This window comes from Limnoglobus sp. (assembly GCF_059499385.1).
Map to the genome: position 1 here is coordinate 61,399 of NZ_JCABYM010000144.1, position 115,343 is coordinate 176,741.

A 115,343-nucleotide genomic window follows, 5' to 3' on the forward strand; every position below is an offset into this window, starting at 1 on the left:
CCGCCCCCCCCCCCTCCCACCCCCGCCACAAACCCGCTTCCCCACCCCGGGTCGCGGCCCCGTGGTTGGCGCGGATTTTCGGCCCGCGGTCCCAGGGAACGCCCGGTTCGGAGACCGCGGCCTGGTGACCACGGGAATAGGCACGGTTCACCCCCGCCCCGTGCCCGAGCATTCCGAGTTTCCCGAAACATTCACGGCCGGGAGTCGTTATCCTGTCACCATGCCCGACACCCCGCCGATCCCGGTTCGCGACGGCCCGCTCCTGTCGCCGGAGTTCCTCCGCCGGCTCGAGACGCTCGAACTCGTGTCCAAGAAAATTCGCGCCGGGCGAATGAAGGGCGACCGCCTGAGCAAGCGGAAGGGCCGCGGGTCGGAGTTCGCCGACTTCCGGCCGTACAGCGTGGGCGACGACTTGCGGTTCCTCGACTGGAACCTGTACGGACGCCTCGACAAGCTGTTCTTGCGCCTTTTCTTGGAAGAAGAAGACCTGCACGTCCACCTGTTGATCGACGCGAGCGAGTCGATGCAGTACGGCCGGCCGACGAAGCTGCGGTACGCGAAGCAACTGGCCGCCGCCCTCGGGTTCGTCGGGCTGGTGAACCTCGACCGCGTGGCGGTCGCGGCCGTCGGCGGGACGACGTTCACGGCGTCGCCGCAGTACCGCGGCCGGCCGAGCCTGTGGCGACTCATGAAGTTCCTCGACGAGTTGCCGGCCGGCGGGGCGGGGGACTTCTCGAAGGCGCTCCGCACGTTCAGCCTGCGGACGAGCGGCCGGGGCGTCGTGGTGGTACTCAGCGACTACCTGGACAAGGGCGGGTACGAGGAAGGGTTCCGCTACCTGTTGGCCCGGAACCTGGACGTGTACGCGGTGCAGATTCTGGCGGAGGAGGAGATCGACCCCGCGTTCGTGGGCGACCTGAAGCTCACGGACGTGGAGGACGGCGACGAGGCGGAGGTGACGATTAGTGCGCCGCTGTTGAAGCGGTACCAGGAGACGCTGGCGGCGTTCCGCGGCGGGCTGTCGGGGTTCTGCAACCGCCGCGGGATGAGCTACCTGTTCACGAGCAACCAGGTCCCGTTCGAGAAGCTGGTGCTGAACTACCTGCGGAACCGCGGACTTCTTCGGTAGGGCGGGTCAAGGCTTTGCGCCGACCCGCCGGGGGACCGCAACCACATGGGAGATACGCCCACCCGCTCGCGACGCGGCGGGTCGGCGCAAAGCCTTGACCCGCCCTACGAGGCGCGGCCGAAGTACCGGCGGCCGTCGTCGGAGATGAGGGCCATGAAACCCCACACGCCGACGACCACGCCGAGGAAGCAGCACCCCACGTCCGGCGAGTTCACGGCCGCCAACAAGCACGCCAGGAAGCAGAAGTAGTACCCCTTCCGCAACGCGAAACAGAACCCGCCGACCACGACGCCGAGGCTCACGGCCGCGAAAATGATCCGCACCCGCTTCATCCCCTCGACGGACACGGTGCCGGCCGCGTCCTTCGCCAGCTGCGCCTGCCGCTCGGCCATCGCCTCGCGGCGCTTCCGGTCCTCCTCCTCCAACCGCTTCTTCTCGTCCTCCGTCGCCTTCGCGGGCTTGTCCGGTTGCTTCTCGGCCGGCGGGTCGGTTTCCAGCATGAAGAAGAAGTTCGCCTCCGCGAATCGGGCCGCGGCCTTCGGGTCGGCGTGGAACCAGACGGCGAGGTAGCCGTTCACGAACAGCCCGGCGAACCCGAGCAGGAGCAACCCGAACGTGGGGACGAACAGCCGCACCGGGATGCGGCTGGGCCGCGGCAACTTCTCCGGTTCGGTCAGTCCGTCGCCGGCCCGGACCGGGGCGCGGAACGGCGACTTGCACTCGAGGCAGGTGACGACCCGGCCGAGGAAGTCTTCGGGCAAGTTCAGGGCATGGTTGCAATGCGGGCAACGGATGAGCAGCGGGTCCGGCATCCGGTTGGCCTACGGAAACGCCGGGGGCCGGGAAGGGTCAACCCTCCCGGCCCCGCGTGTCGTCTTGTGGAACCCTGAGCGGAAGCGACGGGGGGTGTAAGAACTGTCCCCACACCCCGTCGCTTCCGCTCAGGGTTCCACAAGAGCACTACTGCGCCGACCCGCGGCTGATCTTGTAGTCGTTCAGGCCGGTCAGCCGCTTCTTCACCCCGTCGCCGGACGTGTCCAGCTCGAAGTCCTTGTGGATCTCGGCCTCGACGACGACGCCGGTGTCCACCTCGACCCACGCGATCCCCTTCACCCCGCCGGACACGCTCTCCTTGCTGCCGGGGGCGGTGACCGACTTGCCCTCGACCATGACGACGGCCTCCTTCTTGCCGCCCCGCTCCCGCTGGCCGAGGTACGTGTACGTCACCTGGTCGCGGTACTTGTACTCGCGGGCCTTCGGCCGGCGGACCGTCGCCCCGCCGCCGGCCTTCGGCGTGATGGTCGTCGGGCCGGTGATGAGCGTGATCCGCAGGTCCTTCGTCGTCGTCCACGTCTCCCCGGCGTTGACCGTCCGGTTCGGCATCGGGATGGACGTGGCCTGCAGCGCCTCCAGCGCCTCCTGCGTCAGGGACGTGACGAGGAACTGCAGGACCGGGTCGTTCACCCCGTTCACGCCGACCGTGTACCGGTACATCTCGCCGAACCGGTTGATGAGGCCGAACGCCTCGGCCAGCTTGATGAACTGGTTGATCTGCTCCTGCATCTTCTTGCTGAACAGGTCCTGCTCGAAGCCGCCGCCGAACCCCTCGACGCCGAGGTTGATCGACTCGAACTGGAGCCGCAACTTCGCCGCCTGAATTTGGTCCGTCCGGTCGGCCGGGACGACGGTTTCGTTCACCTTGAGCGTGGACTTGAGGAGGATCTTCTCGTTCTTCGCCTCGCCCTCGCCCTCGGCGGCCTCGGACAGGTCGAACGTGTTGGACATGGTGACGGCCCGCCGCGCCCCCTGCCGCGGGTTGGCGGTGAGGTTGGCCGGCGTCCGCTCGACCGGCGGGCCGTTCATCGGGACCTTGATCCCCGGCAGGCTGTAGGTGTGGACGTTGTTCGCGTAGAACGGCTGCGCCCAATACGTCCGGCCGGTCGCGGCTTCCGGGTACACGAGTTCGCCCTTCGCGACCTTCGCGATCTCGTCGTACTTCAGCTCGACGACCTGCTCGCTCGCGTCGCCGGGCTGGCCGGTCGGCTTGAAGATGCCCGGCTCCCGGTGGCCGCCGGACACGTCCGCGATCCACGCCCGGACCTGGACCTGGATCGCCCGGTCGAGCGGGTTGAGGACCTTCGCCGTGACCGGGATCTTGACCTTGTCCTTGTCCTTGTACGGCACGCCGTACTCGACGCCCGCCACGCGGCCGGCGATCAGCCCCTGGACGTACTCGGTCGGCACGCCGAGGCCGATGTAGTTCCCGGACCGCGCCCCGCCGAACATCTCGACGACGACGCCGACCACGTCCCCGTGGGCGTCGATGATCGCCCCGCCGGAGTTGCCGGGGTTGATCCCGCCCTCCAGCTTGATCCGGCGGACCTGGCCGTACTGGTCGGCCGTGGACCCGGAGTAGGACGTGCGGCGGGTCGAGACCTCCGGCTCCTTCTTCGACTGGGCGACGGCCCCGGAGATCGAGTACCCGAGCGGGAACCCGATCGTGATGACCCCCTGGCTGTCCCGCAACTCCGCGGACGGGCGGATCTTCAGCGGCGTCGGCAGGTTCGTCTCGCCGATGATCTTGATGACCGCCAGGTCGATGTCCCGGTCCACGGCGAGAATCTTCAGCTTCGCGTGCGGGATCTCCCGCTGCTGGGACGTGCCGGCGTTCAGGTAGAGGGTCAGCTTCCGCGGCTCCGGGCTGTTCGGGGCCTTCATGAACAGGACGTGGGCGTTGGTGAACACGAGGTCCGGCTCGACGCCGAACCACCCGCTCCCGGTCCCCGTGCCGATGTCCGCCTCGGCCTTGATGAACACCCCGGCCCGCTTCGCCTTCTGCATGTTGAAGTCGGAGATCAGGCAGCCCATGAGCTGGTCGGACGTGAGGTTGCTCGACGTGGCGTTGCCCGTCCCGCGGCCGATCCGAATCTCCTCGCCGGGGTTCGTCGGCGGGGTTACCGCGACCTTCGTTTCGGTCTTCGGTTCCGCCTTCGGCTCGACCTTCACCTCGGTCTTGGGTTCCGTCTTCGGCTCGGTCTTGGGTTCGGCCTTCGGCTCGGCCTTCGCCGTGGTGTCGGTCTTCGGCTTGGTCGTGTTCGTGTTCGTGTTGTTCGCCGGGGTCGTGTTGGAACCGCCGGGCGTGTTCGCCTTGTTCGGCGTGACGGCCGCGACTTCCTGGGAACCGTTGTCGCCGTTGTCGCCGTCGTCGCCGCCGAGGTACATGGCCGCGCCGATGCCGCCGCCGAGCAGCACGACGGCCGCCAGCGCGCCGAGGATCAGCGGCAGCTTCGACTTCTGCGACCCGCGGCGCGGGCTTTCGTCTTCCTCCTCGTCGTCCGCCGCCCGGCGGCGGGACCGGGGCTTCTCTTCGTCCTCGTCGTCGTCACGGCGGCGACTCGCCCGGGCCTTCGGGGCGGCGGCCTCGTCGGCCTCCTCCTGGCGGCGGGACGGGCGGGACCGCGGGGCCTCCTCTTCCTCGTCCTCGACGAGCACGGCGACCGCCGGCTCGTCCGGGGCCGTCACCGGCATCATCTCGCCGCACTTCTTGCAGCGGATCGTCTTGCCGATCAGGTGTTCCCCGACGGGGTAAACGGACTCGCACCCCGTGCAGGTAATTGAGAGCGCCATGCCCACGGCTCCGAAAGCTAATCAAGGGATCAGATAATGGTTGTCAGTGTACCCGTTCGCGGGTCCGGTCGTAACGGCAAAATTGCCGCGCGGGCGGAATTCATTTCTCACCGCGGCGGGTCGGCCCGGCCGTCGGGCCGGAGGCGGTCGATGTAGCTTCCCACGTCCGCGTCGATCGCCGCGAGCGGCTTGCCGAGGAGCGCCTCCAGCGCCTTGCCGGGGTCGCCGCCGGTGTTGAGGGCCGTCAGGTACGCATCGAACTCGGCCGTGCCGAGCAGCGACCGGTCGAACGCGAGGTAGAACGCCAGCGCCCAGGACGTGATGTACGTCCGGTCCGCGGCGGCCTTCTGGTTCGCGTGGATCGTGACGAACGCCTCCCCGCCGGTGCGGACGAGGTCGGCGACCGGCAGCAACCCGTCCTTCTTCCGCAGGTCCTTCGCCCGCATCAGCCGGTCGCGGTCGGCGTGGCCGACGCGGAGTTCGCCGCCGTCCAGCACGGCCGTCTCGAACACCTGCGCCAGCCCCTCGTTCAGCCAGCGGGGCAGTTCGCCGACGCCCTTGCCGGCCCGCACGTCGGCGGCCGACCGCGGCGGGTAGGCCACGTTCGCGGCGTAGGCGTGGAACGCCTCGTGGTAGAGCAGTGCGAACAGCCGGCCGGTGAGTTCGTCGAACTTCGCGTCGTTCGCCTTCTCAACGGCCCAGACCTTCCGCCGTTGGTCGTTGACCGGCCCGAGGTGGCGGTCCCGCTCGGTCCGGCTGTCCTTGTACAGTTGGCGGACCTCGGCCTCGTACTTGTCGAGGGCGGTCAGCTGCTGGACGTTGTGCAGCCGGGCGGCGGACAGGTCCTGGCCGAGCCGCCGGAGGTCGGTCCCGCAGATGATCCGGTTGGCCGTCTGGTCGTACACGGCCGGGTTCAGCACCGGGCCGGTGACCGGGCCGAGGAGCTTCGCGTACTCCTCCTTGTCCGGGGCGAGCAGGATCGTCAGCGGCCGGGCCGTCGTCGGGCGGCGGGGCGGCAGGAACCGGGCGTAGGCGGTGAAAATCTGCTCGAGCCGCACCCCGGCCCGGCGGGTGATTTCCTCGGACGCGGACGACGCCAGGGTGAACTCGTCCGAGTCGTACCGCTTCGCCGCGTCCTTGCGGCCGAGCCACTCGGTGGCGGTCAGGTCGAGGGCTTCCATCCGCTTGCGCTCGCCCGCGCCGGTCGGGTCGAGGTCGGCCAGCTTCGCCTTCACGGATTCGCGGTCGGCGTCCGCGATCTTCTTGATCTGCGCGACTTCCTTCTTGAGGAAGAACGTGGTGAGCGTGACGGTGGGGCGGCCGGGCGGCCGGCGGACGACACGGAACCGGACGCCGGTGGCGGTTTCGTCGAGGACGATGCCGTGGTATTTCGACCCGTTGACGGCGGTGAGTTCGTCGAGCGGCCACGCGGCCGGCTTCGCCGGTTGGGCGGAGACCGTCCCCGCGAGAAGGAGGAACAGGAGCGTGCGGTGGAGCATGGTAGGGTGATTGTGACCGATTCTCGGGGAAAGGGAAGATGGTTGGCCCCCTGGGACCGCGGGCGTCCCGCCCGCCCACCTCCACGCCGCGGGGATCAGCCTCATGTGGCTGGGGCCGTAGCGGGCGGGACGCCCGCGGTCCCAGGGACTGATCCTTCCGGCCGGGCCGAACGCCCGAACCGTTCGGATCGGCCCGTTTCAATTGACCCGCCCCGCCCCCGGCCCGATAATGACCGTCCACTCGGTCCGCAGGGATTACGCCGTGACCAGCCCGACACAGCAGAAGCTCAAACTGTTCAGCGGCCGGGCCAACCGGCCGCTGGCCGAGCGGATCGCCCGCGAACTCTCCCCCCTCATGAAGGCCGACATCCCCGTCGGCCGGCTCGTCGTGGACGACTTCCCGGACGGCGAGACGAACGTCCGGATCGACGAGGACGTTCGCGGCCGGGACGTGTTCCTCGTCCAGCCGACGTGCGAGCCGGTCAACCAGAGCCTGATGGAGCTGCTCGTCATCCTGGACGCATTCAAGCGGGCCAGCCCGGCCCGGATCACGGTCGTGCTGCCGTACTACGCCTACGCCCGGCAGGACCGCAAGGACAAGGGCCGCGTCCCGATCACGGCGAAGCTCGTCGCCGACCTGCTCACCACCGCCGGGGCCAACCGCGTCCTCTGCCTCGACCTGCACACCGCGCAAATCCAGGGCTTCTTCAACATCCCCGTCGATCACCTGTACGCCTCCCGCGAGATCATCGGGTACATCCGCACCCTCGGCATCCCGCCGGACGACATCGTCGTACTGTCTTCGGACGAGGGGGCGATCAAGAAGGCGCTGAAGTACCAGAAGGGCCTCGGCAGCAAGCACATCGCCGTCGTGGACAAGCGGCGGTCGAGCGCCACCACGACCGAGCAGGCGCACATCATCGGGTCGCCGGTCGAGGGGAAGACGGTGTTCATCTTCGACGACATGATCTCGACCGGCGGGACGATCGCCGGGGCGGCTCGGGCGGCGAAGGCGGCCGGGGCGAAGCGGGTTTACGTGGCCAGCACGCACGGCGTCCTGAGCGCCGGGGCGGTGGATAAATTGCGGACGGCCGGGATCGAAAAGATCATAGTGACGGACACGATCCCGATCTCCGCCGAGAAGCGGGTGGCGCTGCCGAACCTGGAGGTCATCTCCGTCGGCAAGCTGCTGGCCGAGGCGGTGTACCGGATTCACGAGAACTACTCGCTCACCGACCTGTTCCAGGACGACCGGTGACCGAGGAAACCACCCGCGAGTCATGGCCACGATTACCGTCCACTGCCCGACGTGCGACTGCCAACTGGAACTGGACGCGGCCCACCGCGGGCAGGAAGTCGAGTGCGGCAGCTGCCACCAGGTGTTCGTCGCGAAGCCGCAGCGGTCCGACCGGGACGACCGGGAGCGCCGCCGCGACCGGGAGCGGGACGACGACGAGGACGACCGCCCGTCCCGCCGCCGCCGGCGGTCCCGGCGGTACGCGGACGACGACGATTACGACGACGACTTCTACGAGCGGCAGCGGCGGCGGGCGAACGAGGGGACCGGCCTCGGCGACGCGTCCCTGGTCCTGGGCGTCGTGGCGGTCTTCGTGTTCTGGTGCCCGATCATCGGCGGGCCGCTGACCGTCGTGGGGATCGTCCTCGGCGCGCTCGGCCTGCGGGCGGCCCGGAACGGGACGGCGATCGCCGGGCTGGTGCTGAACGTGGTATTCCTCCTCGCATCCCTCTTCTTCATGCTGATGTGGGGCTTCCGCTAGCCCCGCCGGGAGGCCGACCGTATGCGAATGATCCTCTCCCTGTCGTTCGCCGTCGTCGTGGCCGGGTGCTCGCCGTCGTCCTCGGCCCCGACGCCGGTGGCGTCCGGCCGGGCCGCGGACCGCGAGGCCGACCACGCGCACGAGCGGGACAAGATGAAGCTGGCCGACGCCGGGCCGTACCACGCGGCGCTGACGGCCCACCTGTCGAAGGACGGCAACGAGCTGGACGTGTTCATCGAGACGGCCGGGGCGGAGCCGAAGCCGGTCGGCATCGCGGACACGGCCCTGGTGGCGAAGGCGACGCGGGCCGGCGACCCGATCGAGTACACGCTGACGTTCGACCCGGCCCCGGCCGAGGAGCGGCCGACGGACGAGGCGAAGGGGACGTGCTCGCACTTCGTGGCGAAGGCCGAGTGGCTGAAGCCGGACGACGTGGTGACGGTGAAGTGCGAGATCGAGGTCCAGGGGAAGCGGCGGCCGGTCGTGTGGAAGGAGTTCGTGCCGAAGAAGTACGCCCACCACGACGACTCGGAGAAGGCCCCGCCGATGCCGTGACGGCGAGCGGCGGGGCGGAATTCACGTCACTCCGGCGCGACCTCGCCGCCGGCGCGGGTGGCCAGAATCCCCAGCGTCCGGAACGGCAGGTTCTCGCTCAGGAACCGCACCGACCCGTCGGCCATGACCACGTTCGCCCCGCCGGGGTGCATCGAGTACAGCCCGTACCCCCACTCGTTGGACCCGTTGATCTTCATCGGCGTCGGCGGGGGCGTCGTCACCTGCCCGGAGCACCACAGGATCAACTGCCCGATCTCGTAGGGGTTGTCGTTCGTCGCCCACGCCCCGCCGCGGGCGCGGGCGCAGTTCGCCAGCGTGTTGTTCGCCACCGCCTTCGTCAGCAACTTCCCGTTCCGGTAGATGTCCTCCCGGCCGCTGTTCTCCCCGACGAGCATCGTGTTCGACGTGCCGTCGATGATGCTGGCGATGCGGTTGGACGGCTTCGGGAGCGTCGCCCCATTCCAGCCCATCAGGACGCCGGCCCGGTCGCCGGTGAGTTGGTCCGCGCCGGTCAGCCCGACGTTCGTGTTGAAGTTAGCCGCGATCCCCTCGACGGCGAAGTAGTCGGTACACGCCCCGACCTTGTTCGGCGGCGTGGTTTCGTACTTGTCTTGGAGCCGCTCCGGGTCCGGGGTGGACGGGCACTGGACGAGCCGCAGTTGCGTCCGGGCGAGCGTGCCGTTGATGCTCGCGCCGACGGGGTTGGTGGCGTCGGCGTCGATCCACCAGTTCTCCCGCAGGTTGTACTGGGCGACGATCGCCCCCTGCTCGATGTACGGCAGGGCGTCCGGCATCCAGCTCCGCTGGGCGGCCTCCGGCTTCGTCGCGTCCTTGAACGTCCGCTTGGACATCGGGAACTCGCCGCGGGCGCTCTCGTAGTTGTGCAGGGCGAGGCCGATCTGTTTGAGGTTGTTCGTGCATTTGATCCGCGCCGCCGACTCCCGGACCTTCTGCACGGCCGGCAGGAGTAACCCGATGAGGATGGCGATGATCGCGATGACGACCAGTAGTTCGATGAGGGTGAAACCGTGGCGGCGGTTCGTTCGCATGTCGATTCCGTGTTGAGGGTCGTGGTTCGGCCCGCGACAAAGCAACAGCCGTGCCGGATCAGATGTGCGGAATACTGAGCGTGTCGGCCCGAAAAAGTGGTCGCCCGCTGGCCACGAGGGGTCAATTCGTGGCGCGCGGTCTCATCGAATTCTCCGTTGCTCACCGACAGAATCCGTGGTCCACTCGATTCGCCCACGGAGGACGGCGCGATGACGAAATACCTGTTGGCCGCGATCACGTTCGGCGTTCTCGCGGCTGTCGCCCCGGCTCAGGACGCCGTGGCTCGGTTGATGGACGCGGCGCGGGCGCGGGAAGCGGCGACGCAACGGGCGGAGTTCGTCTACCGGGTCCAGGAAGTCCTCCGGTGGGAGGTTGCCCCTACCGGGAAAACGGCGGACAAGCAGCCGGCGGTCAAGGAAAGCACGGCGGAATCGCGGGGCCGGCTCGCCCTCGACGGGGCACGGTATCGTTTGGAGGACGTTCACCCACTGCCGCCCCTTTTGCGGCCGGGGGCCGCGTTCATCCTGATCCAGAACGATGAGGCGGCCTACTACCAGTTCCCTCGGGAGCCGGGCTACAAGTTGCAAGGCGTGATCTTGCCCACGAGCGCCGTGGGGGTTCTGCGGCCGGAACGCAACGGGCCGCTGTTCCTGGCGTGCCGGTTGGCCTCCTACGTGGCCGAACGGCCGGAGCGGTTGGCCCTCGTCGAGAAGGCCGACGCCGACGGGTTGGTGGTGTGCCGGCTCGACGGCCGCCAGACGCTTTGGGCCGACCCGGCGAGGGAGTACGTCGTCACGCGGGCGGAGCGAGCGGAAGGGAAATACACCGCCCGATACGACATCCGCTACGAGAAACACGCCGGCGCGAGGTGGCTGCCGTCCGGCTGGACGCTGACCTCGCAGCACCCGTCGAACAACCGCCGGAACGTTCTCACGGCGACGGTGGACAAGGTCCGCGTCGGCGAACCGCTCCCGGACACACTTTTTGAAATGAAGTTCCCGCGCGGCATGGAGGTTTCTGATAATCGCGACGGGTCGAGCTTCCTCGCCGGTGCGGACGGCGAGAAGTTGCCCGTCCGTGCCCTGCCGAACCCGAACGCCCGCGGGATATTCTCCCTACTTTGGCGGCTCGGACTGGTCGCGGTCGTCGGTGGGCTTCTGTTCTTGGCCCTGTTCCTCCGCTTCCGACGACGGAAGCCCGCCGCCGGTCAAGTCGGTTCTATTCTCCCCGAAACTTGACCCCGCCCGCTTCCCGGCCGATACTATTAAAGAACCCACCCCCCCGGTTCGCCCCAGCGAACGTCCGACTCTCAGAAATGACGCATCACGCGAAATTCCTCGGCCTTTTCGCGGCCGTCGTGTTCCTCACGCCCCGTCTGACCGCGGACACCGGCGAGCAGCTCTACGCCGCGCAGTGCGTCCGCTGTCACGGCAAGGTCGGGGAGGGGACGAAGAGATATCCCAAGCCGCTCGTCGGCGACTTCTCCGTCGCGCAGCTGGCCGAGCAGATTCAGAAGACGATGCCGGAGAACGACCCCGGCTCGCTGTCGAAGGACGACTCGACCAAGATTTCGCAGTACGTCTACGACGGCTTCTACTCGCAGGCCGCCCGCGAGAAGAACAAGCCGGTCCGCGTCGAACTCGCGCGGCTGACCGTACCGCAGTACAAGAACGCCCTCGCGGACATCCTCGGCAGCTTCCGCGGCGGGGCGAACACGCGGTGGGAGGACAAGCGGGGCCTGAAGGCCGAGTACTTCAAGAACCGCAACCACGGCCAGCGGCTGATTGAGCGGCTCGACCCCGGCGTGACATTCGACTTCGGGACGGAAGCTCCGGGCGGGAAGGAGTTCGACCCGAAGGCGAAGGAGTTCGACGCGAAGGAGTTCTCGATCCGCTGGTCCGGCAGCGTCCTCGCCCCGGAGACCGGCGACTACACGTTCATCGTGAAGTCCGACCAGTCGGTGAAGCTGTGGGTGAACGATTCCCGCAAGCCGGTCGCCGACGGGTACGTGAAGTCCGGCAGCGACAACGAGTACAAGGCGACGCTGTTCCTGCTCGGCGGCCGGGCGTACCCGATCCGGCTCGACTTCTCGAAGGCCCTGCAAGGGGTCAAGGACAAAATGCCGAAGCCGACGGCGGCGTCCGTCAGCCTGTTGTGGCAACCGCCGCACGGGACGGTCGAGCCGATCCCGGCCCGCGTCCTGTCGCCGCAGTTCGCGCAGGACGTGTACGTCGATGAAACCAAGTTCCCGCCGGACGACCGCAGCTACGGGTGGGAGCGCGGCACGACCGTCTCGAAGGCGTGGGACCAGGCCACGACCGACGCCGCCATCGACGCGGCGAATTACGTTTCCACCCGCATCGAGCAGTTCGCCAACACGAACCTCAATGACCCGAAGAAGAAGGACAAGCTGACGGCGTTCCTGCGGCAGTTCGCGAAGCTGGCGTTCCGCAAGCCGGTCACCGAGGACGTGGAGCGCCTCTACGTCGCGCGGCCGGTCGAGGGTACGCCGGACCTCCAGGCCGCCGCGAAGCGGGCGGTGCTGATGATCCTGAAGTCGCCGCGGTTCCTGTACCGCGAAGTCGCCGGCGACCCGAACCAGTACGACGTGGCCGCCCGGATGGCGTTCGCCCTGTGGGACTCCGTCCCGGACCAGGAGCTGCACGCCCTCGCCGCGCAGGGCAAGCTGCGGACGGCGGAAGAAATCAAGAAGCACGTCGCCGAGCGGATGATGACGGACACGCGGGCGCGGGCGAAGCTCCGCGGGTTCCTGCACCACTGGCTGAAGACCGACCACGCCCGCGACGCCGAGAAGGACCCGAAGCGGTTCCCCGGCTTCGACGCCGCAATCGTCGCCGACCTTCGCACGTCGCTCGACCTGTTCCTCGACGACGTGGTCTGGTCCGAGAAGTCCGACTTCCGCCAGCTGCTGCTCAACGAGGAGACGTACCTCAACGGCCGCCTCGCGAAGTACTACGGCGCGTCGCTGTCGGAGAACGCCCCGTTCCAGAAGGTCGCGTTCGAGAAGGGCCGGCGGCAGGGCGTGCTGACGCACCCGTTCATGCTGGCGACGTTCGCGTACACCGGCGAAACGTCGCCGATCCATCGCGGCGTGTTCCTCGCCCGCGGCATCCTCGGCGTCGGCCTCAAGCCGCCGGCCGAGGCGTTCACCCCGTTGGCCGCGGACTTGCACCCGACGCTGACGACCCGCGAGCGGGTCGAACTGCAAACGAAGGGCGTGAACTGCCAGTCGTGCCACGCGGTCATCAACCCGCTGGGGTTCACGCTCGAGAACTACGACGCCATCGGCCGGTTCCGCGAGCAGGACAACAAGAAGGCGGTGAACCCGGAGGGCAGCTACACCACCCGCGCCGGGGAGGTGAAAACCTTCCGCGGCCCGACGGAACTGGCGACGTTCCTGGCCGCGAGCGAGGACACGCACTCGGCGTTCGCGGAACAAATGTTCCACCATCTCGTCCAACAATCGATCCGCGCCTACGGCCCGACGACGGGGGCGGACCTGCGAGAAAAGTTTGCGAAGTCGGGCTTCAACGTGCGACAATTGGCGGTAGAAGTCGTCTCGACCGCCGCGATGAAGGGGACTAAGAATTAGCCACAGAGGAACACAGAAATCACAGATCAGAAAAACATGATTTCGTTCTGATCTGTTTTCATCCGTGTTCATCTGTGGCCGAATATCGGGAGAGCCTTGTGAGTCAGACGCGACGCGATTTCATCCGCACCCTCGGCCTGTCGGCGGCCGCGGTCCCGTTCGTGCTGAACCTGCCGAGCCTCGGGTTCGCCAACCAGGGGCGGCGGAAGCAGCGGCTCGTCGTCATGTTCTCGCCGAACGGCGTCGTGCCGTGGAACTTCTGGCCGAAGGAAACCGGGAGCGAGTTCACGCTCCCGAAGTCGGTCGTGTCGCTGGAGCCGTTCAAGAAGCAGACGCTGTTCCTGCACGGCGTCGCCGACAAGATTCGCGGTGACGGCGACGGCCACATGCGCGGCATCGGGTGCTTGCTCACCGGGATCGAACTCTTCCCCGGCAACATCCAGGGCGGCTCGGACACGCCCGCGGGCTGGGCGAAGGGGCTGTCCATCGACCAGGAGATTCGCAACCACCTGCAGAAGGACGCGGCCACGAAGACGCGGTTCGGCAGCCTGGAGTTCGGCGTGCAGGTCCCGGACCGGGCCGACACCTGGACGCGGATGGTGTACGCCGGGGCGAACAAGCCGGTCGCCCCGATCGACGACCCGTACCAGATGTTCAAGAAGCTCTACGGCCGCACGACCGACAACAAGGTGCTGGCGAGCGTCCTGGACGACCTAAACGCGGACCTGAAGAAGGTCGCCGGGGCGGTCAGCGTCGAGGACCGCAAGCTGCTCGACGAGCACACCACGTTCGTCCGCGAGATGGAACTCGAACTGAAGGCCGCGACGAAGCACGGCGAGATCGGGCACAAGGTCCCGGAGATCGAGCCGGGCGTCCGGGACGACAACGAGAACATCCCGAAGCTGAGCAAGATGCAGATCGAGCTGATGGTGAATAGCTTCGCGGCCGACTTCAGCCGGGTGGCGACGCTGCAGTTCACGAACAGCGTCGGCATGGCCCGGATGAAGTGGCTGGGCATCACCGAGGGCCACCACGAGCTGTCGCACGAGCCGAACAGCAACGAGAAGGCGATGGAGAAGATCACGAAGATCGACACCTGGTTCTGCGAACAGCTCGCGTACCTCGCCAAGCGTCTCTCCGAGACGCCGGAGCCGGGCGGGCAGGGGAGTTTGCTCGACAACACCACCATCGTCTGGACGAACGAGTTGGGCCAGGGGAACTCGCACACGCACAACGACACGCCGTTCCTGCTGGTCGGCGGCGGGCTGGGCTTTAAGATGGGCCGGTCGCTGAAGTACAAGCAGGTCCCGCACAACCGGCTGCTGATGTCGTTCGCGCACGCGTTCGGCCACCGCGTCAAGGCGTTCGGGAACCCCAACTACTGCGGCGACGGCCCGCTGAACGATCTGACGTAACGACACCTCACGCAACACCCGGTGAGCGGGCGACCCGTCGGGTCGCTCGCTCACCGCGTTTACGGACTTCGCGTTGACGCCGTTCATCCGCGTGCCGTAGTCTCCGTCCTCCCCCGGAGGACGCGCATGACGACGGCCGACGCCCCGACTTCCCTGCCCGCGTGGCTGTCGTTCCTGTGGCGGACCGTCCTCTTCCCCGGCACGGCGGCCGTCGATTCGCGCGTCAAGCTCGCCTCGCTTCTTCTCGTCATCGTGTTGCCGGCGATGCTGCTGTACCCGATGCGGTCGTTCCACCTGCTGGAACCCGACGAGGGGCGGTACGCGCAAATCCCGAAGGAGATGCTCGACCGCGGCGAGTGGGTCGTGCCGACGCTGCAAGGCGAGCCGTACCTCGACAAGCCGCCGCTGATGTACTGGCTAGTGAAGCTCAGCTACACTTTGTTCGGCGTCAGCGAGGCGTCCGCCCGGCTGGTCCCGGCTGTGTGCGTCCACCTGACGATCCTGGCCGTCTACCTGATCGGCCGCCGGTCGCTCGGCGAGCGGTCGGCGTTCTGGGCCGCGATGCTCCTGACCGTCGCGCCCGGCTACCTCGCCGTGGCCAGGTTGCTGCTGCTCGACGGGCTGTTGACGCTGTGCGTGACGCTGTCCGTGCTCAGCGGGTTCGAGGCCGTCCGCACCGGCACGCTGCGGCGGGGCTGGTGGGTCGCGTCGGCCGTCGCGTCCGGACTGGGGTTCCTGACGAAAGGCCCGATCGCGGAGATTCTGCTTTTCCCGCCGCTCGTCGCGTTCGCGTGGCTGTCCGCGTCGCGGCTCGTCGTCGGCTGGAAGAACCTCGCGCTCTTCTTCGGCATCGTCGTCGCCGTCAACGTGCCGTGGTACGTGGCGATCTACCTCCGCGAGCCGGCGTTCCTGCGGTACTTCTTCTGGGAACACAACGTCATGCGGTTCGTGCAGCCGTTCGACCACCTGCAGCCGGTCTGGTACTACGCCCCGATCCTCGTCGGCGGCCTGCTGCCGGGGACGCTCCTGCTCGTGCCGTATTTCCGCGACCTGCTGTTCCGGTCCGGGGAAACGCGGTCGGCGGCCGGCGGGTTCTGGCTGCTCGCCGGGCTGTGGTGCGTGGCGTTCTTCAGCGTGTCCGGGTCGAAGTTGCCGACGTACATCCTGCCCGCGTTCCCGTTCCTGTGCCTGGCGCTCGGGGAGTTCGTCGCGCGGTCGCGGTGGGACGCCCGGCCCGCCACGAAGGGCCTCGTCGCCGCGTTCGCGTGTTTGCTGTTCGCGGCGAACACGTTCGTCATCCCGGAGTACGCGCGGGCAAGGTCGCCGTTCGGCGAGCCGGACGTGGTGGGGAAGTTCGTGACCGACCCGGCGACGCCGGTGGTGACGTACCCGCGGGGTTGCGACTCGGTGGCGTTTTACACCGACCGCGCCGACTTCGACCGCGTCCGCAGCAAGGGCGTGAACCAGTTGATGGTGGACATGCACCACCGGCCGCGGACGGTGATCCTGTTCACGCACCGGCACTCGTTCGACGCCTTCCGCGAGGCGCTTCCGCCGTCGCTGCGGGTGGAAGAAGCCGTGAGCCTGGACCGGCCGACGCGCACGCTGTGGCAGAAGCTGATCGGCAGCACCCCGTGGGGCCTGGCGGACGTGGCGGTGATCGTGCCCAACACCGTCTCTCGCGCGCAAACGGACTGACGGTTAGCGGGCGACCCGTCGGGTCGCCCGCTAACCGCGGGTCAGTCCCCGAAAAGGTCGCGCTTCTTGAAAATGTTGTTGGGGTCTTGCGCCAGGTCGTCCGCGAGTTGGTTCATCGGGTCGATGTACGCGGTCTGAACGACGCGGAAGATGCAGACGATCACGAGGATCGAAATCATCACGTAAACGACGCCGGACACGATCCGGGCGAGCACCTTCATCCCGCGGATGCTCGCCTCCTGATAAATTTTCGCCTCCTTCTCCATCACCTCCGCCAGCCGCCCGCTTTCCTCCCCGATGGCGACGGCGTGAACGAACTCCTCCGGGAACAGGTCCGGGCCGAGCTTCCCTAGCGTCTCGGCGATCTCAGTCCCCTTCCGGCACATCTTCGCCGCCCGCTCGCCCTCCTGTTGGTACGCCTTGTTCGCGGTCGCCCGGAGGCTGCTCTTCATCACGCGGTCGGCCCGCAGCCCGGCCTCGATGGTCATGTGGGCGGCCATCGCGAACCGGTGCAGCGCGAACGCCCGCGCCACCGGCGCGATGCCGGGGACCTTCAGCGCCAATGACTCCGCTTTCGCCCGCGCGTTCGGCGTGCGGATGAGGATGACCACCGAGCCGAGGATGAAGGCGGTGAACACGGCCGCGTAGGTGAAGAACCAGAACGCACCGCTCGCGCCTGTTAGTCCCAGGCCGAGCGGGTCGAGTTTCGTGCCGAGGCTGCCGAGGATGAGGATCAACATCGTCAGCACGCCGATCGCGCCGACGTACATGATCCCAGGCCATACGAGTGCGGTCAGGAACTGCCGCTGCGCGGCCAGCACTTCCTCGTAATGCTTCTCCAGCTCCGCGAAAACGACCGGCAGCCGCCCGGCCTGCTCGCCGACGGCGATCAGCTCCACGAACAGAAGCGGGAACCGCCACGCCTCCGGCCGCAGCGCGTCGGACATTGACTCGCCGTCCTCCAGGCGGTTCGCCATCCGCTCGGCGACCGGGCGGAACACGGCCGGGCCGGACTTTGCTTGTTGGCGGAAGACGCGGACGGGCGAGAGGCCCACGTCCAGCCCGTGCCGCAGCGCCCGACACCAGAGGATCAGCGCGGGCAGCGGGCACGACGACCGGAACATGCGACAGCCTCGGAAGGGACACGTTCACCATACCGCCGCCGCCGGGGTTCCGCCACCGGGCCGGTCCCTATCATGTCTGCGTCCCGATCCGTCCCGCCACCAGGAGAATCCGATGTCTCGCGCCAACGCCGTCACGTTCAAGGGGAACCCGGTCACCCTCGCCGGGGACGCGGTCAAGGTCGGGCAGAAGGCCCCCGACTTCAAGGCCGTGAGCAACGCCCTCGCCGCCGTCACGCTCGCGGACAGCAACGGGAAGGCCCGGCTGTTCAGCGTCGTGCCGTCGATCGACACGCCGGTGTGCAGCACGCAGACGAAGAAGTTCGAGGACGGCATCAACGCCCTCGGCGACAAGGTGGCGTGCTACACCGTCAGCCTGGACTCGCCGTTCGCCCAGAAGCGGTTCTGCGGGGCCGAGGGCGTGAAAACGATGCAGACGCTGTCGGACCAGCACGACCAGTCGTTCGGCAAAAACTGGGGCGTGCTGTTCGAGCAGTCGCCGCTGCCGATCAAGCTCTTGGCCCGGTCCGTGTTCGTGGTCGATCCGGCCGGCACGGTGACGTATGCCGAGTACGTGCCGGAAGTGACGAGCGAGCCGAACTACGGGGCCGCGCTGGAGGCGCTGAAGAAGGCGGCGGGATAAGCGGGTTGCGAATCTGCGGTGACATCGTCCAACCTTCGACTTCCCAACAGGGGCAACGGCGAGCGTCACGGCGTAAGCGTGACGTGTCTCGGGCCCGCGCGGGGACGGGGTCCGTTGCTCGTAGAACCCAGAGCGGAAGCGACGGGGTGGAGGCGCTCCACCCCGTCGCTTCCGCTCTGGGTTCTACTGTTGCGGTTGGGGCGATGTCATTTACGGGTTCGAGACACGTCACGCTTACGCCGTGACGCTCGCCGTTGCCCCTTCAAGTCGCGGAAAACTGGAACTGATCATCTCCCTTCTGTCAATTCGCGCCCCCGCCCATTCTCTTCATTCCCCCAGAAGCTAGCGAAGCAGTGAAGGATGGGCCGACTTTGCGGGTTCTTGCGCGCCGTTTCGGTCGTGCCGATTCTCGGAAACTTGAAAATCGTTGGTGCGCGGGTTGCGAGAACTTAGTCTAAAGTGTGGAAGGATCGCACCCGGAGAACCAACCATGACGTTCAACCTTCGTACCTTCGCCCTGGCCGCCGCGACCGTCGCCGCGACCGCGACGACCTCCCAGGCCGGGTGGGACAACGTGTTCCAACTCACCTGCTGCAACGAGCGGCCGCGGGCCAGCTTCTTCGCCCCGCGGCGGGCCGACCCGTGCCCCGGCCCCTGCCCGCCGGACCCATGCCCGCAGCCGGAACGCCGCGTGGAGTACGTGCAGCGGAGCTACTACCAGCCGGTCACGGAATGGCGGCGGGAGTCGTACCGCGTCCCCGTGCGGGAAACCGTAAAGTCGTACTACTGGGACCCGGTGAAGAGCTACAGCTACACGTCGTACTACGACCCCTGCACGCAGACGTGCCAGGAGATCGCCGTCCCGCGGACGAGCTACGTGCTGAAGGAGCAGTGCAACTCGGTCGAGCGGTTCGTCGAGAAGACGCGGCTCGTGCCGGTGCGGAGCTACCGCGAGGTGACGGAGACGACGCCGGTGGTGACGTACTACTACCCGCCGACCCGCCGCCAGTCGAACTACACCGTCCCGGCCCCGCCGATCGGCGCGCCGCGGATCGACGAGTTCCGCAACACCCCGCCGACGATCACGCCGAGCGGCCCGGAGACGATCAGCCCGACCGACCTGCCGACCGGCGGAACGAACAACTTCCCGCGGCAGATGCCGCCGGCGAACAACCCGTCGTCCACGCGGGCGAAGGCCCCGCTGAACGCGAACACGGCCAGCAAGGCGAGGCTGCGGGGGGAGGTGGTCGAGAAGGACCAGCTCACGCCGAAGGCGGGGTCGAAGCTGGTGTTCGTGAACGCGGCCGACCACGCCGACCGGAAGTACGCGAAGGCGAACGAGTTCGGCGAGTTCGACCTGACGCTGCCGGCCGGCGACTGGTACCTGTACGTGGACCGCGGCGACGGCAACGCCGTGCGGTACAAGAAGCTGACGGTCGCGGCGAACGACACCCGCGAGTTCCGGCTGGTGAGCCGATAAGTGGGAAGTGATCCGTATATAGCCGCCGGCTTGCCGGCGGTTTTTTTGTTTTCCCAAACCCGCCGGCAAGCCGGCGGCTATATGAAATCACCCGAACGCCTCGCACAGCCGCAGGTGCGTCGGGATGTCCAGTGACTCGGCCCGCCCGCTCCCGTCGATGCCGAGTTCCGCCAACTTCGCGTCCACCACGCTCTTCTCGATCCGCCCGGTCGGGAAGCCGGCCAGCGCCTGCCGCAGGTTCTTCCGCCGGTGGACGTACAGCGCCCGGAGGAAGTTGCGGAACTTCACCACGTCGCCCACCTGCTTCCGCTTCTCCGCGTTTGGCTTGATGAGCACGATGGCCGAATCCACCTTCGGCTGCGGGAAGAAGTTCGTCGGCCCGACCTTCCGCACCGTCTCCACGTCCGCGATCCCCTGCACCAGGACGCTCAGCGCGTTGTAGTCCTTCGTGTTGACGCTCGCCCGCAGCCGCTCGGCGATCTCCCACTGCACCATCACGACCATCCGCTCGATGTCGTCGCGGCCGACGAGCAGGTTCGAGATCAGCGGCGTGGCGATGACGTAGGGCAGGTTCGCGACCAGCTTCTTCGTCCCCGGCACGGCCTCCCACGCGGCGATCATGTCCGGGTTCAGCACGCTCTTCTTCTCCAAACAGTCGCCGTGGAAGAACGTGACGTTCGCCCGCTCACCAACGACCTCCCGCGCGACCGGCGCGAGCGACGAGTCGATCTCGACGGTGACGACGTGCCCGGCGTGCGCCGCCAGCTTCGCCGTCAACGATCCGGTCCCCGTGCCGACTTCCAGCACGTTGTCGGTCGCCGTCAACTCACCCGCACGGACGATGAGGTCGAGGAGGTTGATGTCGATGAGGAAGTTCTGGCCGAGCTTGCTCTTCGCGTGCAGCCCGTGGGCGGAAAACAGGCGGCGGAGGTACGAGAGCGTTTGTCGCGGCGACGGCACGTTCGGCGATGGTTCGGCGTTCATCGGGCAATTGTAGCGGTTTTCCACCCGGCCGCTTCCTCGCCGTCGAGCCGCAGCGTCAGGCACTTCGCACTCCCGCCCGCCTTCAGGAACTCGTCGAGTTCCACTTCGACGGGCTGGTAGCCGTGCGAAGCGAGCGACTCGCCAAGCCGCGGGCAGCGGCTGTTGTGAACGACCGTCTTCCCGACGACGACGGCGTTGCACCCGAAGCGGTGCGCCTCCGGTTCCTCCACCGGAATCAGTTTCGGGACGTGCGAGTCCAGCACCCGGCGGCCGTAGCTGTCGAACGCGTCGGGGAAGTAGATCGCCTCCGTCGGCGAGAGCGGGCAGAAGCAGGTGTCGAGGTGGTAGAACCGCGGGTTGACGAGTTCGAGCGGCAGCACGCGGACGCCGAGCCGCTGGCCGACCCACTGGTGCGCGGCCGCGTCCGACCGCTGGCGGTAGCCGGCGAACAGGATGTCGCCGCAGAACAGCGCGTCGCCCGCGCCCTCGTGGTACATGCCGTCGGGCAATCGCTCCACCTGGAATCCGTTCCCGGCGAACCACGCGTCGAAGACGGGCGACTCCTTGGCGCGAACGTCGTGGCGGAACGAGCTGCTGAGGAACAGGTCGCGGAACACGAGGCCGGCGTTCGCGGTGAACACGAGGTCCGGCAGCCCGGCCTGTGGCGCGAGGAGTTCGACCGTCACACCGAGGCCGACGAGCGTGTCGCGGAGGCGGGTCCACTGCTGGAACGCGAGCTGCCGGACCGCGCCGAGGGAGCGGTTCATCCACGGGTTGATCTCGTACTCGATCCCGTAGTGGTCCGGCGGGCACATCAAAATACGCGCCATGAAATCCCCACAAGACCAGAAAGCCCACGCACGAACGTGCGTGGGCAGTCGCCCCCTTACTTCCCGAACGCCTCCTTCAGCGTCTTCTGCATCGCCTCCCACGACTTCTTGTCCGCCTCGGCGTTGTACTCCAGCCCCTTCACGTTCTTCTCGTCGATCCCCTTGACCGTGAAGCTGTGCTTCGCGCCGGGGTAACTCTCGAACGTGTACGGGGCCTTCGCCTCGTCCAGCGCGGCCTTGAACTTCGCGATCACCTCGTCCTTGATGAACGCATCGTCCGCCCCGTGGCAGACCAGCACCTTCGCCTTGATCTTCTTCGCGTCCTCGGCCGTCGGCGTCGGCAGCGCTCCGTGGAAACTGATCGCCGCCTTCACGTCCCCGTGGCCGCTGAGCGCGACCTGCAGCGCCGTCGAGCCGCCGAAGCAGTAGCCCATGATCGCGATGTTCTTCGCATCGACTTGCTCCTGCTTCTGCAGCGTCGCGATGGCCGCGTTCGCCCGGCCCCGCCACACGTCGATGTTCTTGCGGACCGTGCCGGCCATCTCGCCGGCCTTCATCGGGTGCTCGGTCACCATGCCGTCGCCGTACATGTCGGCGCACAGCGCGACGTACCCGAGGCCGGCGAGCATCTTCGCCCGGTTCTTCGCGTCCTCGTTCAGCCCCCACCACTCGTGGACGACGACCACGCCCGGCCGCTTCCCCTGGGCCGCGTCGTCGTAGGCGAGCATCCCCTTGAGCGTCACCCCGTCGAACGTGTAGTCGATCGCCTTCGTCTTCACCTCGGCCGCGGAAAAGTTGGCGAGCAGCAACAAACAGCCTAGCGAGAGAATCCGGTTCATGCGCGTCTCCAGTTGTGGCAGGGCGGGCGGGGAAATTGTATCGTGTAGGCCACCACCACGGCGAACGGCACGGCGTGAGCGTGCCGGTGGATCGCCGAACACCGGCACGCTCACGCCGTGCCGTTCGCCCCGGAGACATCCGCCATGCGTTCGTGTCTGCTGCTCCTTCTGGTGTTCGCGAATCACACCCTCGCGCAAGAGCCGCCGCGGACGCACGCCGTCACCGTGGACGACTACTTCACGCTCGGGGCGGTCACGCAGATCGCCGTGTCGCCGGACGGGAGGCACGTCGCGTTCACCGAGAGTCGGTGGGACAAGGCCGACGACCTCCGCAAGGCCGACTTGTGGGTGATCTCGACGGACCGCAAGTCCGCGGCCCGGCGGCTGACGTTCGACCGCGCGAACGACCGGAACGTGAAGTGGGCGGCCGACGGCAAGACGCTCTACTTCCTCGGCAACCGCAAGCGGGAGGCCGAGAAGAAGCCGCCGTTCGACGGCACGGCCCAGGTCTGGCGAATCAATATCGACGGCGGCGACCTGTCGGCCGTGACGCGGATCGACGGCGGCGTTACCGGGTACGACCTCGCCGACGGCGGCAACGTGCTGTTCTACGCGGTCGAGAAGACGCACCACGACGAGGACGACTTCGCGAAGCTTCGGGCGAAGTACAAGGCCGACTACGGCCACGGCGTCCGCAAGGTGTCCGAGGTCCACAAGCTCGACACGCGGACGTGGCGGGCGGAGAAGGTCGTGGACGAGACGCGGTACGTCCGCGAGTTCGTGGCCACGAAGGACGGCACGAAGCTGGCGATGGTGACGGCGTTCGACGACACGGTCGTCAAGAGCGAGGGCGAGAGCCGCGTGGACATCTGGGAGGCGGGCAAGGTCACGACGCCGCCGACGGACGTTTACCGGGCGAAGGCCGCGTCGCCGCACGCGTGGCTCGAAGACCTGGCGTGGTCGCCGGACGGCAAGCGGTTCGCGTTCTGCGCCATCTTCGACGCGTACCCGGCGGAGGTCGTCATCGGCACGAAGTCGTCCGAAGGCTGGGACGTGTCGCTCGCCCCGCGGGACGGCAAGTGGGAACTCGTCGGCTACGGCCGCGCCATCGGCCCGCCGGTGTTGTGGCTGAGCGGCGACGAGTTCCTCGTTCAGACGGAGAAGGCCGGCCGCGTGCTGCCGTTCAAGATGAAGGTCGGGCAGGCCGAGGGGGTTGCGATCTCGCGGGACGACCCGATGCTGGCGTTCGAGCCGTTGCCGAAGCGGGAGGGGGTCTATGTGGGCATCCGCGGCAGCGTCGGCATGCCGACGATCACGGTCTTCGGCGACCTACTCGCGCCGCTGTACGACCCGAACCCGCACACGTCGGCCTGGAAGCTGCCGACGATCCAGCACGTCACCTGGAAGGCCGCGGACGGCGCGGAGGTCGGCGGCGTGCTGGAGCTGCCGCCCGGCTACAAGAAGGGGCACAAGCTGCCGCTGGTCGTCGGCATCCACGGCGGGCCGACGACGAGCACGAAGGCGGACCTGAACTTCGACCCGCACAACGGCCGGCTGTACTTCGCGGTCAACGGGTACGCGGTCCTGTTCCCGAACTACCGCGGCAGCACCGGGTACGGGGACAAGTTCGTCACCGACCTCGTCGGCCGCGAGAACGACGTGGAGGTCAACGACATCATCGCCGGGGTACAGCACCTTGTGAAGGAAGGCATCGCGGACGGCGACCGCGTCGGCGTCATGGGGTGGAGCAACGGCGGCTACCTGACGAACTGCCTCATCACGCGGAAGGACCTGCCGTTCAAGCTGCGGGCGGCGAGCAGCGGAGCCGGGATCGTGGACACGGTCGCCGAGTGGGGGTTCAACGACGAACCGGCCTACCCGAAGGTGTTCAAGAAGGGCCACCCGTGGGAGTCGCCGGAGTTGTACAAGAAGTCGTCGCCGACCTACGACCTGGGGAACGTGACGACGCCCACGCTGATCCACGTCGGCGGGAACGACGTGCGGTGTCCGCCGGGCCACAGCCGGATGCTGTACCGGGCGCTGAAGGAGTACAAGAATGTGCCGACGGAACTGGTCGAGTACCCCGGCGAGCCGCACGGCCTGACGAAGATGACGCACCGCCGGGCGAAGATGGAGTGGGACCTGGCGTGGTTCGCGAAGTACCTGAAGGGCGGGAAGTGAGGGCTGGTAGGCCCACGGACGTTCGTCCGTGGGCTTTCGCCCATGACTACTCCACCGCCAGCCGCTCTACCTTCCACTGGCCCTGCTCCGGGGCGAGCGTCACCTTGACCGCGCCCGGCCCCTTCGCCGGCTTGAACGTGCAGACGGCCAACGTCAGCCCGTTCGCTTGCGTCTTCTGGCAGCCGTCGAACGCGGCCGGGCCCTTCAGCGCCGGCTTCGCCTTCACGAACGCCCGGAACGTGTCTTTCCCCTGAATCGACTTGAACTCGGCCGTCGTTGCCGCCCACGCCGCGTCCGGCTTCCCGGCCCGTACTTCATCGAGAAACGCCTCCGCGATCTTGCGGGCCGCGTCGTCCTCCAGCCGCGGCGGGCCGCCGGACAGCGCGAACCACGCCCCGACGCCGGCGGCGAGGAGCAGAATCACCGCCCCGGCCGGGAGCAGCCACCGGGGGCGGGCGGGGGCGTCAGTAGTCACCGATCGTCTCCCCGCCGGTCCGCGTGCCGAGCGCCCGCCACGTCGCCACGTCGATGGTCGGCCGCACCGCCCGGACCGACCCGTCCATCAGCAGCACGTTCACGACCCCGGCCGCGTGGTAGCTGCGGGCCGTGATCGCCGCGTACGTCGGCACGGTGATCGACTCGCCGTCCCGCATGGACGTGAAGTCGATGTCGTACTCGACGCCGCCGGTGCTGTACGGCACGCGGGTGTTCGGCGGAAACGTCGTGGTGAACCCGGTCTCGTGAACGTCGCCCTCGACCCACTCGGTGTGCCCGTTCTGGTCGAACGTGCCGCCGAAGTACGCGGCCAGGGCGGCCGGCGTCGCCGGCGGGGGCACGTTCGCCGCGGCCGGGTTCGACGAGTCCCACAGGTTCGGGTGGAACGCCTTGACCTCGGCGGCGGCCAGCGTGTTGCTCAGCCCGTCCCCGATGTCCGCGGCCCGCGCCTTGAGGTTCGGGGCGAACGCCCCGTCCCCCTGCCGGCCGTTCACCGGGTCGAACACGAACCACGTCCCCTCGTTGAAGCAGTAGTTGAGCGGGTAGTACGTGATCGTCGCCGTCGGCCGGTTGCGGTCGTTGACCTCGCTCGGGCAGAGGTACGTCGGGATGCGGAGTTCCGCCACGTCCGGCCGGGACAGGAAGTTGTTCGGGGCGGTGGCGAAGTCGATGAGCTTCGCGACGTTGTCCTGCTCCAGGTACGGCAGCAGCCGGGCGTGGGCCGACCACGGCTGCGAGAGCTGGCCCTTCGGCAGTTCCGCGGCCGGCGGGAAGTGCTGCACGGCCGACAGGTGGTTGTGCAGCGCGACGCCGAGTTGCTTCAGGTTGTTCGTGCATTTCGTCCGGGCGGCCGCCTCGCGGACCTTTTGCACGGCGGGCAGCAGCAGGCCAATCAGGATGGCGATGATGGCGATGACGACCAGCAGCTCGATCAGCGTGAACCCGCGGCGGGTGGGCAGAGACATAATCGAGTCCTCGAATGTGGCGAACGGCACGGCGTAAGCGTGCCGGTGTCCGCGCCCAGGCGCAATACCGGCACGCTTACGCCGTGCCGTTCGCCTTAGGCCAGCAGCGCCTTAATCACATTTGCCTTCTCCACGCCGGTCAGCCGCTGGTCGAGGCCCTGGTAGCGGTAGCTGAACTTCTCGTGGTCCAGCCCCAGCAGGTGCAGCACGGTCGCGTGCCAGTCGCGGAGGTGGCACGGGTCCTTCACGATGTTGTAGCTGAAGTCGTCCGTCTCGCCGTACACCGTGCCGCCCTTGATGCCGCCGCCGGCCATCCAGATCGTGAAGCACCGCGGGTGGTGGTCCCGGCCGTAGTTCGTCTTCGACAGCCCGCCCTGGCTGTAGATCGTCCGCCCGAACTCGCCGCCCCAAATCACGAGCGTGCTGTCCAGCATCCCCCGCTGCTTCAGGTCCTGGATCAGGGCGTGGCACGGCTGGTCCACGTCCTTCGCCTGGAACTGCATCCGCCCGGTCAGGTTGCCGTGGTGGTCCCAGTTGTTGTGGTACACCTGCACGAACCGCACGCCCTTCTCGACCAGCTTCCGGGCCATGAGCGCCGTGTTCGCGAAACTGCCGGGCTTCTTCACGTCCGGGCCGTACATCTCCAGCGTCTTCGCCGTCTCCTTGTTCAGGTCGGTCAGCTCCGGCACGCTCGACTGCATCCGGAACGCCATCTCGTACTGCGAAATCCGCGTCTGCGTCTCCGGGTCGTTGATCTTCTCGTGGTTCAGTTCGTTGAGCTTCTTGAGGCCGTCGAGCGTCTTGCGGCGGATTTCGGGCGAGACGCCGGGCGGGTTGTTGATGAACAGGATCGGGTCGCCCTTCGCGCGGAACGAGACGCCGGCGTGCTCGCCGGACAGGTAGCCGCTCTGCCAGAGGCGGGCGGAGATGGCCTGCACCTGGTCCTGGTTCGTCGGCGTCGCGACCATGACCACGAACGTCGGCAGGTTCTGGTTCAGGCTGCCGAGGCCGTAGCTCATCCACGCCCCGAGGCACGGCCGGCCGGTGACCTGGTTGCCGGTCTGGATGTACGTGATGGCCGGCTCGTGGTTGATCGCCTCCGTGTGCATCGACTTGATGAAGCACAGGTCGTCGGCCATCTTCGGCAGGTACTTCCAGACCTCACTCATCCACGCCCGGCCCTGGCCGTACTGCGCGAACTTGTAAACGGACGGCGCGATCGGGAACCGCGCCTGGCCGCTGGTCATGGTCGTGAGCCGCTGGCCGTTGCGGACGGACTCGGGCAGGTCCTTGTCGTAGAACTCCTGCATCTTCGGCTTGTAGTCGAACAGGTCCATCTGGGCCGGGCCGCCGACCATGTGCAGGTAGATGACGTTCTTGCACTTCGCCGGGAAGTGCGTCTCGGCGAGGGCGGCCCCGATGCCGGTCTTCGTGCCGCCGGGCTTGGCCGGGGCCGCGGCCCGCGCGCCGAGGGTGGCGAGGGCGGCGGTGCCGAGGCCGAACCCGGCGGACCGGAAGAACTGCCGGCGGGTCTCGTGGCGGACGTACTCGTGGAACAGCGACTCGTTCGCGAGGGCCTGGTCGAGCGGGTGCATGGTCAGTCCTTCTTGTCGGGCGTGTGGTGGAAGCCGATCCGCCGGTTCGGGTCCGGCGGGGGCGGGGGTTGCAGCATTTTGTGGAGGACTTGCGAGATCACCTTGATTTGGTCGTCGTGGAGCTTGACCGTCTCCGCGAGTTGTTGCAGTTGGGTGGCGAACTCGCCCGGCGTCGCGAGCAACCGACGGAGGCGAACGAACTCGCGGACGATTTCGATGTTGACGCGAACGGCCGTCCTGGACCGTAGGACGCTGGAAAGCATCGCGACGCCGTGTTCGGTGAACACGCGCGGCAGTTTTCGACGACCGCCGTGGCGTAAACTTGAAGTCGCAAATTGCGACTTCAAGTTTACAAACTCTTCCTGCGTAAGCTGATAGGCGAAGTCTTCAGGGAAACGTTCGAGGTTCCTCTCGACCTGCTCATTTAACCGCTTTGTCGGCACACCGTAAAGTTTAGCCAAGTCTTCGTCGAGCATAACTCGTTGTGAGCGAACGACATAGATCATAGCCGAGATCGTCTCGGAAGCTGCCAGAGAATCGACAGGCTTCTTGGGCATGATGCACCTGGACAATAACTTGAAGTCACATTTTATGACTTCAAGATTGTAAGTCATTACTGGTAAACAACTTGCAAACTTGATATCGCAAATTGCGATATCAAACCGACTCACTTGTTCAGCACCTCGTCGAGGTTCAGCACCTCGTTCGCCAGCATCGTCCAGGCGGCCAACTCCGCCGGCGGCAGCTTCGCGTCGGCCTTGCTCTCGCCGAACACAATCAGCTTCTTCGCCTCTTCCGGCTTCGCCGCGAACTCCTTCTTCAACTCCGCGATCGACTCCGTCACCACCGGCAGTTCCTTCTCGGTGAAGGACCGCGAGAGCAGCCGCTTCGCGATGAAGTCGATCCGCTCGGCGTCCGTCGCGCCGGCCTTCATCGCGTTCTCGGCCAGCACGCGGGCGGCCTCCACGAACTGCACGTCGTTGAGCGTCAAGAGCGCCTGCAGCGGCGTGTTGGTGCGTTCCCGCTTCACCACGCAGTACTCGCGGTTCGGGGCGTTCAGCACCTCCATCGACGCCGGCGGGGCGGCCCGCTTCCAGAACGTGTACAGGCTGCGGCGGTACAGGCTCTCGCCGGTGTCCCGCTTGTAGTCGCGGGTGTTGCTGCCGATCATCGCGACCGCCTCCCACACGCCGTCCGGCTGGTACGGCTTCACGCTCTTGCCGCCGAGCTTCCGCACCAGCAGCCCGCTCGCGGCGAGGGCGTAGTCCCGGACCATCTCGGCGTCCATACGGAACCGCGGGCCGCGGCTGAACCACTTGTTCGCCGGGTCCTTCTCCAGCTTCTCCGGCGTCGCGGCCGCGGACTGGCGGTACGTCGCGGACATGACCAGCATCTTGAAGAACCGCTTCACGTCCCAGTCGGACTGGAAGTTGAGCGCCAGCCAGTCCAGCAGTTCCGGGTGCGACGGCAACTCGCCGGTGATGCCGAAGTCCCCGGCCGTGCGGACGAGGCCCTGGCCGAAGAGTTCCTGCCAGAACCGGTTGACCGTCACGCGGCCGGTCAGCGGGTGGTCCGGCAGCAGCAGCCACTTCGCGAACCCGAGCCGGTTCTTCGGGAAGTCGGTCGGGAACGGCGGCAGCACCTTCGGCGTCGCCGGGCCGACCTTGTCCTTCCGCCGGTCGTACTCGCCGCGGACGAGGGTGAACGCTTCCGCCATGCCGGGCTTCTCGTTCCAGACGTGGGCGATCGTCCCGCGGGAGCGGATAGAAACTTCCTCTTGTTGCAGCTTCGCCACCTCCTTTTCCGCGTCCTGGAACGGCTTGTCGCTGGTGACGAGCCACCAGTCGTACACCTCGTTGACCTCCTGCGGCGTCCGCTTGTCGGCCGGCTTCGCCAGCAGGTCCGCGAGGCTCGTCCCCTTCGCCAGTTGACTCACCTCCACGTTCGTGACCGCCCGCGCGAAGATGCGGAGGTCGTGGACGCTGACCCCGGCGACGCGCGCGTCCGTGTGCCGCTGGCCGATCTTCAGCGGGACCGGCGTGCGGGTCGTGCTCTTGAGCGTGTCCGCTTCCACGTCCACCGGTTGCAGCACGCCGTCGATGTAGACCTTGATCCCGCTCGCCTTCGCGGACCCGTCGTAGGTGATGAACACGAACTGGTCCGTGTTCACCTTCAGCGGCGTCTTCGCCACCACCTTCACCGCGTCCTCGCTCCACGTGTTGATGACGTGCATCCCGACGCGGTCGGCCTGCACCCACACGTCCCACCCGCGGTGGCCGTTCGCCGGGTCCATCTTCGCGACGATCGCGCCGGTCGTGTTCCGCTTCGACAGCCGCACCCACGCCCCGACCGAGAACGGCTGGTTCGTGTCGAAGTCGCCCACGTCCTTCAGTTCGATGGCCGGGCCGCTCTGCAGGATCGTCAGCCCCTTCACGCCCTTCTTGCCGTTGCCCCAGACGTACCCGGCCGGGTCGAACGTCACGCTCTGTTCCTTGCCGTCGAGGGTGTACTTCACCGCCTTGTCCTTGCCCTCGTTGAACTTCGCGTGCAGGACCAGCTTCTCGGTCGAAACCTTCCCGCTCACCTCCTCCGGCTTGACGGCCGCCAGCCACTTGTCGAAGTCACCGCGGGCCGCCTTCTTCCGGGCATCGAGCTTCGCCTTCGCGGCCGCGATCTCCTTCGCGACCGCCTCGAACCGGGCGCGGTCTTCGACCTTCGGCACGCTCATGATCGGCGGCGTGTCCGGGATGTTGCCGTCCATCGCGGCCTGCGTCGTGTTGTTGAAGAACGCGGCCATGCTGTAGAAGTCTTTTTGCGTGATCGGGTCGAACTTGTGGTCGTGGCAGACGGCGCACCCGGCCGTCAGGCCCATGAACACCTGGTTGGCCGTCTCCGTCCGGTCGCGGTTGTACAGCACGAGGTACTCTTCCGCGATCGCGCCGCCCTCATTCGTCGTGATGTTGTTGCGGTTGAACCCGGTCGCCACCTTCTGGTCGATGGTCGCGTTCGGCAGCAGGTCGCCGGCCAGTTGGTCGATGGTGAACTGGTCGAACTTCTGGTTCCGGTTGAACGCGTTGATGACCCAGTCGCGGTAGCTCCACATCTCGCGGTAGTTGTCGAAGTGGATGCCGTGCGTGTCGGCGAACCGGGCGGCGTCCAGCCAGTACCGGCCGCGGTGCTCGCCCCAGTGCGGGGACCGCAGGAACTTGTCCACGAGCTTCTCGTAGGCGTTCGGCGCGTTGTCCTTCACGAACTCGTCCACGTCCGCCGGGTCGGGCGGCAGCCCGGTCAGGTCGAGCGACAGCCGCCGGGCGAGCGTCCGCTTGTCGGCCTCGGGGGCCATCGTCAGCCCGCGCTTCTCCAACTCCGCAATCACGAAGTTATCAACCGGATTTCTGACCTCTGACCTCTGACCTCCGACCTCTGGGATCGTCGGTTGCTTCGGCGTGATGAACGACCAGTGCGGCTGGTACTGCGCCCCTTGCTTGATCCACTTCTTGAGAATCTCGATCTGCTCCGGCTTCACGACTTTGTGCGACGCGAGCGGCGGCATCTTCCCCTTGTCGGTGTCGGGGAGGAGCATCCGCTGGATGAGCTTGCTGTCGTCCGGCTTCCCTTCTTCAAAGGCTTCGCGCTCGAGCGCGTCCTCGCGGAGGTCGAGCCGCAGCCGGCCCTTCCGGGCGGCGCTGTCCGGGCCGTGGCACGCGAAGCAGTTCTCGGAGATGATCGGCCGGATGTCGCGGTTGTATTCCAGCTTCTTCTCGTCGGCGGCCAGCGGCCCGGCCAACACGAGGAAGCCGGCCAGCGTCGCGACGGTTCGGGGGGAGAGCATCATCGGCGTCCCTTCTTCGGGGTGGGGGCTTTCGGTTCCTGCGGGCCGAACACGGCCCCGATCCAGTAGTTCTCGCCGGACGTAATGTGCGCGGCCATCGCGTCGGCGGCCGCGGCCGCATTTTCCGTCCGCAGGTGGTCCAACAGCAGCAGGTGCTCGACCGCTTCCGCGCCGAGCCGGGCGAACTCGTTCCGCGACGCGACGGCGACCCACGAGGCGTCGCGGTACGCCCGGAACAGCAACTTCAGCCGTTCGATCTCGCGGGCGAGCAGCCGGTTGCCGCACGCGGCGGCGATGGCGTCGTGTAGCACGCTATCGAGTGCCTTCGCTTTCTTCACGAGCGGCGGGCCGGGATGCCGGTCGATTTCCAGTTTCAACTCGCGAACGTCCGCGGCGAAGTCGGCCCACACGGTCGGCGACACGCGGCCGCAGGCGGTGCGGACGGCCTCGCACTCCATGACGCGGCGGACCTGGCAAACTTCCCGCACGTCCTGCTCGGTCATCCGGCGGACGACGGCCCCGCGGTTCGGCAGCAAGTCGATGACGCCGATCCCGGCGAGCGTGATGAGCGCCTCGCGGATCGGCGTCTGGCTGACGGCGTACCGGTCGGCCAGCTCCTGGCCGATCAGGTGCTGGCCGGCGGCGAGCGTGCCGGCGAACACGTCGGCGAGCATCGCCCGGACGAGGGCCTCGCGGCGGAGGCCGTGGTCGAATTTCGCGGAGCCGTTGCGGGGGTGCGTGGCGGACACGGGTTCGCGCGGTGGGGTGGGTACTGTGAAAGTTAACCGACGCTGTCGGGGGCGGCAAGACATTTTATACAATCGGGTCAGATAGCGGTGGGTTTGCCCACCGTGCGGTTTCGAGTCTTCGAGAAACCGCGTGGGCGTTCCTCCCGCGGTCGCGTATTACCCACTGCAGACAGTTCCCCCCTGGGCGGCAGCGCGTGCGGCCGTCGAAGACTCGGCCGCACGGTGGGCAAGCCCACCGCTATATGAGGTTCCCATGCCCCTCCCCAGCCGCCGTCAGGCCCTCGCGTCGGCCGCAGTCGTCGGCGCGGCGTCGCTCGCGACCGCCGCCGTCAAGAACGGCCGCGTCAAGCAGTCCGTTTGCTCGTGGTGTTTCACCGCCCGCGGCGAGAAGTGGTCGCTCGATAAAGTTTGCGAGGTCACCAAGTCCCTCGGCGCGCCGTCGGTCGAACTCCTCGACGCGAAGAATTTCCCCACGCTCAAGAAACACGGCCTCGTGTGCGCCATCACGTCGAACGGCATGGGCTTCCCCCGCGGGTTCAACAACCTCGCGCATCGCGACGAACTCGTCGCGAAGACGAAGGCCGCCATCGACGCGACGGCCGAGGCCAAGTTCCCGAACGTCATCGGGTTCGTCGGCATGAAGTGGAACAAGCCGGACGACCCGAAGTCCGGCGAAATCTCCCGCGACGCTGCGTTCAAGAATTGCGTGGACGGGCTGAAGCTCGTCGCCGGGCACGCGGAGAAGGCCGGCGTCACGATCTGCGTCGAGCACCTGAACAGCCGCGACGGGTCCGACCCGATGACCGGCCACCCCGGCTACCAGGGCGACGACCTCGACTGGGTCGTCAGCATCCTGAAGAAGGTCGGGTCGCCGCGGGTGAAGCTGCTGTTCGACATCTACCACGTCCAGATCATGCACGGCGACCTGATCCGGCGGATCGACGAGTGCAAGGAGTACATCGGCCACGTCCACACGGCCGGCAACCCCGGCCGCGGCGAGCTGGACGACCTGCAGGAGATCAACTACCCGGCGGTGATGAAGAAACTCGTCGCCGTGAAGTACGACGGGTACGTCGGGCAGGAGTTCATCCCGACGCGGAACCCGTTGGAGGGACTCAAGCAGGCGGTGACGGTTTGCGATGTTTGATTTCATATAGCCGCCGGCTTGCCGGCGGGGTTTTGGGGGTGCAAAACCCCGCCGGCAAGCCGGCAGCTATATAAATACTTTCGCCATTTTCTCCAGAACCCGGAGTAAACCCCGATGCGATCCTCTCTCCTGGCGTTGCTCATCGTCGCCAGCCCGCTCGCGGCTGCCGATTGGAAGCCCGCGCCGACGCCGCTCATGACGCGGTGGGGCAAGCAGGTCACTGCCGACAAGACGCCGTGGGCCGAGTACCCGCGGCCGCAACTCGTCCGCAAGGACTGGCAAAACCTCAACGGCCTGTGGGACTACGCCATCACGAACAAGGGCGACCCGCGACCGACGAAGTGGGACGGCAAAATCCTCGTGCCGTTCTGTGCCGAGTCGGCCCTCGGCGGCGTCGGCAAGCACCCGACGGAGAAGCAGGAACTCTGGTACCACCGGGCCATCGACGCCGCGGCGTGGGCCGGCAAGCGCGTCCTGCTGCACTTCGGGGCGGTCGATTGGGAGACGACCGCTTACGTCAACGGCAAGGAGGTCGGCACGCACAAGGGCGGGTTCGACCCGTTTAGCTTCGACATCACCGACGCGCTCAAGGGCGGCAAGGGCGAACTCGTGCTGAAGGTGTGGGACCCGACCGACAAGGGCAGCCAACCGCTCGGCAAGCAGCTCTCCAACCCGCACGGCATCTGGTACACGCCGGTCACCGGCATCTGGCAGACGGTCTGGATGGAACCCGTCGCCGACGGCAGCTTCGCCCGGATCAACGTCACCGCCGACATCGACGACCGCAGCGTCGCGTTCGCCCCGGAGTTCAACGGGACCCGCCGCAAGGACGACACGATCAAGGTGCGGGTCGCGGCCGGCGACAAAGGGCTGTTCACCAGCGAGGGAGCGAACGACTACACGAAGGCCCACTTCGACATGAAGGAGTTCACGCCGTGGACGCCGGACACGCCGCAGTTGTACACGGCCACGTTCACCCTCGTCCGCGGCGGGGCCGTCGTCGATGAGGTCAGCACGTACTTCGCCATGCGGAAGGTGTCGTTCGGCCCGGACACGGACGGCCACCTGCGGCTGCTCTTGAACAACAAGCCGCTGTTCCACATCGGGCCGCTCGACCAGGGGTGGTGGCCGGACGGCCTGCTCACACCGCCGTCGGAAGAGGCCATGCGGTACGACCTGGAAGTGCTGAAGAAGCTCGGCCTGAACATGGTCCGCAAGCACATCAAGATCGAGCCGGCCCGGTACTACTACGACTGCGACCGGATGGGCCTGCTCGTCTGGCAGGACATGCCGAGCGCCATCAACCGGACGAAGAAGCACTTCGTCCGGCCCGGCGCGCCGGAGGACGCGAACGACCAGTTCACGGACGCGGAGAAGAAGCAATTCCGGCACGAACTCAAGGCGATGATCGACCACCTGAAGTTCTTCCCGAGCATCTACTGCTGGGTCCCGTTCAACGAGGGCTGGGGCCAGCACGACACGAACGACATCCTGAAGTGGACGAAGGAGTACGACCCGACGCGGCTGGTGAACGGCCCGTCCGGGTGGGAGGACCGCGGGTACGGGGACATGAAGGACGCCCACATCTACCCCGGCCCCGGCATGTTCCCGACGATGAAGGACCGCGTCTCCGTCCTCGGCGAGTTCGGCGGCCTCGGGCTGCCGGTCAAGGACCACCTCTGGAAGGACCAGGGGAACTGGGGCTACCGCACCTACAAGACGACGGACGAACTCCGCACGAACTACCAGTCGCTGATGCGCCGCCTCCACCCGCTCATCGGCAAGGGGCTGGCCGCGGCCGTCTACACGCAGACGACGGACGTGGAGATCGAGGTCAACGGGTACATGACCTACGACCGCGAGGTCCTCAAGGTGGACGCGGGCGAGACGGCGAAGTGGCACAAGGCCCTCTTCGGCCCGCCGCCGGTGGTGAAAGAGTTGGTGCCCACGAGCGAGGCGGCGGCCCAGGAGTGGAAATACACGCTGACGAACCCCGGCGAGAACTGGGCGAAGCCGGACGCCGCCGGCGGCGAGTGGAAGGCCGGGAAGGGCGGGTTCGGCACGAAGATGACGCCCGGCTCGATTATCGGCACGGAATGGAACACGAAGGACATCTGGCTGCGGCGGAACTTCGAGCTGAAGCAGCTGCCGACGGGCGAGCCGTTCCTGCGGTTCCACTGCGACGAGGACGGCGAGGTCCACGTCAACGGCGTGCTGGCGGCGACGCTGCCCGGCTACACGACCGGGTACGCCGACGTGCCGATGCTGCCGGCCGCGGCGAAGGCGCTGAAGGTCGGGACGAACACGCTCGCGGTCAAGGCGAAGAACGCCGCCGGCGGGCAGTACATCGACGTGGGGCTGGTCGAGTTGATCGCGAAGTGAACGACGCAATCGGCGAACGGGTCGGCCTTCCGGGTGGAGGGCCGGCCGCGCTCGCCGGGCGGAGCGTTTTTTCGATCCCGACCGCGGGTCAGGCCGTCCTGATGGTGTTGCTCAGGCCGTCGAGTAGGCCGGGGCCGATCGGCAGCGGGTTCACGACCACCGGCGTCGGGGCCGGCGGCGGCGGCGGCGGGGGCAGCGGGACGCCGACCGTGGTCGAACCGTCCAGGCACGTCCGGTCTTCGAGCGGGGTGACGTAGAGTTGTAGGGCGTTGGGCATCGAATAACCTCAGAGTCCAATTCTGTCTGCGACGAGCTAAGGGGCGAGGGTCGAGTACATAGTCACCGCAGGAGCAATCGTTACAACCCTCGCACACTCCCTACCACGCGATTCCGCCGCGGGTCGGGCCGGCCGCGGGTAAAAGCATCGGATTTCCCGATTATGGCCGGGCGCGATGCAACGGAAGGCTAACACCCTGTGAACCCCGAAAACTCCCGCCAACAACCCGCCCGCGATGTTATCGCGTTCTTAGCGAAGCCCGAATAGTAACGCCCGGTCGGTCGTAATAGGAAACAACGGATCGAATCTCACCCCTTCCTCACAAGTTGCCCCGTTCCGCGGCGTCTCTTTGGGCTAGATTTGGCGCGGTCCACTTGCCCCGCCGAGAGGTATCCCGGTGTCGTCGCCCACGTCGGCCGGTCAGTCGTCTAACGACTGCCCGACCTCCCGCATCGTCCCGCCCCCGGACACCCGGTCCGTCGCGTCGGCCGAGGGGGATGCGCCCACCGCGAACTTCAACAAGCGGCCGCGGCTCACCTCCCAGGTCGTCGTCCCGCCGCCGCGGGACACGGCCGTGCCGCCCGACGGCCCGCTCGACACGGCCCCCCAGCCGAAGGTGGCGGCCGAGGCGGCGAAGGTCGCCGAGGCGTTCCTCGCCATGCCGCGGCCGGGAGAAACGGCCTACGGGTTCCAGATCGTCCGGGAGATCGGCAGCGGCGGGTTCGGCCGCGTATTCCTCGCCACCCAGGCCACCCTCGCCGGCCGGTTCGTCGTGCTGAAGGTGTCCGCCGACCTCGCCGGCGAGTCGCGGGCGCTGGCGAAGCTGCAGCACACGAACATCGTCCCCGTCTACTCCGTCCACAAGGCCGGGCCGCTCCAGGCCGTGTGCATGCCGTACTTCGGCACGACCACGCTCCAGAACATCCTCCGCAAGTACCGGGAGAGTGACGCCGTCCCGCCGACGGGGAAGGCGTTCGTCGAGACGTTCCGCTACCTGAACGCGGCCCGACAGACGGTCTGCGACGAAGGCCCGCCGGAACCGCCCCCGGACCCGGCGACGGACGCCGTGTTCTCGCTGCTCGCCGCCGGCAGCTACGTCCGGGCCGTCGTCTGGTTGGCCGTCCGGCTGACCGACGGCATGGCCCACGCCCACGACCGCGGCATCATTCACCGGGACATCAAGCCGGCGAACATCCTGCTGACCGACGACGGCCAGCCGATGCTCTTGGACTTCGGCGTTTCCGAGGAGATCGTCCGCCGCGCCGCGGTGCCGAGTCCGACGCTCGGCGGCACGCTCGCGTACATGGCCCCGGAGCACCTCCGCGAGGTCCTCACCGGCGTCCCGGCCGCCGACGCCCGTAGCGACATCTACGCCCTCGGCATCGTGTTGTACGAGCTGCTCACCGGCCGCTACCCGTTCCGGATGCCGGACGAGTCGGGGCTGGACGAGGTCGAGCGGCTGATCGCCGAGCGGCGGACCGGCCTCGCGCACGCGATGCGGGATTGCAACCGCGACGTGTCGCCGGGGCTGGAGTCGATCGTCCGGAAGTGCCTGGCGTTCGACCCGGCCGCCCGCTACCAGTCGGCGGCCGACCTGCGGGACGACCTGACCCGGTACTTGAACGACCAGCCGTTGAAGTTCGCCCCGGAGCGGTCGCTGCGGGAGCGGGCGCAGAAGTGGTCCCGCCGCCACCCGTTCCTCACGTCCTCGACGGTGCTCGGCGGCGTCCTGGCCGTGCTCCTCCTCGTCGCCGGGGCCGGGTTCTGGGCGAACTCCGCGCGGCTGGCCCGGCTGGAGGCGGAACAAACGTTCCGCGCGTTCCGGGACGAGGCGTCGGCCGCCCGGCAGTTGCTGTACGCGAACCCGGACGCCCCCGGCGTGCTGGACAACGGGCTGCGGCAGGGGTACGCGGCGCTCTCCCGGTACGACCCGGCGGCGTTCGACTGGGACCGCCGGCCGACCGTCGCCCACCTGACGGCCGACGAGCGGGCGGAGCTGCGGCGGGAACTCGTGGACCTGTACCTGATGCTCGCCCGCGGCCTGTGGTTGCGGGCGGGGGCCGCGACGCCGCCGGACGCGGGGAAGTACGAGACGGCGCTGAGTTACAACCTCCGGGCCGGGGACCTGGCCGGGGACGACGCGCCGCGGATGCTGTACGTCCAGCGGCAGTCGATGTACAAGGAACTCGGCCGGGCCGCCGAGGCCGCGGCGGCCGGGAAGGCGGCCGAGCCGATCCCGCCGAAGTCGGCCCGCGACTTCTACTTCGCCGCCGCCGTCGAGCAGGACGCCGAGCGGTTCCCGCAGGCGATCAAGTTCTACCAGCAGGCCCAGGCGATGGACCCGAAGGCCGTGTGGGCGTACTTCGGGGAGGGCGTCTGCCGGATCAAGCAGAAGGAGTGGGTCGCCGCCCGCGGGTGCTTCACCAGCGTGCTGGCCCTCGACCCGACGAGCGCGTTCGCGCAGTTCAACCGCGGGCTGGCGTGCCTCCGCATGGGCGACCCGGAGGCGGCCGTAAAGGACTTCGACGCCGTCGTCGCGGCGAAGCCGGACTTCGCCGACGCCTACCTGTTCCGGGGCGAGGCCCAGTTCGCCCTGAAGGAGTTCGCGGCCGCCCTGGCGGACGTGGACGCGGCCGTCGGCCGCGGCGCGGACCTGACGATCGCGCTGCCCCTGCGGGCGAAGCTCCGGCGGGTGACCGGCGACCTCGTCGGCGCGGACGCGGACACGTTCGCCCCGACGAACGCGGACGGGTGGATCCACCGCGGCCTGGACAAGCTCGCGACGGACAAGGCGGGGGCGCTGGCGGCGTTCGAGAAGGCGGTGGCGGTGGACCCGAAGTCGGCGAAGGCCCGCGTCTACCAGGCGCACGTCCTGGGCCAGACCGGCCGGGAGGCGGACTGCGTGGCGGCGCTGACGGCGGCGCTGGAGTTGGACCCGCGGAACTTCTCGGCGCTCGCCGCCCGCGGCGTGATGCGGGGCCGGCTGAAGGAGTACAAGCTCGCCCTCGCCGACGCGCGGGCGGCGCTCGACATGAGCTTCGCGCCGCTGACCGTTTATCAGGTCGCGTGCGTCTACGCCCACGCCTCGAAGGAGGACGCGGCGTACCGGGCGGAGGCGATCACGCTGTTGGGCATCGCCCTCCGCGGCGGGTTCGGGCACGCCCACCTGGCGGGGGACCGCGACCTGGAACCGATCCGCCGGACGCCGGAGTTCGAGGCGCTAGCCGCGAAGGCCCGCCGCGACCGCCCGGCGGCGAAGGATTGACCGCCGCCCGGCCGGGCGTGGTAGAATCACCCTCACGGGGGTTCCTGCCATGCCGATTCACGACTGGACGCGGGTGGACGCGGGTGTCTTTCACGGGTTCCACCTGCGTTGGATCGCACACATCACGGAGCGGCTAAACACCGGCGGGCTGCCGAAGAACTATTACGCGGACGCGGAACAGCACGCCGAGAAGAAAGAAGCCGACGTTCTGGCACTCCACGCCTCGGACGCGAACGACCCGCGCCCCCTCCCGAAGCCCGACCCGTCCGACGGCGGGCCGGTCGCATTGCTCGCGCAATCGTCCCTGGCCGGGCTTACCGCGAAGAAGGTGACGAGGCCAAAGCCGCGGCAACGGCGGGTCGCCATTCGCCACGTCTCCGGACATCGTGTCGTCGCGTTCTTGGAGATCGTCTCGCCGGGGAACAAGGACCGCCGGCGGCACGCGGTCGATTTCGCCACGAAGCTCCAACTCGCCATCGAGTCCGGCGTTCACGTCACGACCATCGACTTGTTCCCTCCGACCCGGTCCGCGCCGCGGGGCCTGCACAACGAAATCTGGCGAGCGTTCGACCGCGATCTGGTGACCGCCCCGGCCGGCCGGCCGCTCGCGCTGGCGGCGTTCGTGGCGAAGCGGCGGCCGCAAGTCTTCTTCGACTTCCGCGCCGTCGGGGACGAGCTGCCGACGTTCCCCATCGCCCTGGACGGCAAACGCGGTGCGATGTTGCCGTTGGCCGAGACGTACGCCGCCGCGTTCGCCGGCAGCCCGCCGTATCTACGCGAACTCTTGAGCACGCCGGCCTGACGCATGTTCGCCACCACCCGCTGGAGCCTGATCGCCGCCGCCGCGGACGCCGACGCCCCGGACGCGAAGGCCGCCCTCGCCGACCTGTGCGCCGCGTACTGGTTCCCGGTGTACGCCTACGTCCGCCGCCGCGGGCACGACCGGCACGCCGCCGAGGACCTCACGCAGGCGTTCTTCGCCCGGCTGCTGGAGAAGAACGACCTCGCCGCCGCCGACCGCACCCGCGGCCGGTTCCGGTCGTTCCTGCTCGCCGCCTGCCAACACTTCCTGGCGAACCAGCACGACTTCGAGAACGCCCAGAAGCGCGGCGGGGACGTGTCGAAGCTGTCCCTCGACTTCGACTCGGCGGAAGGGAAGTTCAGCCGCGAGCCGGCGGCGTCGCACGACTCGGCGGAGCGGCTGTTCGAGCGGCGGTGGGCGCTGGAGTTACTCGACCGGGCGCTCACGGAGTTGCGGCGGGAGTACGTCGAGACGGACCGCGAGAAGCTGTTCGAGATGCTGAAACCGACGCTCTCCGGCGACGCGACGCGGTACGAGGAACTCGGCGACCGGCTGGGGATGACCGTCGGGGCCGTGAAGGTCGCGATCCACCGGTTGCGGCAGCGGTACCGGGACCGCGTCCGGGACGTGATCGGCCGCACCGTCGCGGACCCGGCCGACGTCGACGCGGAGGTCCGCGACCTTTTTTCCGCTTTAGGGTGAAATTGCCTGTAACCTTTCCGGGAGTCCGCTTCACACACGGGTGACGCCGTATTCGCACGGCCCGGAGCCACCCATGACCCGCTACCTCGCGCTCACCTACGCCCTGCTCGTCGCGGCCCTCGCCGTGCTGTTCGGCCTCGGCGACTACCCGAACGACAACTTCTCGTACACGATCTACGGGTACGGCCGGTTCAACCAGAACGCCGTGTACTTCGCCGTCGCCGCCCTCGGTGGGGCGGCGTGGTGGAACTTCCTCCAGTGGCGGAAGACGGGGTCCGGCCCGGCGTCCACGTCCATCCATTTCGTGCTGGCCCACGCCTGGTACCTCGCCGGCGCGGCCGTGCTCGTCGGCACGTGGGTCTACGGGTCGTCGCGGACCCGCTCGTCCGTCTTCGGGTACGGCCGGTTCGAGACGCCGGCCGTGTACTTCGCCAACGCCGCCCTGTTCGCGGTCGCGCTGGTCCACCTCCGGTGGTGGCGGAAGGCCGGCCGGCCCGGCGTGCCGGAGGAGGCCCACTTCGCCCTGGCGAACGGCTGGTTCCTGGCCGGCGTCGCCCTGCTCCTCGGCGTCGGCGAGCACTTCCAGAGCCGGTACTACGCCACCGTCTACGGGTATGGCAAGGCGGAAGAGTTCTCCGCGTACCTCGCCGTCGGGCTGCTGTTCCTGGCCGCGTTCTGGAACTTCCGGCAGTGGCGGAAGGGCGGAACCCCGGCCCCGGTCCCGGCGGTAGAGCTGCCGGCCGTCCGCCTCCCGGCCCGCGGGCCGAACTGGGCACTGATCGGCGCGGTCGGCTGCGGCGTGTTGTTCCTGCTGATCGGCCTCACCCGATCGACTGTCGGCCCCGCGCCGGTCGCGCCCGTCGCCCCGTTCCTGCCGGACCCGCCGCCCGGCGTCGGGCACTGGCCCATCCCGGCGGAAAATCCGCCCCAGGTCTTCGTCGCCCCCGCCAACACCGTGCTGGTGTTCTTCCCCGCCCTGGCGGCGCTGCTCGTCGGCGGGATCGCCTGGCTGCTGTCGCGGAACAGCCCCGGCTCGCCGTCCGCCCTCGTCTGGTACACGGCCCTCTTCTTCATCCCGCTCGGGGCACTGTTCGTCATCTGGCGGGTGTCCGTGGCGACCGGCGAACAATTCTTCCGCAAGGAAACCGTCATCTTCAGCGCCGCGCTGATCGTCGCGGGCGAGGTACTCTTCTTCCTGGTCCGCGCCATCCACCTCTGGGGCAACGCGGAGCGGCGGCCCGCGCCGTCGTCCGCCGAACGAACCGGGCCGGGGTACAAGGTCATCGTCGGCCTGTGGGTCTTTTCCGCCTTCCTCGTACTGATCGGCGCGTTTATTGTCGCGACCGGCGGGCACATCTCGTTTCTCCTGGGGATGTTCGGAAACGCGTTCATCTTCGCCGGGATTCCCACGATCGCTCGATTCCTCTGGCTGAACTCCGTCGCCGAACCGGCGTTCCAACAGGTCGCGTCACCGAGCGAAGAGGGCAAGAAGCGACTCCCGCCCGATCAGATCGTGGGCGACGACGGGTGGACGCCGACCCAAAAGCGGCGCGTGGCGGGGTGGTTCCAGGTCATCGTCTCCGTCGTCACGACCCTGCTCATGGTTTTGACGTTCCGGGAATACGGTCGAAACGACACGACCTTCAACATGGCGCTCGCCTACCTCGTGGTCTGGTCGATCGTCGCGTTCATCTTCTCCCGGCGGCTGTATCGTTGGGCCTATCCCGAGTGGGACGCCGACCGGCCGAGTGCGTTCGTACCGGAACGAATTCCCACCGAAGCACCCGCGGCCCGCGTGACGCCACTCCCGGAACCGCCGCCCGGCCGCACCTGCCCCAAGTGTGCCGCCCCGATCGCCGCCGACGCCCCACACGGGCTGTGCCCGCGATGCCTCCTGGCCGGCGCGTTCCAGTCGATCCTGAACCCGAGCCGGACCGGGCCGTACGGCGGCCCGTTCGCCCCGCCGACGCCTGAGGAAGTCCAGGAGTTCTTCCCGCAGCTGGAAATCCAGGGCCTCATCGGGCACGGCGGCATGGGCGCGGTCTACCAGGCCCGGCAGCCGAACCTCGACCGCGTCGTCGCGGTGAAGCTCATCCGCCCGCGGGAGGACAACCCGATGTTCGCCGAGCGGTTCGTCCGCGAGGCGAAGGCGATGGCCAAGCTCTCGCACCCGAACATCGTCACCATCTACGAGTCGGACACGGCCGGCGGGTCGCTTTACCTCATCATGGAGTTCATCGACGGCGTGACGCTCCGCGAGGCGATCAACGCGAAGGCGATCCAACCGGCGGACGCGATGAAGATCGTCGGCCAGCTCTGCGACGCGCTCGAGTACGCCCACCGGCAGGGGGTCGTCCACCGGGACATCAAGCCGGAGAACATCCTGCTCGACCGAAGCGGGAAGGTGAAGGTCGTGGACTTCGGCCTCGCGAAGCTCGCCGATGACAGCGCGATGTCCCTGACGCACACCCGGCAGGCGATGGGGACGCCGCACTACATGGCCCCGGAGCAGTGGGAGAAGCCGACCGAGGTGGACCACCGGGCGGACATCTACGCCCTCGGCGTGGTCATCTACGAGCTGCTGACCGGCGAGCTGCCGCTCGGCCGGTTCGACCCGCCGTCCGTGAAGGCCCGGCTGGACGCCCGGATCGACGAGATCGTGCTGCGGCTGCTCGCGAAGGAGCCGGAGAAGCGGTACCAGAACGCCAGCGACGTGCGGACGGCGCTGTTCAACGTCGGCGACTGGCAGGAACACGGCCGCGTGGTCCGGCACTACGGCGGCCGCGGGCGGCGGGACTCCTTCTACGAGTTCAAGTCGGAGGCCGAGTTCTGGGGCTGGCCGCTCGTCCACATCGTCAGCGGCGTGGACCCGCGGACCGGGACGCGGCGGATCGCCAAAGGCTGGGTCGCCCTCGGCGACGTGATGGCCATCGGCTTCCTCTCGCTCAGTGGCATCCTGAGCCTCGGCGTGTTCTCCCTGGCCGGGGTGTTGGGCCTCGGGCTGATCGCGATCGCCGGGTCGCTGGGCGTCGGCGGGTTCGCGACCGGCGGGCTGGCCGTCGGCGGGGTGGCCGTCGGCGGCGTCGCGGCCGGGTGGCTGGCCGTCGGCGGCGTGGCGGCCGGCAAGTTCGCCATCGGCGGGGCGGCGGCCGGCGAGCACGTCATCAGCGGCCGGCGGAAGGACGCCGACTTCTGGGAGCAACTCAAGGAGCAGGTCGGCCAGTTATTCGGCTAACCGGATCGAAGGCGTCCGTCCCGGCGAGCGGGGGGCGTCAGCCCCTGATTCTCTGCGGACGCCTTACCAGAATCAGGGGGCTGACGCCCCCGCTCGCCAAAACATTCATCCCCTTCTCCGGAGGTCATCATGAACGACACGGAATCGGCCATCCTTTACGGCGTCCTCGGCTCCTTCGTCGGAATCGTCGGCAGCGTCTTCGGCGTGCGGGCCACCCTGAAGCAGTGCAAGACCGCCGCCGAGCGGCGGGTGGTGTGGCAACTCACCCTCGGCATCGGACTCCTCGTCGCGGCGCTGTTGGCCGGGCTGTTCCTCATCCCGCGGCCGTTCAACTGGCTCGTCTGGATTCCCTACCCGTTCCTCTTGATCGGCTGCATCGGGTACGGCAACCGGAAGCTCGCGGCCCTCCGCGGGGTCGGTCAGCCAGAGGTCGGGTGAAAACTGCGGCACGACGTTCGCCCGGCGGGTACAATCACACGGTCCACTCCGGAGACCCGCCGTGACGTTCACCCCCTGGTTCGCCGCGCTCGTCTTGTCGTCCGTCCAGCCGAACGGTTTGCCGCACAACGCCCTCGCCCGGCTCGGGGCCGGCCCGCACCGGCTCGGCCCGGTCCACGTCGCCGTCTCCGCCGACAGTAAACGAATTATCACCGTCACCCCGAACGGGTACGCCCGGACGTTCGACGCCGCCACCGGCGAGCCGCTCGCCGGCCGCCGGCTCGTCGAGAAGGCCGAGCGGAACATGTACGGCGTCGGCGGCAGCCTCGCCGGGCTGTCCGCCGACGGGTCGCTCGCCCTCGCGTTCGACGGCGAGGACTACTCCGCCCGCGCCATCCGGCTCATCGACACGGCCACCGGCAAGGTCAAGATGAAGTACCCCAGCCAGCAGGGGGGGAACAACTGGATCAGCTCCGCCGTCCTGTCGAAGGACGGCAAGAAAATCCTCGTCAACGAGTACGGCAACGGGAACCCGCGGCACGTCATCGTGGACACCGCCACCGGCGCGAGCAAGGCGTTCCTCGAACAGAACAACGGCGGGTTCGTTTCGGCCGCCGGCCTCATGCACTTCAGCCCGGACAGTTCCAAGGTCCTCATCCTGGACGCGAACAACTTCGCCCCCGGCGCGGCCATGAGCGGGACGTGTTACAACGTCGAGGACGGCAAGAAGCTCTGGACCGAGCCGGTCGGCATGTGGCCGGCGTTCACGGCCGACTCGAAGCACCTGCTCGCCATCGGCGTCGAGAAGCTCAGCGGCGTCCGCGACGCGGCGACCGGGAAGGAGGTCAAGCGGACGCTCCCGAAGGCGGCCGACGCGACCGGCCAGCAGACGGCCGGGCCGAAGGACCTGGCGCTGTTCCCGCAGTCCGCCGGCGGGGCCGTCGTCTGGGACGTGGCGGCCGGCAAGGAAGTGGCGAAGCTGGCCGCCGGCCGGGCGGCCCGGAACACGCTGTCGGGGGCCGCGTTCGCCCCGGACGGCACGTTCGTCGTCACCGCGTTCAACGGCCACCTCTGCCGGTGGAACCTGCCGAAGGGGGACAGGGCGTTCGGCGACCCGGAACCGCCCGGCTCGATCACGACCGTCTCGCGGCTGGTGTTCTCGCCGGACGGCACGAAGGTCTTCAGCCTCGGCGAGTCGGACGCGCCCGGCGTTTGGGACCTAACGGCGAAGACGTGGGCGCGGACGCCGGACCCGGACAAGCCGAAAGCCCTCACCGCGGCCGAGCAGATGAACTGGTTCTGGGGCGGGTACATGCAGACCCGCAGTGTCGCGTACACCGCCGCCGGCCCGCGATACCTGACCGGCGGCGGCGAGAACGTCATGGAGGTCCGCGACGGCCTCACCGGCAAGACGCTCGCGAAGCTCAAGGACAACTCCAAGCAGGCCAACGAGTACTTCTACGGCCAACTCGCGGCCGACGGCGCGACCGCCACGCTGTACAAGATGAACTACACCGGCAACCAGTCGAAGATGACGTTCGAGACGTGGGACGTGGCGTCCGGGGCGAAGACGAACTTCACCGAGTTCACGTTCCCGAACTACGCCTCCCTGGCCACCCTCTCGCCGTGCGGCCGGTTCGCCATGGTCGGCGGCAAGGTCGTCGTCGTGTCGTCCGGCAGCACGCTGTTCAACATCGTGAAGAACCAGAACCAGAATTACTACTACTACGGCGGCATCACGACGTTCTCCGCCGACGGCCGGCTCATGGCCACGACGCAGAACGAGGAGACGCTCCGGGGGAACATCTCCACCCCCGGCACGATGCACGTCTGGGACGTGGTGACCGGCACGAACGTCCGCAAGCTCTCGACCGGCGCGAACTCGAACGTCGTGGCGTTCAGCCCGGACAACCGGCTGATCGCGTTCGCCACCCAGAAGGGGGTGAAGGTGTTCGACCTGAACTCGTCGAAGGAAATCGCGAACTACGCGGTGACGGACATGCGGATCCCGAACTACTACGAGGGGATGGGGGCCGGGTCCCCGCTGGCGTTCGCGCCGGACGGCCGGGCGCTGGCGACCGGCCACTTCGACGGCACGGTGACGGTGTGGAAGGTTCCCGCCCCGCCGGAACTGCCGGAGATCAAGCCGGACGAGGCGGACAAGTTCTGGGACGCGCTCGGCACGGAGAAGGCCCCTGGGGAGGATCGGACCAACCTGTACCGGCTGGCGCAGCGGCCGGAGGCGGCGATGCGGATACTGAACGCGAAGTTCGTCGCCCCCGCGCCGAAGCCGTTGGACGTGGACCTGCCGACGCTCATCCGCAAGCTGGACGCCCCGGCGTTCTACGACCGGCAGGCGGCGGTGAAGAAGCTGAAGGAACTCGGCCCGCGGGCGGCGGCGGCCCTGCAGGACGGCATCCGCACGACGGAGTCGGTCGAGGTCCGGGCGCGGTGCGAGGAGCTGTTGGACCAGATGAAGGCCGGCCCGAAGACGTACCCGAACGGCCCCGACCTACGGGCGGCGCGGGCGATCGAGATTCTCGAGCGCATCGGCTCCCCGGACGCGAAGCGGCTGCTGACGGGCTGGGCGAACCAGACGGCGAACGTGCGGATCGCGAACGACGCGGCGCTGGCGCTCGTGCGGATCGCGGCGGCGGGGAAGTAGGCCGCCCGCCGTGGTAAGATGAAATCGCCCCGCCCGGCCGGCGTCGTCCCGGCAGAGGCCGAGGAACCCCCGCACATGACCCCGACCCTGCTCGCTTCGCTCGACCGGTTCATCGGCCGCGCCCGCCGCCGGCTGTTCGGCGACGCCCTGCTGCACGCCGTCGGCGTCGGCCTCACCGCCGGGCTGGCCGTCGGTTTAATCTGGCTTCTCGCCGAGCCGTGGCTGTTGGCCGTGCCGCCGGAGTGGCTACGGTGGGCCGTCGGCGGGTCGGCCGTCGGCCTCGGCCTCGTCGCCGGCGTCGCGTGGGCCGTCGCCGGCCGGCCGTCCCGGGAGGCGGCCGCCCTCGAAGTGGACCGCCGGTTCGACCTCCGCGAGCGGGTCACGACGGCCCTCGGCCTGCGGCCGGAAGAGCGGGACACGGCCGCCGGCCAGGCGCTGCTCGCGGACGCCTCGGCGAAGGTCGCCAGCGTCCGCGTCGGCGAGAAGTTCCCGATCCGCCCGCGGTGGTCGCTCGGCAGCGTCCCGGCCGTCGCCGCGCTGATCGCGGCCGTCGTCTTCTTCTATCACCCGGACACGTCCTCCGCGTCCAACGACGGTTCGACCGCCGACGCGAAGAAGAAAGTTCCCGCGACGAAACTCCCCGGCGACGCCGCAAAGCTGCCGACGCAGCCGTTCACCAAGCAGGTCGTGCCGGACGAACTCGACCGCAAGAAGTCCGAGGACCTGAAGAAGCTCGAAGAGGAGCTGAACGCGGCGATGGAGAAGTGGCGGCAGAACGAGCCGAAGGACGAGCAGCAGGCCCGCGAGAAGGTCACCGAGTTGACCGGCCTCGAAGAGAAGCTGAAGAAGTTCAAGGAGGGCGAGTACCAGAAGCTCAAGCAGATGGAGCAACAACTCCAGCAACTCGACCGGCTGAGCAAGGAGAAGGAGTTCGAGGACGGCCCGGCGAAGGAGCTGAACGAGCAGCTCGCGAAGGGGAACCTGAAGAAGGCGCAGGAGGAGGTGGACGAACTCCGCAAGAAGGCGAAGGAGAAGAAGCTCGACGCGAAGGACCTGACGAAGCTCGACGACCAGCTCAAGGAGATGGCGAAGCAACTCCGCAACGACAAGGAGCGGAAGGAGAAGGCCGAGGCCCTTCAAAAGAAACTCGACCAGGCGAAGAAAGACGGCAAGGACGCGGAGGCCCTCGAGCGAGAGTTGGAGCAGATGAAGGCCGAGATGAAGCAGTCGGCCGAGATGATGGAGAAGCTCGCGCAGAAGATGGAGAAGCTCCGCGAGATGGCCGAGAAGGGCGACCTCGAACAGATGACCGAGGAACTCAAGGAACTCGGCGACCAGATGAAGGGCATCGAGCAAGAGGTGCAGGACCTGGAGGACGCGGACGACTACCTGCAGAAGCTCCGCGACGAACTGAAGAAGGCGTGCAAGCAGTGCAAGGGCGAGGGCGACGGCAAGAAGCCGCTCGAACCGAAGGACGACGCCGAGTGGTCGCCGAAGGGCCAGGAGGGGATGGGCAAGCGGAAGGAAGACAAGACCGGGAACACGACCTCGAAGGACGAGCGGATCCGCGGGCTGTTCGACAAGGCCGGGCAGAAGCGGTACGCCGGGGCGGTGAAGGGGCCGGCGTTCACGAAGAAGTCCACCGTCGAGTTGGGCCAGCAGATTCAGCAGGCCGTGCAGGAGGCCCCGCAGGCGATGGACAGCCAGCAAGTCCCGAAGGAGGCGCAGGCCGGGGTGAAGGAGTACTTCGAGAAGATCGGCGGCACGCAGAAGAAGTGAGCAGTTTTCACCCCGAAGGGGTGGGAGCGCTCAGCCCAGGGCAACGCCCTGGGTCGTGGCACGAGATGACCAAGCCCTGAAAGGGCGACGCCGGTTCGCGTGTCGCCCTTTCAGGGCTTGTGTGTTGGGTGCGGTCTACCCAGGGCGTTGCCCTGGGCTGACATGTTGCGGCCTTTCAGGCCGAAAACCATCCACCCACCCGGCGCTCCCGCCAACTCGTGGAACCCGGAGCGGCAGCGACGGGGTTGTGCGTCACGGACACCCCGTCGCTGCCGCTCCGGGTTCCACGGGCGGCCGTTGACACGGCCGCCCCGCCTCACAACTCCGGCTCCGCGTGCTTCACCTTCGGCGGGCCGTTCATCAACTCGACCAGCGACTGGATCGCCACGTAGAACGCCGGGACGAAGAACACGGCCAGCACCGTGGACGTGATCATCCCGCCGAACACGGCCGTCCCCAGCGACCGCCGGCTCGCGGCCCCGGCCCCGGACGCGAACACCAGCGGGACGACGCCGAGGATGAACGCGATCGACGTCATCAGGATCGGCCGGAACCGCATCCGCGCCGCCGTCAGCGCCGCGTCCCGGATCGACTTCCCCTCCAGCCGCAGTTCGCGGGCGAACTCCACAATCAGGATCGCGTTCTTCGACGCCAGCGCGATGATGAGGACGACGCCGATCTGCGTGTAGATGTTGTTGTCGTACCCGCGGGCCAGGATGCCGAGGACGACGCCGAGGATGCCGAGCGGCACGACCAGGATCACGGCCAGGGGCAGGAGCCAACTCTCGTACTGCGCCGCCAACACCAGGTACACGAGGAACACCGCGAGGCCGAACACCATCACCGCCTCGCTCAGCATGAACCGCCACCCGAGGAACTCGACCGGCTGCGGGGCGACCCGCTTCTCCTGGTACGCGATCGACGTCCAGTCGTACCCCATCGTCTGCGGGAGCACCTGGGCGGCCGTCCGCTCCATCGCCTCCAGCGCCTGGCCGGAACTCACCTGCGGCCCGGCCGTCGAGCCGCTGATCGTCGCCGACGGGTACAGGTTGTACCGCATGATCGACTGCGGGCCGACCCGCACGTTCACCGTCAACAGCGTCGAGAGCGGGACGCGGCCGCCGGCCCGGTTGCGGACCTCCAGCCGGCGGAGCAGTTCCGTGTCCCCGCGGAACTTCGCGTCCGCCTGGACGCGGACCTGGTACGTCCGGTCGAACTTGTTGAAGTCGTTCACGTAGATCGACCCGAGGTTCGCCTGCAGCGCCGCGAACACGTCGTCCAGCTTCACCCCCATCTTCTCGGCCTTCACCCGGTCGATGTCGAGGTACAGCTGCGGCACGCCGGCGCGGAACGTGGACCGGGTGGCCGGCGGCGGCGCGATCTCCGGGTTCTTCGTCCCCTCCTCGATCATCGCCTGCGTCCGCTCCTGCAGGGCCTCCAGCCCGACGCCGCCGCGGTCCTCGATCTTCATCTCGAACCCGCCGGAGAAGCCCAGCCCCTGGATCGACGGCGGGATGATGACGTAGATGTTCGCCTCCTGGAACCCGAACAGCTCGCCCTGGATCGCGTTCTTGATCGCCGTCTGCTGCCACTCCGGCTTCTTGCGCTTCGACCAGTCGGTCCAGGCGATGAACGCCGTCGCCCCGTTCGGGGCGGCCGTGCCGTCGAGCAGCGACAGCCCGCCGAGAACGAACCAGTTCTCGATCGGCCCCTTCGTCCCGGTCCCGTCGTCCTTGTACCGCTCGAACACGGCGTTCATCCGGGCGGCCACCTCCCGCGTCCGGTCCAGCGACGCCGAGTCCGGCAGCTGCACGGCGATGACGACGTACCCCTGGTCCTCCTCCGGCAGGAACCCGGTGGGGACGCGGTTGTACTGCCACGCCGTGTACGCCGCGAGGCCGGCGAAGATCAGGAACATGACCGGCCACACCTTCAGCAGCTGCCGCACGGACCACGAGTAGGCGTTCTCGACCGGCTTGTAGAAGAAGTCGAACGCCCGCGTGAAGAACCCGCGGCCGGTATGCGGCCGCAGGTACGTGGCACATTGGGCCGGCTTGAGCGTCAGGGCGTTGACGGCGCTGATGACGGCCGTGGCGGCGATCGTCAGCGCGAACTGCCGGTACATCTGCCCGGTGATGCCGCCGAGGAACGCGGTCGGGACGAACACGGCCAGGAGCACGAACGTGATGGCGATGACCGGGCCGGTGACCTCGCCCATCGCCTTGATCGTCGCCTCCCGCGGGGCCATGCCCCCCTCGATGTGGTGGCTGGCGTTCTCGACGATCACGATGGCGTCGTCCACCACGATGCCGATGGCCAGGATGAGGCCGAACAGCGTCAGCAGGTTGATCGAGAACCCGAACAGGTACATGAACGCGAACGCCCCGATGAGCGTCACCGGCACGGTCGTGGCCGGGACGAGCAGCGCCCGCCAGCTCTGGAGGAAGACGAGGATGACGACCAGCACCAGGACGCCGGCGTCGACGAGCGTGGACCGCACGTTCGTGATGGCCGCGTCCACGAACTTCGTCGTGTCGAACGGGATCATCGCGTCCGTCCCGTCCGGCAGGGACGCCTTGATCTTCTCCAGTTGCTCCTTTACCCGCGTGGACACGTCCAGGGCGTTCGAGCCGGGGAGCTGGTAGACGAGCAGGTTCGCGGCCGCGACGCCGGACCGGGCCTCGAACGAGTCGTACGTCTGCGACCCCAGCTCGACGCGGGCGATGTCCCGCAGGTAGACGATCTGCCCGTTCGCCCCGGTCTTGACGACGATCTCCTCGAACTGCGGGACCTCCGACAGCCGGCCGAGGGTGGTGACGGTGAGTTGGAACGCCTGCCCCTTCGGGTTCGGCGGCTGGCCGACCTGCCCGGCCGCGACCTGGACGTTCTGCCGGGCGAGGGCGGCGATCACGTCCTGCGTCGTCAGCTGCCGGGCGGCGAGCTTGTCCGGGTCCATCCAGACCCGCATCGAGTACGCCCCGGCCCCCTTGACCGTCACCTCGCCGACGCCGGCGACCCGGCTCAGCTCGTCCCGGATGCGGAGGGTGGCGTAGTTCGACAGGAAGATCGGCGGGTACGCCCCGTTCGGGGACGTGAGCGAGATCACGAGCAGGATGTTCGACGACTGCTTCTTGACGGTGACGCCCTGCCGCCGGACCTCCTCCGGCAGCGTCGGCTCGGCGATGGCCAGCCGGTTCTGCACCAGCACCTGCGCGGTGTCCAGGTTCGTGCCGATCTCGAACGTGATGGTCAGCGAGTACGACCCGTCGGCCGAGCTGGTCGAGGACATGTACATCATGTTCTCGACGCCGTTGATCTGCTGCTCGATCGGCGCGGCGACGGTGTCGGCGACGACCTTCGCGTTCGCGCCGGGGTACACGGTCGAGACGACGACGGTGGGCGGCGTGATCGACGGGTACTGCTCGACCGGCAGCCGCGTGACGGCGACGACGCCGAACAGCACGGTGAGCACGGCGATGACGTTCGCGAAGATCGGGCGGTCGATGAAGAAGGGGGTCATCATCGGCCCACGGTGGGGGGGGGGGAGTGGGGGGGCGTGGGGGCGGGTGGGGGGGGTTGCGTGGGGCGGGCCACGCCCTCCCCCCTCCACTCTCACACCCCCTCACGCGGTCACTTCTTCGGCGGCCCTTGCAGGGTCCACTCCTCCGGCGTCACCGGGCGGCCGGGCACGACCTTCTGGAGGCCGTTGACGATGACCTGGTCGGCCGGCGACAGGCCGCTCTCGATCGCGACGATGGACGTGACCGCCTTCGGCGGCGTCGGCTTCCCGTCCGGCTTCGGCGGCGGCGGGACGATCTCCCAGCCCGGCTCCGGCGGGGCGTTCGCCGGCGGCGGCGTCCGCCACACGACCTGCGGGGACACCACGACCGTCCGCTTCTGGGCCACGTTCCCCTCGCCGACGACGTACACGAACCGCCCCTCCTGGCCGGTCATGAGGGCTTCCTCCGGGATCACCGGCAGGTCGCGGGGCGGGCCGTTCGGCACGCGGGCCTTCGCGTACAGGCCGGGGTACAGGGCGCGGTTCTTGCCGTCCGGCCCGCGGGGGTTGTCGAGTTCGCCGCGGATGCGGACGGTGCCGGTCCCGGTGTCCACCCGGTTCTCGCGGAAGTCGATCTTGCCGGCGTGCGGGTAGCCCCGCTCGTTCGTGACGGCGACCTCGACCGGGACGGTCCGGTCGCTGCCGGTCGGCCGGATTTCCGGCGCGGCCTGGAGGAACGCGACGAGGTCCCGCTCCGGGGCGTCGAAGTAGACGTACAGCTTGTCCATCCGGACGATGGTGGTGAGGAGCGTCGGCTCGGCCTGCCCGACGAGGTTCCCCTGGGTGACGAGCGTGCGGTTGATCTGCCCGGTGATCGGGGCGGTGATCTTGGTGTACTCGAGGTCGAGTTTCGCCATGCGGAGGGCCGCCTCGCCCGCCCCCTCCATCGCGACGGCCGTTTTCATTTGCGCCTTGTTCGCGGCGAGGGTGGCGACGGCCTTGTCCTTCTCGTTCTGGGCGGCGGCCGTGCCGAGCTTGTCGAGCCGGGCCAGCTCCGCCTCCGCGAGTTGAATCTGCGCGTCGGCGTTCGCCTTGTCGGCCTTCGCCCGCTCGATGTCGGACTGCGCCTTCGCGACGCCGGCCTCGAACTCGCGGGGGTCGATCGTGTAGAGGACCTTCCCCTTCTCGACCTCCGACCCCTCGTTGAAGTGGACCTTCTCCAGGTAACCTTTGACGCGGGCCTTGATCTCGACCATCTCGACGGACTCGAGGTAGCCGTTGTACTCGTTGTAATTCTGAACGGTGTGCAGGATCGGCTTGCTGACCGTCACCGTTGGCGGTGGCGGCGGTGGCGGGGCGGCGTTCTGGCCCTGACACCCGACGACCGCGACGACGAGCGTTCCGAACAGGGTTGGTGGCAGCAGTTTCATGCCGGGGAATACCCAAAGGACGGCGACGGGCTTACAGATCGATTCTATGGCCGACTCAACCGGCCGGTTCTACCCCGGCGGTGGGGCGCGGAAAAAGTGACGCGCGAGTCCGGAAAAGGTTCGAGATTTTTTGAAGTCGCCCCACCGCTACGGCGAACGGCACGGCGTCAGCGTGCCGGTGGCGCTCGCCGCGGCCCCTACCGGCACGCTGACGCCGTGCCGTTCGCCGTTGTGAGCACAACTTTCGTCTCGAAACGGTTCAAGTTTCCCACCTCCAAAAATTCCCCCGAATCCGCGGCCCCGTCCCGCGTTGGTCCGTGCCTGTTAGAAAATACCGCCATGCTCACGCACACCGACCAGCTGCTGAACGACGCCCGCCGCGGGGACGCGACCGCCCTCGGCCGACTGCTGGAGGCGTACCGGCAGTACCTGACGCTGCTCGCCCGCCTGCAGATCGACCGGACGCTGCGGGTGAAACTCGATGCGTCCGACGTGGTGCAGGAGACGTTCCTGGAGGCGCACCGCGACTTCGACGGGTTCCGCGGTATGTCCGTCGGCGAACTCGTGGCGTGGCTACGGCAAATCCTGGTGCGGAACCTCGCGAACCAGGTCCGGCACTACCGCGGGACGAAGCGGCGGGACATCCGGCTGGAGCAGAGCATCGGGGCGGCCGTCGATCAGTCGTCCGAGCACCTGGCCGGGTACGTGACGGCGGCGATCGCGTCGCCGAGCCACGACGCCGCCCGGTGCGAGTCGGCCGTCATCCTGGCGAACGCCCTGAGCCGGCTGCCGCCGGACTATCGGGACGTGCTGATTTTGCGTAACTTGGAAGAGTTGTCGTTCCCGGAGGTCGCGGCCCGGATGGACCGCAGCCTGGACAGCGTGAAGAAGCTGTGGGTCCGCGGGCTGGCCCAGCTCCGCCGGCTGATCCCCGAACTGTCATGACCACGACGCACACGATCACCGACGCGGGCCTGCCGCCGGACGACCCCGAGGTCGTGCGGGTGCTGGAGCAGTACCTCGCGGAACTCGAAGCCGACCGCGCCCCGGACCGGGACGCGCTGTTGGCCGAGCACCCGGACATCGCCGACGCGCTGGCCGACTGCCTCGACGGCCTCGACTTCCTGCGGAAGGCGACGCACTCGGAGTCGCGGTCCGCGTGGCCGACGCCGGACCGCCGGCTGGGGCCGTACCGCCTCGTGCGGCTGATCGGCCGCGGCGGGATGGGGGCGGTGTACGAGGCCGAGCACGCGACCAGCCAGCGGCGGGTGGCGGTGAAGGTGCTGCCGTTCACGGCCGGGTTCAACGACGCGGAGTTGAAGCGGTTCAAGCACGAGGTCCGCGCCGCGGAGGCGCTCGACCATCCGCACATCGTCCCGCTGTTCGAGGTCGGCGAGGACCGCGGCGTCCACTTCTTCGCCATGCGGCTGGTGGCCGGCCGGTCGCTCGCGGAGATGATCGCCCGGCCGTCGTTGCCCGGCCGCTCGACGAAGCCGAACGCTCGCACGTTCGACCTGACTCGCGAGAACGACGACTTCCCCGATGTGGAAGCGGTGGAACGGCCGACGCCGATCGACCCGACGTTCCTCGCCGGGCGGATGCTGCAAGCGGCGGAAGCGCTCGGCCACGCGCACGCGCAGGGGATCGTCCACCGGGACGTGAAGCCGGCGAACCTGCTGCTGGACGAGGACGACCACCTGTGGGTGGTGGACTTCGGCCTGGCGTTCGTGCCGGGTCTGACGCGGCTGACGGCGTCGTCCGCGCTGGTCGGGACGCTGCGGTACATGGCCCCGGAGCAGGTCGAGCCGCGGCGGGGCGTCGTCGATCAGCGGACCGACCTGTACGGCCTCGGGGCGACGTTCTACGAGCTGCTCGCCCGCCGGCCGGTGTTCCCGGACGCGGACCGGGCGGCCGTCATCGCCCGCATCCTGACCGACGACCCGACCCCGCTGCGGCGGATCGACCCGAGCGTGCCGTTCGACCTCGAAACGATCGTGTTGAAGCTGCTGAGCAAGGACCCGGCCCGCCGCTACCCGTCGATGGCCGACCTGGCCGACGACCTGCGGCGGTTCCTGGCCGGCAAGCCGATCCTGGCCCGGCGGCCGGGCATGGTGGACCGCGGGTTCGAGTGGCTGAACCGCCACCGCCGGCTCGCCGCGGCCGCCGCCGTAACCACGGTGGCGTTCGTCGGGACGCTCCTGTGGAACGAGTCGCGGGTACGGCACGAGCGGGACAACGCGGAGGCCGGGTGGCGAGGGTCCGACCGAACGGCCGACTTCTTCTTCAACAAGTACGTGAACACCGTCCTGGCCCGCGCGCCGCACCTGGAGCGCGAGCACCGCGAATTCCTGATCGAAGCCCGCGGCCACTACGAGCGAACGGCGGACCGACCCGCCGTGACCGACGGCGACCGTCTGGCGGCGGCCGTCGCGGCACGGCGGGTCGCCGACATTCAGGCGCGGTTGGGATCGACGGCCGAGGCGGTCGCCGGGTATGGGGCCGCCGTGACGCGCCTTCAAAACCTTCCGCCGACCGACGCGGTCCGCCGCGAGTTGGGCATCGCGCTGAACGACCGCGGCAACCTGTCCCGCGGGACCGGCGAGTACGCCGCCGCCGGGCAGGACTACCGGGCCGCGGCCGAGCAGTTCCAATCGCTCGTTGGGAATGGTTCGATCGACCCGTTCGACCGGGCGGCGCTCGCCGGGGTCGAGAACAACCAGGGGCTGCTCTGGCAACTCCAAGACCGCCGCGCGGAAGCGGAAGCGTGCTTCCGCGCGGCGCGGGGGCGGCTGGCGAAGGTCGCGGTCGAGCACCCGAAGGAACCGCAGTACGTCGCGGAGCTGGCGACGGCGAGCCACAACCTCGCGGAGGTGCTGGCCGCGACCGGCCGGGACGCGGACGCGGCGACGGCGTTCCGCGAGACCGCCGCCCTCCGCGAGAAGGTTCTCGCCGCCGACCCGCGCGACCCGGCCTACCGCCGGGAAAAGGCCCGCACCCAGCTGCGGAGCGCGGAAGTGCTGGCCCGCCTCGGCCGCGCGACGGACGCGCGAACCGCGGCCGGGAACGCCGTCGTCGCATGGCGGCGGCTGGCGGCCGACTTCCCGGACACGCCCGGCCATCGGGTGGGATTGACGGCCGCACTGCGGGCGCTTTCAATGAGCCTCGCGATTTCTTAACCCGCGTTCGGCCGAGGGATGGCCGACGGTGAATTATGCCGACCCGCTTGTCGGACAGCCCGCGACGGACCCGCCGGCCGACGTTCCACGTCGAGTGCCTGGAGGACCGGTGCGTCTTCTCGACGACGGCACTGCCCCTCAGCGGCACGCGGGTCTACCTGTTCTCGTCCGAGGCGGCGGCCGCCGTCGGGGCGCAGGTCTCCTACGAGTTCTCCGGCCAACTGTTGACCGTGCCGACGGCCGACACCGTCGGCCGCACGGCCACGGTCGTGTTCAACGACAACCTCGTGACGGTCGGCGTGTTCCAACCGACCGCGGACGGGCAGACGACGGGGATCGCCACCACGCGGGCGGTCGATGTCCCGGCCGTGTACACCGGCGAGGTGCGGCTCACGGCCCTGGCGGACGCGGCCGACGTGAAGCGGTACGGCTTCCAACTCGAAACGAGCGTCGTTTCGAGCAACGCGGCCGACGGCGTGCAGTTCGACCAACTCGCGTACCGCGCCTTCGCGACCAGCACCGGCGGCAGTTCGACCGGGTCGCCGGTCGTCACGGTCCCGCCGTCGTCGCCGCCCCCGCCCCCGGCGACGCAGATCCCGCCGAGTCCGCCCCCGCCGCCGGCCGCGGGTAACGGCAACGGCGAGCCGCTCGGCCCGGCGGCCCCGCCGGCGGAACCGCCCCCGCTGCCGTTCTCCCCGCCGCCGCCACCACCGCCGCGGAACAACGGGCCGGCGCTGGTCGGGCAGTCGGCGTTCGAGGCCGGGACCGCCCGCACGGCGGTGTCGGCCACGCTGACGCGGCCGCCGACCCCGGAGCCGCCGCCGGCGGACGCGATCAACCGCGCGGCCACCACACCGCCGGCGGGGCTGACGTACCAGTTCCTGCACGCCCCGACCGCGGCGACTGAGCTGCCGACGGAGCCGGTCCAACACGGGGTGTCGCTGGAAGCCGCAGCCGCACGGCGGGTCTCGACGCCCCTTCCGCAGTCCGCGACGAGGATCGACCCGCTCGTGCCGGAACTGCACGGCGTCGCGCTGGCGGACGCCGTCGTGCCGGACCTGTCCGACCCGGTCGCCGACGTGCTGACGGCGCTGGCCGCGGAGCCGATCCCGGCCGCGCCGTTCGCGGCCGCCGAACCGGAGCCGGTCGAGACGCGGTCGGCGCAGAAGGGGTCGAACCGAACGAGTTACCTCTTCCTGGCGGCGCTGCTCGGCGTCGGGACGAACCACTTCTACCGCCGCCGGACCGCGGCCGAGAAGGCGTGACCGCGCCTTTCGCCTCTTGTAGGGCGGGTCAAGGCTTTGCGCCGACCCGCCGGGGGACCGCAACCACGCGGGAGAACCGCTCAGCCGGCTGGCGGCGCGGCGGGTCGGCGCAAAGCCTTGACCCGCCCTACCAGGTTCGCCGCTTCCCCGTCATCGCTTCCGCCGCCTTCTGAAGTTGTCGCAACCGGGTCAGCAGGTCATACGCCCGCGTGAACCGCTGCCACGGGTTCCTCCGCAAGCCCCGCAAACACACCCCGTCCACCTCCGGCGGCACGGCCGCGTTCGCCGCCGACGGCGGGGCCGGCTCGTCCGCCGGCGGGCGGCCGGTCAAGAGCGCGTAGAGCACGGCCGCGAGGCCGTAGGTGTCGGTGTACGGCCGCGGCTCGGCGGACGGGTTCGCCAGCTCCGGCGAGCGGTACGGGTCGGGCGCGTCGGCTGGAACCAACCCGACCGGCGGCCGCACGTCGGCGAGCCGCGGGATGCCGTCCGCCGCCAGCAGCACGTTCGTCGGCTTCAGGTTCCCGTGAACGACCCCCTGGCGGTGCAGGTAGCACACGACCTCCGCCAGCCCCGCCACCAGCCGCAGCGACTGCGCGACCGGCCGCGGCTTGCCGCCGAGTTGCCCCGCGAGGCTGCCGGCCGGGGCGAGGTCCGTCACGACGAACGGCCGGCCGTCCCACCACCCGGACTTCTGCACGGCGACCACCTGCGGGTGCGCGAACGCCGCCGCCACCCCGGCCGTGTGATCGAACCACGCCTGCCACGCGGCGCGGTCCGCGACCGGGCCGGCGAACACCTTCACCGCGGCCGGTTGCTTGAACGACCCGACGGCGGCGCGATAAACGACGCCGCACGGCCCGCGGCCGAGTTCGCCGAGTAACTCGTACCCGTCGCGGGCGGCGGCCCGCGCCAGCCGCACGCCGTCCGGCGTCGGCACGGCGACCGGCGGGCGGCCGGTCAGGAAGCGGTCCAGGTCCGCGGCCAACTCGTCGGCCCGGCCGTACCGGTCCTCCGGTCGCTTCTCCAGGCACTTCAAGCAAATCGTCTCCAGGTCGCGCGGCACGGCCGCGGGGAGACGGACCGGCTCGTCGTTCAAAACGTGCTCGATGGTCCGCTGCCACGTGTCGGCGCGGAACGGCGGTCGGCCGGCGAGCAGCTCGTACAGGATCGCGCCGAGGGAATAAATGTCCACCGCCGGGCCGACCTCGGCGACGCGGCCGGCCGCCTGCTCCGGGGCCATGTAGTTCGGCGTACCGAGAACCGCCCCGTCCTGCGTCCACGCGGTACTCTCGCTGCCCAGCCGCTTCACGAGGCCGAAGTCCGCGATCTTCGGCGTGGGGCCGTCGAGCAGCACGTTCGCCGGTTTCAAGTCGCGGTGAACGATGCCCCGACCGTGGGCGAACTGGACCACGAGGGCCAGCGTGCGGACCAACTCGGCCGCCTCCCGGACCGCGACCGGCTGTCGCGCGAGCCGCCGGTCGAGGCCGTCGGCCAGCAGCTCCATCGTGTAGTAGAGGACGCCGGCGTATTCGTTGGCCTCGTAGAGCGTGACCACGTTCGGGTGGCGCACGTTCGACATCGCGAGCGCTTCCGCCCGGAACCGCGCCCGCTCCCGCGGCCCGGCGAGCGCCCCGTCGCGGATCACCTTCACCGCGACCGGGTGGCTGCCCCGGAGCGTGCGCGCCTGATAGACGACGCCCATCCCGCCGCGGCCCAACTCGGCGACGATCTCGTAGCCGGGGACGGTCGGCCACGCGGCCGGCCCCGGCGGGGGCGGCGTCCATTCGCCGGTGGCGGAGCCGTCGGTCATCGCGTCCTTCCGGGGGTGGCCGTCATTCTACCCGACGGCCGTTTTGGTCCGGAAGATGCCCCCCGGCCTATGAGTGAACGTACCCCGGCCCGGCGGCACAACCCTCACCCCGCAGGACACCGCGCCCGATGGACCTCCGCTCCGGCCACCCGTTCTGGCTCATCAAGAACGGCATCGTGGCCACGTACCCCGCCTTGAAAGACGACGGGGCGTGCGACGTGGCCGTGATCGGCGCGGGCGTCACCGGGGCGCTCGTCGCGGATGCCCTGACCCGCGAGGGCGTGAACGTCGTCGTCCTCGACAAGCGGGACGCGGCGACCGGCAGCACGGCCGCGAGCACGTCGCTGCTCCAGTACGAGATCGACACGGAGCTGCGGGAGCTGATCGACAAGGTCGGCGAGGCGAACGCGGTGCGGAGCTACCGGCTCGGGCTGGAAACCATCGACGCGATCGAAGATTCGGTCCGCGGCCTGGGCGACGACTGCGGGTTCGCCCGGCGGCCGACGCTCTACCTCGCCACGACCCGCGCCGACGGCGAGCGACTGCGGGCCGAGTACGAGTGCCGCGTCGCGCGCGGGTTCGACGTGGAGTTGCTGAAGCCGGACGAGGTAAAGGCGGAATACGGGTTCCTCGCGGAAGGGGCGATCCGCAGCGTCGGCGACGCGGAGTTCGACGCCGTCCGGTTCACACACGCCCTCTTGAAGCGGGCCGCGGCGGGCGGGGCGAAAGTCTACGACCGCACGGCCGTCGAGGCCGTGGAGCCGGCGGGCGACGGGTATCGGCTGACGACCGACCGAGGGCCGACGGTTTCCGCGAAGCGGGTCGTGTTCGCCACCGGGTATGAGTCCGGGCAGTACCTCAAGGCTCCGGCAACGACGTTGAACAGCACGTTCGCTGCGGTGAGCGAGCCGATGGCCCCGTTCCCGGCGTGGCCGGGCCGGGCGCTCGTGTGGGAGGCGGCGCGGCCGTACACGTACCTGCGGACGACGCCGGACGACCGGATCATCCTCGGCGGCGGGGACGTGCCGTTCGCCACCGCCCACCGGCAGGACGAACTCGTCGAGCGGAAGGTGAAGGCGTTGCTGAAGCGGTTCGCGGAGCTGTTCCCCGGCGTCGAGTTCGAGCCGGCGTTCACGTGGGCCGGGACGTTCGCGGAAACGGCCGACGGGCTGCCGTACATCGGCCGGCCGCGGGAATGGCCGAACGCCTACTTCGCGCTCGGGTACGGCGGGAACGGGATCACGATGAGCGCCGTCGCGGCCCGGCTCATCACCGACGACTACCTCGGCCGGTCGAACCCGGACGCGGAACTGTTCCGGTTCGACCGGCCGACGAAATAACTACCGCCGGTCGTCCTCCGTCACCCGGCGGAGCGACCGGCGGAGCATCCCGACGATCGACCACCCGCTGACCATGCCGAGGCCGAACGCCACGCCGATGACGGCGGCGAGCGAGTACGTGCCCCGCCACTCGACGAACCGCAGTTCGACCTCCTGGCTGTTGAAGTACGCGAACGCCCCGACCGCGCCGGCGAACAGGACCAGGAACAGGAAGTACACGAGCCGCACGATACCCCTCCTTACTTCGACCGGCGATTCCGCGACCGGAGCAGTCGCAACAAACATGCCTCGGGCTTCCGACCCCGCTCGGCGGCGAGCGTGCCGGCCAGGAACGCATCGATCACCTTCGGGTGGACGTAGCTCTTGCGGCACACGGCCGGCGTGTTGCCGAGTTCCGCCGCGACCTCCTTGATGACGCCGACCACGGCCCGCTCGCCGGCGGTCTTAGACGCCGGCGGCGGCAGGGCCAGGAACCGCTTCACGGCCGCGACCGTCCCGGCCCACGTCCGGAAGTCCTTCGCCGTGTACGGCCCGCCGCCGATCTCGCGGACGTATCGGTTCACGTCCGTGGACCGCACCGCCCGCCGCCGACCGTCGGCCGTGCGGTACTGGAACAAATCTTGGCCCGGCAGGTCGCGGCAGTTTCGGACGACGCGGACCAGCGCCTTGTCGGTCACCGCCCGCTCGTGCCAGACGCCGCCCTTGCCGCGGAACTTGATGTGCAGCGCCGACCCGCGGAACGCCGCGTGCCGGTCGAGCATCGTGCTCAGGCCGAACGAGTTGTTGTCCCGCGCGTACTCCGGGTTCCCGACCCGGAGGGCCGTCCGGTCGAGCAGCTGCACGACGGCCGCCAGCACCTTCTCGCGTGGCAGGCCGGGTTGCCGGAGGTCCGCCCGGACCGCCCGCCGGATGCCCGGCAGGGCCGTCCCGAAGGTCAACATCCGGCCGAACTTCTCGCCGTCCCGCGCGGCCCGGAACGCCGGGTGGTAGCGGTACTGCTTCCGCCCGCGGGCGTCCCGGCCGGTCGCCTGGATGTGCCCGTTCGCGGCCGGGCAAATCCACACGTCCTCCCACGCCGGCGGGATGACGATGCCGCGGATGCGGGCCAGCACGGCCGCCGCGCGGACCAGCCGGCCGTCGGCCGTGCGGTAGCGATATTTCGCGCCGGCCCGCTCGCGGCGGATGCCGGGGGCACGGTCGCACGAGAGTCGAAGGCGGGGCGTGGCAGCGGGCATCGGGTCGTTCCTCCGCCCCCTCCCGTGGCAAACCTCGTTCCGGAAATCCGGCGGGCGGCCGGGGGCGTACCCCCATTAGCACCGACGCCCGGCACGACCGTTGCAGTCGGTAGGCGGCCCACCGCGAGGGTCCACCATGACGGACACCGAAATCTGCGAAGAGTTACCCCTGGTCCTGCCGAACAGACCCCGCCCGCGGTTCCACGACATCATGCGGCGGGCGATGGTCCCGCCGGTCGCCCGGTGGAACGAAACCACGGCCCAGAACCTGGCCGAGGTGACGGACATTCTGGACCGGCTCGAAAATTCCGGCGTCGGGGAACTGACGCTGGAACTGAACGGGGTGGAAGGGTTCGTCGTCCGTTGGAAGTGACAGCGGGCTGTCAGCGGCGGGCGGGCGGGTGCTCAAAACTGCGCACCGGCCCGGCGAAATGACACACCCGCGGTTCTCATACTCGGAGGGGTTGCGATGCAAGTGGTCACGGAAACCGGCGAGCGGTTCTTCCTCCAGACGCCGCTCTACACGGTCGAGAACACGGCCGCCGGGCGGGAGCCGGCCGTCGAGCCGATCCCAGTCCCACAGGGTTCGACCCTCGCCCTGTACACGAACGAGGGCCGGGCCGAGGAGGCGATCCGCAACGGCCACCTGACCGACGTGGTCCCGAAGCGGATCGGGTCGGACAAGGAATTGCGGACCCTGTTGACCGACTTCCAGAAGAAGGGGATTGACCTCGTGAGCATCGACGGCAGCAACCGCCCCGGCCAGGAGTCGGGCCGGTGTCTGCCGATCGTGTCGCTGATCGACGCGAAGTGATTGACGGCGACGGAGAAACGGCGCGGGCCGGGGGCAACCCCCGGCCCGCGCCGTTTGACCTTTTGACGCCCGCCCGTTTCCCGTAACATTCCAACCGCCCGGCGGTATGAACCTGTCTGGGTCGATCCGTGTCCTCCCCGTCTCGACCAGCGATCCGACCCGAGGATACCCATGCACGCGGACGACGCCTCACCCGGTCAAAAGTCCCTCACCCGCCGGGAGTGGGGGCTGATCGTCCTCCTCGCCGCGATCAACTTCACGCACGTCCTCGACTTCGTCATCATCATGCCGCTGGGCGACATGCTCCGCCACCAGCTCGGCATCACCCCGCAGCAGTTCGGGTTCGTCGTCGCGGCCTACGGGTTCACCGCGATGGCCGCCGGCGTCCTCGCCTCCACCGTGGTGGACCGGTACGACCGCAAGGCCGTGCTGCTGTTCGCGTTCGCCGGGTTCGTCGTCGCGACGGTCTACTGCGGGCTGGCCCCGACCTACGAACACCTGCTCGTCGCCCGCGGGCTGGCCGGGCTGTTCGGCGGCCTCGCGGCCAGCGGCATCATGGCCGTCATCGGCGACGCGATCCCGGACCACAAGCGGGGCAAGGCGATCGGCGCGGTCACGTCCGCGTTCGGGTTCGCGTCCATCATCGGCCTCCCCATCGGGCTGACGCTCGCGACCCGGTTCGGGCAGTGGGGCGTGCCGTTCCTGGCCATCGCCGGCCTCGGCGTGTTCGTGTGGGTGCTGGCGGCCGTGCGGCTGCCGTCGATGACGCACCACAAGGGCGACCACGTGAACCCGCTCGCGCAGTTCGCGGCCGTGGTCCGGCAGCCGAACCACCTGTGGTCGTTCGCGTTCATGCTGGCGATGGTGCTCGGGACGTTCATCGTCATCCCGTACATCGCCCCGTACATGCAGGCGAACTGCGGCCGGGTGGCGGAAGACCTGCCGGTGATCTACGCCGTGGCCGGCGTGTTCTCGCTGGTGATGATGAACGTGATCGGCGTGCTGACCGACAAGTTCGGGGCGCGGCCGATGTTCCTGTTGACGGCCGGCGGCGCGGTCGTGTTCACGCTCGTCATCACGAACCTGCCGCCGGTGAGCCTGTTCGGGGCGGTGGCGGTGTCGTGCGGGTTCATGCTGCTGGCGTCCGGCCGGATCGTGCCGGCGCAGACGATGATGCTCCGGTCGGCCGACCCGAAGCTGCGGGGCGCGTTCACGAACCTGAACTCGGCCGTGTCGCACGTCGGCACGAGCGTCGGGTCGCTGATCTCCGGGGCGATCATAGGTGAGGAGTATCCCCAAGGGCCGCTGACGAACTACTGGGTCGCGGGTCTGGTGGCGGCGTCGTTCGGCGTGCTGGCGCTGGTGCTGTCGTTCCGGCTCAAGCCGCGGCCTGTGCCGGCCGTGGTCCCGCCGATCGTGCCGCCGAACCCGTTCCCGCTGGCGCTCGACCCGGACCCGATCCCGGAAGTCGAGGGGAACAAGGCTTGAAGTAGGTTGGCCGAGCCGAGGCCGACCACCTTCCTCCCGCAGGGACCTGGTTGCCGAACCACCGGCGAGCGTCGCGGCGTGAGCGCGACGTGCCTCGAACCCGAGAACGACTTCGTCCAGCCGCAACGGTAGAACCCTGAGCGGAAGCGACGGGGTGTGGGACCAGCCCCATACCCCGTCGCTTCCGCTCAGGGTTCTACCTGTAACGGCATCTCGTCGCCGCGCGCGTCCAGGCACGTCGCGCTCACGTCGCGACGCTCGCCGTTGCGCTTTCGGGAAGCGATTGCGGTGGGAAGGTGGTCGGCCCCGGCAAGGCCGACCTACTGTTCCTCCCACACGCTGTGGTACGCCCCGGTCGCCTCGAAGTGGGCGATCATCCGCTGGTAGAACGGGTGGCCCGCCAGCGTCGCGCTGTCGCCGATTACGACGAGCGACCGCCGGGCGCGGGTGAACGCCACGTTCGTCCGCCGCGTGTCCGCCAGGAACCCGATCTCGCCCGTCGGGTTCGACCGCACCAGTGAAATGACAATCGCTTCCTTCTCGCGGCCCTGGAAGCCGTCCACGCTGTCCACCTCCAACTCCGGCACGTCGGCAAGGCGGTCGCGGATGAGCCGCACTTGCGCCCGATACGGCGTGATGACGCCGACGGTCGCCGGCGGCAGCCCGGCCGCGAGCAACCGGCGGGCGTAGCCCACGGCCAAGTCCGCCTCCTGCGGGTTTCGTCGGCTGCCGCCCTCTTCTTCGAGTTCCTCGTCGTAGCTCGCCCCGGCCGTGTCGATGAACCGGACCGCCTCCGCCGTCAGCGGCTCCCGCGCCACGCCGGGCAGGTCGCGCAGCAAGTGGTCGGCGACGCCGTCGTGCGCGACGAGCGCCCCGCCGTAGAACTCGGCGTTCGAGAACGCCATGATCGCGGCGTGCATCCGGTGCTGCACGGTGAGCAGCCGCGCCACCCGGTCGCCGTACAGCCCGACGACCCGCTCCATGAGGCTGACGCTCAGCCCGCCGTCGGCCGCCTCGCGGGAAAGGACCGTCGCGGGTAGCTGCTGGTGGTCGCCGGCGAGGACGACGCGGCCGCAGCGGAGCAGGGGGAGCCAGCTCGCCGGCTCCGTGCTCTGCCCGGCCTCGTCGATGACGGCGAGGTCGAACCGCCGCGGGCCGAGCACGTCGCTGGTCAGGCCGGTGAGTGTCCCGCACACGACCCGCGCGTCGTCCAGGATGCGCTCCGCCGCCAGCACCTCGAACTGCCGGGCCTCGGATAGAAGTGACCGCGCCTCGCGGCGGAGCGCGGCCTTCTCGCCGGGCAGCGGCTTCTCCTTCGTCCACTTGTCGGCCTGCTGGAACAGCTTGAACGCCTCCTTCGCGAACTGCCGGGCCTGCCGCGCGTCGGCGTGCTGCTGCACGAGCAAATCGAGGGCGCGGTCCCGCAGCGCCGGATCGACGCGGGCCGGGTGGCCGATCCGCACCGGCTCCTCGCCGACGGCGAGCAACTTCTCGACGAGGTTATCGACGGCGTGGTTGCTCGGCGCACACGCCATCACCCGCTCGCCGCGGGCGATGGCCTGGCGGATGACTTCCACCACCGTCGTCGTCTTCCCCGTCCCCGGCGGGCCGTGGATGACGGCCACGTCCTTCGTCGCCAGTGCGAACCGCACCGCTTCTTTCTGCGGCTCGTTGAGGTGAACCGCCAGGTCGAGCGTCGGCGGATCAGCCTGTTCGGGGTCGCGCACGCCGAGCAGCACGGCCCGCAACTCGGCGAGGCGGTCGTCCTTCGCTGCCGCGGCCCTGCGGAGTGCTTCTTGCTGCCGCAGCCGGGAGACTTCATCGGGCGAAAGGTCGAGCCGCCACGCGGCGTCGTCCGGCGGGTCGTCGTCCGGCGGGTCGATGGCCACGCCGATGGTCGTGAAGTCGCGGTCGAACACGACGCCGCGGTACGACGGCCGCCGGCGGTGTACCTGCGTCTGGTTCACGAGCACCGGGCTGCCCGGCTGGAGGCGGTTCGGCGGCAGCCGCTCGCCGCGCTGCTGCCGTGCGAACGTCAGTAGCAGCCGCCCGCCGAGGCCGAACTCCGAGTCGGCGAGGACGAGGTGGGTCAGCGTCACGCCGTCCCGCTCGCCGGTCGCGGCCTGCGCCGCGAGCCGGGCCGCTTCTTCCTCGGCTTCCGCTTCGAGGGCGAGCAGCTTCGCCAGCCGCTCGAAGTGCGGCGCGTCGCCGAAGTCGGTCGCGCCGGCGAGTTGCACCCGCACCGGCTTGTCGAGGAACTTCGCGCCGTCGAGGGCGGTCACCAGCTTCGCGGCCTTGTCGTCCGGCACTTCGACCGTCGCCGACCGGCCGAGGAGCATGATCTTGCCGACGCGCCTGCCGTCCAGGTTCCCGCCGTCGCAGACGAACGCGAGCACCGCGCCGGGCGAGCAGTTCATCGGGACGGGTTGAATCTGAAGGACCGCCATCGCTTCTCCGAATCGTGGCGAGCGGGGGGCGTAAGCCCCCTGATTCTACGTCGGACGCACATGAGAATCAGGGGGCTTACGCCCCCCGCTCGCCTACACTACCGCCACCCGCGTTCCCTCCCCGGTTCGGAGTCGGCCATGCGATCGCTGCTCGTCGTCCTCGCGTTCACCCTCCCCGCCGCGGCGGAGGAGCCGACGGCGCAGGAAGTCCCGTTCCACAACTACACGAAGGCCGTCGAGCTGAAGCTCGGCAAGACGCGGGCCGTGCTGTGCCCGCAGGCCGGCGGCCGGGTGCTGGAGTTCTCCGCGGACGGCGTGAACGCGATGCAGCTGGACGACGCGGAGAAGAAGTGGCAGTCGGGGAAGGCCGGGGCGATCTCGGCCGGGCGGTTCGATTACGGGCCGGAGCTGACCGTCACCCCGCACCCGAAGGCGTGGGCCGGCGAGTGGACGGCCGAGATCACGGCCGCGAAGACGGTGAAGCTGACCAGCCCCCGCGAGGACGCCGGCATCCAACTCGTCCGCGAGTTCCGGCTCGTGCCGCACGACGGCCGCGTCGGGCTGTCCTGCACGCAGACGATGACGAACATTTCAAAAGACGTGCGCGAGGTTTGCCACTGGGGGCGGTCGTTCTCGCCCGGCGGCGGCATCTGCGTCATCCCCCTCGGCGACCGACCGAGCCGGTTCCCCGGCAAGTACGCGATGTACGAGGAGGGGGCGATCATCAACGTGCGGAACACGGACGACAAGATTCGCGTCCGTGAGGGCTTCCTGGAAATCCTGGCCCCGCCGCGGAAGCCGAAGCTCGGGTTCGACACCTACGCCGGGTGGCTGGCCTACGTGATGCCGACCGGGGCGGCGTTCGTGAAGCGGTTCCCGACGTACCCGGACCGGGTGTACAACGAGGCGGCCGGGCTGACGTTGTCCGTGTGGTACCCGCCGGGGCCGCGGATCGAACTGGAGCCGATCGGCCCGCGGGAGCGGCTGAAGCCGGGCGAGTCGGCGGCGTTCACCGAGGACTGGTGGCTGCTGGCCCACCCGTTCCCGAAGGACGGGCAGAAAATCGACCTGCCGGCGCTGGCCGAGCAGGTGGCGAAGCAAACGGTGCTGACGGAGTCACGTTGACTTGCCGCGGCCGAGGGCGGCGACGAGCGCACCAATGCCGACGGCGGCGACCGCGGACAGCACCGGGTTCGTCGCCAGGGCGGTGTAAACGCTCGAGTTGAACACCGGGCCGGAGTACGTGCCCCGCTCCTTCAACTCCGGCCCGCCGGGGGCGTGCAACGACCCCGGCGGGTTGCTCGGCGGTTGGCCCTTCTTCATCAGCGACGACATGGTCGATTCCATGACGATGTCCGTGAGCCGCGGGGCGTGCGCCCCCATCATCGCGAGCGCCTTCCCGCCGCCGCCGACGGTCACGTCCCGCTCCGGGTGCTCGGCGCAGTGCAGGATCGCCCGCGCCACCAGCTCCGGCGTGTAAATCGGCGGCGGCAGCGTCGGCTCCTCGGTCATGTAGTTTCTGGCCCGCTGCGGGAACGGCGTGTCGATGCTGCTCGGCTTCACCAGCGTCACGGACGCCGGCACGCCCTCTTCTTCGAGTTCCATCCGTAGCGAGTCGGTGAACCCCTTGACCGCGTGCTTCGACGCGCAGTACATGCCTTGCACGGGGATCGACCGGTCGGACAGGACGGACCCGACGTTCACGATCGCGCCGCCGTGCGGCCCGGTCCGGCGGCGGAAGTGGCGGGCCGCTTCCAGCGAGCCGAACACGACGCTCCAGAAGTTCGTGTCGAACAGCCGCCGGTGGTCGGCCGTCGAGACCTCGTCCAAGTTGCCGTAGATCGACGTGCCGGCGTTGTTCACCCAGGTGTCGAAGCGGCCGAACCGCGCGACGGCGGCGCGGGCGACCTCCTTCACGTCGTCCTCCAACCCCACGTCCGCGCGGGCGGCCAGGGCCTCGCCGCCGTCGCGGTGGATGTCCGCGGCGAGTTGGTTCAGCGCGTCGCCGTTGCGGGCGATGACGACGACCTTCGCGCCGCCCTTCGCCGCCAGCCGCGTGGTCGCAAGCCCGATCCCGGACGTGGCCCCGGTGACGACGATAACCTGCTCCTTCAGCGGCTTTAGTTGAACGGCCATGATCGTCCGATTTCCGGGCGAGGTGGTGAGACGCCGCTTGCCCACCCGCGGGCAAGCGGTTTCCTTCACTCGATCTCGTTGTTCCGGGCCGCGGCGCGGTCGGTGAGGGTGGTCACGACTTCCGGCAGCGCCCCGCGGCTGTCCTTGCCCTTCGCCGTCCTCGGGCCGATGCCGCCGGGCGAAGGCATGACGAGTCGGTCGGCCAGTGCGAACAGGTCCGCCGTCAGGTTCGGGCAGAGCGCGTTCGCGGCGACGGCCAGCTTCGCGGGCAAGCCGAGGACCGCCTCGGCGTCGCCCCGCGCGGCCGCGGCCACGATCTTCCGCGCCGCGGTCTCCGCGCTCATCGACAGGCCGGGTAGCCCGTTGAGCAGCGCGAACCACGCATACTCCCGGTCGTGCTGCCCCTTGAACTCGGCCTGGAGGTGGCTGCCGGTCCGCATCAGGCCGGGGCAGACGGTCGTGACGGCGATGCCGTGCTTCGCCAGTTCGGTCCGCAGCCCGTTCGACAGCCCGACGAGCGAGAACTTCCCCGCGGAGTACGGCAGCAGGTGCGGCACGGCGACCTTGCCGCCGACGGACGCGACGTTGACGATCCGCCCGGTGCGGCGGGCCTTCATCTCGGGGAGGACTTCGAGGATCGTGTACAGCGCGGCCCAGAAGTGCGTGCGGAGGGACTGCTCGAAGTCTTCCTCCCGCATCTCGGCGAGCGGCCCCACCTGGATGACGCCGGCGTTGTTGACGAGGACATCGACCGGCCCGTGCCAGCCGCGGGCGCGGCCGACGAACGCGCGGACTTGGTCGCGGTCGGTCACGTCGCACCGCTCGGCCAGCACGCCCCCGCCGAGGTCGGCGGCCGCGCGGGTTAACTCGTCCGGGTCGCGGCTGCAAATGGCAAGTCTCGCGCCACGGGCCGAAAGTTCGCGCGCGAGGACGAGGCCGAGGCCGCGGGAGCCGCCGGTGATGAGGACGTGCTTGTCGCGGAAGTCGTACCGCGGCTTGAGCGCCCGGTACGCGAGGTAGCCGCCGACGCCGAGGGCGGACAGGAGCAGGGTGCGGTTCATCGTCGCCTCGGGTGCAAGAACGGGACCAGCCCCGTTCGTGCAACCGGGATGCCAGTGTCTTGTAGGGCGGGTCAAGGCTTTGCGCCGACCCGCCGGGGTTGCTGTCACCGACGGCGGGTCGGCGCAAAGCCTTGACCCGCCCTACAAGACCGCGCCCCGCGGGTCGATCTGTCGCAGCTGCTTCGCCTTCAGCGCCGCGTAGCAGTCGGGTAGGTCGAACGTCGCCAGCACGTTCGGCACGAACGCGGACAGCGGCCAGTCGTACTCCTCTGCCTCCGCGACCGCCTGGAACGACGTGAGTGTGTTCTTCAGCGTCACCCGCGTGACGGTCTTCGCAAATAGCGCCGCGAACGCGGCCGGCAGCGCCCCCCAGCCCTTCGCGACCAGATGCACGTCCGCGTGCCCGTAGTCCGCAAGCCAGTCGAGGACACGCAGCACGTCGAACGTTTTCCGGCCCACGTAAGGCGCGTCGAGCATCAGCGAGTGGGCCGCGTAGAAGTAGTCGCTGCCGTAGGGGACGAGGAACTGGTTCGCGCCGCACGTGTCCGGCCGGGACTCGCCGATGCCGCGCACGTCGAGCGTGTACGGCACGGCCGTCGGGTCCGCCTTCAGCACCTCGGCGACGAGCGGCTCGTCCCGCAACTCGGCGTCGGCGGAATGGTGCGACACGTACAGAACGGCCGGCCGTGTTCCCTTCGTCGGCCGGGAGTCGAGCCGCTTGTCCGCGAGCCGGTAGACGACCGCGAACACGCCCGGCTCCGTCTCGACGGCGTACACGGACGCGACCGGCTTCGGATACTTTCGCCCGGCAATGCCGCGGAGGATGCGGAACTCCGGCACGCCCGCGCGGTCGGGCAACCTCAGCGCCGCCGTCACCGCCTTGAGCAACCCGTCGCCGCTCAGTTTCGGCCGCTTCGCGGCCAGTTCCTTCGCCCGCTCGGCCGTAAACGAGAAGACCGTCCGCGACTTCAACTCCGCGACCTGGCCCGTCGGCGTGCAGTACAGCGTCTCGTCCTTCTCGATGGTCAGCTTCGGCTCCACCTGTGCGCCCGAGACGCCGGTGGCCTTGTTGAACCAGCGGTACATCGCCTCGCGGTTCTCGATGGAATACCCGTGGTCGGTCGGGCCGGTGAACAGCGACACGTTGTCCGCGGCCCCGAGCAGCGTGTAAAGCCGCTTCAGCCGGGCGAAGGCTTCCTCGCTGCCGCGCACGTCGAAGAAGTCCTGCTCCTTCGCCAGCACGACGACCGGCCGCGGCGCGAGCGCGGCGAGGAAGTCGGCGTGGTCCAGGCCGTGGGCCAACACTTTCGGCGGGCACTGCTCCGTGTCGGCAGGCAACTCGTTCTCCAGGTTCCGGCGGAACGTCGTGACGAAGCAGCTCGGCGCGGCCATCGTCCACCGGTGCTCGACGCCGCACAGCCACGTCGTCATCGTGCCGCCGCCGGAGTTGCCGGTGATGCCGACGTGCTTCGGATCGACCTCCGGCCGGGTGAGCAAATAGTCCAGCGCCCGAATCCCGTCCCACGCCCGCCAACTGCCGAAGAACTCGCCGACGAGGAACTGCTGGTTCCCGGCGTGCAGGTGCTCGCCGACGCCGACGCGGGGCCGCGTCTTCGCGTCCAGGTGCGTGTACTGCAACCGCTCGCCCTGGCCGATGGGGTCGAAGATCAGCACGACGTACCCCTGCCGGGCCAAGCCCTGGGCGAACGCCTGGTACGCCTCGGCGGCCTTGCCGTTGGCCGAGTGGCCGCACGACCCGACGACGCCGGGGGCCGGCAGCTTCTTCCCCCTCGGCACGTACAGGTTCGCGGTGACGAGGAAGTTCGGTCGGCTCTCGAAGATGACTTTCTCGATGGTGTAGGCGTCGCGCTCGACCTTCCCGGTGACGCGGGGGTTCAGCGGCGTCTTCTCCGGGAACGGGCCGAAGCAGTCGGCGATCCGCTTCCGCACGTCGAGGACGTAAGCCTCGGTGTCGGCCTTCGTCTCGAGCGCGGCCTGTCGCTTCAGCCCCTCCAGCTCCGCGGCGCGGACCTTGTGGACGAAGTGTTCCTGCACCATCCGGGGGAAGCGGTTCAGCGGCTGGAGGGCGGCCGGCTGTTGGGCCGTCGCGCGGGCCGGCAGCACTCCGCCGAGCGTCGCGGCCCCGAGGAGGGCGAACCAGTCGCGGCGGGTGAGGTCGTGGGGCATGGGGGAACCTTGAGGGAGGATGCGAGAGGGCGTGAACGGCAGGCCGGTCGAGGCAGGATCAGGTTGCCGTCGCAGTGGCGAGCGTCGGGGCGTCAGCCCGACGTGGCTGGACGGAGGGGAAAACACCCCCACCGGTGCGTTGGGGCGATTGAGTTCGGGAAGCCACGTCGGGCTGACGCCCCGACGCTCGCCGTTGCGGTCGCGGGACGGCTTACGCCCGGCGGCGGGACTTCGGGCGGTCGTCGTCATCGTCGTCGTCGTCGTCCCGACGCGAGACGCGCCCGGCCTTCCCCTTGCCCTTCTTCGGCTTCGCCTTGAACGCGAAGCTGGCCCACACGATGCACCCGGCGACGAGGACGCCGACGGCGACGCCGAGGCCGATCATCACGACCAGCCGGTTGCCGTCGTCCGCCGGCGGGACGGCGGCGGGCTGCTCCGGGGCCGGCTGCTTCGGTTGCACGCGGGTCGGGGGGCGGTCGGCTTGCGGCGTGGGGGCCGGCGTCGGCGCGGGGGCCGGCTCGACCGGCGGCGTCACGGTCGCGGCCGGCGTCGGCACGGGGGCGGTCGGCGCGGCCGCGGCCTTCGGGTCGAACGCGGCCTTCCGCTTGTACGTCGCGACCACGTCGCCGCTCACCCCGAGCAGGCCCACCTCCTCCACGACGATCAGGTCCCACGACTTGCCGGCCGCGGACTGCCGGACCGTGCCCGTCACCCGGACGGCGACGTGCTGCTTGCGGAACGCGTCCGGGGCCGTGCCCGCTGCGAGGTGTTGGTCGATCACGAAGTCGATCAGGTCCGGCTTAATGTGCAGGCGGTCGAACGCCGCCAGGCTCGGCCCGTCGCCGTACCCGCCGTGGGACCCGGTCGTCAGGAGGTCCACCGTCACCCGCTCGCCGACCCGCCGGGCGGCCGACCGGTTCAGGTCGTTCAGGTCGATCTGGTCCCGCGGCGTGATCGCGCTCAACTTCGTCGCCACCGGCGGCAGCGTGGTCCCGTCCGGGCCCTTCAGCCCGGTCAGGCCGGCGTCGTTCGGCCGCGGGCGGATCGGCGGCAGGGCCGGCTGCGTCTCGAACGGGTTGGCCGGCTCCGCCCGTTGGCCGTCGGCGGACACCCACATCGGCCGGCCGCGGCGGGCCTTCCCGTCCGCGTCGGTCCAACTGTATTGGAACCAGACGTGCGCGTCGTCCGGGGCCGGCAGGAGGGTGGCCACCGTCCCCGCGGCCTTGTCGAGCGCCGGCGTCGCCGGCTTCACGCCCGGCTGCTTCGACATGTCGTCCGAGTCGTCCCCGGCCCACGGGGCGTCGCCGGGGGCGACCTGCGCCGTCACCTTCTTCAACCGGCCCTGCGTGTCGATGACCTTCGACTCCAGCCGGAGTTGCCGGGTCGCCCCCTCGACCCACTTCACGGTCGGGAACGTGAAGTGAACGTCCTGCACGACCCGGCGGACCTGGGCCGGCGGCACGGCGAACCCGATCCCCGCCCCCTTCACCGTGCGGACGGCGACGCCCACGAGCTTCCCCTGCTGCGTGACGACCGGCCCGCCGCTGTTGCCGGGGTTGAGCGCGCCGTTCAGCTGCACCGTGACGACCTCGCCCTTGTCGTTCGTCCGGTTGCTGGAGACGCTCGCCACGCCGATGGAGATTTCCGGGTTCTTCTCCGCCTCCGCGAGGAACTCGCCGAACGGGAACCCGCAGACGTACACCGGCGTCGTCTCCGGCAACTTGTCCGCCCCGTCGAGCGCGAGCGGGGCGGGGATCGGCTTGACGGCCTTCACCAGCAGTAGCGCCAGGTCGTCGGTCGCGTTCGTGAACAGCACGTCGGCCTTCGTTTCCCACTCCCCGGCGACGCCGCTGTTGAACACGACCTCGACGACCGGCCGGCGGTTCGGCAGGGCGAGGCCGAGGAGGTCGTCCGTCGGCGGGGAGACGACGTGCTCGTTCGTGACGACCAGGCCGTAATCCTTCGCCGCGTGGACGACGAACCCGGACCCGGACCCGTGCCGGTCGCCGAGGGACACCTTGACGAACACGGTCGCGGCCTTGATCTTGGCGAGCTGGTCGGCCGGCAGCGCCTGCGGCTGGGCGACGGCGGCAACGGGAACCAAGAGGGCGGCCGCGAGGGCGAGGAGCGCGCGAGGCATGGCAACACCCACGGGGAGGGAACAATGGCCGAGAGAGATGTTACCACGCCCCCGCGGCGGATGCCAGCGGCCGCCGCGGGTTTAAGCCGGTCCGCGGGCTTCCCGTTAAGATGGGGGCCGGGATGCGGTATAATCCGGGAGCCGTCCCGCCCGTACTCGATTCGAGAGTGCCTCCCGGTGGCCGATTCTCAACCGTTTTCCGCCCTGGTCGTGGACGACAACGCGGACGCCGCCGACAGCCTGGCGGCCGTCCTCGCCGCCAACGGGTTCCGGGCGGCGGCCGTGTACGCCCCGCTCGACGCCCTACGGCGGGTGGCCGAGGAGCCGTTCGACGCGGTCCTCCTGGACTTGAACATGCCCGGCATGGACGGGGCGGCCCTGGCCGCGACGATCGTGGCGCTGCCGGCCCCGCGGCGGCCGTTCCTGATCGCGGTGACGGCGTCGTCCGACCCGGCCGACCGGGCGCGGTGCCAGGCCGCCGGCGTGGACCTGTACCTCGTCAAGCCGGTGGACCCGGTGGCCGTCGCCGTCGCGCTCGGCCGCATCCAGCGGTTCCTCATCGCCGCGTCCCCCCCGACGGCCTACGACGACGGCCCGGCGTACCCGCTCCCGCGGCTGTGACCGCGGTATAATCCCCGCATGCCGCACACCGAACTCACGATGCAGGTCGCGCAGGTCGTCCCGGCGACGGAGGCCGAGGGGCCGGGCGTGCGGTTCGCCGTCTGGTTCCAAGGCTGCCCGCTCCGCTGCCCCGGCTGCTGCAACCCGGAGTTCCTCCCCTTCAAGGGCGGCGAGACGAAAACCCTCTCCGAAATGACCGCGTGGCTCGACCGCACGCCCGGCGTCGAGGGCATCACGCTCCTCGGCGGCGAGCCGTTCGCGCACGCGGAGGCCGGGGCCGCCCTCGCGTCCGCGGCACGGGACCGCAACCTGTCCGTCATGGTCTTCAGCGGCTTCACCATCGAGCAGCTGCGGGCGAACCCGGCCCCGGCCGTCGCGAACCTTCTGGCGATCACGGACATCCTGGTAGACGGCCCGTACCTCCGCGACCAGCCGGACACGGCCCGCCGGTGGGTCGGCTCGACGAACCAACGCATCCACTTCCTGACGGATCGTTACCGGGCCGACGACCCGTGCTGGCGGAAGCGGAACACGCTCGAAATCCGCGTCGAGAAAACGGGGGTCACCGTCAATGGTTTCCCGGCCGCGCAAGCGGTAGGATTATGGAAGGGATGGACCCGCAGGAAACCGACGCAGACCTCATGATCCTGGCCGAGCCACCGCCGCCGCCCCTCCCCCAAGGCCCCCGCGCGGTCTCGAAGTTCGAACACGACCTCCTCACGATCCTGCGGTTCCTCCTCGGCCGCGTCGCCCCGCAGCAGGCGCTGGCCCTCGTGACCGCGAAGCAGGACGCGCCGCCCTGCCTGTCGAAGAACTGCGTCCACCTGGTGAGGGACTCGCTCGCGAAGGGCGTCGTCCTGCACCTCACGCGGGTCGGCGGGTGGCGGGACGAGAAGTTCCTGGAGGGCGGTCAACCGGTCGGCGGCCGCATCTGGAACCGCGTGCCGCTGGACGGACGCCGGCTGATGTTCGGCCGGGCCACGCTCGACTTCCTGATCTGGCTGACGGCCGAGAAGGTCGATTCGGCCAACGACAAGTGGCTGTCCGTCGCGGACCTGACGCCGGCGGACGAACTCTTCCTCGCCCTCGCCCTGGAGCAGCTTCGCCCCGACGTCGGCGTGCGGAACGCCTTGAAGTTGCGGAACGCGTTCACGAATAATCCGTTCTGCTGGCTGTTCGCGCCGGCGGACGTGGCCGGCGACGCGGACGCGAACCCGCCGGACTTCGCGCCGCTGTTCGCCGGCCCACGGGCGGCGATGCTGGAGTGCCTGCAGCCGTGGCTGACCCGCCACTGGACGGCGACCGAGCGGGCGAAGCAGACCGTCACCGACTGGCGGGCGATGCAGCGGCAGGGCGGGGCGGAAGTCGCGATGCTGTCGGCGTTCCTCGCGGCCGCGGAGACGGCGAACCGGCCGGACCTGGCGCGGTTCGCGCTGCGGGCGCTGTCCCGCGTGCTGCACGGCCACACGCCGGACGCGACGTTCTGGACCGGCGGCCTGTCCGCCAACCCGCCGACGCGGCTGGCCGACCGCTTGGCGACGCAGCGGAACGCGCTGGCGTTCCCCCAACAAGCCGAGACGTTCGCCCGCTGGGACCGCCAGTCGCGGGCCATCGGCTACTTCGACGAGGGCTACGCCGCGAGCCAACTGTGGAAGGAAGAGTACGAGGCCGCGAACGGCCCGGACGTGATGATGAAATCGAAACGCGCCCTCGACCAGCTAGAACCCTTGAAGACATGAATGGCCACAGATGAACACAGAGAAAACAGATCAGAATGAAATCATGATTTGATTTCGGCTTTATCTGTGCTTTCTGTGTTCATCTGTGGCTAATTCCGAGGATCGACCATGAGCCGGGCGTACCGCGTCAGCGTGAAGGAGTCCGTCACCCGCGAGATCAAGGGGGCCGACGAGATTTCCACCAAGCTCGAACTGCTCGACATCCTCCCGCCGGAGGCGATGGGCGGCCTGCTCCGCGAGGAACTGAAGGCCCGCGGCTTCGCCGAGGACCCGGACGGCACGATGAGCCGCAAGGACGGCGACGTGACGGTGACCGTCGACCCGTGCGACGGCGAGGTCACGGTGAAGTCCGAACTCGGCAAGCAGGTCACGGAGAAGGGCCAGCGGGAGGGGTCGGCGTGGAACGACGCCGGCCCGTCGCGGCAGACGGTCGAGGACAACACCCGGCAGCAGTTGAAGAAAGACCTGGACAAGAAGATCGAGAAGGAGCAGGAGAAGCTGCAGAAGATCGCGACCGAGAAGCTGGAGAAGGAGCTGAACGACCTGCAGCCGGAGCTGAGCGAGATCGTGAACAAGGTGACGAAGGAAGCGCTGAAGCAGAAGGCCGCCCAGATGGGCACGATCCAGGAAATCAGCGAGGACCCGCAGACCGGGTCGATGACGATCAAGGTGGAAGTGTGAAGGCAGAGGTCAGAGGACAGAGATCAGAGGTCAGGAAAAGATCGACCGACGTTCTCGCCGCTGATCGCTGTTGATTTGTCTTTTCTGACCTCTGACCTCTGACCTCTGACCTCCGACCTCTGAACATGAGCCTATCCATCCTCGAGAAAGACCTCCCCGCCGCCCTCACGCCGGACCAGGCCGTGGAGGCCGCGTACGCGGCCGAACTCGCCGAGATCGCCGGGCAGCTCGTCCGCGGGCTGCCGTGCCTCGTCGAGTGCGACAAGGAACTCGCCCCGTACCTGTTCGTCAACGTCCGCAACCGGCTCAAGGACCGCGCCATCAAGTGCGTCTACCTCGACGGCCGGCCCCGCGAGGCGGACGCCGCCGCCGGCGGGCCGCCGATGGGCCTCATCGGCACGATGATCGGCCAACTCCGCGAGGCCGTCCGCGGCGCGGTCGAGCGGCGGGTCGTCGTGCTGCCGCACCTCGACCTGCTCACCACCAGCCAGGGCGGGCTGACGAGCGAGGCCCGCGAGGTCATCCCGCTCCTGTACGAGAACCCGGAACTCGTGTGGCTCGGGTTCAAGGACCCGTCGTTCCCGCTGCCGAAGGTGATCGAGAACCTGTTCCCGCACCGGGTCAGCATCCTCGGCATCGGCCGCACCCGGCTCCGCCACCTCGTCACGCAGAAGGAGGCCCGGAAGTTCGGCCGCACGTTCAACCCGTGGCAGCTCTACAAGTACCTGTCCGGGGTGAACGCGATCCGCGTCCGCAAGCTGCTCGGCACGCTGGAGGGCGAGGACTACCCGGCCGACCCGAAGGCGGCGTTCCGGCACCTCCGCAACGCGACGCTGACCGGCGCGATGGAGATTCCGAACATCGACCTGCAAACGGAGATCGGCGGGTACGACAAGGTGAAGAAGCGGCTCCGCGAGGAAGTGCTGGACGTGCTGGCGAAGCGGGACGCGGCAACGAACCCGGACGACGTGTCGCGGCTGGAGGAGCTGATCCCCCGCGGCATGATCTTCTGGGGCCCGCCGGGGACCGGGAAGACGTTCTTCGCGAAGGCCATCGCGACCGCCATCGGCGCGGCGATCCAGATCGTGTCCGGCCCGGAACTGAAGTCGAAGTGGGTCGGGGAATCGGAGGAAAATCTTCGGCAGATCTTCCACAAGGCCCGGCAGTCGGCGCCGTCGATCATCGTGTTCGACGAGTTGGACTCGTTCGCCACCGCCCGCGGGACGTACACCGGCAGCGGCGTCGAGCACAGCATGGTCAACCAACTCCTCACCGAGATGGACGGGTTCCACAAGGAGGAACTCGTGTTCGTCGTCGGCACGACGAACTTCGTCGAGTCGCTCGACCCGGCGCTCTTGCGGCCGGGGCGGTTCGAGTTCCACCTGCACATCCCGTATCCGGAGCCGCCGGACCGCCGGGAGATCGTCAAGATTTACAACGCGAAGATGCGGCTCGCCATGACCGAGGACGCCATCGACTACGCGGTGAAGCGGACCAACGATTTTGTCATCGGGGCGGCCGCCGGGACGCGGTACAGCGGCGACCACCTGAACGCCCTCTGCCGGTCGATCGCCCGGCTGCGGCTCCGCGAGGACCTCAAGGGCGACACGCAACCGGACCTCGTCGAGCGCGCCCTGACCGAGTGGGTCGAACGGCCGAAGATGACGAAGGCGGAAGAGAACGTGTTGGCGACGCACGAGGCAGGGCACGCGGTCGTGGCGATGTTCTGCGACCACGCCCCGCCGATCGAGCGGATCACCATCGCCAGCGAGATGCACTGGGCGTTCGGGTACGTCCGGTACGCCGACCCGGCCCACAAGTACATCCAGACGGTGAACACGTACCTGGACCTTATCTGCGTCGCCCTCGGCGCGCGGGAGGCGGAGCGGGCGTTCCTGAACGACCTCTCGCTCGGCGCGACCGGCGACCTGAACAGCGCCACGGCCATCGCCCGCGAACTCGTAGAGGTCCACGGCCTCGGCGGCGGGGAGTTGGCACAAGTGCAGTTCATGGACATGGACACCGGCCGCCGCCGGGCCGACCTGTCCGCCGCCACGCTCGCCGCCATCGACGCGAAGGTGGCGGAAATCCTGGAGCAACAGCGCGAGCGCGCGGCGAAGATCGTGACCGAGAACAAGAAGCTGATCGAAACGCTCCGCGACCTGCTGTTGGAGAAGAAGACGATTGACAGCAAGTCCCTCGGCCAACTGATGCCGGAGGCGAAGAACCTGAAGAAGCCCGCCGACAACGTGACCGAGAAGGAAGCCGTCGGGAAGACATAGGAATGGCCCGCAGATGACGCAGACCTCCGGACGCAGATAAATACCGGATCAAAACAAAGAAGGATTTTTGGTTTGATCCTCTTCATCTGCGTCGAAGTCTGCGTCATCTGCGGGCCAATCGAGGGACATCATGGCGCTCATGCAGATCATCCTGAAGCGGAACCCGGCGACCGGGAAGCAGAACATCTGGGTGAAGCTCGACAGCGACCCGGACGCGCTGCCGATCGAGCACGAGCAGTTGCACCGCAAGCTCGTCGAGAAGCTGATCGGGGCCGGCCTCGACCCGGACGACCTCGGCGAGATGATCGTCGAGCGGGAGGCGACGCCGAACCCGCCCGAGGCCCAGACGACGACCGAACCCGAACGCCAGAAGGCCGCGCAGGGCCGCTAAAATCCCACCATGATTCTCCTGTTCCCCAACCTCGACACGTTCCGGCTGGCGCTCACCGGCGGGATCGTGCCGCCGGACGTGGCGCTGTCGCCGGCGGCCGTCAGCCACGACGACGCGGGCCGCGTCTTCGTCGAGACGACCGGCAAGCTCACCAAGAAGGCGAAGGACGACCTCGACAAGCTCAAGGTCCTCGGCTCGAAGCGGCACGGCGGCGAGGTCGAGCAAGTCGCGTCGTGGCTGCAGGTGCTGCCGCTGACCGCCGACGCCGGGCCGCCGCAACTGGCGTCGCAGGCCCCGGTGCTGTTCGAGCTGTGGTCGCCGGACTTGCTGCCGACGGTCGTGGGCGAAATGCTCCGCCTCGGCAACGACCGCCAGAGCTACCGGATGCTCACCGAGGGCGACGAGACGCGCGTCCTCTTGCGCGTGATCGGCCCGCCGTACTACACGCTGCTCCGCGCCATCGACAAGCTCGCGGTCGGCAGCGGGACCGTCCGCGCGTACACGGAGCAGGCCCCGCGGGTGTGGGTCGAGATCGGGTTCACGCACCCGCTCGCCAAGCAGGTCAAGCCGGACGACGGGCAGATGCTCCTCGTGCGGTCGCCGCGGCACTGGCAGTACCTGCCGGACGCGGGGTTCCACGACGTTTACGAAATCCTGAACTTCACCCTGCCGAACACGCCGAGCGACTGGTCCGAAGGCGCGGCGAAGGGCCGGCTGACCGTCCCGCTGCGGTTGGCCGCCGGGAACGCCGCGGACCAGGCCGAGATGTGGGTGATCCGCAAGGACGGCCTCGGCCAACTGGAGGCGATGGTCCGCGACGCCGACGACCGACTGACGGAGCAGCTGCGGTTCGCCGTCGGCACGACCGAGAGCGGCGAGCAGTCCGTCGTCCTCGGCGTCGCGCCGTCGAAGAAGTCGTTGCCGGTGCTGGCGCTCGCGAACGCGGTCGCGTTCAAGTCGTACTGGCGGATCCCGAACCTGTTCCTGCCGGTCGGCACGCGGCTGCACCCGACCGTCCGCCGGGACGTGGTGACGAAGCTGCTCGCCGAGAACCGCGACCGCCGCGTGTGGCTGTTCCCCGGCCCGGACGGCAGCTTCGTCCCGGAGTCGATCTCGGAGAACGCCTTCCGCCCGCTGACCGACTGGGTCGAGTACGTCATCGACGCGAACGCGACCGACCTGCGGGAGTGGATCGCGTCCACCGAGTTCGACTTCGAGAGCTTCATCTGCACGGAAGGGCCGAAGCCGAAGCCGGACCGCGAGAAGCCGGAGCGGGAGAAGCGGCCGAAGGACGACGAGAAGGACGCGCCGGTGACGAAGCCGACGGCGACGCGGACCGGCGGCAAGAAGGCGACGACCGCGCAGTTCCAGCCGTTCGAGGCGGCCGAGGTCGCGGCGAAGCCGCCGAGCGAGTGGAAGATTCGGTGCGACCAACTCGAGCGGGAGTTCCGGGCGCTGGAGGGACCGCTCGACATGCCGGAGCGGCTGGCCCTGTGGCCGGAACTGGCGGTCGCGAACGCCGGGATGGGCGACGACCGCAAGGCCGAGGCCGCCGTGTGCTGGGTGAACAGCATGTGGGAGCAGCCCGCGCCGGCGGTTGAATTTGTCGGCGGCTGGGCGAGCACGGAGACGCCGGGCGTGCCGCCGTCGGCCGCGGAGTTCGACGCGCGGTTCGGCGTGAAGGGGCCGACGCCCAGCCAGGTGCGGGCGGCCGTGTCGCTATTCCTCGCCGCCGCGTACCAGCAGCCGCTCCCGGAATGGCTGCGGCCGCGGCTGCCGGCGGTCCAGAAATTCCTGGAGGAGCACGAAGCGAAGCTGCCGATCCGCGGCGTCTGGCTCGCCGCCGTCCGGCTCGCGCAGCTCGCCGGGGCCGACGTGCTGGGGTTGGCCCGCGTCCGCGACCGCCTCTTGAATCGCCTGCTGGAGAAAGGGCTGAGCGCCGAGCAGGACCTGCCGTCGTTCCTCCGGTTCGCCGGGTTGAAGAATTCGGAGCGGGTCCGGCTCGTCCGCGAGCGCGCCGTCGAGGTCCACCAGGCCGCCCGCAAGTGGGCCGAGGCGAGCCTCAAGCCCGCCGGCAGCGGGCAGACGCAGCAGGACTCGACCTGCACGCTCGCGTACCTCGACCTGCTGTTCGCGTTCGGCCTCGCCCGGCTCGGCGAGGTGACGCCGGCGCAGACGCTGCTCGACAACGCCCGCCGCACGCTCACGGCGCTCAAGCCGACCGAGACGAAGGGGATCGTCGCGAACTTCCTGTTCAAGGTGTTCAAGTTCCGCATCGACGACGCGCTGGCCGGCAAGCCGAACGCCGGGCTGCTCGCCCCGGACCTGCTCGACGAACTGGAAGCGATCAACAAGAAGGGCGGCACGACGGCGAACGACCCGCACAAGCTCGCCCACTACGTCATCAACCGGATGCGGCAGCAGTCCGAGATCGTCGAGCCGCAAGAGAAGAACGACCCCTACGCCGAGTGGATGAAGCACGGCGACGAGTTGAAGAAGGAACTGGCCGAGCTGCCGAAGCTCAAGGACGCGAACGTCCTCGGCAAGCGGATCCACGACCTGTTCAAGAACGGCGTGAAGGGCCGCGTGTCGAACGACACGAAGTTTACGGTCCTGCACGACGCCCTGCACCTGACGCCGCGGGTCGGGCACGACTTCGCCATCGACATGGTGAAACAGGTTCCGGCGGTCTTCAAGGAGATGACCGGCCCGGCCCCCGGCAACGACCTCGCGAAGAAGCAGGGCGAGCTGCTCGAACGCGCGATGTTCCTGGCGGCGCACTTCGACAAGACGGACCTCGTGCAGACGCTGGTGGACCAGTTCATCGCCTACGTCCACACGAAGCCGGACGAGCAGCGGTACGAGTTGGTGAACATCGTCGCCGGCCGCTGCCTCAAGAGCCTGCGGAAGGTCGGCCTGCGGGAAGAGATCGACAAGTTGCTGCGGCGGTTGCAGGACGAGATTCTGAAGGGCAAGACGCTGCCGCAGTTGAAAGCGCTGTACGCGACGAAGCCGGACGTGTGGGCCGACGCGCTGCAGACGATGCTCAACCTCGCGGCCGGGTGGCTGACGTTCGGCCTCTTGGAGCAGGCGACGCCAATCCTCGAAACGGCTCGGCAGGAGGTGCTGGGCGGCACGGCCAAGATGAGCGTACAGAAATTCACGAACGTCTGCCGGACCTACGTGGCGGCCGTCGGGCAAGGCCCGGCCGACGCCGGGATGCCGCGGCTGGCGGAGCTGTTCCAGAAGCTCGACCCGGCGAAGGTGACGAACACGTTCACGACCGCCCCGTACTACTCGCGGCTGCACCTGAACCTGATCGAGGAGGTCGTGCTGGCCATCGTCAGCGACGACTTCGCGCTCGGGCAGTCCGGCAAGCGATGGCTCGACGAGGACGAGCATTTGGTGCGAAGGCGCATCCACCGGGACATGAAGGAGTTGGTGAAGCGGACGGGGGTGTGAAAGGTCTCGTCCCGAGTCAGCGGTTCGGGACGAGAAGTATATAGCCGCCGGCTTGCCGGCGGGGTTTTGGAGTCGCAAAACCCCGCCGGCAAGCCGGCGGCTATATACGGTTTCGGGGTCACCACGAACCGATAGAATGTCCCACCTATGCCACCGAAAGCCGAACCCAACCTCGACGACCTGACCCTCGCGGACCTGCAGCCGGAGGCGGACGCCCTCCGCACGCGGATCAACCGGTTCCGCCAGTCGCTCGGCCGGTTCTTCGTCAACAAGCAAGAAATCCTCGACCTGATGGTCATCGCGGCCGTCGCCCAGGAGCCGCTGTTGCTCGTCGGGCCGCCGGGCACGGCGAAGTCGGACATCGTGCTGAAGTTCAAGGACGCCCTCGGCCTCGACGAGGGGGACTACTTCGAGTACATGCTGACGCGGTTCACCGAACCGAGCGAGATCATCGGCGCGATCGACATCAAGGAGCTCCGCGAAGGCCGCTACCTCCGCAAGAAGGAGGGCAAGCTGCCGACCGCGAAGCTCGTCTTCCTGGACGAAATCTTCAAGTCGAACTCGGCCATCCTCAACATCCTGCTCACCATCATCAACGAGAAGAAGTTCTACCAGGAGGGGAAGCCCGAGCCGGTCCCGCTGCGGGTGCTGTTCGCGGCGACGAACGAGATTCCCGAACAGGGCGAGCTGGCGGCGCTCAAGGACCGGTTCGTGCTGAAGGTGATGAGCCGGCCGGTGCAGGACACGCACTTCCCGGAGCTGATCGACGCCGGGCTGCGGGGCGAGGCGTACAAGGGCCTCAACCAGCGGCCGTGGGTCGAGGGGCACGCGACGCTCGACGACCTGCTGAAGGCGAACCGCTACCTGACGCACCTGTTCGCCCGCCGGTCGGCGGACAAGAACGGCGACGAGGTGACGGACCGGCAACTGTTCTTCCCGGACGACGTGTTCCGCGAGTTCCAGCGGCTGGTGAAGACGCTGATCCGCGAGGACCGCATCTTCATCAGCGACCGGAAGCTGGTGAAGCTGTACAAGCTGCTCCGCGTGCGGGCGTGGCTGTTCGGCGGCGGCACGGTCGGCCGGGACGATTTGCGATTGCTCGCGTACCTCGGCGAGACGCATCAGGAGATCGAGCAACTGCGGGAGAAGGTTCCGCAGTTGCTGGGGGACGTTTAGTTTTTGGGCGAAAGCCCCGGCACGGCCGTGCCGGGGCTTTCGCCCATGAAAACAGAGTTTGCAATCACATCCCCGATTCTCACCCGCCGCGGTCACGGCGTCAGCCGGTACTCGGGCGGGAACGTCGGCGTGCCGCCGGGCTGCGTGCAGACGTAGGCGGCCACGGCCGTCGCCCATGCGTTGATCGCGTCCAACCCTCGGCCGTGGGTTAGCCCCAGGGCCAACGCCGCCGTGAAGGCGTCCCCCGCGCCGACCGTGTCGGCAACGGCCACACTCACGCCGGGGGTTTCGCTCCGCCGGCCGTCCGCGGCCAGCAGCACCGCGCCGTTCGGCCCGCGGGTCAGTGCCGCGTACCGCAGGCCGTGGCGGGCCATCACCGCCCGCAGCACGTTCTCCGGCTCGCCACCCACGTTCAACAGGCCGGCCAGGATCGGCAGCTCCTCGTCGTTCAACTTCAGCACGTTCGCCAGCGCCAGGCTCTCGACGACGACCTCCGGCGTCCAGTACGGCGGTCGTAGGTTGATGTCGAGAATTCGCAGCGCGTCCGGGCGGGCGGCCGCCACGGCGGCGCGGATCGTGCGGCGGGATTCGTCCGCCCACTGGCCGAGCGTGCCGAAACAAACCACGTCCGCTTCACTTGCCGCAGTTCGTAGCGATTCGCCCCACGGGACGTGGTCCCACGCCGGGTCCGGGATGAACTGGTAACTCGGCCGGCCGGCCGCATCGAGGCACACCAGCACCTGCCCGGTCGGCCGGTCCCGCGTGGCGACGAGGGCCGTGTCCACGCCGCGCTCGGCCAGCCGCTCGACCGCCCGCTGACCGAGGTCGTCGCCGCCGACGGCGCTCGCGAGTGCCACGCGGGCGAGCGGACCGCCGAGGCCGGCGCAGCCGCACGCGAAGTTCGCCGGCGCGCCGCCGAACTTCGCCCCGTCCGGGAACACGTCCCAAAGCACCTCGCCGAGCGCGAGGATCGACTTCGCGGCCATCACCGCACCCCGAGCTTCTGCTCGATCTGCTCCAGCGGCACGCCCTTCGTCTCCGGGACCATCGCCGCCACCCAGACGAGTTGCAGCACCATCATGAAGCAGAAGAACGCGAACACCGCCCCCGGCGCGAACGCGGACACCACGGCCGGGAAGAACGTCGTCAACAGGGCGGCGAAAATCCAGTGCGTGAAGCTGCCGAGCGCCTGCCCGGTCGCCCGGTGCTGGGTCGGGAAGATTTCCGAGATGAACACCCAGATGACCGCCCCCTGGCCGACGGCGTGTGCCGCGATGAACGCGAAGATGCAGTACGGGACGATCGCGAACGTCTCGGTGAAGAACGCCCACGCGCACAGGCCCAGCGACAGGATGTAGCCCACCGAGCCGATGTACAAGAGCGTCCGCCGGCCGAGCCGGTCGATGAGCCACAGGCCGAGGAACGTGAAGAGGAAGTTCGTGACGCCGATGCCGACGGACTGGAGCAGGGCCGCCTTCTCGCCGAGGCCGGTCAGCTCGAAGATCCGCGGCGCGAAGTACAGGATCGCGTTGATGCCGGAGAGCTGGTTGAAGAACGCGATCAGGAACGCGAGGAGGATCGGCGTCCGCAGCCGGGCCGTCCAGAACCCCTCGGCGGCCGTTTCGGCCTTCGCGGCCGTGCGGATTTCATCGGCGAGGCGGTCGAGTTCCTCCGGCGACAGGTCCGCGTTGACGAGTTTCAGGACGCGCAGCCCTTCCGCCTGCGTCTCCGGCCGGCCGAGCAGCCACCGCGGGCTTTCGGGGATGCCGAGGGCCATCACCGTGTAAGCGAGGGCCGGGATCGCGACGATGCCGAGCATCCACCGCCAGGCGTGCTCGCCGAGGCCGGCCAGCAGCGAGTTCGACAGGAAGGCGACGAGAATGCCGAACACGATGTTGAACTGGAACAGGCCGGTGAGCAGGCCGCGGTGCTTCGGCGGGGAAATCTCCGAGATGTACAGCGGGGCGGCGATGGTGCTGACGCCGATGCCCAGGCCGCCGACGAACCGGGCGGCCATGAGCTGGTACACGTCGGTGGCGACGCCGCACCAGACGGCCGAGACGAAGTAGAGCGCGCCGATGGCGAGGAGCGTCTTCTTGCGGCCGAGCCGGTCGGTCGGCCACCCGCCGACGAGCGACCCGACGACCGTGCCCCACAGGGCGGACCCCATCGCCAGCCCGTGCAGCGTGTCGCTGAGGCCCCACAGGGACTGGATCGTCTTCTCCGCCCCGGAGATGACGACGGTGTCGAACCCGAATAGGAACCCGGCGAGCGCCGACGTGAGCGCCCAGTAGAACAGGCGAGAGGTCATGACCGCCTCGGGGGAGGGGAGGGTTACTTCTTCGGCCAGATCGACCGCATCGGGTGGACGGTCAGCGAGACGGTCGCCGCCCCGCCGACGGCCGACACGCGGACGGCGTCGATCTCCTGGCCGCCGTCCTTGCGGGCCGCGGTGACGTAGGCCGCGCCGTCGTTGCCGACGAGTTCGAACATCGGCCGGTCCACCACGGCGCGGAGCCGCAGCTTCTTCTCCACGAGCGGCAGCGCGATCTCCTCCCGCTTCCCGTCCGGCAGCGGCGCGACCAGCTTCTGTGTCGCCACGTTGTAGGAAACCGCGTTCGTGCCGAACTCCAGCTTCAATTCCTTCACGTCGCCAGGCTCGACTTCCAGAACGATGTCCATCAGTTGACCGGGGGCCTTCACCGTCAGCGGCTTCTCGGCCGTCACGGTTTCACTTACCGTTTTGGCGTTCCCGCGGAGGGTTTCGATCTCCTTCACCGGCTCGGCGAACATGCGGACGCCGGCGGCCGTCGTCTTCAACTTCAGCTCGATGGGCAGGCTGAACGCCTGGTTGAACGGCATGTTCGGCATCTCGATTCGCGCCCAGCCGACCTGAATGACCCGGCCGCCCGGCGCGCGGTTGAAGCACTGCGGGGCGTAGAACGGCCCGTGGTGGACGCGGTGCTTGCCCTTGTGGTCCGGGGTGAACGTCTTGCCGTCGAACGTGCCGACGGCGTACCGCGCGTCCGCGGCGAACAGCACCCACTTCTTCTTCCCGGCGTCGCCGTCCACCGGCAACTCGAACAGCTCCGGGCACTCGAAGTAGTCCTCGACGTGGCCGGTCTTCTCCCACTTCTTCAGGTCCTTGCTGGAATAGAACTCGACGCAGTCCTTCTTGTCGATCTTCGTGTAGACGGCGACGACCCAGTGCTTGCCCGGCTCGTACCAGATGAGCTTCGGGTCGCGGCCCTCGCCCTTCCGCTTCGGGATGACCGGGTTCTCGGCGAGGTACTTCCACGTCCGCCCCTTGTCCGTGCTGACGGCGAGGCACTCGCCGGCCCCGGTGTCGGTGAACGGGGCGACCATCGCGCCCGCCCCCCAGCCGCCGCTGTTGTGCTCGTCGACGTGGGCACTGCCGCTGAAGCAGTGGCTCTTCGCCATCGTCCGCGGGTAGAGGGCGTAGGGCAACTCCTCCCAGTGGACGAGGTCCGTGCTGACGGCGTGGCCCCAGTACATGTTCCCCCACTGCGGGCCGAACGGGTTCGACTGCCAGAACAGGTGGTACTCGCCGTCGTGGTAGACCATCCCGTTCGGGTCGTTGTTCCAGCCCTTCAACTGGCTGAACCGCAGCTGCGGGCGGAGCGCCTCCTGGTACAGCGGCTGCGAGTAACGAACGGTCACGTCGTCCGACCCGACGATCGCGTCGACGGCCTTGCTGTCTTCGGCCACGTTCTTCGCGGTGACCTTCGCCGTTTTGCCGGCGAACGGGTGGACCTCCATGTGGGCCAGCCAGTCGGCCTTCCCCGCCGCGAGGTTGATGTCGAAGTCGTGGACGACCTTCCCCTCCACCTCGATGGTCATCCGCACGGGCTTCGCCGCGTTGCCGATCGGGAACAACAGGTACTTCGTCATGACAGCGATCTCGCGCGACCGGTCCACGAGCGGCGTGACCTTCGCCTCCGGGCCGGCCTTCGTGTCGCTCTGGACGACGTGATCGACGTTCACGTGCCCCCACCCGCCGGTCGCGGCGTCCACGATCTGAATCGTGACTTCCTTCCCCTTGAACTCTTTCACGTCCCAGTGGGCGGCGGCCAGCTCTTCGCTCCCGCCCGCCTTGTCGTTCGGCCCGACGGCGGTGCGGACGACCTTGCCGTCGCGGAGCAGGTTCATGCACGTCTTGCCGGGGAAGCCACCGCCGCCGATGAGGAAGTTGAGGTAGTCCCGCTCGACCTTGAACGGCGGGGACGTGAGCGTGCCGGTCGAGCCGTCGCCGCCGGCGTAGCTGTTCGCCAGCCCGGTCCCGCGGAACCCGGTCACCTTCATTTGGTTCGGCAGCGTCCCCTTCGCCGGCCGGTCGCCGAACGCCTTCCCCTCGACCTTCCAGTTGCCGTAGGTGTCCCCCTCGAAGTCGGCGACGACGAGGTCCGGCTCGGCGGCGCTGGCGGCCGCGGCCGACAATGCGAGGGCGGCGGCGAGGAAGAGGTGGCGCATGCGTCGTTCCCCAGGGGTCGGGCGTTCCGTTCTCGTACAGGTATTGGATTTCGCCGCGCGGAGGGAGGTGTGGGGTTCCGGCCGGAATGAAAGCATCCGCCCCCAAACGGTGGCATCCCGCCCGACAGGGGGACCGTTGGAACATGATTTGCCGTCATGTGGGGGGAAATTCATCACCCCGAGGTCCCGAAATGGCTACCACCCTCCTCGCCACGGCCGTCAAGTCGGTCGGGCCGTCCGACTCCCTCGCCGCCCGCGCGGTCGATCGGCTGCCGACGACGTTTACGAACGTCAGTTCCGTCGAGCGGTGGCTGTCGCTGGCCGCCGGCGGCGGGCTGCTCGCCTGCGGGTTCACCGGCCGCGGGCCGACGCCGCTGTCGATGCTCGCCGGCGGGTACTTGCTCTACCGCGCCGCCACCGGGCACTGCCCCGCATATCAAGCGATGCAGTTCAGCACCGCCGATTCGACCGCCCCGAACACGGCCGTCGCCGCCGGGCACGGGACGCGGGTGGACGCGTCGGTCGTCGTCAAGGCGACGGCGAAGGACGCCTACGAATTCTGGCGGGACTTCGAGAACCTGCCGCGGGTCATGACCCACCTCATCGACGTGGACACGACGACCGACGGGCGGTCGCGGTGGGCCGCCCGCGGGCCGCTCGGCACGCGGGTCGTGTGGGACGCGGAACTCGTCACCGACACGCCGGGCGAGGTGATCGCGTGGAAGTCGCTGGCCGGGTCGGACGTGGACACGGCCGGGTCGGTCCGCTTCCGCCCGATCCCTGGGAAGAAGGAAACGGAGGTGCGGGTGTCGCTGAAGTACGACCCGCCGCTCGGCAAGGTCGGCACGGCCGTCGCGAAGCTGTTCGGCGAGGAGCCGGGCCAGCAAGTCCGCGCGGACCTGGAGCGGTTCAAGCAGGTGATCGAGGCGAGCGACCGGGCGCGGGAGAAGAAAGAGTAACCGCCCGTGGAACCCGGAGCGGGAGCGACGGGGTGTTTCCGAGAGACGCCCCGTCGCTCCCGCTCCGGGTTCCGCCTTATCCCGCCCGGACTTCGCCGCCGAGGAGGGTGAGGATTTCGCCGTTGATGTAGCTGCTGTCCGCCTCGGACGCGAAGAACACGAACGCCGGGGCGACCTCCTCCGGCTGGCCCGGCCGCTTCAGCGGCGTGTCCGCCCCGTGCTTCGCCACCTTCTCGGCCGGCTTCGACACCGGTTGCAGCGGCGTCCAGATCGGGCCGGGGGCCACGCAGTTGACGCGGATGCCCCGCTCGATCAGGTTTTGTGCCAGCGACTTCGTGAACGCGTGGATCGCCCCCTTCGTGCTCGCGTAGTCCATCAGCGTCTTGTTCCCCTCCAGCCCGGTGATCGACCCGCAGTTCACGATCGCCCCGCCCTTCGGCAGGTGCGCAACGGCCGCCCGTGCCAGGTAGAAGTACGCGAAGATGTTCGTGCGGAACGTCGTCTCGATGTCCTCGTCCGTCAGCTCCTCCAGCCGCTCCCGCGTCTCCTGGTAGGCGGCGTTGTTCACCAGCACGTCCAGCCGGCCGAACGCCTTGACCGTCTCCTCGACCGCCCGCGTGCAGAACTTCGAGTCCTTCACGTCGCCGGGCAGGAGCAGGCACTTCTTCCCCTCCTTCTCGACGGCCGCCTTCGTCTGTTCCGCGTCCGACTGCTCGGCGGGCAGGTAGACGACGGCCACGTCCGCCCCCTCGCGGGCGTACAGGACGGCGACGGCCCGGCCGATGCCGGAGTCCCCGCCGGTGACGAGCGCGGCCTTCCCGGCCAGCTTCCCAGACCCCTTGTATAGGGGGGCCTGGTAACGGGGTTGCGGGTCCATCGCCGAGTCCAACCCCGGCTTCGGCTGCGTCTGCGGCGGGAGCGGGGACATCGGCTCGTTCTGCGTCTTCATGGGGGGTCTGCCTTCGATGAGGTGGAACCGCGGGACAGGGCAGGAACCGTGCCGGTCGCCCCGGCCGCCTCGGCCCACCGTTCTTTTTGTCATCGGGCCTCGTCCGGGCCGCTCCCGACAGTAGGCCCCGTCCCGTCGTCGCGCATGGCCGTTCCCGCCGCGGGACCGGGTGCGAATTCCGAGGCCCGGCGAGCGCACTCGCCGGGCCTCTCTCGTCATGCGACACGTCATCGGACCGCCGGGCGTCGCCGGGGGTCGTCGCCCTTACGGCCGGCTCGTGCCCGCGCCGGCCTTCCGCAGGACGACGCTGACGTGCGTTTTCATCTGCGGCCCCAGGGCGGTGATCCCGGCCGAGCCGCCCGGCCCCGTCCCGCCGGGCTGCGCGGCCGTCCCGCCGGCCGGCGGCGCGGGGGCGTCCGCCGGGGGCGTCGTGCCGGGGTTCGTGCCCGTGCCCGTGCCGGTCGCCGGGGCCGTCCGCGTGCCCGAGCCGCTCGGCTCGAACACGGAGATCGCCAGGAAGTCCGGCGTCAGCACGTACACGCCGCTCATCGCCCCGGCCGTGGTCGTGCGGGTCGCGTCCGTCGCGCGGTTCGCGTCGGTCCCGCCCGCGGGCGGCGGGGTGGTGGTCGCCGGCGGCGCGGTCCCGGTGGTTCCCGTCCCGCCGGGCGTGTCGAACTTCCCGTCCCCGTTCGCCTCGCGGACGGTCAGCCGCCCGTTGCCGCTGAAGTCGAGCCGCATCGCCCGCATCTTGTTCGGGCCGCCGGCCGCGGCGCTGTTGAACGTGACCGTGTTGCCCTTGATGCTGACCGTCATCTTGTCCGCCCCGTCCACCGCCGCGCCGGCGCGGGCGGCGCTCACCACCGTCCACTCGCCGTCGAGCGTCACCGGCTGGTCCGCCGCCCGGTTGGCCCGGTCCGGCTGCGTCTGCCCGGGGCGGTCCTGCGGGGCCGCCAGCGCGACGGCGGCCACCCCCGCGGCGGCGAGGACCCCGACGATTCGTGTTCGCATGTTCGTCTCCTCGGCCGGTGGGAAAGGTCGCGCCGCCGGCCCCGGCCCGCGCGGACGGCGGCCGGGGGTGGGTGCAGCGAAAGTGCCGAAGGGGAAGAATCGCCGGGCGACGCCGCAGAATCCCGACAACGGAGGGGTGAAATCGGAGGCCACGGTCCGAGTGGCGGCGGCCGGCGGGCAGCCCGACGCACATTCGGCGGTGGGGGAGTTGCGCGGGTCGTTGCCGGGGCGGGCCGCCACCGGCGTCATGTGCTAGACTTCCGCGGCGGCCCGTCACCCTCCCACCTGGGGCCGTTCTCCAACCCGCTGCGCCCGGCCGGGTTCGACCGAAATCTTCGAGAAATTTTCGACAGAGTTTGTCCCCGTCCGCGTACCCTTACGGTCAGGTTCGGAGCGAGACACCATGGCGGACCTCCACGCGTGCCCGACCGGGGACGACCTCCGGAAGCTGCTCACCGGGACCTACGCCGGGCCGGACCCGGACGCCACCCGCGAGCACGTCGTCGGCTGCCCGGATTGCACGTACCGGGCCGAGAGCCTGCTGAAGACCGACCCGCTCCTGGCCGACCTCCGGGCCGCCCACCGGGTCGGCGCGTCCGGGCCGGCCAAGACGCTCGTGGCCGAGTTGCTCCGCCGCGGCAAGCGGGGGCCGGCGGCCCCCGGCCCGGACACGTCGTTCCTCGGCCCGCCCGCCCCGGACACGCCGACCGACCTCGGCAGCCTCGACCGCTACCGGGTCGTCCAGTTGCTCGGCCACGGCGGCATGGGGATGGTCTTCCGCGCCATCGACCCGACGCTCCGGCGGACCGTGGCGCTCAAGGTCATCCTGCCGAAGTACGCGGGGAACGCCGGGCTGCGGCAGCGGTTCCTGGAGGAGGCGCGGGCGACGGCGGCCGTCCGGTCCCCGCACGTCGCCGAGGTGTACGACTGCGGCGTCTGGCAGGGCGTCCCGTTCCTGACGATGGAACTGCTCGCCGGGCAGACGCTCGACAAGCGGCCGCGGCCGATGCCGGCGGAGGCGGTCCGGCGGATCGCGTTCGGGATCGCGAAGGGGCTGTCGGACGCGCACCGGGCCGGGATGATCCACCGCGACCTGAAGCCCGGCAACATCCACCTCGGCACGGACGCCCGGACCGGCAAGCCGACGGTCAAGCTGATCGACTTCGGCCTCGCCCGCCCGGTCGAGCGGACGACGGAGGTGACGAAGGCCGGCGAGTTGCTCGGCACGCCGGCGTACATGTCCCCGGAGCAGGCCCGCGGCAAGCCGGTCGATAACCGGACCGACCTGTACTCGCTCGGCGTCATCCTGTTCCAACTGACGACCGGGAACTTGCCGTACGAAGGCGCGAGCGAGGGGGTCATGGCCATCCTGACGGAGCTGGCCACCCCGGACCCGCTGCCGGCCGTGCGGACCGTCGTGCCGGACCTGCCGGCGTACCTGGCGGACCTGATCGACCGGCTGCTCGCGAAGAAGGCGGCCGACCGCCCCGCGTCGGCGGACGAGGTCCTCGCCGTCCTGAAAGCCGGGCCGGCGTCCGCGGCGGAAGGTTCGGCGGCCGCAACGCCGGCGGTTTCGACGCCGTACCTCGCGGTGCCGGACGCCTCGCTCCCGTTCGCGCCCGAGTCCGTCACCGAATCCGTCCCGCCGGCGGCCGGCACGACCACGGCCGCCTACGTCCCCGCCCCCGCGTCGGTCCCGGCCGGCACGACCACGGCCCCCTACGTCCCGGCGGCCCCGGAAACGGTACCGGCCGCCCCCACGGCGCAGGAGGAGACGCTGCCGTTCCAGGACATCGCGGCGGCCCCGACGGCGGTTCCGGCCACGACCGTCCCGCCGACGGTCGCCGTCCCCCCGCCCCGGCCGCGGCCCGTCTGGCTGCTGCCGGCCGCGTGCGTCGGGCTGGTCGTCGGCGGGCTGCTCCTCGGGTTCGCGCTGGGCGCGTTCAAGGCCGGCCCGGCCCCGACGCCCGCCCCGGCCCCGGCGGTCGAGTTCGTCCTCGTGTTGCAGTTCCCGCCGACGAACCTGGAAGTGCTGATCGACGGCGAGGCCGCGAAGGTGGAGGCGGACGCGGACCCCGGCCGGGCGCGGGTCCGCGTCGCCCGCCGGTCGTTCGCGCTCAAGGTCCGGCGGGCCGGGGTGGTCGTGGCCGACGAGCGGGTGGAAATCCCGGCCGACCGCCGCGGCGCGGTCGCGTGGGTTCACAAGCCCGTCGAGCGGCCCGCCCCGCCGCCGCCGGTCGTGGAACCCGACCCGCGGCCGGCCCCCGGCCCGAGCCGGCCGTTCCCGAACCCGCGGCCGCCGATCGGCCGCACCCCGCCGCCGCCGGTCCCGCCGTTCGTCCCGCCGTCCCGGTCGCACGCCGTCGTCGGCGGGACGTGGGAACGCACCACCGACGAGCTGTTCTTGGCCAAGACCGGCCTCGACAAGACCTCCACGCTGCTGATGGGCGAGCCGGAGTGGACCGATTACGACTTCGCCCTGGAGTTCTTCCGGACCGGCCGGGCGAAGACGGAACTCGGCCTCTGCTTCCGCACGTCCGACGCGGAACGGTACGTCCTCAACCTCGCCTCCGCCGACAACAAGGGGGTCATGCTCGTCCACTGGAACGGGACGGCGCGATCGGAGGTCGCGAACGCCGGGTTCGTCGTGAAGCCGAACGCCTGGTACGCCGTCGTCGTCCGCGTCCGCGGCCCGCGGGTCGAGTTCCTGATCGCCGAAGCCGGCCGCGTCCCCCAACCCCTGCTCACGGCCACCGGCCTCGCCGTCGCCCGGGGGAACGTGGGCCTGCTCGCGTTCGAGTCGGGCTACCGGTTCCGCGACATCAAGGTCACGACGCCGACCGGGCAGGCGCTCTGGACCGGCCTGCCGGACGTGAGCCGCGTCGCCCGGCTGCCGGCCCACCTGGACTGGACGCCGTTCGTCCCGCCGGCCGGTCACAAGGCGATCCTGGACGACAACCTCGCGACCGACTGGATGACGGAACCGGCCGATTCCGGGCCCTGGGTCATGGTGAACAACGCCGCCGTCTCCGCGACCGCGGCCGACTTCCGGAAGCGGACGTACCTGCTGACCAAGAAGGACTACGCCGACTACCGGCTGCGGTTCGAGTTCTCCGGGGACGACTTCGCGTCGCACGGCGGGGTCGTCGTCCGCGGCGTCCCCGGCGAGCAGCTCAAGCACGCGACCGGGCAGCGGCTGCTCGACCACCCGCTCGTCCGGCTGACGTGCGGCCTGAAGTTCGACGACCCGAACGGCATGGGCCACTGGCTGGCGGACGACGGCCGGACCCCGGCCGGGCGGTTCGCGGCCGCCGCGACCGACCAGTGGCACCCGGTCGAGGTCGTCGTGGTCGGGGACGCCTGCACGGTCGAGCTGGACGGCCGGCTGTTGACCGAGATCAAGCTCGACCGCGCCGCCCGCGTGCCGCCCGGCTTCGCGGCGGGGCTGGCCCGGAAGGCCGGGCGGGTCGGGTTCCTCGTCTCCGGCGGGACGATGCAGTTCCGCAACGTCTCGGTGCAGGAGGTCGCCCGGCCGGACCCGGCCGTCGCGGCGAAGCCGCCCGCGCCGGCCCCGCCGCCCGCCCCGGTCGTGCCGCCGATGGCCGGCGACCCGTTCACGGAAGGCTCGACGTGGCGGGGCGTGAAGATCATCGACACCGGGACCGGGGCCGGCACGACCAGCTTCTACGAGCTGCGGATCGAGTCGCGGACCGGGAACGCCTTCGCCGGGGCGGTCGTGGACAAGGGGCCGGCCACGCGGGAGTTGGTCGTGACCGGCAAGGTGGGCGGCGGGAAGATCGAGTGGAAGGAGGCGGACCGCGACAAGCGGGACCACGCGACGACCGTGACCGGGGCGATCGCGGACGGGATGCTGACGCTCGACACGGCCGGGAGCTTCGGCCCGGCCGGCACGAACAAGGGGCGGGCGAAGCTGTGCCGCGACCGCGGGGCCGGGAACGTGTTCGACGACTTCTACCCGATCTTCAACGGCCGGAACATCGAGACGTGGTGGGAGCCGCACCCGGACCACCGGGACGGGTGGGCGGTGACGCCGACCGGCACGCTCGTCGGCCGCGGGAAGGGGCCGGCCCACCTGTACACGAAGCTCGACTTCGAGAACGTCCACGTCTGGTGCCGGGTGCGGGTGAACGACGGCGGGGACGCCGGCGTGCTGGCCCGGACGCCGTTCGGCCCCGGCCCCGGCGGCGTGCCGGAGGGGTACGAGGCGCAAGTCGCCACCAGCCGGGCGAAGGAACCGGCCGGCAGCCTGCTCCGGGTGGCGGAGGTGAAGGCCGTCGGTAGCGTCCCCGTGAAGGCGGACGAGTGGTTCGACCTGGAGCTGATCGTCCAGGGGAACCGGCAGACGGTCCGGGTGAACGGGAAGGAGACGGCCGACGTGCGGGACATCAAGCCGCTGTCGAAGGGGCGGATCGCGCTGCAGGCCCGCGACGCGAAAACGACGGTCGAGTTCGCGATGATCGCCGTCCGCGAGTTGAAGCCGTGACGCCGCCCGGCGATAATGCCTCTCGGTTTCGTCCCTCCCACCGAGAGCCGCTCATGCGATCCCTCCTCCTGCTCGCCTGCCTCACGTCGTTCGCGACAGCCGCCGACCGCGCGACCCCGCCGGTCGAGGAACTTCCCACCGACCCGAAGGCCGCGAAGGTCGTGTTCGTCGCCGGGTCGAATTACTTCAAGCCCGGCGAGCACGAGTACGTCGGCGGGTGCGCCGTGCTGATGGACCTCGTGCGGCAGACGCCGGGCGTCGCGCCGGTGCTGGCCCTCGACTGGCCGAAGAAGCCGGAGACGTTCGCCGGGGCGAAGGCGGTCGTGTTCCTCATCGACGGCGGCGACAAGCACCCGTTCCTGAAGGAGAACCGGTTCGAGCAAATCCAGAAGCTGCTCGACGGCGGCACCGGCCTCGTGCAACTGCATCAAGTGCCCGACTACCCGAAGGACTTCGGCGACCGGGCGCGGGCAATCTCCGGGGCTGCGTGGGAGAGCAAGTTCTCGCAGCGGGCGCACTGGGTCCACGAGTTCAAGGACTTCCCGGCGCACCCGATCTTTCACGGCGTGACGCCGTTCAAGATCGACGACGGCTGGCTGTGGAACCTACGGTTCGCGGAGGGCGCGAAGGGCGTCACGCCGCTGTTGCGGACGTGGAACCCGAAGGCGAAGGCGGCGAAGAAGGCGGACCTGGAAGACGTGGTGGCGTGGGCGTTCGAGCGGCCCGGCGGCGGGCGGACGTTCTCGTTCACCGGCGGCCACCTGCACGCGAGCTTCGCGGAGGAAGGCTACCGCCGGTTCCTGACGAACGGCATCCTGTGGGCCGCGGGCCAGGATGTCCCGGCGGCCGGGGCGAAGGTCGATCTCGACGCGGCGGCGCTGCCGACGTACCTGAAACCGGCCCCGGCGAAGAAGTGACATGGCGCTCACGCGACTTCAATGGGCGGCGGCGAATAGAGTGCTTGAGGTGTTCGAGAACGCCCGGCTCCGTCCGGGCATGTACTTCTGGCCGATGGAGCCCGAAAGTGTAACGAACTGGATCATCGGTATCGGGTGCGGGTTTCAAGCCGCCCAACAGGCACGCCCCGAATGGTACTCCCTCAACGTGATTCGCAAGTACCGGTTGAAAACCGGCGCACGCGGATTGAACGGCTTCATCGATCAACTGCGTGCCCGCGGCATGGCAGGCGAAGACATCGTTGATGTCTTGCTTGCCATCCAGATCGAAACCTGGCAAGAATGGATAGACGCCGACTCCGTTCCCCGGAAGCAATCGCGATGACTCCTTCCACCATCTCCCGCCGGTCCGCCCTCCGCATCGGCGGGGCGTCGCTGTTCGGCCTCACGTTCCCGCAGCTGCTCGCGGCGGCCGAGAAGCCGGCCCGCAAGGCCCGCGTCAAGTCGATCATCTTCCTCCACCAGTGGGGCGGGCCGGGGCAGCACGAGACGTTCGACCCCAAGCCGGACGCCCCAGACAACGTCCGCGGCTGGTTCGGCGCGCGGAAGACGAAAGTCCCCGGCGTCCTGTTCGGCGAGAAGCTGCCGACGCTCGCGGCGATGGCGGACAAGCTCACCGTCGTCCGCAACATGCAGCACGCCGTCGCGATGAAGAACCACAACTCGGCGGGCTACTACAGCCTCACCGGCGTGCCGCCGGCCGTGGACGACCAGCGGCTCCGCGACTCGCTCGAACTGTTCCCGGCGTTCGGCAGCGTCGTCAACAAGTTCCTCCCGTCCGAGAAGGGCGTGGCCGGGTTCGTCTCGTTCCCGCACGTCATCGCCGACGGGTCGGTCACGCCCGGCCAGCACGCCAGCTTCCTCGGCAAGACGCACGCCCCGCTGCTCGTGACCGAAGACCCGAACGCCGAGCGGTTCCGGCTGCCGGAACTGACGCTGCCGGACGGCCTGACGCCGGACCGCCTCGAGGACCGGCGGCAGGTGCTGGACCTGATCGACGCGCAGTCGGACCTGATGGAGAAGTCGCTGCTCGCGAAGGGGCTGGACGCGTCGTACCAGAAGGCCGTGGCGATGCTCACGTCCCCGGCGTTCAAGACGGCGTTCGACCTGACGAAGGAGCCGAAGGCGGTGCGAGAGAAGTACGGCCGCACGACCTACGGCCAGTCGTGCCTGCTCGCCCGGCGACTTGTGGAAGCGGGGGCGAAGTTCGTCAACGTCTACTTCGCCCGGAGCATCGGCGGGGCGAACGGCGGGTGGGACTACCACGGGTTCCGCGGCGAGAACGTCGTCGAGCGGCTGAACTTCCTACTGCCGATCACCGACCTGACGCTGCCGACGCTCATCAACGACCTGGAAGAACGCGGGCTGTTGGACACGACGCTGGTGGTGTGGGTCGGCGAGTTCGGGCGGACGCCGCGGATCAGCAGCAACGGCGGCCGCGACCACTGGCCGGCGTGCTACAACGCGGTGCTGGCCGGCGGCGGGGCGCGGAAGGGGTACGTCCACGGGGCGAGCGACAAGCTGGCGGCGCAGCCGACGGTCGGCCGGGTGACGCCGGAGGACCTCGCGGCGACGATGTTCGACGCGCTCGGCCTCGACCCGGACCTGGAAGTGCGGGACACGCAGAACCGGCCGCTGCCGATCAGCCGTGGCAAGCCGGTGAAAGAGTTGTTCGCGTAATCACGGCCGGTCGCGCGGCGGGGGCGGGCCTTTCCCGAACGGCGGCCGCGGGCCGAATCGCGGCGGCGGCAGCGGCCGGCCTTCCGGATCTAACCGCGGCGGCGGCAGCGGCCGGCCCTCCGGGTCGAACATCGGCCGGTGCTCCGGCGGCGGTCTCTCGTCTGGCTTCTCTTCCTTCTGTTCCGGCTCCGGCACTTTCGCGGCCGGTTCCACGTTCTCGACCGGCGCGGCCTTCTCCGCCGGCTTCGCCGGGTCCAGTGCCTTCAGCACGCCGTAGATCACGACCGCGACCACGGCCACCCCGACGACGCCCGCCGTGCCGATCAGCCAGCCGCTCGGCCCGGCCTTCCGCTTCTTCCGCTTGTACTTCGCCACCACCTCGGTCGGCACGTCCTCGACCACCTCGAAGCCGGGGTCGTCCGGTTGCACGACCGAAATCGCCTCGGCCGTGATGCGGACGGCCGCCTGCGCCCCGATCGCGCCCGTCGGCGTGCCGCCCGCGAGTTCGCGCTCGATCTGCCGTAGCTCCTTGATGACCGCCTCGCCGGACTCCGGCCGCGCCTTCGGGTCGCGGGCCAGCAGTCGGTGAATGAGGTCCGCCAGTTGCGGCGGCACCGCCGGGTTGCCCTCTAGCACCGGCCGCGGGTCCTCGGACACGAGTGCCGTCAGCGTGTCCATGACCGTCGCCCGGACGAACGGGGCCTGGCCGACGCACATCCGGTACAGCACCGCGCCGAGGCTGAACAGGTCGCTCCGGGCGTCCACGGCGTGGCCGCGGGCCTGCTCCGGACTCATGAACGCCGGCGTGCCCATGACGACGCCGGCCTCGGTGATCGAACTGCGGCGATCCTTGTCCGCCGGCTTCGCGATGCCGAAGTCGAGAATCTTCACCCGGCCGTTCGGCGACTCCAGCCAGACGTTCGCCGGCTTCACGTCCCGGTGGATCAACCCCTGCTTGTGCGCCGCCGCCAGCCCGGCCGCGATCTCGCGGGCGATCCGCACGACCTGAGGCACCGACGGTAGGCCCTTCTTCTCGAAGAACGCTTCGAGGGATAGTCCCTTCAACAGCGGCATCACAAGGAACGCCGCCCCGTGGTGGTCGCCGACGTGGTAGATGCTGACGACGTTGTCGTGCGACACCGACGCCGCGGACCGGGCCTCCCGCAAGAACCGCTCGCGGGCCTCCGGGTCGGCCGAGTACTCGGGCAGCAGCACCTTGATCGCGACGTTCCGCCGCAGTTGCGTGTCCCACCCCTGGTATACGACGCCCATGCCGCCGGACCCGAGCTTCTTCCGCGTCTCGTACTCGCCGATCCGCCCGTCCTCCGCCCGCGGCAACACGCCCGCCGGCTTTGGCGTCAGGTTCGCCGGCGTGGCCGCCCGCTGCACGACCGTCTGCGCGTTCGGCGAGCTGACCGGGACGGGCGACGGCGTGGCCGGCATCGTCGGCTGAGCGGGTCCGGGCTGTGGGCGGTTCGACATCAGGTTCAAAGCCTACATGCGGCCGCGGCCTCCTCGTCAGGAAACGCGGACCGCGACGGTGGGCGACTGAACGAACTGTAGAACATGCAATTCTTCCAGGCGCTCAAAGTAGTTGCGCCCTCGCCGCGATTCTCTCGTCGCAAACGAACATACAGGCCGTGCAGGTTGTGCGTTCCGTCGGGCCGGGCCGTGTACATTTTTCAATCGCACGACAGCGCGACCTTTCGGCCCGGCGGTTGCCCGGCGTACAGTTGAGACGGCAACGGCTGCCGTGGCCGAATCTCGACAACACCGGAGGATGTCATGACCCGTTTCACCCTCGCGATCCTTTCGTTCGCGCTCGCGACCACCGCGGCGACCGCCGCCCCGCCGCCGGGCCGCACCCTCGAAGACGCCGCCACCGTCCTCGACGAACTGGCCGCGATCCCGGCGAAGGGGCTGCCGCCGAAGCTGCTCGCGGACGCCCACGGCATCGCGATCGTGCCGCGGGTCGTGAAGGCCGGGTTCGTCGTCGCCGGCCGTGGCGGGCACGGTGTCGTCCTGGCGAAGGACAAGGACGGGAACTGGAGCGACCCGGTGTTCGTCAACCTCGGCGGCGGCAGCATCGGGTTCCAGGTCGGCGTCGAATCGACGGACGTGGTCCTCGTGTTCCGCACCCGCAAGGGCCTCGACCGGCTACTCGACGGCAAGAACAAGCTGACCCTCGGGGCGGACGCCTCCGTCGCCGCCGGGCCGGTCGGTCGGCAAGCGCAAGCGGCGACGGACGGGAAGCTCGAAGCCGAGATCGTCTCGTACTCCCGCAGCCGCGGGCTGTTCGCCGGGGTGTCGCTGGACGGCACGGTGCTGAACGCCGACGCCCGGACGAACGCCGCGTACCAGAAGGACCCGGCGGCCGAGGACAAGAAGCTCGCGGCGCTCAAGGGGAGGCTCCTGGAGCTGAGCGGGACGAAGGCCGAGAAGCCGGTCGTGGTCGAGCCTCCGGTCACGATCCCGGCCGTGCCGCCGTCGAAGAAGCCGTGAAGAATTCAGGGCCGGACAATTTGTCTTGTTCTGGACAGAATTTGTCCTTCTCCTGATTAACTGAGCGTAGGCGGGGGGGCTGCCGGACATAGAATGTTGGTTTGACGGGTGACGTGTGCCCGGCTCGTGCCGCCCGACACGTGCCGGGCGGCAGTCCGAGGGGCGGGTTGGCGGGGGTGGTATGCGTCAGCCATTCGACCGCAACATCCTCCTCGGTATCCTGCTTCTCGCCGTTCTCATCGTCGCCAACGCCGCCGGCTCGTTCGCCAACGTCCGCGCCCTGAATGCCAACGCGAAGCACGTCGAGCACACGTACCAAGTCTTGAACACGCTCGGGTCCGCCCTCACCGCCTCCCGCAACCTGCAGGTCGCCCTCCGCGGGTACGCCATGACCGGCGACGAGGAGCAGGTCAAACTGTTCGACCGGAGCGTGGACGAACTCCGCGACACGCTCGACCGGCTGAAGGTTCTGACCGCCGACAACCCCTCCCAGAACCGGCAGGTCGATCGGATGGAAGAGGAGTCGCGGACGGCCGTGGGCCTCTTCCGGGACACGATGCGGGTCCGGCGGGACGGCGGGCTGGCGGCGGTGCAGCGGTTCATTGAGGCGAACCGCGGGCGGCCGGCGTACCTGACGGCCTTCTGGAAAATCGCCGACGAGTTCGAGGCCGAGGAGAGGCGGCTGCTGGCGGCCCGCGACGGTTCCATGCGGGACAGCTACGCGAACGCCGTGCTGTTCGCCGTCGCGTCGGCCGCGTTCGGGCTGGTGGCCGTCGGCCTGTTCGTGTGGGCCTTGCGGCGGGAACTCGCGGCCCGCGGGCGGGCCGCCACGGCCGTCGAGGAGCAGCGGCAGTGGCTGCACACGACCCTCGCCAGTATCGGCGACGCGGTCATCGCCACGGACGCCGCCGGGCGGGTCACGTTCCTCAACGGCGTCGCCGAGCGGCTGACCGGGTGGCCGACGGCCGAGGCCCAGGGGAGGCCGCTCGCCGAGGTGTTCCGGATCGTCAACGAGACGACCCGCGAGCCGGTCGAGAACCCCGCCCTGCGGGCGCTCGAGACGGGCGTGATCGTCGGGCTGGCGAACCACACGCTCCTGATCGCCCGCGACGGGACGGAGCGGCCGATCGACGACTCCGCCGCCCCGATCCGCGGGGCCGGCGGGGCGGTCGGCGGGGCCGTCCTCGTGTTCCGCGACATCTCCGACCGGAAGCGGGACGAGGAGGTGCTCAAGGAGAGCGAGGGCCGCCACCGGTTCCTGGCGAAGCTGGCCGACGCGACCCAGCCGCTCTCCGACCCGGACCTGGTGATGACGACGACGGCCCGACTGCTCGGCGAGCACCTCGGGGCGAACCGGTGCGCCTACGCGGAAGTCGAGGGCGAGGCGGTCTTCAACATCACCGGGAACTACACGGCCGGGGCCGAGAGCATCGTCGGCCGGTGGCCGGTGGCCGCGTTCGGGCCGGAGGTCGTGCGGCGGATGCGGGCGAACGAGCCGTTCGTCCTGAACGACGCGGAGACGGAGCCGACCACCGGCGGCGACCTGACGGCGTACCGGGAGACGGCCATCGCCGCGGCCGTTTGCGTCCCGCTGCACAAGGACGGGAAGTTCGTGGCCGCCATGGCCGTCCACCAGGCGAAGCCGCGGGCGTGGACGCCGGCGGAGGTGGAACTCGTCCGCCAGGTCGTCGGCCGGTGCTGGGACGCGATCGAGCGGGCGCGGGCGCGGGCCGAGTCCGACCGGCTGCGGCGGGTCTACCACACGTCCCTCTCGACGACCCCGGACCTCGTGTACGTGTTCGACCGGAACCACCGGTTCACGTACGCGAACGAGGCGCTGCTGACGATGTGGGGCCGGACGTGGGACGAGGCCGTCGGCAAGACGTGCCTGGACCTCGGCTACCCGGACTGGCACGCGGCCCTGCACGACCGGGAGATCGACCTAGTCGTCGCGACGCGGCGGCCGGTCCGCGGCGAGGTCCCGTTCACCGGCACGCACGGCCGCCGCATCTACGACTACATCTTCGTCCCCGTCCTCGGCGACGACGGCGAGGTCGAGGCCATCGCCGGGACGACCCGCGACGTGACCGACCGGAAGGCGGCCGAGGACGCGGTCAAGGACGCCGACCGCCGCAAGGACGAGTTCCTCGCGCTGCTCGCGCACGAGCTCCGCAACCCGCTCGCCCCGCTCCGCAACGGCCTCCAGGTCGTACGGATGTCCCAGGACGCCGGCGTCCGGGAGCGGGCGCAGAACATCATGGACCGGCAGCTCGCCCACATGGTCCGGCTGATCGACGACCTGCTCGACATCTCGCGGGTCAACCGGCAGAAGTTCCACCTCCAGTTGGCGAAGGTCGCGCTCGCCGACGCCGTGACGAGCGCGGTGGAAGCCGCCCGGCCGCAGATCGACGCGGCCGGCCAGGAGCTGACCGTCCGGCTGCCGGACGAGCCGATCCCCCTCGACGCCGACCTGACGCGGCTGGCCCAGGTGTTCTCGAACCTGTTGGCGAACAGCGCCAAGTACACCCCCCGCGGCGGGCACGTCGAACTGGCCGCCCGGTTGGACGGCAACGAGGTCGTCGTCACCGTCCGGGACGACGGCATCGGCATCCCGCCGGAATCGCTGCCGACGATCTTCGGCATGTTCTCGCAGGTGGACCGCAGCCTGGAGCGGACGACCGGCGGCCTCGGCATCGGGCTGGCGCTCGTGAAGGCGTTCACCGAGATGCACGGCGGCACGGCCACGGCCGAAAGCGAGGGCGTCGGCCTCGGCAGCACGTTCACCGTCCGGTTACCCGTCGCCGCGACGGACGGGGGGCGGCCCGAGCCGGAACCGGCGGCCCCGGTCAACGCCCCGCCCCACCGCATCCTGGTGGTGGACGACAACCGCGACTCCGCGGAGTCCATGGCCGAAATGCTCCGGCTCCTCGGCCACGCGGTCACGTTGGCCCACGACGGGCTCGAGGCGGTCGAACGGGCGGAGGCGGACCGGCCGGACATCGTGCTCATGGACATCGGCATGCCCCGGCTGAACGGGTTCGACGCGACCCGCCGCATCCGCGAGCACCCGTGGGGGCAAGTGATGACGATCGTCGCGCTAACCGGGTGGGGCCAGGACGCGGACCGGGCGCGGTCGAAGGAGGCCGGGTGCGACGGCCACCTCGTCAAGCCGGTCGCCCTGCCGGACCTGGAGAAGATGTTCGCCGAGTTGGCCCGGCCGCGGGCGTCGTGACCGGCGGTCACGGCGTCGCCGCCGCGGCGCGGTCGGTCGTCGGTTCCGCGATCTCCGTCGCCGCCCCGCGGCCCTCCCGCCGGGTCAGGACCTGCGTGACCTCCGCCCCGAAGAACAGGATCAGCCCGGAGTAGTAAATCCACACGACGAGCACGACGATCGACCCGGCCGCCCCGAACGGCGACGCGACCCCGGCCCGGCCGAGGTAGAGGCCGATGAGGTACTTGCCGAGGGTGAACAGTACCGCCGTCACCGCCGCCCCGACCCACACGTCCCGCCACCGCAGCTCCACGTCCGGGAGGATTTTAAACATCATCGCGAACAGCGCCGTCACGATCACGAAGCTGAGGGCGACGTTCGCGAACTGCATCAGCCCGCCGAGGCCGGGGAACGCCCGCTCGAAGTACCCGCCCATCGCCGACAGGACGGTCGAGAGGACGAGGGACACGAGGAGCAGGAAGCCGACGCACAGGACCATGGCGAACGAAAGGAACCGGTCCACGACAATCCCGCGGATGCCGCGGCCGGGCTTCGGCTTCACCTCCCAGATCGTGTTCAGCGCGTCCTGCAGCTCGCCGAATACGCCGGACGCGCCGAACAGTAGTGTCACGACGCCGATGACCGTTGCGACGATCCCGGCGTTCGGCCGGTCGGCGTGTTCGAGCAACGTCTTGATCGCGTCCCCGCCGGCCGGCCCGACCATGTCCCGGAACTGGCCGACGATCTGCTCGCGGGCGGCCTCGTCGCCGAACGCGAACCCGGCGACGGCGACGGCGATGACGAGCAGCGGCGCGAGCGACAGGATCGTGTAGTAGGCCAGCGCGGCCGCCAGCCGCGGGGCCTTGTGCTCGACCCACTCGCCCCCGGCTTGCCGGACGACGTTCCACAACTCGCGCAGGTTCATCTCGACGTTCCTGGTGGCCCCGGTATCCCTCCGCTGACCGAGCAGGTTCGATGCCGGCGAATTCTCCCAATCCGCGGCCGGCCCAACGACCCGGCGCGAGAGTTGCGACGTTATGGCCGGGCGCGGCGTTGCCGCATTTCAGAACTCGCACCGGAGATAAGCCATGGCTGAGAAATACCAACGGAACGACGGGAAGAACGGGAAGGACCCGGAGAAGAGCGTGGACCTGCCGCCGTACGGCAGCCGGAACCCGGACCCGATCACGGACACGGCGGGGTCGCACCCGATCGAAACCGGCGTCGGCGCGGTCGTCGGCGGCGTGGCTAGCGGGCTGGCCGTCGGCGCGGCCGGCGGGCCGGTCGGGGCGGTCGTCGGCGCGATCATCGGCGGGACGGCGGCCGGCGGGCTGGCCGGCAAGGGCGTCGGCGAGTTGATCGACCCGACGACGGAAGACAACTGGATCCGCGAGTACCTGGACGAGCACCGCAGCGACAGCAAAATCGCCGAGGCCCACCGCGGCGCGGCGTACCGGTTCGGCGTACGGGCCGAGACGCGGTACCCGACCAGCCAGTTCGACTTCGTCGAGCCGCAGCTGGAGGCCGACTGGGACCAGCTCTACCCGGACGGCCCGGCGTGGAACGACGTGAAGGGGTTCGCCCGCGACGGGTTCGCCCGGTCCCGCGACTTGCGGAATCAGTTCCAGTAACCGACCCCTAGCCGCAAAAGAACCCCCGGCCGTGCCGGGGGTTCTTTGTTGCGCCCGGCACGTCGGTTGCCCGGTGTGTACGGCGTCGGGCGATTCCCGCCCGGCGACCCACGCGGAGGATTACCCATGTCGGATCAACGCGACAAGGGGCGGATGAATACCCACGACACCGGGGCCGCCCAGAGCCGGGCCCGCGACGACCTGCGGACGGCGACCAAGAAGTCGAAGCCGAACGAGAAGCGGGACGAGGACCGCGACCGCGAGGACGACAAGGAGAAGGACCGCGGCGACGAGAACGAGTGACAAAAAAACACCGGGCCGATGGCCCGGTGTTTCGCTTTACGGCTTTCGTTACTTTGCCTCGACCTTCACCTTGAAGTCCACGGTCGTAGCCGCGCCGGTCTCCGGCGTGCCGGTGATCTTGACGACGTGCTCGCCGACCGGCGCGGTCTTGTCCGCCTCGACCGTCACCGCCACGTCCGCCTTGTCCGAGCTGTTGACGGTCTTGTTGGCGAGATCGACCTTCAGCCCGGACGGGGCCGTCGCGTCGAGCTTCACGTTCTGCTTGAAGTTCGACCCGCGGTCGAGGGTGACCGTCACCGTCTCGCGGTCGCCCTGCTTCAGCGTCGTCGCCATCGCCGGGGCCTTCAGCTTGAACGAGTCGTTCGTCCCGGTGTGCCCGCCGGTCGAGCTGTTGTTGCACCCGGCGGAAACCAGCACGGCGGCGGCCACCAACCCGGTCGGTATCAATTTGAGCAGTCGCATGTTTAGTCTCCAGGTAAGAAGCGATCCCGGCCCGCGGGTACGCCGCGGACCGACGGGAGTGAAAACGCACCTGTCGTGCCACACCCCCCCGAATTCGCGCAGCCGTGGGCAGTTCATTTCCTGCCGGCGGGCCGGGCGGCGCAAGGCCGGCGAAATTCCTGCGGCCCGGCGTACCAGTCCGGTTTGGCACGGTGGGTGCGTGACGTTCGCCACGGTCCGGGGTCGCCCCGGCTGACCGGTTCCGTCGAGGAGGACTTTCACCATGCACGCGTCCAACACCGCATACGACACCGACACGCCGCTGCAAACGTGGGTCGGGGACGGCGAATCGTCGATGACGGAACAACTGCACAAGCACCTCGCGGACATGACCGAGCTGTGCGCGCAGGTGAAGGACGCCCGCGACGAGTGCGAGGACCGCGGCGAGGATTGGTGCGGGCTGTTCGACGAACTGATCCAAACGCTGGAACACCACCAGAGCATGATCGCCGGGCAGTTGTCGGAGATCCGCCAGACGGCCGCCGACGAGTTCTACGAGGACGCCACCTGCGTCCGGTAGTCGCGAACACACGCCATCAGGGGAGGACATTGTCATGAGGCTCACGGGTTTGGGGCTGCTGATCGTCGGCCTCGTCAGCGCGGCGTTTACGCTCGTCCAGGCCATGACCGCGCCGGTCACGTCGGAACCCGCGGTGAATACGGCCCGCGTCTTCCCGACCGTGCAACTGTTACTTTCCATCGTGGCCGCGGTCGCCGGCGTGCTGCTGCTCAACTTCGGGGGCAGTGGCGTCATCAAGACGAGAGACCCCGCCGTCCGGAACTGACCGATATGCGTTGAAACAGCGGCCCCGCCTCCGACCGGACGCGGGGCTTTTTCGTGCGCCCCGCGGGAATGCTCCCCCGGCGAATCGGCAGTCGGGTGCGCGGTTTGGGCGCGGCATTTGCCTGTTGTGACCCATTGGCTGATACCCAGTTTGGCCAACAGGAGCGGACCCCATGTCTGCCGTATCCCCGTTGCCGGATGCCCGGCCGATCCCGCCCGAAGCCGTCGTGCGGCCGCGGCGCATCTTGATCGTCGAACCGGACCCGGATGTCGGCCGGCAGTTGCAGCAACTGTTGGAACCCGACGCCCGGCTGCGGGTCGCCGTCACGTCGGACGGGACGGCCGTGTTACAAGACCTGGTCGCGCACAACACGAGCATCGTGATCGCGGACCTGCGGACGCCGGACATGGACGCGATGCGGCTGTTGCAAGAGATCAAGGACCGGAACCTGCCGGTGGCCGTGGTCGTGACCGCCGGGGCGAGCACGATCGACGAGGCCGTCCACGCGATGCAACTCGGGGCCATCGACTTCCTGACGAAGCCGGTGGACATCGACCACCTCCGCCGGGTCATCAACACCGCGCTGCGGGAGCGGGCGCTGCAGGACGAGCTGTCGTACCTGCGGGAGCAGTTGCAGACGCGGTACTCGTTCCAGAACATCCTGAGCAAGAACCCGCAGATGCACGCGATCTTCGAGCTGATCGCGAACCTGACGCACACGAACTCGACGGTGCTGATCGAGGGCGCGACCGGGACCGGCAAGGAGCAGATCGCCCGCGCCATCCACCAGGCGTCGCAGGCCCGGACCGGGCCGATGGTCGCGATCAACTGCGCCGCGCTGCCGGACAACCTGCTGGAGAGCGAGTTGTTCGGCCACGAGAAGGGGGCGTTCACCAGCGCCGTGGGCCAGCGGATCGGCCGGTTCGAGATGGCCCACGGCGGCACAATCTTTCTCGACGAGGTCGGCGACGTGCCGCCGTCGATGCAGGCAAAGCTGCTCCGCGTGCTCCAGGAGCGGCAGTTCGAGCGCGTCGGCGGCACGGAGAGCATCCAGGTTGACGTGCGGGTCATCGCGGCAACGAACAAGTCGCTGTTGAAGCTCGTGAAGAAGGGGACGTTCCGCGAGGACCTGTACTACCGCCTCGACGTGGTGAAGATCGACGTGCCGTCCTTGTGCGACCGGGCGGAGGACATCCCGCTGTTGGCAACGCACTTCTGCCAGAAGTACGCGCCGCCCGGCGAGCCGGCGAAGCGGATATCCCCGGCGGCGATGACGATGCTGCTCAACTACCGGTGGCCCGGCAACATTCGCGAGCTGGAGAACGTCATCGAGCGGGCGTGCGTGACCTCACAGGACCAGGTGATCCAGCCGGCGAACCTGCCGGCCGAACTGTCCGGCGGGGCGCTGCCGAAGCTACCGGTGGAGGTGAACATCGACCGGCCGCTGCCGGAACTGCTACGGCAGTCCACGATCGCGATCGAGCGGCAGTACATCCGGAAGGCGTTGAAGAAGGCCCGCGGGAACGTCGGCCGGTGCGCCGAGATTTGCGGCCTGTCGCGGCGGAGCATTACCGCGAAGTTGGCCGAGTACGAGCTGGACAAGAAGCAGTTCAAGCACGAGTAAATCAGTGGAACCCGGAGCGGCAGCGACGGGGTGTAGGATCGGTTCCCACACCCCGTCGCTACCGCTCCGGGTTCCACATTCGGTTACCGCTTCGGCCGGGCGTCCACCTTCAGCACCGTCATCTCCGGGTTCGTCTTCGTCGTCACGACCACGAAGTCGTCCTTCCGCAGGTCCTCGAGCTTCGCGCTCGACCCGTCGCGGGTCACCTTCGCGTCCGCCGGGACGAAGTGCGTGTGCTCCTCGTTCGTCGTCCCGCTCCGCATCGTCAGCGTGTTCGTGCCGACCTTCACGACCGTGCCGTCGTGCGACTTCTCGCCGATCGGCACCGCCTCCACGTTGTTGTTGTTCCGCGCTTCCATCGGCCGCGGCGTGTAGAAGGACTGCGAGGTCGTCGGCCCGGTCCCCTGCGTCGTCCGCGACTCGTACGGGCTGTAGATCGGGTACGGCGACGCGCACGGCACCGAGCCGCCGGTCGCGTACCCCGTCGTCGGAGTGTAGAAGGAGCTGGACGAGTACGTCGGGGTCGAGGGCCACGTCGTCGAGGGGTACGAGTTCGACCACGAGCCTTGGGGGTAGGTGTACGCGGACCCGGAGGTCGTGTACGGCATGCCGTGGACCCACCCGGTGTTGTACGAGTTGTCGTAGTACCCGCCGCCGTAGTACCCGCCCGGCGAGTAGGAGCTGCCGCCGGACCACGACGCCCCGCGGTCGCGGCCGCGGCCGCGGCCGAAGAGTCGGAACTGCGCGTCGGCCGTGTCCACGACGAACACGGACACCGCGAGGGCGGCCGTCATGGCGGTGAGGGAGCGATGTTGCATGAGAGTGCCTCCTGAGGGAGTCGGAACGGGCGGACGGGCGGCCGATCTCGGCCGCAAGTGATGTGCCGCCCCCGCCCGTTCCGCCTACGGCACGGCCGTGCGGCCCTGCATGAGCCGGAGGATGACCACCACGAGGATGATGACCAGCAGCAGGTGAATGATGTCCCCGCCGAACGGGGTGACGAACGCCCCGAACACCCAGAGCAGCAGCAGGATCAGGATGATCGTTTCAAGTGAATAGCGCGGCATGGCGGAATCTCAGGGAGGAAGGTGGGTCGAGCAATCGGATGCTTGGCAACTCGTGTGCCCGTCGAACCGATTCCGATTTCGGGCTTCGATGCAACGACGAGTCGAGACCTGTTGCCCGCCGCCCGTCGTCGTAGTGCGCGTCTTCGCGCAACCCGATGCGCAAACGAACCTGCGGTAACCCTTGCATTTCCAGCGGTTTTGCCCGTCCCGGCTTGGCACATCCGTTGCTCCCGGTGCTGCCACTCTCGTTGCCGGTCCCTGGGATTGAGACTTCGCATGGTCGCACACCTGCCTACGAATGAATCGTTGGTCGATGAACTGGGCCGGATGTTTTCGAGCGAGCACGTTCCGCTGCGACACAAGACGCAAATCGAGATCGGGGCCGTGGACGTGGCCCGCACCCTCAGCGGGACGTGGGGGCCGACGACGCGGCGGCCGGCCAGCGGCGAGTTGCTGAAGCGGGTCCGCGAGAACCACCAGGCGATCCTCGACGTGTACCGGGAGCTGACCGTCTCGACCGAGGGGGGCGAGCAGCCCAGCCCGGAGGCCGAGTGGCTGCTCGACAACTTCCACGTCATCGACGACGTGTTCCGCGAAGTCGTGACGCACCTGCCGCAGAAGTATTACAACGAGCTGCCCGTCCTCAGCGACGGCCCGCTGATCGGCCTGCCGCGGACGTACGCGTTCGCCGTCGCGGTGCTGGTGCATTCGGACAGCGCCGTCGCGGAGGTCAGCCTCCGCGAATACGTCCGCGACTACCAGCACTACACGCCACTGAGCATCGGCGAGCTGTGGGCGCTGCCGATCATGCTCCGGGTCGGGCTGCTGGAAAGCCTCGCCCGGCTCGCCCGGCAGCTCCGGGCGGCGCGGGCCGAGCGGGCGCTGGCACATCAGGTCGTCCACCGGGCCGCGGCCGGCGACGCCATCGAGCTTCCGGAGCGGCCGAGCGACGCCTACGTCGTCGGCGTGCTGCACGCCCTCCGCGAGCTGCACGAGGTCCGCGCCGACCTGGACGAGCAGGTCCGCGGCTGGCTGGCGCACCAGCACGGCGAGCCGGACGAGGTCCTCCGCCGGGACAACCAGCGGCAGGCCGGCAACCAAGTCTCCATCGGGAACGCCGTCACGAGCCTGCGGCTGCTCGAGGCGCTCGACTGGGCCGCTTTCTTCGAGGACTTGAGCCTGACGGAGCAGATGCTTCGGAGCGAGCCGACCGGCGCGTACCGGCGGCAGACGTTCGCCACCCGCGACGCGTACCGCACGGCCGTCGAGAAGCTGTCCCGCGGGTCTGGCGTCGCCGAGGTGGAGGTCGCCCGTCGCGCGATCAAGCTCGCCGCGGCCGGGACGACGCCGGCCACCGGCCACGTCGGGCACTACCTCGTGGGCGACGGCCGCCGCGAGCTGATCCAAGACATCCGCTACCGCCCCGCCTTCCGCGACCGCCTCCGGGCGTTCCTGCTCGAGAATCCGAACCTCAGCTACTTCGGCCTGATGGCCCTGTTCGTCGCGGCGTTCGTCGCCGTCGTAATGGCCGTCATGGACCCGCCGACGTGGCCGCTCGCGCTCGCCGTCGCCGCCGTCGCGTTCCTGCCGGCGACGGAGGTGGCGGTCGCGGTGTTGAACTTCGTCGTTTGCCGGCTGCTGCCGCCGCGGGTGCTGCCGCGGCTCGACTTCCGCGACGGCGTGCCGGACGACTGCGAGACGTTCGTGGTCATCCCGTCCATGCTGACGAGTCCCGCCAGCGCGAAGGGTTTGCTCGACCGGCTGGAACTCCACTACCTGGCGAACCCGGACCCGAACTTCGTGTTCGCAATCTTGACCGACTTCGCGGACGCGCCGAGCGAAACGATGCCGGACGACACCGCGTGCGTGCAGGCGGCGCTCGACGGCGTGCGGGCGCTGAACGAGAAGCACGCCGCGGGCGGGCCGCCGCGGTTCTTCGTCCTGCACCGCCGCCGGCAGTTCAACGCCGCCGAGGGCGTCTGGATGGGGTGGGAGCGGAAGCGCGGCAAGCTCCACGAGTTCAACCGCCTCGTCCGCGGCGCGACCGACACGAGCTACGCGACCTGTTCGAGCGACCCGGCGACACTTCCCCGCACGCGGTACGTGATGACGCTCGACAGCGACACCGTGCTGCCGCGGGACGCCCTCCGCGTCCTCGTCGGCACGCTGGCGCACCCGCTGAACCAGGCCCGGCTCTCGGCCGACGGCCGGCGGGTCGAGGGCGGGTACTCGATCCTCCAGCCGCGGGTCAGCTTCCTGTACAAGACCGGGTTCCGGTCGTTGTTCGCGCGGCTGTACGCGTACTCGGCCGGGATCGACCCGTACTCGGCGGCCGTGTCCGACACGTACATGGACCTGTACGGCCGCGGAACGTTCACCGGGAAGGGGCTGTACGACGTGGACGCGTTCGAGGCGACCGCCGGCCGCGCGTTCCCGGACAACCACGTCCTGAGCCACGACTTGATCGAGAGCACGTTCGCCCGGTGCGGCCTCGTCAGCGACGTGGAAGTGTTCGACGACTTCCCGGCCCGGTACGCCGCCTACTCCCGCCGCGAGCACCGCTGGGCGCGCGGCGACTGGCAGCTCCTGCCGTGGCTCACCCCACGGGTTCCGACGGCGCACGACGGCAAACTCCCGAACCCGCTGCCGCTGCTCGAACGGTGGAAGGTGGCGGACAACCTCCGCCGCACGCTCGTCCCGGCGGCGATGCTGCTCATGCTCGCGCTCGGCTGGACGGTCCTGCCCGGCGGCGCGTGGGCGTGGTCGCTCGTCGCGCTCGTGGTCGTGGCGACGCCGCTCGTGCTGCACGTCTTCGGCAGCTTCCTCGCGATCCCGGCGATCGGCGTCCGCCAGTCGTGGGTGAACGCGCGGGCCGGGCTGCTCTCGACGGTCGGCCAGGTCGCGCTCGGCGTCGCGTTCCTCGCGCACCAGGCGTGGTCGCTGCTCGATGCCATCGGCCGGACGCTGTGGCGGCTGTTCGTGTCGCGGCGGCACTTGCTGGAGTGGGAAACCGCCGCGACGACGGAGGCCCGCCTCGGCGCGGGCTTCCGGGTGTCCCTCCGGCAGATGTGGACGAGTCCCGTCATCGCCGTCGGACTGACGGTGCTTCTCGGCCTGTACGCCCCGGCCGCGCTGCCGGCGGCGGTCGCGTTCCTGCTCGCGTGGTTCTGTGCTCCGCTCGTCGCCTGGTTCGTCAGCCGCCCGACGCCCCAAGTGAGCGCGGAGCTGAGCGCCGAGGACCGCCGGTTCCTCCGCCGGTACGCGTGCAAGACGTGGGGCTTCTTCGAGCAGTTCGTCGGCGACGAGGACAACTGGCTGCCGCCGGACAACTACCAGGAAACGCCCGTCGAACTCGTCGCGCACCGCACGTCGCCGACGAACATGGGCCTGCTGCTCACGTCCACGCTCGCCGCCCACGACCTCGGCTACGTCACGCTGCCGGACCTCGTCGAGCGGCTCAAGAAGTCGTTCGCGACGTTCGACCGGCTGGAGCGGTTCCACGGCCACTTCCTGAACTGGTACGAGACGCACACGCTCGCCCCGCTGCCGCCGGCCTACGTGTCGAGCGTGGACAGCGGCAACCTCATGGGCTGCCTGCTGACGCTCGCGCAAGGGCTGGAGGAAAAGGCAAAGGGAACGATCCCGTCGCCGGTGGCGGTAGACGGGCTGCGCGACCGGTTGGAACTGTTGCGCGAACGGCTGGAGAAGAACGACGCCAACGGCCCGCTCGCGCAGGCGGCCGCGAAGCACCTCGCATCGCCGGCCGCCGACCTCACGGACTGGGCCGCGCGGCTCGATCAACTCGCGCTGGTCGCGGACCGCCTCACGACGAACCCCGACGCGACGACCCGCCTCTACGCCGAGCGGTTCGCCGCCGCCGTGCGGGAGCAGCGGGAAGAACTCGATGCCTTCTACCCGGACCGACTCGATTCGGCGAAGCCCGCGACGCTGGCGGAACTGGCCGCGAAGGACAGCGAGAGCTATGTCGCCCGGCTGGCCGAGGAGCTGCGCGAGCTGGCGGA

Annotated in this window: 84 protein-coding genes and 1 pseudogene (1 of these 85 running past the window's edge); 49 read left to right on the top strand and 36 right to left on the bottom strand. The window is 69.3% G+C overall.

Annotated elements, in window-relative coordinates; all coding sequences use genetic code 11:
* Nucleotides 1-220: 220 nt before the first annotated feature.
* Complete coding sequence (locus AC5JJ2_RS25445; protein WP_495860858.1) at nucleotides 221-1,129, top strand: DUF58 domain-containing protein; 909 nt, start codon at nucleotides 221-223, stop codon at nucleotides 1,127-1,129.
* A gap of 104 nt (nucleotides 1,130-1,233) precedes the next feature.
* Here AC5JJ2_RS25445 and AC5JJ2_RS25450 read toward each other — a convergent pair whose 3' ends face one another.
* The 3 genes from AC5JJ2_RS25450 to AC5JJ2_RS25460 form a co-directional block, all read right to left on the bottom strand.
* Nucleotides 1,234-1,941, bottom strand: coding sequence for a hypothetical protein (locus AC5JJ2_RS25450; RefSeq protein WP_495860859.1), 708 nt, complete (start codon nucleotides 1,939-1,941; stop codon nucleotides 1,234-1,236).
* Nucleotides 1,942-2,089: 148 nt separating this feature from the next.
* On the bottom strand, nucleotides 2,090-4,756 hold the full coding sequence (locus AC5JJ2_RS25455; RefSeq protein ID WP_495860860.1) for a S1 family peptidase: 2,667 nt from the start codon (nucleotides 4,754-4,756) through the stop codon (nucleotides 2,090-2,092).
* 107 nt (nucleotides 4,757-4,863) lie between these two features.
* The gene (locus AC5JJ2_RS25460) at nucleotides 4,864-6,255 is read right to left on the bottom strand and encodes a DUF1570 domain-containing protein (protein ID WP_495860861.1); all 1,392 of its coding nucleotides are present in this window, start codon (nucleotides 6,253-6,255) and stop codon (nucleotides 4,864-4,866) included.
* A 262-nt stretch (nucleotides 6,256-6,517) separates the two neighbouring features.
* On the opposite strand from AC5JJ2_RS25460, the gene AC5JJ2_RS25465 reads away from it, so the two are divergent.
* From AC5JJ2_RS25465 to AC5JJ2_RS25475, 3 genes are read left to right on the top strand one after another with little or no spacing between them, the layout of a single operon-like run.
* Nucleotides 6,518-7,513 (top strand): ribose-phosphate diphosphokinase, encoded by a 996-nt coding sequence (locus AC5JJ2_RS25465; protein WP_495860862.1) that lies wholly within the window; start codon nucleotides 6,518-6,520, stop codon nucleotides 7,511-7,513.
* 22 nt (nucleotides 7,514-7,535) lie between these two features.
* Nucleotides 7,536-8,033 carry a hypothetical protein gene (locus AC5JJ2_RS25470; protein ID WP_495860863.1) on the top strand — a complete coding sequence of 166 codons (498 nt, stop codon included), beginning with the start codon at nucleotides 7,536-7,538 and terminating at the stop codon, nucleotides 8,031-8,033.
* 21 nt (nucleotides 8,034-8,054) lie between these two features.
* Nucleotides 8,055-8,588 carry a hypothetical protein gene (locus AC5JJ2_RS25475; RefSeq protein WP_495860864.1) on the top strand — a complete coding sequence of 178 codons (534 nt, stop codon included), beginning with the start codon at nucleotides 8,055-8,057 and terminating at the stop codon, nucleotides 8,586-8,588.
* A gap of 26 nt (nucleotides 8,589-8,614) precedes the next feature.
* Here AC5JJ2_RS25475 and AC5JJ2_RS25480 read toward each other — a convergent pair whose 3' ends face one another.
* Nucleotides 8,615-9,637, bottom strand: a complete 1,023-nt coding sequence (locus tag AC5JJ2_RS25480; protein ID WP_495860865.1) for a DUF1559 domain-containing protein — start codon at nucleotides 9,635-9,637, stop codon at nucleotides 8,615-8,617.
* A gap of 210 nt (nucleotides 9,638-9,847) precedes the next feature.
* Between AC5JJ2_RS25480 and AC5JJ2_RS25485 the strand changes: the two genes are divergently transcribed.
* The 4 genes from AC5JJ2_RS25485 (at nucleotide 9,848) to AC5JJ2_RS25500 (ending at nucleotide 16,364) form a co-directional block, all read left to right on the top strand.
* The gene (locus AC5JJ2_RS25485) at nucleotides 9,848-10,876 is read left to right on the top strand and encodes a hypothetical protein (protein ID WP_495860866.1); all 1,029 of its coding nucleotides are present in this window, start codon (nucleotides 9,848-9,850) and stop codon (nucleotides 10,874-10,876) included.
* Between the two features lie 77 nt (nucleotides 10,877-10,953).
* Nucleotides 10,954-13,251 (top strand): DUF1592 domain-containing protein, encoded by a 2,298-nt coding sequence (locus tag AC5JJ2_RS25490; protein WP_495860867.1) that lies wholly within the window; start codon nucleotides 10,954-10,956, stop codon nucleotides 13,249-13,251.
* A gap of 98 nt (nucleotides 13,252-13,349) precedes the next feature.
* Nucleotides 13,350-14,666, top strand: coding sequence for a DUF1552 domain-containing protein (locus AC5JJ2_RS25495; RefSeq protein WP_495860868.1), 1,317 nt, complete (start codon nucleotides 13,350-13,352; stop codon nucleotides 14,664-14,666).
* Between the two features lie 126 nt (nucleotides 14,667-14,792).
* Nucleotides 14,793-16,364, top strand: a complete 1,572-nt coding sequence (locus tag AC5JJ2_RS25500; RefSeq protein ID WP_495860869.1) for an ArnT family glycosyltransferase — start codon at nucleotides 14,793-14,795, stop codon at nucleotides 16,362-16,364.
* 41 nt (nucleotides 16,365-16,405) lie between these two features.
* Here the strand turns inward: AC5JJ2_RS25500 and AC5JJ2_RS25505 are convergent, their stop codons facing one another.
* A complete protein-coding gene (locus tag AC5JJ2_RS25505; RefSeq protein WP_495860870.1) occupies nucleotides 16,406-17,488 on the bottom strand; it encodes a type II secretion system F family protein in 1,083 nt (360 codons plus the stop codon).
* Nucleotides 17,489-17,600: 112 nt separating this feature from the next.
* On the opposite strand from AC5JJ2_RS25505, the gene tpx reads away from it, so the two are divergent.
* Together tpx and AC5JJ2_RS25515 are read left to right on the top strand one after the other, a co-directional pair.
* Nucleotides 17,601-18,128: a thiol peroxidase gene (tpx, locus tag AC5JJ2_RS25510; RefSeq protein ID WP_495860871.1), complete on the top strand. Its 528-nt coding sequence runs from the start codon at nucleotides 17,601-17,603 to the stop codon at nucleotides 18,126-18,128.
* A 490-nt stretch (nucleotides 18,129-18,618) separates the two neighbouring features.
* Nucleotides 18,619-19,608 carry a hypothetical protein gene (locus tag AC5JJ2_RS25515; protein ID WP_495860872.1) on the top strand — a complete coding sequence of 330 codons (990 nt, stop codon included), beginning with the start codon at nucleotides 18,619-18,621 and terminating at the stop codon, nucleotides 19,606-19,608.
* An 87-nt stretch (nucleotides 19,609-19,695) separates the two neighbouring features.
* On the opposite strand, the gene rsmA is transcribed toward AC5JJ2_RS25515, so the two are convergent.
* Genes rsmA through AC5JJ2_RS25530 form a run of 3 tightly spaced genes read right to left on the bottom strand, consistent with a single transcriptional unit; the run spans nucleotide 19,696 to nucleotide 22,261 of the window.
* Complete coding sequence (gene rsmA / locus AC5JJ2_RS25520) at nucleotides 19,696-20,592, bottom strand: 16S rRNA (adenine(1518)-N(6)/adenine(1519)-N(6))-dimethyltransferase RsmA (RefSeq protein ID WP_495860873.1); 897 nt, start codon at nucleotides 20,590-20,592, stop codon at nucleotides 19,696-19,698.
* Nucleotides 20,589-21,422, bottom strand: a complete 834-nt coding sequence (locus tag AC5JJ2_RS25525; protein ID WP_495860874.1) for a dimethylarginine dimethylaminohydrolase family protein — start codon at nucleotides 21,420-21,422, stop codon at nucleotides 20,589-20,591. The genes rsmA and AC5JJ2_RS25525 overlap by 4 nt, the downstream gene beginning before the upstream one ends.
* A 56-nt stretch (nucleotides 21,423-21,478) precedes the next feature.
* A complete protein-coding gene (locus AC5JJ2_RS25530) occupies nucleotides 21,479-22,261 on the bottom strand; it encodes a dienelactone hydrolase family protein (protein WP_495860875.1) in 783 nt (260 codons plus the stop codon).
* A 144-nt stretch (nucleotides 22,262-22,405) separates the two neighbouring features.
* Between AC5JJ2_RS25530 and AC5JJ2_RS25535 the strand changes: the two genes are divergently transcribed.
* Nucleotides 22,406-24,442 carry a prolyl oligopeptidase family serine peptidase gene (locus AC5JJ2_RS25535; RefSeq protein ID WP_495860876.1) on the top strand — a complete coding sequence of 679 codons (2,037 nt, stop codon included), beginning with the start codon at nucleotides 22,406-22,408 and terminating at the stop codon, nucleotides 24,440-24,442.
* 46 nt (nucleotides 24,443-24,488) lie between these two features.
* On the opposite strand, the gene AC5JJ2_RS25540 is transcribed toward AC5JJ2_RS25535, so the two are convergent.
* The 7 genes and pseudogenes from AC5JJ2_RS25540 to AC5JJ2_RS25570 all read right to left on the bottom strand — a co-directional run bounded on the left by AC5JJ2_RS25540 (nucleotide 24,489) and on the right by AC5JJ2_RS25570 (nucleotide 32,078).
* A complete protein-coding gene (locus AC5JJ2_RS25540; RefSeq protein ID WP_495860877.1) occupies nucleotides 24,489-24,917 on the bottom strand; it encodes a hypothetical protein in 429 nt (142 codons plus the stop codon).
* Nucleotides 24,907-25,902, bottom strand: a complete 996-nt coding sequence (locus AC5JJ2_RS25545; RefSeq protein ID WP_495860878.1) for a DUF1559 domain-containing protein — start codon at nucleotides 25,900-25,902, stop codon at nucleotides 24,907-24,909. Before AC5JJ2_RS25545 ends, AC5JJ2_RS25540 begins: the two co-directional genes overlap by 11 nt.
* 95 nt (nucleotides 25,903-25,997) lie before the next feature.
* The gene (locus AC5JJ2_RS25550; RefSeq protein WP_495860879.1) at nucleotides 25,998-27,497 is read right to left on the bottom strand and encodes a DUF1501 domain-containing protein; all 1,500 of its coding nucleotides are present in this window, start codon (nucleotides 27,495-27,497) and stop codon (nucleotides 25,998-26,000) included.
* Between the two features lie 2 nt (nucleotides 27,498-27,499).
* A complete protein-coding gene (locus AC5JJ2_RS25555) occupies nucleotides 27,500-27,784 on the bottom strand; it encodes a hypothetical protein (RefSeq protein WP_495860944.1) in 285 nt (94 codons plus the stop codon).
* A 21-nt stretch (nucleotides 27,785-27,805) separates the two neighbouring features.
* A pseudogene (locus AC5JJ2_RS25560) lies at nucleotides 27,806-28,111 on the bottom strand (ORF6N domain-containing protein); the annotation flags it as partial.
* A gap of 53 nt (nucleotides 28,112-28,164) precedes the next feature.
* Nucleotides 28,165-31,329, bottom strand: a complete 3,165-nt coding sequence (locus AC5JJ2_RS25565) for a DUF1553 domain-containing protein (RefSeq protein ID WP_495860880.1) — start codon at nucleotides 31,327-31,329, stop codon at nucleotides 28,165-28,167.
* Nucleotides 31,329-32,078, bottom strand: coding sequence for a GntR family transcriptional regulator (locus tag AC5JJ2_RS25570; protein WP_495860881.1), 750 nt, complete (start codon nucleotides 32,076-32,078; stop codon nucleotides 31,329-31,331). Before AC5JJ2_RS25570 ends, AC5JJ2_RS25565 begins: the two co-directional genes overlap by 1 nt.
* A gap of 253 nt (nucleotides 32,079-32,331) precedes the next feature.
* Here AC5JJ2_RS25570 and AC5JJ2_RS25575 point away from each other — a divergent pair, with 253 nt between their 5' ends.
* Both AC5JJ2_RS25575 and AC5JJ2_RS25580 read left to right on the top strand, forming a co-directional pair.
* On the top strand, nucleotides 32,332-33,225 hold the full coding sequence (locus AC5JJ2_RS25575; protein WP_495860882.1) for a hydroxypyruvate isomerase family protein: 894 nt from the start codon (nucleotides 32,332-32,334) through the stop codon (nucleotides 33,223-33,225).
* Nucleotides 33,226-33,339: 114 nt separating this feature from the next.
* Nucleotides 33,340-35,607 (top strand): glycoside hydrolase family 2 protein, encoded by a 2,268-nt coding sequence (locus tag AC5JJ2_RS25580; protein WP_495860883.1) that lies wholly within the window; start codon nucleotides 33,340-33,342, stop codon nucleotides 35,605-35,607.
* Nucleotides 35,608-35,695: 88 nt separating this feature from the next.
* Here AC5JJ2_RS25580 and AC5JJ2_RS25585 read toward each other — a convergent pair whose 3' ends face one another.
* Nucleotides 35,696-35,884: a hypothetical protein gene (locus AC5JJ2_RS25585; RefSeq protein ID WP_495860884.1), complete on the bottom strand. Its 189-nt coding sequence runs from the start codon at nucleotides 35,882-35,884 to the stop codon at nucleotides 35,696-35,698.
* A 397-nt stretch (nucleotides 35,885-36,281) separates the two neighbouring features.
* On the opposite strand from AC5JJ2_RS25585, the gene AC5JJ2_RS25590 reads away from it, so the two are divergent.
* From AC5JJ2_RS25590 to AC5JJ2_RS25620, 7 genes are all read left to right on the top strand, one after another.
* Nucleotides 36,282-39,149, top strand: a complete 2,868-nt coding sequence (locus AC5JJ2_RS25590) for a protein kinase domain-containing protein (RefSeq protein ID WP_495860885.1) — start codon at nucleotides 36,282-36,284, stop codon at nucleotides 39,147-39,149.
* Nucleotides 39,150-39,198: 49 nt separating this feature from the next.
* Nucleotides 39,199-39,951 (top strand): DUF4058 family protein, encoded by a 753-nt coding sequence (locus AC5JJ2_RS25595; protein WP_495860886.1) that lies wholly within the window; start codon nucleotides 39,199-39,201, stop codon nucleotides 39,949-39,951.
* Nucleotides 39,952-39,954: 3 nt separating this feature from the next.
* Entirely contained in the window at nucleotides 39,955-40,653 is a 699-nt protein-coding gene (locus AC5JJ2_RS25600) for an RNA polymerase sigma factor (RefSeq protein WP_495860887.1), read from the top strand.
* A 73-nt stretch (nucleotides 40,654-40,726) separates the two neighbouring features.
* Entirely contained in the window at nucleotides 40,727-43,888 is a 3,162-nt protein-coding gene (locus tag AC5JJ2_RS25605) for a serine/threonine-protein kinase (protein ID WP_495860888.1), read from the top strand.
* Nucleotides 43,889-44,017: 129 nt separating this feature from the next.
* Complete coding sequence (locus tag AC5JJ2_RS25610; protein WP_495860889.1) at nucleotides 44,018-44,326, top strand: hypothetical protein; 309 nt, start codon at nucleotides 44,018-44,020, stop codon at nucleotides 44,324-44,326.
* Nucleotides 44,327-44,387: 61 nt separating this feature from the next.
* Nucleotides 44,388-46,991, top strand: a complete 2,604-nt coding sequence (locus AC5JJ2_RS25615) for a hypothetical protein (RefSeq protein ID WP_495860890.1) — start codon at nucleotides 44,388-44,390, stop codon at nucleotides 46,989-46,991.
* Nucleotides 46,992-47,066: 75 nt separating this feature from the next.
* A complete protein-coding gene (locus AC5JJ2_RS25620) occupies nucleotides 47,067-48,770 on the top strand; it encodes a hypothetical protein (RefSeq protein WP_495860891.1) in 1,704 nt (567 codons plus the stop codon).
* A 316-nt stretch (nucleotides 48,771-49,086) separates the two neighbouring features.
* Here AC5JJ2_RS25620 and AC5JJ2_RS25625 read toward each other — a convergent pair whose 3' ends face one another.
* Nucleotides 49,087-52,293, bottom strand: coding sequence for an efflux RND transporter permease subunit (locus tag AC5JJ2_RS25625; protein WP_495860892.1), 3,207 nt, complete (start codon nucleotides 52,291-52,293; stop codon nucleotides 49,087-49,089).
* Between the two features lie 107 nt (nucleotides 52,294-52,400).
* Entirely contained in the window at nucleotides 52,401-53,699 is a 1,299-nt protein-coding gene (locus tag AC5JJ2_RS25630) for an efflux RND transporter periplasmic adaptor subunit (RefSeq protein ID WP_495860893.1), read from the bottom strand.
* A gap of 339 nt (nucleotides 53,700-54,038) precedes the next feature.
* Here AC5JJ2_RS25630 and AC5JJ2_RS25635 point away from each other — a divergent pair, with 339 nt between their 5' ends.
* Genes AC5JJ2_RS25635 through AC5JJ2_RS25645 form a run of 3 tightly spaced genes read left to right on the top strand, consistent with a single transcriptional unit; the run spans nucleotide 54,039 to nucleotide 58,140 of the window.
* On the top strand, nucleotides 54,039-54,644 hold the full coding sequence (locus AC5JJ2_RS25635) for a sigma-70 family RNA polymerase sigma factor (RefSeq protein ID WP_495860894.1): 606 nt from the start codon (nucleotides 54,039-54,041) through the stop codon (nucleotides 54,642-54,644).
* On the top strand, nucleotides 54,641-56,875 hold the full coding sequence (locus tag AC5JJ2_RS25640) for a serine/threonine-protein kinase (protein ID WP_495860895.1): 2,235 nt from the start codon (nucleotides 54,641-54,643) through the stop codon (nucleotides 56,873-56,875). The genes AC5JJ2_RS25635 and AC5JJ2_RS25640 overlap by 4 nt, the downstream gene beginning before the upstream one ends.
* 35 nt (nucleotides 56,876-56,910) lie before the next feature.
* On the top strand, nucleotides 56,911-58,140 hold the full coding sequence (locus AC5JJ2_RS25645) for a hypothetical protein (RefSeq protein WP_495860896.1): 1,230 nt from the start codon (nucleotides 56,911-56,913) through the stop codon (nucleotides 58,138-58,140).
* Nucleotides 58,141-58,267: 127 nt separating this feature from the next.
* Here the strand turns inward: AC5JJ2_RS25645 and AC5JJ2_RS25650 are convergent, their stop codons facing one another.
* Nucleotides 58,268-59,950, bottom strand: a complete 1,683-nt coding sequence (locus AC5JJ2_RS25650; RefSeq protein ID WP_495860897.1) for a serine/threonine-protein kinase — start codon at nucleotides 59,948-59,950, stop codon at nucleotides 58,268-58,270.
* 128 nt (nucleotides 59,951-60,078) lie between these two features.
* On the opposite strand from AC5JJ2_RS25650, the gene AC5JJ2_RS25655 reads away from it, so the two are divergent.
* Entirely contained in the window at nucleotides 60,079-61,290 is a 1,212-nt protein-coding gene (locus AC5JJ2_RS25655) for an NAD(P)/FAD-dependent oxidoreductase (protein ID WP_495860898.1), read from the top strand.
* Here the strand turns inward: AC5JJ2_RS25655 and AC5JJ2_RS25660 are convergent, their stop codons facing one another.
* Entirely contained in the window at nucleotides 61,291-61,518 is a 228-nt protein-coding gene (locus AC5JJ2_RS25660) for a lipopolysaccharide assembly protein LapA domain-containing protein (RefSeq protein WP_495860899.1), read from the bottom strand.
* 11 nt (nucleotides 61,519-61,529) lie between these two features.
* Nucleotides 61,530-62,525, bottom strand: a complete 996-nt coding sequence (locus tag AC5JJ2_RS25665; protein WP_495860900.1) for a DNA topoisomerase IB — start codon at nucleotides 62,523-62,525, stop codon at nucleotides 61,530-61,532.
* Nucleotides 62,526-62,661: 136 nt separating this feature from the next.
* Between AC5JJ2_RS25665 and AC5JJ2_RS25670 the strand changes: the two genes are divergently transcribed.
* The 3 genes from AC5JJ2_RS25670 (at nucleotide 62,662) to AC5JJ2_RS25680 (ending at nucleotide 64,827) form a co-directional block, all read left to right on the top strand.
* Nucleotides 62,662-62,898 (top strand): hypothetical protein, encoded by a 237-nt coding sequence (locus tag AC5JJ2_RS25670; RefSeq protein WP_495860901.1) that lies wholly within the window; start codon nucleotides 62,662-62,664, stop codon nucleotides 62,896-62,898.
* 96 nt (nucleotides 62,899-62,994) lie between these two features.
* Entirely contained in the window at nucleotides 62,995-63,339 is a 345-nt protein-coding gene (locus AC5JJ2_RS25675) for a hypothetical protein (RefSeq protein WP_495860902.1), read from the top strand.
* 171 nt (nucleotides 63,340-63,510) lie between these two features.
* Nucleotides 63,511-64,827: an MFS transporter gene (locus tag AC5JJ2_RS25680; RefSeq protein WP_495860903.1), complete on the top strand. Its 1,317-nt coding sequence runs from the start codon at nucleotides 63,511-63,513 to the stop codon at nucleotides 64,825-64,827.
* 320 nt (nucleotides 64,828-65,147) lie between these two features.
* Here the strand turns inward: AC5JJ2_RS25680 and AC5JJ2_RS25685 are convergent, their stop codons facing one another.
* On the bottom strand, nucleotides 65,148-67,274 hold the full coding sequence (locus tag AC5JJ2_RS25685) for an AAA domain-containing protein (RefSeq protein WP_495860904.1): 2,127 nt from the start codon (nucleotides 67,272-67,274) through the stop codon (nucleotides 65,148-65,150).
* Between the two features lie 138 nt (nucleotides 67,275-67,412).
* Here AC5JJ2_RS25685 and AC5JJ2_RS25690 point away from each other — a divergent pair, with 138 nt between their 5' ends.
* Nucleotides 67,413-68,399 (top strand): hypothetical protein, encoded by a 987-nt coding sequence (locus AC5JJ2_RS25690; RefSeq protein ID WP_495860905.1) that lies wholly within the window; start codon nucleotides 67,413-67,415, stop codon nucleotides 68,397-68,399.
* On the opposite strand, the gene AC5JJ2_RS25695 is transcribed toward AC5JJ2_RS25690, so the two are convergent.
* The 4 genes from AC5JJ2_RS25695 to AC5JJ2_RS25710 all read right to left on the bottom strand — a co-directional run bounded on the left by AC5JJ2_RS25695 (nucleotide 68,391) and on the right by AC5JJ2_RS25710 (nucleotide 74,798).
* Complete coding sequence (locus AC5JJ2_RS25695) at nucleotides 68,391-69,410, bottom strand: SDR family oxidoreductase (protein ID WP_495860906.1); 1,020 nt, start codon at nucleotides 69,408-69,410, stop codon at nucleotides 68,391-68,393. The genes AC5JJ2_RS25690 and AC5JJ2_RS25695 overlap by 9 nt on opposite strands.
* Nucleotides 69,411-69,475: 65 nt before the next feature.
* Nucleotides 69,476-70,471 (bottom strand): SDR family NAD(P)-dependent oxidoreductase, encoded by a 996-nt coding sequence (locus AC5JJ2_RS25700; protein ID WP_495860907.1) that lies wholly within the window; start codon nucleotides 70,469-70,471, stop codon nucleotides 69,476-69,478.
* 141 nt (nucleotides 70,472-70,612) lie between these two features.
* Complete coding sequence (locus tag AC5JJ2_RS25705) at nucleotides 70,613-72,658, bottom strand: alpha/beta hydrolase family protein (RefSeq protein WP_495860908.1); 2,046 nt, start codon at nucleotides 72,656-72,658, stop codon at nucleotides 70,613-70,615.
* 211 nt (nucleotides 72,659-72,869) lie between these two features.
* On the bottom strand, nucleotides 72,870-74,798 hold the full coding sequence (locus AC5JJ2_RS25710; RefSeq protein WP_495860909.1) for a S1C family serine protease: 1,929 nt from the start codon (nucleotides 74,796-74,798) through the stop codon (nucleotides 72,870-72,872).
* A 177-nt stretch (nucleotides 74,799-74,975) separates the two neighbouring features.
* On the opposite strand from AC5JJ2_RS25710, the gene AC5JJ2_RS25715 reads away from it, so the two are divergent.
* From AC5JJ2_RS25715 to AC5JJ2_RS25750, 8 genes are all read left to right on the top strand, one after another.
* Nucleotides 74,976-75,419 (top strand): response regulator, encoded by a 444-nt coding sequence (locus AC5JJ2_RS25715; protein WP_495860910.1) that lies wholly within the window; start codon nucleotides 74,976-74,978, stop codon nucleotides 75,417-75,419.
* An 18-nt stretch (nucleotides 75,420-75,437) separates the two neighbouring features.
* The gene (locus AC5JJ2_RS25720) at nucleotides 75,438-76,064 is read left to right on the top strand and encodes a 4Fe-4S single cluster domain-containing protein (protein ID WP_495860911.1); all 627 of its coding nucleotides are present in this window, start codon (nucleotides 75,438-75,440) and stop codon (nucleotides 76,062-76,064) included.
* Nucleotides 76,031-77,158: a hypothetical protein gene (locus AC5JJ2_RS25725; protein ID WP_495860912.1), complete on the top strand. Its 1,128-nt coding sequence runs from the start codon at nucleotides 76,031-76,033 to the stop codon at nucleotides 77,156-77,158. The genes AC5JJ2_RS25720 and AC5JJ2_RS25725 overlap by 34 nt, the downstream gene beginning before the upstream one ends.
* Nucleotides 77,159-77,266: 108 nt before the next feature.
* A complete protein-coding gene (locus tag AC5JJ2_RS25730; RefSeq protein ID WP_495860913.1) occupies nucleotides 77,267-77,839 on the top strand; it encodes a hypothetical protein in 573 nt (190 codons plus the stop codon).
* A gap of 125 nt (nucleotides 77,840-77,964) precedes the next feature.
* Nucleotides 77,965-80,121, top strand: coding sequence for an AAA family ATPase (locus AC5JJ2_RS25735; protein WP_495860914.1), 2,157 nt, complete (start codon nucleotides 77,965-77,967; stop codon nucleotides 80,119-80,121).
* Between the two features lie 130 nt (nucleotides 80,122-80,251).
* A complete protein-coding gene (locus AC5JJ2_RS25740; RefSeq protein ID WP_495860915.1) occupies nucleotides 80,252-80,512 on the top strand; it encodes a hypothetical protein in 261 nt (86 codons plus the stop codon).
* Between the two features lie 9 nt (nucleotides 80,513-80,521).
* Complete coding sequence (locus AC5JJ2_RS25745) at nucleotides 80,522-83,974, top strand: DUF8586 domain-containing protein (protein ID WP_495860916.1); 3,453 nt, start codon at nucleotides 80,522-80,524, stop codon at nucleotides 83,972-83,974.
* Between the two features lie 147 nt (nucleotides 83,975-84,121).
* Nucleotides 84,122-85,150: an AAA family ATPase gene (locus AC5JJ2_RS25750; RefSeq protein ID WP_495860917.1), complete on the top strand. Its 1,029-nt coding sequence runs from the start codon at nucleotides 84,122-84,124 to the stop codon at nucleotides 85,148-85,150.
* Between the two features lie 92 nt (nucleotides 85,151-85,242).
* Here the strand turns inward: AC5JJ2_RS25750 and AC5JJ2_RS25755 are convergent, their stop codons facing one another.
* The 3 genes from AC5JJ2_RS25755 to AC5JJ2_RS25765 are packed head-to-tail and all read right to left on the bottom strand — an operon-like array spanning nucleotide 85,243 to nucleotide 89,641.
* Nucleotides 85,243-86,136 (bottom strand): carbohydrate kinase family protein, encoded by an 894-nt coding sequence (locus tag AC5JJ2_RS25755; RefSeq protein WP_495860918.1) that lies wholly within the window; start codon nucleotides 86,134-86,136, stop codon nucleotides 85,243-85,245.
* Nucleotides 86,136-87,461, bottom strand: coding sequence for a sugar porter family MFS transporter (locus tag AC5JJ2_RS25760; RefSeq protein WP_495860919.1), 1,326 nt, complete (start codon nucleotides 87,459-87,461; stop codon nucleotides 86,136-86,138). Before AC5JJ2_RS25760 ends, AC5JJ2_RS25755 begins: the two co-directional genes overlap by 1 nt.
* A gap of 23 nt (nucleotides 87,462-87,484) precedes the next feature.
* A complete protein-coding gene (locus AC5JJ2_RS25765; protein WP_495860920.1) occupies nucleotides 87,485-89,641 on the bottom strand; it encodes a glycoside hydrolase family 32 protein in 2,157 nt (718 codons plus the stop codon).
* Nucleotides 89,642-89,832: 191 nt separating this feature from the next.
* Between AC5JJ2_RS25765 and AC5JJ2_RS25770 the strand changes: the two genes are divergently transcribed.
* Nucleotides 89,833-90,600, top strand: coding sequence for an SRPBCC family protein (locus tag AC5JJ2_RS25770; protein ID WP_495860921.1), 768 nt, complete (start codon nucleotides 89,833-89,835; stop codon nucleotides 90,598-90,600).
* A gap of 76 nt (nucleotides 90,601-90,676) precedes the next feature.
* Here AC5JJ2_RS25770 and AC5JJ2_RS25775 read toward each other — a convergent pair whose 3' ends face one another.
* Together AC5JJ2_RS25775 and AC5JJ2_RS25780 are read right to left on the bottom strand one after the other, a co-directional pair.
* A complete protein-coding gene (locus tag AC5JJ2_RS25775) occupies nucleotides 90,677-91,549 on the bottom strand; it encodes an SDR family oxidoreductase (RefSeq protein WP_495860922.1) in 873 nt (290 codons plus the stop codon).
* 264 nt (nucleotides 91,550-91,813) lie between these two features.
* Entirely contained in the window at nucleotides 91,814-92,557 is a 744-nt protein-coding gene (locus AC5JJ2_RS25780) for a hypothetical protein (RefSeq protein WP_495860923.1), read from the bottom strand.
* A gap of 403 nt (nucleotides 92,558-92,960) precedes the next feature.
* Here AC5JJ2_RS25780 and AC5JJ2_RS25785 point away from each other — a divergent pair, with 403 nt between their 5' ends.
* From AC5JJ2_RS25785 to AC5JJ2_RS25800, 4 genes are read left to right on the top strand one after another with little or no spacing between them, the layout of a single operon-like run.
* The gene (locus tag AC5JJ2_RS25785; protein WP_495860924.1) at nucleotides 92,961-97,061 is read left to right on the top strand and encodes a 3-keto-alpha-glucoside-1,2-lyase-like domain-containing protein; all 4,101 of its coding nucleotides are present in this window, start codon (nucleotides 92,961-92,963) and stop codon (nucleotides 97,059-97,061) included.
* A gap of 53 nt (nucleotides 97,062-97,114) precedes the next feature.
* Entirely contained in the window at nucleotides 97,115-97,978 is an 864-nt protein-coding gene (locus AC5JJ2_RS25790; protein WP_495860925.1) for a ThuA domain-containing protein, read from the top strand.
* Nucleotide 97,979: 1 nt separating this feature from the next.
* A complete protein-coding gene (locus AC5JJ2_RS25795; RefSeq protein WP_495860926.1) occupies nucleotides 97,980-98,342 on the top strand; it encodes a hypothetical protein in 363 nt (120 codons plus the stop codon).
* Complete coding sequence (locus AC5JJ2_RS25800; protein WP_495860927.1) at nucleotides 98,339-99,697, top strand: DUF1501 domain-containing protein; 1,359 nt, start codon at nucleotides 98,339-98,341, stop codon at nucleotides 99,695-99,697. The genes AC5JJ2_RS25795 and AC5JJ2_RS25800 overlap by 4 nt, the downstream gene beginning before the upstream one ends.
* Here AC5JJ2_RS25800 and AC5JJ2_RS25805 read toward each other — a convergent pair whose 3' ends face one another.
* Entirely contained in the window at nucleotides 99,698-101,179 is a 1,482-nt protein-coding gene (locus AC5JJ2_RS25805) for a serine/threonine-protein kinase (RefSeq protein ID WP_495860928.1), read from the bottom strand.
* A 303-nt stretch (nucleotides 101,180-101,482) separates the two neighbouring features.
* Here AC5JJ2_RS25805 and AC5JJ2_RS25810 point away from each other — a divergent pair, with 303 nt between their 5' ends.
* Complete coding sequence (locus tag AC5JJ2_RS25810; RefSeq protein WP_495860929.1) at nucleotides 101,483-102,199, top strand: lipid-binding SYLF domain-containing protein; 717 nt, start codon at nucleotides 101,483-101,485, stop codon at nucleotides 102,197-102,199.
* 181 nt (nucleotides 102,200-102,380) lie between these two features.
* Entirely contained in the window at nucleotides 102,381-105,431 is a 3,051-nt protein-coding gene (locus tag AC5JJ2_RS25815; protein ID WP_495860930.1) for a PAS domain-containing protein, read from the top strand.
* A 7-nt stretch (nucleotides 105,432-105,438) separates the two neighbouring features.
* Here the strand turns inward: AC5JJ2_RS25815 and AC5JJ2_RS25820 are convergent, their stop codons facing one another.
* Nucleotides 105,439-106,335, bottom strand: a complete 897-nt coding sequence (locus AC5JJ2_RS25820) for a YihY/virulence factor BrkB family protein (protein ID WP_495860931.1) — start codon at nucleotides 106,333-106,335, stop codon at nucleotides 105,439-105,441.
* Nucleotides 106,336-106,498: 163 nt separating this feature from the next.
* On the opposite strand from AC5JJ2_RS25820, the gene AC5JJ2_RS25825 reads away from it, so the two are divergent.
* Together AC5JJ2_RS25825 and AC5JJ2_RS25830 are read left to right on the top strand one after the other, a co-directional pair.
* Nucleotides 106,499-107,041: a hypothetical protein gene (locus AC5JJ2_RS25825; protein ID WP_495860932.1), complete on the top strand. Its 543-nt coding sequence runs from the start codon at nucleotides 106,499-106,501 to the stop codon at nucleotides 107,039-107,041.
* 126 nt (nucleotides 107,042-107,167) lie between these two features.
* The gene (locus AC5JJ2_RS25830; protein WP_495860933.1) at nucleotides 107,168-107,344 is read left to right on the top strand and encodes a hypothetical protein; all 177 of its coding nucleotides are present in this window, start codon (nucleotides 107,168-107,170) and stop codon (nucleotides 107,342-107,344) included.
* Between the two features lie 48 nt (nucleotides 107,345-107,392).
* On the opposite strand, the gene AC5JJ2_RS25835 is transcribed toward AC5JJ2_RS25830, so the two are convergent.
* A complete protein-coding gene (locus AC5JJ2_RS25835) occupies nucleotides 107,393-107,806 on the bottom strand; it encodes a COG1470 family protein (RefSeq protein WP_495860934.1) in 414 nt (137 codons plus the stop codon).
* A 262-nt stretch (nucleotides 107,807-108,068) separates the two neighbouring features.
* Here AC5JJ2_RS25835 and AC5JJ2_RS25840 point away from each other — a divergent pair, with 262 nt between their 5' ends.
* The 3 genes from AC5JJ2_RS25840 to AC5JJ2_RS25850 all read left to right on the top strand — a co-directional run bounded on the left by AC5JJ2_RS25840 (nucleotide 108,069) and on the right by AC5JJ2_RS25850 (nucleotide 110,254).
* A complete protein-coding gene (locus AC5JJ2_RS25840) occupies nucleotides 108,069-108,365 on the top strand; it encodes a hypothetical protein (RefSeq protein WP_495860935.1) in 297 nt (98 codons plus the stop codon).
* A 34-nt stretch (nucleotides 108,366-108,399) separates the two neighbouring features.
* Nucleotides 108,400-108,630, top strand: coding sequence for a hypothetical protein (locus AC5JJ2_RS25845; protein WP_495860936.1), 231 nt, complete (start codon nucleotides 108,400-108,402; stop codon nucleotides 108,628-108,630).
* Between the two features lie 172 nt (nucleotides 108,631-108,802).
* Nucleotides 108,803-110,254 carry a sigma-54-dependent transcriptional regulator gene (locus AC5JJ2_RS25850; RefSeq protein ID WP_495860937.1) on the top strand — a complete coding sequence of 484 codons (1,452 nt, stop codon included), beginning with the start codon at nucleotides 108,803-108,805 and terminating at the stop codon, nucleotides 110,252-110,254.
* A gap of 83 nt (nucleotides 110,255-110,337) precedes the next feature.
* Here AC5JJ2_RS25850 and AC5JJ2_RS25855 read toward each other — a convergent pair whose 3' ends face one another.
* Together AC5JJ2_RS25855 and AC5JJ2_RS25860 are read right to left on the bottom strand one after the other, a co-directional pair.
* A complete protein-coding gene (locus AC5JJ2_RS25855; RefSeq protein WP_495860938.1) occupies nucleotides 110,338-111,072 on the bottom strand; it encodes a hypothetical protein in 735 nt (244 codons plus the stop codon).
* 84 nt (nucleotides 111,073-111,156) lie between these two features.
* Complete coding sequence (locus tag AC5JJ2_RS25860; protein ID WP_495860939.1) at nucleotides 111,157-111,321, bottom strand: lmo0937 family membrane protein; 165 nt, start codon at nucleotides 111,319-111,321, stop codon at nucleotides 111,157-111,159.
* A 276-nt stretch (nucleotides 111,322-111,597) separates the two neighbouring features.
* Here AC5JJ2_RS25860 and AC5JJ2_RS25865 point away from each other — a divergent pair, with 276 nt between their 5' ends.
* Nucleotides 111,598-115,343 carry the 5' end (the start) of a GH36-type glycosyl hydrolase domain-containing protein gene (locus AC5JJ2_RS25865; RefSeq protein WP_495860940.1) on the top strand. It continues 4,699 nt past the right edge of the window, so 3,746 of the gene's 8,445 nt are visible here — the first part of the coding sequence; it begins with the start codon at nucleotides 111,598-111,600; its stop codon lies beyond the right edge, outside the window.

Coding starts and splice junctions, on each gene's coding strand:
- AC5JJ2_RS25850 (WP_495860937.1), top strand. CDS start 108,803: ATGTCTGCCGTATCCCCGTTGCCGGATGCCCGGCCGATCCCGCCCGAA.
- AC5JJ2_RS25525 (WP_495860874.1), bottom strand. CDS start 21,422: ATGGCGCGTATTTTGATGTGCCCGCCGGACCACTACGGGATCGAGTAC.
- AC5JJ2_RS25785 (WP_495860924.1), top strand. CDS start 92,961: ATGGCGGACCTCCACGCGTGCCCGACCGGGGACGACCTCCGGAAGCTG.
- AC5JJ2_RS25745 (WP_495860916.1), top strand. CDS start 80,522: ATGATTCTCCTGTTCCCCAACCTCGACACGTTCCGGCTGGCGCTCACC.
- AC5JJ2_RS25580 (WP_495860883.1), top strand. CDS start 33,340: ATGCGATCCTCTCTCCTGGCGTTGCTCATCGTCGCCAGCCCGCTCGCG.
- AC5JJ2_RS25475 (WP_495860864.1), top strand. CDS start 8,055: ATGCGAATGATCCTCTCCCTGTCGTTCGCCGTCGTCGTGGCCGGGTGC.
- AC5JJ2_RS25455 (WP_495860860.1), bottom strand. CDS start 4,756: ATGGCGCTCTCAATTACCTGCACGGGGTGCGAGTCCGTTTACCCCGTC.
- AC5JJ2_RS25450 (WP_495860859.1), bottom strand. CDS start 1,941: ATGCCGGACCCGCTGCTCATCCGTTGCCCGCATTGCAACCATGCCCTG.
- AC5JJ2_RS25535 (WP_495860876.1), top strand. CDS start 22,406: ATGCGTTCGTGTCTGCTGCTCCTTCTGGTGTTCGCGAATCACACCCTC.
- AC5JJ2_RS25815 (WP_495860930.1), top strand. CDS start 102,381: ATGCGTCAGCCATTCGACCGCAACATCCTCCTCGGTATCCTGCTTCTC.
- AC5JJ2_RS25740 (WP_495860915.1), top strand. CDS start 80,252: ATGGCGCTCATGCAGATCATCCTGAAGCGGAACCCGGCGACCGGGAAG.
- AC5JJ2_RS25685 (WP_495860904.1), bottom strand. CDS start 67,274: ATGGCGGTCCTTCAGATTCAACCCGTCCCGATGAACTGCTCGCCCGGC.
- AC5JJ2_RS25630 (WP_495860893.1), bottom strand. CDS start 53,699: ATGAAACTGCTGCCACCAACCCTGTTCGGAACGCTCGTCGTCGCGGTC.
- AC5JJ2_RS25515 (WP_495860872.1), top strand. CDS start 18,619: ATGACGTTCAACCTTCGTACCTTCGCCCTGGCCGCCGCGACCGTCGCC.
- AC5JJ2_RS25860 (WP_495860939.1), bottom strand. CDS start 111,321: ATGCCGCGCTATTCACTTGAAACGATCATCCTGATCCTGCTGCTGCTC.
- AC5JJ2_RS25735 (WP_495860914.1), top strand. CDS start 77,965: ATGAGCCTATCCATCCTCGAGAAAGACCTCCCCGCCGCCCTCACGCCG.
- AC5JJ2_RS25635 (WP_495860894.1), top strand. CDS start 54,039: ATGCTCACGCACACCGACCAGCTGCTGAACGACGCCCGCCGCGGGGAC.
- AC5JJ2_RS25605 (WP_495860888.1), top strand. CDS start 40,727: ATGACCCGCTACCTCGCGCTCACCTACGCCCTGCTCGTCGCGGCCCTC.
- AC5JJ2_RS25575 (WP_495860882.1), top strand. CDS start 32,332: ATGCCCCTCCCCAGCCGCCGTCAGGCCCTCGCGTCGGCCGCAGTCGTC.
- AC5JJ2_RS25620 (WP_495860891.1), top strand. CDS start 47,067: ATGACCCCGACCCTGCTCGCTTCGCTCGACCGGTTCATCGGCCGCGCC.
- AC5JJ2_RS25705 (WP_495860908.1), bottom strand. CDS start 72,658: ATGCCCCACGACCTCACCCGCCGCGACTGGTTCGCCCTCCTCGGGGCC.
- AC5JJ2_RS25600 (WP_495860887.1), top strand. CDS start 39,955: ATGTTCGCCACCACCCGCTGGAGCCTGATCGCCGCCGCCGCGGACGCC.
- AC5JJ2_RS25490 (WP_495860867.1), top strand. CDS start 10,954: ATGACGCATCACGCGAAATTCCTCGGCCTTTTCGCGGCCGTCGTGTTC.
- AC5JJ2_RS25790 (WP_495860925.1), top strand. CDS start 97,115: ATGCGATCCCTCCTCCTGCTCGCCTGCCTCACGTCGTTCGCGACAGCC.
- AC5JJ2_RS25610 (WP_495860889.1), top strand. CDS start 44,018: ATGAACGACACGGAATCGGCCATCCTTTACGGCGTCCTCGGCTCCTTC.
- AC5JJ2_RS25825 (WP_495860932.1), top strand. CDS start 106,499: ATGGCTGAGAAATACCAACGGAACGACGGGAAGAACGGGAAGGACCCG.
- AC5JJ2_RS25675 (WP_495860902.1), top strand. CDS start 62,995: ATGCAAGTGGTCACGGAAACCGGCGAGCGGTTCTTCCTCCAGACGCCG.
- AC5JJ2_RS25640 (WP_495860895.1), top strand. CDS start 54,641: ATGACCACGACGCACACGATCACCGACGCGGGCCTGCCGCCGGACGAC.
- AC5JJ2_RS25655 (WP_495860898.1), top strand. CDS start 60,079: ATGGACCTCCGCTCCGGCCACCCGTTCTGGCTCATCAAGAACGGCATC.
- AC5JJ2_RS25805 (WP_495860928.1), bottom strand. CDS start 101,179: ATGTCGAACCGCCCACAGCCCGGACCCGCTCAGCCGACGATGCCGGCC.
- AC5JJ2_RS25505 (WP_495860870.1), bottom strand. CDS start 17,488: ATGTTCCGGTCGTCGTGCCCGCTGCCCGCGCTGATCCTCTGGTGTCGG.
- rsmA (WP_495860873.1), bottom strand. CDS start 20,592: ATGAACGCCGAACCATCGCCGAACGTGCCGTCGCCGCGACAAACGCTC.
- AC5JJ2_RS25775 (WP_495860922.1), bottom strand. CDS start 91,549: ATGAAGACGCAGAACGAGCCGATGTCCCCGCTCCCGCCGCAGACGCAG.
- AC5JJ2_RS25565 (WP_495860880.1), bottom strand. CDS start 31,329: ATGCTCTCCCCCCGAACCGTCGCGACGCTGGCCGGCTTCCTCGTGTTG.
- AC5JJ2_RS25485 (WP_495860866.1), top strand. CDS start 9,848: ATGACGAAATACCTGTTGGCCGCGATCACGTTCGGCGTTCTCGCGGCT.
- AC5JJ2_RS25845 (WP_495860936.1), top strand. CDS start 108,400: ATGAGGCTCACGGGTTTGGGGCTGCTGATCGTCGGCCTCGTCAGCGCG.
- AC5JJ2_RS25625 (WP_495860892.1), bottom strand. CDS start 52,293: ATGATGACCCCCTTCTTCATCGACCGCCCGATCTTCGCGAACGTCATC.
- AC5JJ2_RS25680 (WP_495860903.1), top strand. CDS start 63,511: ATGCACGCGGACGACGCCTCACCCGGTCAAAAGTCCCTCACCCGCCGG.
- AC5JJ2_RS25670 (WP_495860901.1), top strand. CDS start 62,662: ATGACGGACACCGAAATCTGCGAAGAGTTACCCCTGGTCCTGCCGAAC.
- AC5JJ2_RS25760 (WP_495860919.1), bottom strand. CDS start 87,461: ATGACCTCTCGCCTGTTCTACTGGGCGCTCACGTCGGCGCTCGCCGGG.
- AC5JJ2_RS25820 (WP_495860931.1), bottom strand. CDS start 106,335: ATGAACCTGCGCGAGTTGTGGAACGTCGTCCGGCAAGCCGGGGGCGAG.
- AC5JJ2_RS25585 (WP_495860884.1), bottom strand. CDS start 35,884: ATGCCCAACGCCCTACAACTCTACGTCACCCCGCTCGAAGACCGGACG.
- AC5JJ2_RS25725 (WP_495860912.1), top strand. CDS start 76,031: ATGGACCCGCAGGAAACCGACGCAGACCTCATGATCCTGGCCGAGCCA.
- AC5JJ2_RS25645 (WP_495860896.1), top strand. CDS start 56,911: ATGCCGACCCGCTTGTCGGACAGCCCGCGACGGACCCGCCGGCCGACG.
- AC5JJ2_RS25730 (WP_495860913.1), top strand. CDS start 77,267: ATGAGCCGGGCGTACCGCGTCAGCGTGAAGGAGTCCGTCACCCGCGAG.
- AC5JJ2_RS25720 (WP_495860911.1), top strand. CDS start 75,438: ATGCCGCACACCGAACTCACGATGCAGGTCGCGCAGGTCGTCCCGGCG.
- AC5JJ2_RS25710 (WP_495860909.1), bottom strand. CDS start 74,798: ATGCCTCGCGCGCTCCTCGCCCTCGCGGCCGCCCTCTTGGTTCCCGTT.
- AC5JJ2_RS25695 (WP_495860906.1), bottom strand. CDS start 69,410: ATGGCCGTTCAACTAAAGCCGCTGAAGGAGCAGGTTATCGTCGTCACC.
- AC5JJ2_RS25810 (WP_495860929.1), top strand. CDS start 101,483: ATGACCCGTTTCACCCTCGCGATCCTTTCGTTCGCGCTCGCGACCACC.
- AC5JJ2_RS25770 (WP_495860921.1), top strand. CDS start 89,833: ATGGCTACCACCCTCCTCGCCACGGCCGTCAAGTCGGTCGGGCCGTCC.
- AC5JJ2_RS25755 (WP_495860918.1), bottom strand. CDS start 86,136: ATGGCCGCGAAGTCGATCCTCGCGCTCGGCGAGGTGCTTTGGGACGTG.
- AC5JJ2_RS25840 (WP_495860935.1), top strand. CDS start 108,069: ATGCACGCGTCCAACACCGCATACGACACCGACACGCCGCTGCAAACG.
- AC5JJ2_RS25595 (WP_495860886.1), top strand. CDS start 39,199: ATGCCGATTCACGACTGGACGCGGGTGGACGCGGGTGTCTTTCACGGG.
- AC5JJ2_RS25665 (WP_495860900.1), bottom strand. CDS start 62,525: ATGCCCGCTGCCACGCCCCGCCTTCGACTCTCGTGCGACCGTGCCCCC.
- AC5JJ2_RS25550 (WP_495860879.1), bottom strand. CDS start 27,497: ATGCACCCGCTCGACCAGGCCCTCGCGAACGAGTCGCTGTTCCACGAG.
- AC5JJ2_RS25690 (WP_495860905.1), top strand. CDS start 67,413: ATGCGATCGCTGCTCGTCGTCCTCGCGTTCACCCTCCCCGCCGCGGCG.
- AC5JJ2_RS25780 (WP_495860923.1), bottom strand. CDS start 92,557: ATGCGAACACGAATCGTCGGGGTCCTCGCCGCCGCGGGGGTGGCCGCC.
- tpx (WP_495860871.1), top strand. CDS start 17,601: ATGTCTCGCGCCAACGCCGTCACGTTCAAGGGGAACCCGGTCACCCTC.
- AC5JJ2_RS25500 (WP_495860869.1), top strand. CDS start 14,793: ATGACGACGGCCGACGCCCCGACTTCCCTGCCCGCGTGGCTGTCGTTC.
- AC5JJ2_RS25700 (WP_495860907.1), bottom strand. CDS start 70,471: ATGAACCGCACCCTGCTCCTGTCCGCCCTCGGCGTCGGCGGCTACCTC.
- AC5JJ2_RS25830 (WP_495860933.1), top strand. CDS start 107,168: ATGTCGGATCAACGCGACAAGGGGCGGATGAATACCCACGACACCGGG.
- AC5JJ2_RS25750 (WP_495860917.1), top strand. CDS start 84,122: ATGCCACCGAAAGCCGAACCCAACCTCGACGACCTGACCCTCGCGGAC.
- AC5JJ2_RS25460 (WP_495860861.1), bottom strand. CDS start 6,255: ATGCTCCACCGCACGCTCCTGTTCCTCCTTCTCGCGGGGACGGTCTCC.
- AC5JJ2_RS25530 (WP_495860875.1), bottom strand. CDS start 22,261: ATGAACCGGATTCTCTCGCTAGGCTGTTTGTTGCTGCTCGCCAACTTT.
- AC5JJ2_RS25650 (WP_495860897.1), bottom strand. CDS start 59,950: ATGACCGACGGCTCCGCCACCGGCGAATGGACGCCGCCCCCGCCGGGG.
- AC5JJ2_RS25835 (WP_495860934.1), bottom strand. CDS start 107,806: ATGCGACTGCTCAAATTGATACCGACCGGGTTGGTGGCCGCCGCCGTG.
- AC5JJ2_RS25800 (WP_495860927.1), top strand. CDS start 98,339: ATGACTCCTTCCACCATCTCCCGCCGGTCCGCCCTCCGCATCGGCGGG.
- AC5JJ2_RS25445 (WP_495860858.1), top strand. CDS start 221: ATGCCCGACACCCCGCCGATCCCGGTTCGCGACGGCCCGCTCCTGTCG.
- AC5JJ2_RS25765 (WP_495860920.1), bottom strand. CDS start 89,641: ATGCGCCACCTCTTCCTCGCCGCCGCCCTCGCATTGTCGGCCGCGGCC.
- AC5JJ2_RS25470 (WP_495860863.1), top strand. CDS start 7,536: ATGGCCACGATTACCGTCCACTGCCCGACGTGCGACTGCCAACTGGAA.
- AC5JJ2_RS25545 (WP_495860878.1), bottom strand. CDS start 25,902: ATGTCTCTGCCCACCCGCCGCGGGTTCACGCTGATCGAGCTGCTGGTC.
- AC5JJ2_RS25480 (WP_495860865.1), bottom strand. CDS start 9,637: ATGCGAACGAACCGCCGCCACGGTTTCACCCTCATCGAACTACTGGTC.
- AC5JJ2_RS25795 (WP_495860926.1), top strand. CDS start 97,980: ATGGCGCTCACGCGACTTCAATGGGCGGCGGCGAATAGAGTGCTTGAG.
- AC5JJ2_RS25855 (WP_495860938.1), bottom strand. CDS start 111,072: ATGCAACATCGCTCCCTCACCGCCATGACGGCCGCCCTCGCGGTGTCC.